Origin of the sequence: Streptomyces novaecaesareae (genome assembly GCF_000716875.1) — a bacterium.
Taxonomy (GTDB): domain Bacteria; phylum Actinomycetota; class Actinomycetes; order Streptomycetales; family Streptomycetaceae; genus Kitasatospora; species Kitasatospora novaecaesareae.
In genome coordinates, this window is record NZ_JNWQ01000010.1 from 1 (window position 1) to 108,457 (window position 108,457).

103 protein-coding genes and 3 pseudogenes are annotated in these 108,457 nt (G+C 71.6%); 68 read left to right on the forward strand and 38 right to left on the reverse strand.

Annotation, left to right across the window (positions count from 1 at the left end; all coding sequences use genetic code 11):
* Positions 1-106 precede the first annotated feature (106 nt).
* The 3 genes from OP86_RS05585 (at position 107) to OP86_RS05595 (ending at position 5,151) form a co-directional block, all read left to right on the forward strand.
* Positions 107-1,285, forward strand: coding sequence for an ROK family transcriptional regulator (locus OP86_RS05585; RefSeq protein ID WP_030056018.1), 1,179 nt, complete (start codon positions 107-109; stop codon positions 1,283-1,285).
* 279 nt (positions 1,286-1,564) lie between these two features.
* Positions 1,565-3,469: a 1-deoxy-D-xylulose-5-phosphate synthase gene (dxs, locus tag OP86_RS05590; RefSeq protein WP_030056017.1), complete on the forward strand. Its 1,905-nt coding sequence runs from the start codon at positions 1,565-1,567 to the stop codon at positions 3,467-3,469.
* 155 nt (positions 3,470-3,624) lie between these two features.
* Positions 3,625-5,151: an ArnT family glycosyltransferase gene (locus tag OP86_RS05595; protein ID WP_234434822.1), complete on the forward strand. Its 1,527-nt coding sequence runs from the start codon at positions 3,625-3,627 to the stop codon at positions 5,149-5,151.
* Positions 5,152-5,319: 168 nt separating this feature from the next.
* Here OP86_RS05595 and OP86_RS05600 read toward each other — a convergent pair whose 3' ends face one another.
* The 5 genes from OP86_RS05600 to OP86_RS05620 form a co-directional block, all read right to left on the reverse strand.
* Positions 5,320-7,467, reverse strand: coding sequence for a 3-hydroxyacyl-CoA dehydrogenase NAD-binding domain-containing protein (locus tag OP86_RS05600; RefSeq protein WP_030056014.1), 2,148 nt, complete (start codon positions 7,465-7,467; stop codon positions 5,320-5,322).
* 2 nt (positions 7,468-7,469) lie between these two features.
* On the reverse strand, positions 7,470-8,714 hold the full coding sequence (locus tag OP86_RS05605) for a thiolase family protein (protein WP_030056013.1): 1,245 nt from the start codon (positions 8,712-8,714) through the stop codon (positions 7,470-7,472).
* Between the two features lie 231 nt (positions 8,715-8,945).
* Entirely contained in the window at positions 8,946-10,199 is a 1,254-nt protein-coding gene (locus OP86_RS05610; protein WP_030256011.1) for a ribonuclease D, read from the reverse strand.
* 177 nt (positions 10,200-10,376) lie between these two features.
* A complete protein-coding gene (locus tag OP86_RS05615; protein WP_030056011.1) occupies positions 10,377-11,093 on the reverse strand; it encodes a response regulator transcription factor in 717 nt (238 codons plus the stop codon).
* Positions 11,094-11,413: 320 nt separating this feature from the next.
* Positions 11,414-12,076, reverse strand: coding sequence for a DUF3000 domain-containing protein (locus OP86_RS05620; protein ID WP_030056010.1), 663 nt, complete (start codon positions 12,074-12,076; stop codon positions 11,414-11,416).
* Positions 12,077-12,222: 146 nt separating this feature from the next.
* Between OP86_RS05620 and hemE the strand changes: the two genes are divergently transcribed.
* Positions 12,223-13,326 (forward strand): uroporphyrinogen decarboxylase, encoded by a 1,104-nt coding sequence (gene hemE, locus OP86_RS05625; RefSeq protein WP_051829719.1) that lies wholly within the window; start codon positions 12,223-12,225, stop codon positions 13,324-13,326.
* Positions 13,327-13,377: 51 nt separating this feature from the next.
* Here hemE and OP86_RS05630 read toward each other — a convergent pair whose 3' ends face one another.
* Together OP86_RS05630 and OP86_RS05635 are read right to left on the reverse strand one after the other, a co-directional pair.
* Entirely contained in the window at positions 13,378-14,349 is a 972-nt protein-coding gene (locus tag OP86_RS05630; protein WP_157849668.1) for a DUF4349 domain-containing protein, read from the reverse strand.
* A gap of 114 nt (positions 14,350-14,463) precedes the next feature.
* The gene (locus tag OP86_RS05635; protein WP_030056007.1) at positions 14,464-14,904 is read right to left on the reverse strand and encodes a 2-thiouracil desulfurase family protein; all 441 of its coding nucleotides are present in this window, start codon (positions 14,902-14,904) and stop codon (positions 14,464-14,466) included.
* A 49-nt stretch (positions 14,905-14,953) separates the two neighbouring features.
* Here OP86_RS05635 and OP86_RS05640 point away from each other — a divergent pair, with 49 nt between their 5' ends.
* The 3 genes from OP86_RS05640 to hemQ are packed head-to-tail and all read left to right on the forward strand — an operon-like array spanning position 14,954 to position 17,710.
* Positions 14,954-15,523: a Uma2 family endonuclease gene (locus tag OP86_RS05640; RefSeq protein WP_030056006.1), complete on the forward strand. Its 570-nt coding sequence runs from the start codon at positions 14,954-14,956 to the stop codon at positions 15,521-15,523.
* A 34-nt stretch (positions 15,524-15,557) separates the two neighbouring features.
* The gene (hemG, locus tag OP86_RS05645; RefSeq protein ID WP_033331100.1) at positions 15,558-16,988 is read left to right on the forward strand and encodes a protoporphyrinogen oxidase; all 1,431 of its coding nucleotides are present in this window, start codon (positions 15,558-15,560) and stop codon (positions 16,986-16,988) included.
* Positions 16,985-17,710 carry a hydrogen peroxide-dependent heme synthase gene (hemQ, locus tag OP86_RS05650; RefSeq protein WP_030056005.1) on the forward strand — a complete coding sequence of 242 codons (726 nt, stop codon included), beginning with the start codon at positions 16,985-16,987 and terminating at the stop codon, positions 17,708-17,710. The genes hemG and hemQ overlap by 4 nt, the downstream gene beginning before the upstream one ends.
* A gap of 81 nt (positions 17,711-17,791) precedes the next feature.
* On the opposite strand, the gene OP86_RS05655 is transcribed toward hemQ, so the two are convergent.
* The 3 genes and pseudogenes from OP86_RS05655 to OP86_RS38995 all read right to left on the reverse strand — a co-directional run bounded on the left by OP86_RS05655 (position 17,792) and on the right by OP86_RS38995 (position 21,149).
* Complete coding sequence (locus tag OP86_RS05655) at positions 17,792-18,574, reverse strand: TIGR04222 domain-containing membrane protein (RefSeq protein ID WP_030256023.1); 783 nt, start codon at positions 18,572-18,574, stop codon at positions 17,792-17,794.
* A 101-nt stretch (positions 18,575-18,675) separates the two neighbouring features.
* A complete protein-coding gene (locus tag OP86_RS05660; protein WP_030056002.1) occupies positions 18,676-19,785 on the reverse strand; it encodes a TIGR04222 domain-containing membrane protein in 1,110 nt (369 codons plus the stop codon).
* Positions 19,786-19,839: 54 nt separating this feature from the next.
* Positions 19,840-21,149: pseudogene (locus tag OP86_RS38995) on the reverse strand (MbnB/TglH/ChrH family RiPP precursor modification enzyme).
* 289 nt (positions 21,150-21,438) lie between these two features.
* Between OP86_RS38995 and OP86_RS05675 the strand changes: the two are divergent.
* The 8 genes from OP86_RS05675 (at position 21,439) to OP86_RS05710 (ending at position 28,944) form a co-directional block, all read left to right on the forward strand.
* On the forward strand, positions 21,439-22,368 hold the full coding sequence (locus tag OP86_RS05675; RefSeq protein WP_030055999.1) for a GNAT family N-acetyltransferase: 930 nt from the start codon (positions 21,439-21,441) through the stop codon (positions 22,366-22,368).
* Positions 22,369-22,500: 132 nt separating this feature from the next.
* Positions 22,501-23,286 (forward strand): hypothetical protein, encoded by a 786-nt coding sequence (locus tag OP86_RS05680; protein ID WP_157849669.1) that lies wholly within the window; start codon positions 22,501-22,503, stop codon positions 23,284-23,286.
* A 121-nt stretch (positions 23,287-23,407) separates the two neighbouring features.
* Positions 23,408-24,418, forward strand: coding sequence for an MBL fold metallo-hydrolase (locus OP86_RS05685; protein ID WP_030256029.1), 1,011 nt, complete (start codon positions 23,408-23,410; stop codon positions 24,416-24,418).
* 100 nt (positions 24,419-24,518) lie between these two features.
* On the forward strand, positions 24,519-26,363 hold the full coding sequence (locus OP86_RS05690) for an ATP-binding protein (RefSeq protein WP_063832303.1): 1,845 nt from the start codon (positions 24,519-24,521) through the stop codon (positions 26,361-26,363).
* On the forward strand, positions 26,360-26,791 hold the full coding sequence (locus OP86_RS05695) for a roadblock/LC7 domain-containing protein (protein WP_030055995.1): 432 nt from the start codon (positions 26,360-26,362) through the stop codon (positions 26,789-26,791). Before OP86_RS05690 ends, OP86_RS05695 begins: the two co-directional genes overlap by 4 nt.
* Positions 26,788-27,141: a DUF742 domain-containing protein gene (locus tag OP86_RS05700; protein WP_030055994.1), complete on the forward strand. Its 354-nt coding sequence runs from the start codon at positions 26,788-26,790 to the stop codon at positions 27,139-27,141. Before OP86_RS05695 ends, OP86_RS05700 begins: the two co-directional genes overlap by 4 nt.
* A 55-nt stretch (positions 27,142-27,196) precedes the next feature.
* A complete protein-coding gene (locus OP86_RS05705; protein WP_078588532.1) occupies positions 27,197-27,754 on the forward strand; it encodes a GTP-binding protein in 558 nt (185 codons plus the stop codon).
* Positions 27,751-28,944: a cytochrome P450 gene (locus OP86_RS05710; RefSeq protein WP_030055992.1), complete on the forward strand. Its 1,194-nt coding sequence runs from the start codon at positions 27,751-27,753 to the stop codon at positions 28,942-28,944. The genes OP86_RS05705 and OP86_RS05710 overlap by 4 nt, the downstream gene beginning before the upstream one ends.
* 346 nt (positions 28,945-29,290) lie before the next feature.
* On the opposite strand, the gene OP86_RS05715 is transcribed toward OP86_RS05710, so the two are convergent.
* The gene (locus tag OP86_RS05715; RefSeq protein ID WP_030256038.1) at positions 29,291-29,479 is read right to left on the reverse strand and encodes a hypothetical protein; all 189 of its coding nucleotides are present in this window, start codon (positions 29,477-29,479) and stop codon (positions 29,291-29,293) included.
* A 255-nt stretch (positions 29,480-29,734) separates the two neighbouring features.
* Between OP86_RS05715 and OP86_RS33340 the strand changes: the two genes are divergently transcribed.
* Complete coding sequence (locus OP86_RS33340) at positions 29,735-31,000, forward strand: helix-turn-helix domain-containing protein (protein WP_051829722.1); 1,266 nt, start codon at positions 29,735-29,737, stop codon at positions 30,998-31,000.
* Here the strand turns inward: OP86_RS33340 and OP86_RS05725 are convergent.
* The 5 genes from OP86_RS05725 to OP86_RS05745 all read right to left on the reverse strand — a co-directional run bounded on the left by OP86_RS05725 (position 30,977) and on the right by OP86_RS05745 (position 35,150).
* Positions 30,977-31,576, reverse strand: coding sequence for an HAD family hydrolase (locus tag OP86_RS05725; RefSeq protein WP_157849670.1), 600 nt, complete (start codon positions 31,574-31,576; stop codon positions 30,977-30,979). The genes OP86_RS33340 and OP86_RS05725 overlap by 24 nt on opposite strands.
* 271 nt (positions 31,577-31,847) lie before the next feature.
* A complete protein-coding gene (msrB, locus tag OP86_RS05730) occupies positions 31,848-32,252 on the reverse strand; it encodes a peptide-methionine (R)-S-oxide reductase MsrB (RefSeq protein ID WP_030055988.1) in 405 nt (134 codons plus the stop codon).
* Between the two features lie 30 nt (positions 32,253-32,282).
* Positions 32,283-33,665, reverse strand: a complete 1,383-nt coding sequence (gene murC, locus OP86_RS05735; RefSeq protein WP_033331123.1) for a UDP-N-acetylmuramate--L-alanine ligase — start codon at positions 33,663-33,665, stop codon at positions 32,283-32,285.
* 179 nt (positions 33,666-33,844) lie between these two features.
* Positions 33,845-34,306, reverse strand: a complete 462-nt coding sequence (locus tag OP86_RS05740) for a hypothetical protein (RefSeq protein WP_030055986.1) — start codon at positions 34,304-34,306, stop codon at positions 33,845-33,847.
* 73 nt (positions 34,307-34,379) lie between these two features.
* Entirely contained in the window at positions 34,380-35,150 is a 771-nt protein-coding gene (locus tag OP86_RS05745) for a pyrimidine reductase family protein (protein WP_030256043.1), read from the reverse strand.
* A 147-nt stretch (positions 35,151-35,297) separates the two neighbouring features.
* Here OP86_RS05745 and zapE point away from each other — a divergent pair, with 147 nt between their 5' ends.
* The 8 genes from zapE (at position 35,298) to OP86_RS05780 (ending at position 41,683) form a co-directional block, all read left to right on the forward strand.
* Positions 35,298-36,347, forward strand: a complete 1,050-nt coding sequence (gene zapE, locus OP86_RS05750) for a cell division protein ZapE (RefSeq protein ID WP_063836515.1) — start codon at positions 35,298-35,300, stop codon at positions 36,345-36,347.
* Positions 36,344-36,817, forward strand: a complete 474-nt coding sequence (locus tag OP86_RS32770) for a hypothetical protein (RefSeq protein ID WP_063832304.1) — start codon at positions 36,344-36,346, stop codon at positions 36,815-36,817. The genes zapE and OP86_RS32770 overlap by 4 nt, the downstream gene beginning before the upstream one ends.
* A gap of 48 nt (positions 36,818-36,865) precedes the next feature.
* Positions 36,866-37,132, forward strand: coding sequence for a type II toxin-antitoxin system RelE/ParE family toxin (locus OP86_RS32775; protein ID WP_418952587.1), 267 nt, complete (start codon positions 36,866-36,868; stop codon positions 37,130-37,132).
* Positions 37,104-37,244, forward strand: coding sequence for a hypothetical protein (locus OP86_RS39120; RefSeq protein WP_418952588.1), 141 nt, complete (start codon positions 37,104-37,106; stop codon positions 37,242-37,244). The genes OP86_RS32775 and OP86_RS39120 overlap by 29 nt, the downstream gene beginning before the upstream one ends.
* Positions 37,241-37,549 carry a helix-turn-helix domain-containing protein gene (locus OP86_RS05765; RefSeq protein WP_030256049.1) on the forward strand — a complete coding sequence of 103 codons (309 nt, stop codon included), beginning with the start codon at positions 37,241-37,243 and terminating at the stop codon, positions 37,547-37,549. The genes OP86_RS39120 and OP86_RS05765 overlap by 4 nt, the downstream gene beginning before the upstream one ends.
* A gap of 44 nt (positions 37,550-37,593) precedes the next feature.
* Positions 37,594-39,684 carry an excinuclease ABC subunit UvrB gene (gene uvrB / locus OP86_RS05770; RefSeq protein ID WP_030055983.1) on the forward strand — a complete coding sequence of 697 codons (2,091 nt, stop codon included), beginning with the start codon at positions 37,594-37,596 and terminating at the stop codon, positions 39,682-39,684.
* Between the two features lie 230 nt (positions 39,685-39,914).
* Positions 39,915-40,493 (forward strand): TerD family protein, encoded by a 579-nt coding sequence (locus tag OP86_RS05775; protein ID WP_030055982.1) that lies wholly within the window; start codon positions 39,915-39,917, stop codon positions 40,491-40,493.
* Positions 40,494-40,699: 206 nt separating this feature from the next.
* A complete protein-coding gene (locus tag OP86_RS05780) occupies positions 40,700-41,683 on the forward strand; it encodes a TerC family protein (RefSeq protein WP_030055981.1) in 984 nt (327 codons plus the stop codon).
* Between the two features lie 55 nt (positions 41,684-41,738).
* On the opposite strand, the gene OP86_RS05785 is transcribed toward OP86_RS05780, so the two are convergent.
* Positions 41,739-42,494, reverse strand: a complete 756-nt coding sequence (locus tag OP86_RS05785) for a GntR family transcriptional regulator (RefSeq protein ID WP_030055980.1) — start codon at positions 42,492-42,494, stop codon at positions 41,739-41,741.
* A gap of 103 nt (positions 42,495-42,597) precedes the next feature.
* Here OP86_RS05785 and OP86_RS05790 point away from each other — a divergent pair, with 103 nt between their 5' ends.
* On the forward strand, positions 42,598-42,861 hold the full coding sequence (locus tag OP86_RS05790; protein WP_030055979.1) for a hypothetical protein: 264 nt from the start codon (positions 42,598-42,600) through the stop codon (positions 42,859-42,861).
* 260 nt (positions 42,862-43,121) lie between these two features.
* On the opposite strand, the gene OP86_RS05800 is transcribed toward OP86_RS05790, so the two are convergent.
* Both OP86_RS05800 and OP86_RS05805 read right to left on the reverse strand, forming a co-directional pair.
* On the reverse strand, positions 43,122-43,775 hold the full coding sequence (locus OP86_RS05800; protein ID WP_030055977.1) for an MBL fold metallo-hydrolase: 654 nt from the start codon (positions 43,773-43,775) through the stop codon (positions 43,122-43,124).
* Between the two features lie 48 nt (positions 43,776-43,823).
* On the reverse strand, positions 43,824-44,567 hold the full coding sequence (locus OP86_RS05805) for a maleylpyruvate isomerase family mycothiol-dependent enzyme (RefSeq protein WP_051829724.1): 744 nt from the start codon (positions 44,565-44,567) through the stop codon (positions 43,824-43,826).
* 278 nt (positions 44,568-44,845) lie between these two features.
* Between OP86_RS05805 and uvrA the strand changes: the two genes are divergently transcribed.
* The 11 genes from uvrA to OP86_RS05860 all read left to right on the forward strand — a co-directional run bounded on the left by uvrA (position 44,846) and on the right by OP86_RS05860 (position 57,943).
* Complete coding sequence (gene uvrA, locus OP86_RS05810; protein WP_030055975.1) at positions 44,846-47,776, forward strand: excinuclease ABC subunit UvrA; 2,931 nt, start codon at positions 44,846-44,848, stop codon at positions 47,774-47,776.
* A 152-nt stretch (positions 47,777-47,928) separates the two neighbouring features.
* Positions 47,929-48,378 (forward strand): Rieske (2Fe-2S) protein, encoded by a 450-nt coding sequence (locus OP86_RS05815; protein ID WP_030055974.1) that lies wholly within the window; start codon positions 47,929-47,931, stop codon positions 48,376-48,378.
* 66 nt (positions 48,379-48,444) lie between these two features.
* Complete coding sequence (uvrC, locus tag OP86_RS05820; protein ID WP_033331104.1) at positions 48,445-50,490, forward strand: excinuclease ABC subunit UvrC; 2,046 nt, start codon at positions 48,445-48,447, stop codon at positions 50,488-50,490.
* Positions 50,491-50,608: 118 nt separating this feature from the next.
* Positions 50,609-51,493 carry an RNase adapter RapZ gene (rapZ, locus tag OP86_RS05825; RefSeq protein WP_234434829.1) on the forward strand — a complete coding sequence of 295 codons (885 nt, stop codon included), beginning with the start codon at positions 50,609-50,611 and terminating at the stop codon, positions 51,491-51,493.
* Between the two features lie 65 nt (positions 51,494-51,558).
* Positions 51,559-52,656, forward strand: coding sequence for a gluconeogenesis factor YvcK family protein (locus OP86_RS05830; protein WP_030256057.1), 1,098 nt, complete (start codon positions 51,559-51,561; stop codon positions 52,654-52,656).
* Positions 52,647-53,627, forward strand: coding sequence for a DNA-binding protein WhiA (whiA, locus tag OP86_RS05835; RefSeq protein WP_030055968.1), 981 nt, complete (start codon positions 52,647-52,649; stop codon positions 53,625-53,627). The genes OP86_RS05830 and whiA overlap by 10 nt, the downstream gene beginning before the upstream one ends.
* 345 nt (positions 53,628-53,972) lie before the next feature.
* Entirely contained in the window at positions 53,973-54,980 is a 1,008-nt protein-coding gene (gene gap, locus OP86_RS05840) for a type I glyceraldehyde-3-phosphate dehydrogenase (protein WP_030055967.1), read from the forward strand.
* A 150-nt stretch (positions 54,981-55,130) separates the two neighbouring features.
* A complete protein-coding gene (locus OP86_RS05845) occupies positions 55,131-56,336 on the forward strand; it encodes a phosphoglycerate kinase (RefSeq protein WP_030055966.1) in 1,206 nt (401 codons plus the stop codon).
* Positions 56,337-56,340: 4 nt separating this feature from the next.
* The gene (gene tpiA, locus OP86_RS05850; protein WP_030055965.1) at positions 56,341-57,126 is read left to right on the forward strand and encodes a triose-phosphate isomerase; all 786 of its coding nucleotides are present in this window, start codon (positions 56,341-56,343) and stop codon (positions 57,124-57,126) included.
* Positions 57,127-57,213: 87 nt separating this feature from the next.
* Positions 57,214-57,450 carry a preprotein translocase subunit SecG gene (gene secG, locus OP86_RS05855; protein ID WP_030055964.1) on the forward strand — a complete coding sequence of 79 codons (237 nt, stop codon included), beginning with the start codon at positions 57,214-57,216 and terminating at the stop codon, positions 57,448-57,450.
* 205 nt (positions 57,451-57,655) lie between these two features.
* Positions 57,656-57,943 (forward strand): RNA polymerase-binding protein RbpA, encoded by a 288-nt coding sequence (locus tag OP86_RS05860; RefSeq protein ID WP_030238413.1) that lies wholly within the window; start codon positions 57,656-57,658, stop codon positions 57,941-57,943.
* Positions 57,944-58,080: 137 nt separating this feature from the next.
* Here the strand turns inward: OP86_RS05860 and pgl are convergent, their stop codons facing one another.
* The 5 genes from pgl to tkt form a co-directional block, all read right to left on the reverse strand.
* A complete protein-coding gene (pgl, locus tag OP86_RS05865) occupies positions 58,081-58,869 on the reverse strand; it encodes a 6-phosphogluconolactonase (protein ID WP_030256063.1) in 789 nt (262 codons plus the stop codon).
* Positions 58,866-59,951 (reverse strand): glucose-6-phosphate dehydrogenase assembly protein OpcA, encoded by a 1,086-nt coding sequence (gene opcA, locus OP86_RS05870; RefSeq protein WP_030055961.1) that lies wholly within the window; start codon positions 59,949-59,951, stop codon positions 58,866-58,868. Before opcA ends, pgl begins: the two co-directional genes overlap by 4 nt.
* Positions 59,948-61,504, reverse strand: a complete 1,557-nt coding sequence (gene zwf, locus OP86_RS05875) for a glucose-6-phosphate dehydrogenase (RefSeq protein WP_030055960.1) — start codon at positions 61,502-61,504, stop codon at positions 59,948-59,950. The genes opcA and zwf overlap by 4 nt, the downstream gene beginning before the upstream one ends.
* A gap of 61 nt (positions 61,505-61,565) precedes the next feature.
* Positions 61,566-62,708 (reverse strand): transaldolase, encoded by a 1,143-nt coding sequence (tal, locus tag OP86_RS05880; RefSeq protein ID WP_030055959.1) that lies wholly within the window; start codon positions 62,706-62,708, stop codon positions 61,566-61,568.
* A gap of 92 nt (positions 62,709-62,800) precedes the next feature.
* Complete coding sequence (gene tkt / locus OP86_RS05885) at positions 62,801-64,900, reverse strand: transketolase (protein WP_030055958.1); 2,100 nt, start codon at positions 64,898-64,900, stop codon at positions 62,801-62,803.
* Positions 64,901-65,353: 453 nt separating this feature from the next.
* Between tkt and OP86_RS05890 the strand changes: the two genes are divergently transcribed.
* Together OP86_RS05890 and OP86_RS05895 are read left to right on the forward strand one after the other, a co-directional pair.
* The gene (locus OP86_RS05890; protein WP_051829735.1) at positions 65,354-66,514 is read left to right on the forward strand and encodes an RNA-guided endonuclease InsQ/TnpB family protein; all 1,161 of its coding nucleotides are present in this window, start codon (positions 65,354-65,356) and stop codon (positions 66,512-66,514) included.
* Between the two features lie 247 nt (positions 66,515-66,761).
* Complete coding sequence (locus tag OP86_RS05895; protein WP_030055956.1) at positions 66,762-67,712, forward strand: heme o synthase; 951 nt, start codon at positions 66,762-66,764, stop codon at positions 67,710-67,712.
* An 85-nt stretch (positions 67,713-67,797) separates the two neighbouring features.
* Here the strand turns inward: OP86_RS05895 and OP86_RS05900 are convergent, their stop codons facing one another.
* Positions 67,798-68,439 carry a DUF2461 domain-containing protein gene (locus OP86_RS05900; RefSeq protein ID WP_030256070.1) on the reverse strand — a complete coding sequence of 214 codons (642 nt, stop codon included), beginning with the start codon at positions 68,437-68,439 and terminating at the stop codon, positions 67,798-67,800.
* Between the two features lie 72 nt (positions 68,440-68,511).
* Between OP86_RS05900 and OP86_RS05905 the strand changes: the two genes are divergently transcribed.
* Positions 68,512-68,850, forward strand: a complete 339-nt coding sequence (locus OP86_RS05905; protein ID WP_030055954.1) for a hypothetical protein — start codon at positions 68,512-68,514, stop codon at positions 68,848-68,850.
* 166 nt (positions 68,851-69,016) lie between these two features.
* On the opposite strand, the gene OP86_RS05910 is transcribed toward OP86_RS05905, so the two are convergent.
* The gene (locus OP86_RS05910; protein WP_051829726.1) at positions 69,017-69,298 is read right to left on the reverse strand and encodes an NUDIX domain-containing protein; all 282 of its coding nucleotides are present in this window, start codon (positions 69,296-69,298) and stop codon (positions 69,017-69,019) included.
* A 245-nt stretch (positions 69,299-69,543) separates the two neighbouring features.
* On the opposite strand from OP86_RS05910, the gene OP86_RS05915 reads away from it, so the two are divergent.
* The 6 genes and pseudogenes from OP86_RS05915 to OP86_RS05935 all read left to right on the forward strand — a co-directional run bounded on the left by OP86_RS05915 (position 69,544) and on the right by OP86_RS05935 (position 74,157).
* Positions 69,544-70,200 (forward strand): hypothetical protein, encoded by a 657-nt coding sequence (locus tag OP86_RS05915; RefSeq protein WP_030055952.1) that lies wholly within the window; start codon positions 69,544-69,546, stop codon positions 70,198-70,200.
* A 27-nt stretch (positions 70,201-70,227) separates the two neighbouring features.
* Positions 70,228-70,508 (forward strand): annotated as a pseudogene (locus tag OP86_RS37785) (helix-turn-helix domain-containing protein); the annotation flags it as partial.
* A pseudogene (locus tag OP86_RS32780) lies at positions 70,505-71,060 on the forward strand (flavoprotein). The pseudogenes OP86_RS37785 and OP86_RS32780, both read left to right, overlap by 4 nt.
* A gap of 38 nt (positions 71,061-71,098) precedes the next feature.
* Positions 71,099-71,521 carry an NUDIX hydrolase gene (locus OP86_RS05925; RefSeq protein WP_051829727.1) on the forward strand — a complete coding sequence of 141 codons (423 nt, stop codon included), beginning with the start codon at positions 71,099-71,101 and terminating at the stop codon, positions 71,519-71,521.
* A gap of 176 nt (positions 71,522-71,697) precedes the next feature.
* Positions 71,698-73,374, forward strand: coding sequence for an Eco57I restriction-modification methylase domain-containing protein (locus tag OP86_RS05930; RefSeq protein WP_078588517.1), 1,677 nt, complete (start codon positions 71,698-71,700; stop codon positions 73,372-73,374).
* Between the two features lie 12 nt (positions 73,375-73,386).
* Positions 73,387-74,157, forward strand: a complete 771-nt coding sequence (locus tag OP86_RS05935; RefSeq protein WP_051829728.1) for a PaeR7I family type II restriction endonuclease — start codon at positions 73,387-73,389, stop codon at positions 74,155-74,157.
* A gap of 222 nt (positions 74,158-74,379) precedes the next feature.
* On the opposite strand, the gene OP86_RS05940 is transcribed toward OP86_RS05935, so the two are convergent.
* The gene (locus tag OP86_RS05940; protein ID WP_030055948.1) at positions 74,380-75,360 is read right to left on the reverse strand and encodes a COX15/CtaA family protein; all 981 of its coding nucleotides are present in this window, start codon (positions 75,358-75,360) and stop codon (positions 74,380-74,382) included.
* Between the two features lie 45 nt (positions 75,361-75,405).
* On the opposite strand from OP86_RS05940, the gene OP86_RS05945 reads away from it, so the two are divergent.
* Together OP86_RS05945 and OP86_RS05950 are read left to right on the forward strand one after the other, a co-directional pair.
* The gene (locus OP86_RS05945; RefSeq protein WP_030055947.1) at positions 75,406-75,756 is read left to right on the forward strand and encodes a collagen-binding domain-containing protein; all 351 of its coding nucleotides are present in this window, start codon (positions 75,406-75,408) and stop codon (positions 75,754-75,756) included.
* Between the two features lie 379 nt (positions 75,757-76,135).
* Positions 76,136-76,816, forward strand: coding sequence for an LAETG motif-containing sortase-dependent surface protein (locus OP86_RS05950; RefSeq protein WP_157849671.1), 681 nt, complete (start codon positions 76,136-76,138; stop codon positions 76,814-76,816).
* 76 nt (positions 76,817-76,892) lie between these two features.
* Here the strand turns inward: OP86_RS05950 and OP86_RS05955 are convergent, their stop codons facing one another.
* Together OP86_RS05955 and OP86_RS05960 are read right to left on the reverse strand one after the other, a co-directional pair.
* A complete protein-coding gene (locus OP86_RS05955) occupies positions 76,893-77,612 on the reverse strand; it encodes an ABC transporter permease (protein ID WP_051829737.1) in 720 nt (239 codons plus the stop codon).
* A gap of 41 nt (positions 77,613-77,653) precedes the next feature.
* Positions 77,654-78,595, reverse strand: a complete 942-nt coding sequence (locus OP86_RS05960) for an ABC transporter ATP-binding protein (protein ID WP_030256080.1) — start codon at positions 78,593-78,595, stop codon at positions 77,654-77,656.
* A 164-nt stretch (positions 78,596-78,759) separates the two neighbouring features.
* On the opposite strand from OP86_RS05960, the gene OP86_RS05965 reads away from it, so the two are divergent.
* Genes OP86_RS05965 through OP86_RS06000 form a run of 8 tightly spaced genes read left to right on the forward strand, consistent with a single transcriptional unit; the run spans position 78,760 to position 85,540 of the window.
* Entirely contained in the window at positions 78,760-79,602 is an 843-nt protein-coding gene (locus OP86_RS05965) for a helix-turn-helix transcriptional regulator (RefSeq protein WP_106973338.1), read from the forward strand.
* Between the two features lie 9 nt (positions 79,603-79,611).
* Positions 79,612-81,027, forward strand: coding sequence for a Fe-S cluster assembly protein SufB (sufB, locus tag OP86_RS05970; RefSeq protein ID WP_030055940.1), 1,416 nt, complete (start codon positions 79,612-79,614; stop codon positions 81,025-81,027).
* Positions 81,028-81,085: 58 nt separating this feature from the next.
* Positions 81,086-82,318 carry a Fe-S cluster assembly protein SufD gene (gene sufD, locus OP86_RS05975; protein WP_030055939.1) on the forward strand — a complete coding sequence of 411 codons (1,233 nt, stop codon included), beginning with the start codon at positions 81,086-81,088 and terminating at the stop codon, positions 82,316-82,318.
* Positions 82,319-82,323: 5 nt separating this feature from the next.
* Positions 82,324-82,641, forward strand: a complete 318-nt coding sequence (locus tag OP86_RS05980) for a non-heme iron oxygenase ferredoxin subunit (RefSeq protein ID WP_030055938.1) — start codon at positions 82,324-82,326, stop codon at positions 82,639-82,641.
* 6 nt (positions 82,642-82,647) lie between these two features.
* Positions 82,648-83,412 (forward strand): Fe-S cluster assembly ATPase SufC, encoded by a 765-nt coding sequence (gene sufC / locus OP86_RS05985; RefSeq protein ID WP_030055937.1) that lies wholly within the window; start codon positions 82,648-82,650, stop codon positions 83,410-83,412.
* Positions 83,409-84,671 carry a cysteine desulfurase gene (locus tag OP86_RS05990; RefSeq protein WP_030055936.1) on the forward strand — a complete coding sequence of 421 codons (1,263 nt, stop codon included), beginning with the start codon at positions 83,409-83,411 and terminating at the stop codon, positions 84,669-84,671. Before sufC ends, OP86_RS05990 begins: the two co-directional genes overlap by 4 nt.
* A 20-nt stretch (positions 84,672-84,691) precedes the next feature.
* Positions 84,692-85,144: a Fe-S cluster assembly sulfur transfer protein SufU gene (sufU, locus tag OP86_RS05995; RefSeq protein ID WP_030055935.1), complete on the forward strand. Its 453-nt coding sequence runs from the start codon at positions 84,692-84,694 to the stop codon at positions 85,142-85,144.
* A 21-nt stretch (positions 85,145-85,165) separates the two neighbouring features.
* A complete protein-coding gene (locus OP86_RS06000) occupies positions 85,166-85,540 on the forward strand; it encodes a metal-sulfur cluster assembly factor (RefSeq protein WP_078588519.1) in 375 nt (124 codons plus the stop codon).
* A 934-nt stretch (positions 85,541-86,474) separates the two neighbouring features.
* On the opposite strand, the gene OP86_RS06005 is transcribed toward OP86_RS06000, so the two are convergent.
* A complete protein-coding gene (locus OP86_RS06005; protein ID WP_106973339.1) occupies positions 86,475-87,149 on the reverse strand; it encodes a YdcF family protein in 675 nt (224 codons plus the stop codon).
* A gap of 299 nt (positions 87,150-87,448) precedes the next feature.
* On the opposite strand from OP86_RS06005, the gene OP86_RS06010 reads away from it, so the two are divergent.
* Positions 87,449-88,075 carry a phytanoyl-CoA dioxygenase family protein gene (locus tag OP86_RS06010; RefSeq protein WP_051829729.1) on the forward strand — a complete coding sequence of 209 codons (627 nt, stop codon included), beginning with the start codon at positions 87,449-87,451 and terminating at the stop codon, positions 88,073-88,075.
* A gap of 44 nt (positions 88,076-88,119) precedes the next feature.
* Positions 88,120-88,551 (forward strand): hypothetical protein, encoded by a 432-nt coding sequence (locus OP86_RS06015; RefSeq protein WP_234434831.1) that lies wholly within the window; start codon positions 88,120-88,122, stop codon positions 88,549-88,551.
* 61 nt (positions 88,552-88,612) lie between these two features.
* Here OP86_RS06015 and OP86_RS06020 read toward each other — a convergent pair whose 3' ends face one another.
* The gene (locus OP86_RS06020; protein ID WP_078588521.1) at positions 88,613-89,857 is read right to left on the reverse strand and encodes an MFS transporter; all 1,245 of its coding nucleotides are present in this window, start codon (positions 89,855-89,857) and stop codon (positions 88,613-88,615) included.
* A 201-nt stretch (positions 89,858-90,058) separates the two neighbouring features.
* On the opposite strand from OP86_RS06020, the gene OP86_RS06025 reads away from it, so the two are divergent.
* Genes OP86_RS06025 through OP86_RS06040 form a run of 4 tightly spaced genes read left to right on the forward strand, consistent with a single transcriptional unit; the run spans position 90,059 to position 92,180 of the window.
* Positions 90,059-90,874, forward strand: coding sequence for a protein kinase domain-containing protein (locus tag OP86_RS06025; RefSeq protein WP_051829731.1), 816 nt, complete (start codon positions 90,059-90,061; stop codon positions 90,872-90,874).
* Between the two features lie 10 nt (positions 90,875-90,884).
* Complete coding sequence (locus tag OP86_RS06030) at positions 90,885-91,205, forward strand: lasso peptide biosynthesis B2 protein (protein WP_078588533.1); 321 nt, start codon at positions 90,885-90,887, stop codon at positions 91,203-91,205.
* A gap of 7 nt (positions 91,206-91,212) precedes the next feature.
* Positions 91,213-91,755, forward strand: a complete 543-nt coding sequence (locus tag OP86_RS06035) for a GNAT family N-acetyltransferase (RefSeq protein ID WP_267883100.1) — start codon at positions 91,213-91,215, stop codon at positions 91,753-91,755.
* Between the two features lie 11 nt (positions 91,756-91,766).
* Entirely contained in the window at positions 91,767-92,180 is a 414-nt protein-coding gene (locus OP86_RS06040; RefSeq protein WP_030055926.1) for an NUDIX hydrolase, read from the forward strand.
* A 238-nt stretch (positions 92,181-92,418) separates the two neighbouring features.
* On the opposite strand, the gene OP86_RS06045 is transcribed toward OP86_RS06040, so the two are convergent.
* Complete coding sequence (locus OP86_RS06045; protein ID WP_051829732.1) at positions 92,419-93,750, reverse strand: MFS transporter; 1,332 nt, start codon at positions 93,748-93,750, stop codon at positions 92,419-92,421.
* 329 nt (positions 93,751-94,079) lie between these two features.
* Between OP86_RS06045 and OP86_RS06050 the strand changes: the two genes are divergently transcribed.
* Positions 94,080-95,693 carry a hypothetical protein gene (locus OP86_RS06050; RefSeq protein WP_234434833.1) on the forward strand — a complete coding sequence of 538 codons (1,614 nt, stop codon included), beginning with the start codon at positions 94,080-94,082 and terminating at the stop codon, positions 95,691-95,693.
* Between the two features lie 81 nt (positions 95,694-95,774).
* Here OP86_RS06050 and OP86_RS06055 read toward each other — a convergent pair whose 3' ends face one another.
* Complete coding sequence (locus OP86_RS06055) at positions 95,775-96,248, reverse strand: VOC family protein (RefSeq protein ID WP_051829733.1); 474 nt, start codon at positions 96,246-96,248, stop codon at positions 95,775-95,777.
* 147 nt (positions 96,249-96,395) lie between these two features.
* On the opposite strand from OP86_RS06055, the gene OP86_RS06060 reads away from it, so the two are divergent.
* Both OP86_RS06060 and OP86_RS06065 read left to right on the forward strand, forming a co-directional pair.
* Positions 96,396-97,577, forward strand: coding sequence for a hypothetical protein (locus OP86_RS06060; RefSeq protein WP_157849672.1), 1,182 nt, complete (start codon positions 96,396-96,398; stop codon positions 97,575-97,577).
* 207 nt (positions 97,578-97,784) lie between these two features.
* Positions 97,785-99,290 carry an alkaline phosphatase PhoX gene (locus OP86_RS06065; RefSeq protein ID WP_030256106.1) on the forward strand — a complete coding sequence of 502 codons (1,506 nt, stop codon included), beginning with the start codon at positions 97,785-97,787 and terminating at the stop codon, positions 99,288-99,290.
* Between the two features lie 39 nt (positions 99,291-99,329).
* Here the strand turns inward: OP86_RS06065 and OP86_RS06070 are convergent, their stop codons facing one another.
* Positions 99,330-100,931, reverse strand: a complete 1,602-nt coding sequence (locus tag OP86_RS06070) for a PucR family transcriptional regulator (RefSeq protein WP_234434835.1) — start codon at positions 100,929-100,931, stop codon at positions 99,330-99,332.
* Between the two features lie 146 nt (positions 100,932-101,077).
* On the opposite strand from OP86_RS06070, the gene OP86_RS06075 reads away from it, so the two are divergent.
* The 4 genes from OP86_RS06075 to OP86_RS06090 all read left to right on the forward strand — a co-directional run bounded on the left by OP86_RS06075 (position 101,078) and on the right by OP86_RS06090 (position 105,678).
* The gene (locus tag OP86_RS06075; protein WP_030055916.1) at positions 101,078-101,674 is read left to right on the forward strand and encodes a PadR family transcriptional regulator; all 597 of its coding nucleotides are present in this window, start codon (positions 101,078-101,080) and stop codon (positions 101,672-101,674) included.
* A complete protein-coding gene (locus tag OP86_RS06080; protein WP_078588522.1) occupies positions 101,671-102,780 on the forward strand; it encodes an FAD-dependent monooxygenase in 1,110 nt (369 codons plus the stop codon). The genes OP86_RS06075 and OP86_RS06080 overlap by 4 nt, the downstream gene beginning before the upstream one ends.
* Before the next feature lie 180 nt (positions 102,781-102,960).
* Positions 102,961-104,589, forward strand: coding sequence for an L-glutamate gamma-semialdehyde dehydrogenase (pruA, locus tag OP86_RS06085; RefSeq protein WP_030256116.1), 1,629 nt, complete (start codon positions 102,961-102,963; stop codon positions 104,587-104,589).
* 159 nt (positions 104,590-104,748) lie between these two features.
* Positions 104,749-105,678 (forward strand): proline dehydrogenase family protein, encoded by a 930-nt coding sequence (locus OP86_RS06090; RefSeq protein WP_030055914.1) that lies wholly within the window; start codon positions 104,749-104,751, stop codon positions 105,676-105,678.
* A gap of 60 nt (positions 105,679-105,738) precedes the next feature.
* On the opposite strand, the gene OP86_RS06095 is transcribed toward OP86_RS06090, so the two are convergent.
* The 4 genes from OP86_RS06095 to OP86_RS06110 form a co-directional block, all read right to left on the reverse strand.
* Complete coding sequence (locus tag OP86_RS06095) at positions 105,739-106,332, reverse strand: Uma2 family endonuclease (protein ID WP_030055913.1); 594 nt, start codon at positions 106,330-106,332, stop codon at positions 105,739-105,741.
* 234 nt (positions 106,333-106,566) lie between these two features.
* Complete coding sequence (locus tag OP86_RS06100; protein WP_030055912.1) at positions 106,567-107,055, reverse strand: GNAT family N-acetyltransferase; 489 nt, start codon at positions 107,053-107,055, stop codon at positions 106,567-106,569.
* Positions 107,056-107,102: 47 nt separating this feature from the next.
* Entirely contained in the window at positions 107,103-107,543 is a 441-nt protein-coding gene (locus tag OP86_RS06105) for an SGNH/GDSL hydrolase family protein (protein WP_030055911.1), read from the reverse strand.
* Positions 107,544-107,715: 172 nt separating this feature from the next.
* On the reverse strand, positions 107,716-108,457 hold a 742-nt coding region (locus OP86_RS06110), incomplete at its 5' end, for a TerD family protein (protein ID WP_033331116.1).

Below are 108,457 nucleotides of genomic sequence, written 5' to 3' on the forward strand. Positions count from 1 at the left end.
CCCGCGCCCCGGGCATCCCGCCCCCACGCGCCCGCCCCCGGGCCGTACCCTTCAGGAATTGAAGGGGCAGCCCGGCGGAGGGTTGCCCGCCCTGGGAGGGTGGATCATGTCGACGGACACACCGGGCTCACAGTCGTCCCTGCACCGGGCGAACCTGGAGCGGGTGCTGCGCGCGGTGCGGATGGCCGGTTCGCTGACCCAGGCCGAGATCGCCCGGGGCACCGGCCTCTCCGCGGCCACCGTGTCCAACATCGTGCGGGAACTGAAGGAGAGCGGCACCGTGGTGGTCGCCGACACCTCCTCCGGCGGCCGCCGCGCCCGCAGCGTCTCGCTGAGCGGGGACGCCGGCATCGTGGTCGGCATCGACTTCGGCCACACCCACCTCCGGGTCGCGGTCGGCAACCTGGCCCACCGGGTGCTGGCCGAGGAGAGCGCCCCGATCGACGTGGACGTCTCCGCGCAGCAGGGCTTCGACCGCGCCGAGGCGATGGTCGACCGCCTGCTGGCGCAGGCCGGCTTCCGCCCGGAGAAGGTGATCGGCGTCGGCCTCGGCGTGCCCGGCCCGATCGACGTGGAGACCGGCGCGCTGGGCTCCACCGCGATCCTGCCCGGCTGGACGGGCATCGCCCCGGGCCGGGAGCTGGGCGAGCGGCTGGGCATGCCGGTGCACGTGGACAACGACGCCAACCTCGGCGCGCTCGGCGAGCTGGTCTGGGGGGCCGGCCGCGGTCTGAGCGACCTCGCGTACATCAAGGTGGCGAGCGGTGTCGGCGCCGGCCTGGTGGTCAACGGCCAGATCTACCGCGGCCCGGGCGGCACGGCGGGTGAGATCGGGCACATCACCCTGGACGAGGCCGGGCCGGTCTGCCGCTGCGGCAACCGCGGCTGCCTGGAGACCTTCGTCGGTTCCCGCTACCTGCTCTCCCTGCTCACCTCCACCCTGGGCCCGGACCTCACGCTGCCCCGGGTGGTGGAGCTGGCCCACCACGGCGACCTCGGCTGCCGCCGGGTGATCGCCGACGCCGGCCGGCAGATCGGCACCGGTGTCGCGACCCTGTGCAACCTGCTCAACCCGCGCCGGGTGATCCTCGGCGGCGACCTCGCCGAGGCCGGTGAGCTGGTGCTCGCCCCGATCCGGGACTCGGTGGCCCGCTACGCCATTCCCAGCGCCGCCCGCCAGCTCTCGGTCGTCCCCGGCACCCTCGGCGGCCGGGCCGAGGTGCTCGGCGCGCTGGCGCTGGTGATGAGCGAGATGGGGGAGTCCGGCGCCCTCGGCCGCGCCTAGCGCCGCGCCCGGTGTGAGGGCTCGCGCCGGACGCCGGGCCGGACGTTGTAAAGACGGTCGAACGCCCGCACGTCAACCTGAGGTGACCCGCATCCCCCGGCCGACCTCCGGGAATGGCGCTGACGGAACGGCGGCACCGGGCGCGCCGCTCGGTGTCCGGCAAGCGGACATTAGACTCGACCGGTCGGTACCGGCCGCGACCACCGGCCTGCCGCCGGACCGGGCAGCGACGCCCGTCGGACCGTCCGTGGTCCGCGAACACTGAACGAGGAGGAACGGGTGGCCCTGCTGACCCGCATTCGGGGACCGCGCGATCTCGACCGGCTCACGCCCGGACAGCTGGCCGCACTGGCCCAGGAGATCCGGACCTTCCTGGTGACCGAGGTCTCCAAGACGGGTGGCCACCTCGGCCCGAACCTCGGCGTGGTGGAGCTCACCATCGCGCTGCACCGGGTCTTCGACTCGCCGCGCGACCGCATCCTCTTCGACACCGGCCACCAGAGCTACGTCCACAAGCTGCTCACCGGCCGCCAGGACTTCTCCCGCCTGAAGATGAGCGGCGGCCTGTCCGGCTACCCGTCCCGCGCCGAGTCCGAGCACGACGTGATCGAGAACTCGCACGCCTCCACGGTGCTCTCTTACGCGGACGGCCTGGCCAAGGCCAACAAGATCCAGGGCAAGTCGGACCCGGTCGTCGCCGTGATCGGCGACGGCGCGCTGACCGGCGGCATGGCCTGGGAGGCGCTCAACAACATCGCCGACGCCAAGGACCTGCCGGTCGTCATCGTCGTCAACGACAACGAGCGCTCCTACTCGCCGACCATCGGCGGCCTGGCCAACCACCTCGCCACCCTGCGCACCACCCAGGGCTACGAGCGCTTCCTGTCCTGGGGCAAGGACGCGCTGCAGCGCACCCCGGTGGTCGGCCAGCAGCTGTTCGAGACGCTGCACGGCGCCAAGAAGGGCCTCAAGGACTTCATCGCCCCGCAGGGCATGTTCGAGGACCTCGGCCTCAAGTACATCGGCCCGATCGACGGCCACGACCTGACCGCCCTGGAGTCCGCGCTGACCAAGGCGCGCGGCTTCGGCGGCCCGGTGATCGTGCACTGCCTCACCGAGAAGGGCCGCGGCTACCACGCCGCCGAGAACAACGACGAGGACCGCTTCCACGCGGTCGGCGTGATCCACCCGGACACCGGCCTGCCGGTCAAGAGCTCGGGCAAGGACTGGACCTCCGTCTTCGGCGAGGAGATGGTCGCGCTCGGCCACGAGCGCGAGGACATCGTCGGCATCACCGCCGCGATGCTCCACCCGGTCGGCCTGGCCCCGTTCGCCGAGGCTTTCCCGGACCGCATCTTCGACGTCGGCATCGCCGAGCAGCACGCCGTCACCAGCGCCGCCGGCCTGGCCACCAACGGCCTGCACCCGGTGTTCGCGGTGTACGCGACCTTCCTCAACCGCGCCTTCGACCAGGTCCTGATGGACGTCGCCCTGCACAAGCTGGGCGTCACCTTCGTGCTCGACCGGGCCGGCGTCACCGGGACGGACGGCGCCTCGCACAACGGCATGTGGGACATGTCGATCCTCCAGGTCATCCCGGGCCTGCGGCTGGCCGCCCCGCGCGACGCCGACCAGGTGCGCGCCCAGCTGCGCGAGGCCGTCCAGGTCAAGGACGCCCCGACCGTGGTCCGCTACTCCAAGGGCACGGTCGGCCCGGCCGTCCCCGCGGTCGGCCGGGTCGGCGGCATGGACGTGCTGCGCGCCGCCGAGGAGCCCTCCGGCGCCCACCGCGCCGACGTGCTGATCGTCTCGGTCGGTGCGATGGCCCCCACCAGCCTGGAGGTCGCCGACCTGCTGGCCGCCCAGGGCATCACCGCCACCGTGGTGGACCCGCGCTGGGTCAAGCCGGTGGACCCGGCCCTGCCAGGCCTGGCCGCCGAGCACCGGGTGGTCGTCACGATCGAGGACAACGGCCGGGTGGGCGGCGTCGGCGCGGCCGTGGCCCAGGCGCTGCGGGACGCGGACGTGGATCTGCCGGTGCGCGATTTCGGCATCCCGCAGGAGTTCCTGGACCACGCGAGCCGGAACGAGATCCTGGCCGAGATCGGTCTGAACGCCCCGGACATCGCCCGGAAGGTGACGGCCCTGGTCGCCGGCCTGGCGGCGGCGCGGGTCGAGGCCTGAGGAAGGGCCGCGGCGACGCAGTTCGCCGCTGGTCCGATCAGCCGACGACTGTTCGTCGTAACTCCGTAACAGTTCGTCACGAAACAAGCTGACAATCGCACTGAAAGGCGGGACCGGCGCCAATCGCGCCGATCCCGCCCGGTAGGTTGTCAACCGTGCCGACCCCCACCCGCCTCCGCCTCGCCGGACTGGCCGACCGCCTGCCCGAGCGCGTCCGTACCCGAGTCCGCAACGGGTACTGGACCAGGCTGGTGCCGGTGCTCGCGCTGGTCGCGCTGCTCACCCACATCCCCTCCTTCGCCCGGCCCGTCTGGAGCCCGGACGAGGGCTTCCTGGCCACCCAGGCCCGGATGCTGGCGGACGGCGGGGTGCTGTACGACACGGTGGTGGACCGCAAGCCCCCGCTGCTGCCCTGGCTCTACCAGGCCTGCTTCGCGGTCTTCGGCTCCGCCTCGCTCTGGCCGCTGCGCACCCTGGCCGTGGTGGCCCACCTGGTCACCGCGATCCTGCTGGCCTCGATCGCCCGCGGCCGCTGGGGCAACCGGGCCGGCGCCGGCGCCGGACTGCTCTACCTGCTGGTCTCCATCGGGCTCTCCCCGGAGGACACCCAGGCGGCGACCTTCGAGGTCTTCATGCTGCCCGCCATGGTGGCCGCCTTCCGGTACGCCGAGCGGCGCCGCTGGCTGGCGGCGGGCATCGCGGTGGCGCTCTGCTCCCTGACCAAGCAGACCGGCGGCGCGGTGCTGCTGCCGGTGCTCTGGATGCTGTTCCAGGACGCCCGCCGGCGCGGGGTGCGCTGGCCGCCCGCGCTGTTCAAGATCGGCTTCGGCTTCACCCTGCCGATAGCGCTGGTCGCGGTGATCCTCACCAAGCCCAAGGGCTTCCTCTTCTGGGTGGTCACCGGCAGCGGCGACTACGCCACCTTCGGCGGCGCCTGGCTGCAGATGCTCGGCCGTGCGCTGGGCAACTCGGCCATCCTGGTCGCGGCCGGCCTGGGCTTCCTCTTCCCGGTCGGGCGCCGGCTCTGGCTCAAGCACCGCCACCGCCCGCTGCCGGTGGCCGGCGAGGAGCACGGCTCGACCACCGACCTGTGGGTCTGGCTGCTCTCCTCGGTCGTCGCGGTCAGCGTCGGCTTCCACTTCTTCGGCCACTACTACCTGCAGCTGATCCCGCCGCTGGTGCTGCTGGGCACCGGGGCGGTCGCCACCTCGGCGATCCGCTGGAAGCCCGTCCTGGTGTACACCACGGTCGCCGCCACGGTGTTCTGGGGCCTGGCGCTGGCCTGGCCGGGGGAGCGGCTCAACCGCACCACCGAGGTCGCCACCGCCGTCGCCGCGCAGACCACCCCCAAGGACACCGTGCTGGTCTGGGGCATGCACCCCGAGCTGTACTGGCTGGCCGGCCGCAAGCCCGCCACCCGCTACCTGACCGCCGGCTTCCTGACCAACTACAGCGGCGGCAAGGACGGCAGCCAGAACGTGGGCGAGCAGTTCAGCGTCTCCAACGCCTGGCAGACCTTCGACAAGGAGCTGGCCAACGGCCTGCCCGAGGTCGTGGTCGACGACTCCGGCATCGCCCCGTACCAGCCGGTCATGGTCCCCCGGATCGAGAACCTGCTGGACACCCACTACGAGATGGTCGGCGTCTTCGCCGACACCGTGGTCTACCGCCTCAAGCACTGAGGCCGCCGTACACGCCTCCCCCGCAGAGGCGCCCGTACACACGGAGCACGCGAAGCGGACGAGTACACGAAGCGCGCGGAGCAGACGAGTACACGAGGCGCACGAGCACACGAGAGAGCCCCGGTGACCACCAGGTCACCGGGGCTCCTCCGTCTACGGGGCTTCGCCCTACGCGGGCACCGAGGCCACGCCGGGGGCGAGGAACGGCTTGCCGTTCACGCGCTCCGAGACGCCCTCACGGTCCAGGTACGGGGTGATCCCGCCCAGGTGGAAGGGCCAGCCGGCACCGGTGATCATGCAGAGGTCGATGTCCTGCGCCTCGGCGACGACACCCTCCTCCAGCATCAGGCCGATCTCCTGCGCGACGGCGTCCAGGGCACGGGCGCGGACCTGCTCCTCGGTGAGCACCGAGTCGCCGAAGGTCAGCAGCGCCAGCACCTCGGGGTCGAGGACCTGCTGCCCGTCCACCCAGGTGTAGAAGCCGCGCTTGCCGGCCTTGACCACCTTGGCGAGGTTCTCGGAGACGGTGAACCGCTCCGGGAAGGCGCCGTGCAGGGTCTCCGACACGTGCAGCGCGATGGCCGGACCGACCAGCTCCAGCAGCACGATCGGGGACATCGGCAGGCCGAGCGGCTCGACGGCCTTCTCGACGTCGGCGATCGGGGTGCCCTCGTCGATGATGCCCTGGATCTCGCCCATGAAGCGGGTCAGGATCCGGTTCACCACGAACGCCGGGGCGTCCTTGCAGAGCACCGAGGTCTTCTTCAGCTTCTTCGACACGGCGAAGGCGGTGGCCAGCGACGCGTCGTCGGTCTTGTCGCCGCGGACGATCTCCAGCAGCGGCAGGATCGCGACCGGGTTGAAGAAGTGGAAGCCGACGACCCGCTCGGGGTGCTTCAGCTTGGAGGCCATCTCGGTGACCGACAGCGAGGAGGTGTTGGTCGCCAGCACACAGGTCGGCGAGACCACGTTCTCCAGGTCGGCGAAGACGGTCTGCTTGACGCCCATCTCCTCGAACACGGCCTCGATGACGAAGTCCGCGTCGCCGAAGGCGACGGCCTTGTCGAGCGAGCCGGAGACCAGGCCCTTGAGGCGGTTGGCCTTGTCCTGGCCGATGCGGCCCTTGGAGAGCAGCTTGTCGATCTCGGCGTGGACGTAGCCGACGCCCTTGTCGACGCGCTCCTGGTCGATGTCGGTGAGGACCACCGGCACCTCCAGACGGCGGGCGAACAGCAGCGCCAGCTGCGAGGCCATCAGACCGGCGCCGACGACGCCGACCTTGGAGACCGGGCGGGCCAGCGACTTGTCCGGCGCACCGACCGGGCGCTTGGCCCGGCGCTGCACCAGGTTGAAGGCGTAGATGCCGCTGCGCAGCTCGCCGCTCATGATGAGGTCGGCCAGGGCCGCGTCCTCGGCGTCGAAGCCGGCCTGCAGGCTGCCCTTGTCGGCGAGGTCGGCGTCCTTGACGGCGGCGATGATGTCCAGCGCCTTGTAGGCGGCCGGCGCGGCGCCGTGCACCTTGGCGTCGGCGACCATGCGGCCCCAGAGGACCGCGTCGTCCCAGGCCTTGCCGCGGTCGATGGCCTCGCGCTCGACGGCGACGTCGCCCTTGAGGACCTTGGCGGCCCACAGCAGCGACTGCTCCAGGAAGTCGGCCGGCTCGAAGATCGCGTCGGCGATCCCCAGCTCGAACACGTCCTTGCCCTTGAGCTGCTTGTTCTGGTTCATCGAGTTCTCGATGATGACCTTGACGGCCTTACCGGCACCGATCAGGTTCGGCAGGATGGTGCAGCCGCCCCAGCCGGGGACGAGGCCGAGGAAGACCTCGGGCAGCGAGAAGGCCGGGACGCCCGCCGACACCGTGCGGTAGTCGCAGTGCAGGCCGACCTCGACGCCGCCGCCCATCGCCGCGCCGTTGTAGAAGGCGAAGGTGGGGACGGGCAGCGCGGCGATCCGCTTGAAGACCTCGTGGCCGCCCTTGCCGATGGCCAGCGCGTCCGCGTGCTGCTTGAGCAGCTCGACGCCCTTGAGGTCGGCGCCGACCGCGAAGATGAACGGCTTGCCGGTGATCGCGGCGCCGACGATCTTGCCCTCGGCGGCCTCGGCCTCGACCTGGTCCAGCGCCTCGGACAGCTTGAGCAGCGAGCCCGGGCCGAAGGTGGTCGGCTTGGTGTGGTCGAAGCCGTTGTCCAGGGTGATCAGGGCCAGCTTGCCGGCCTGCAGCGGCAGGTCCAGGTGGCGCACGTGGGCGGTCGTGACGACCTCGCCCGGGAACAGCTCGGCGCCGTGCTGGAGCAGCTCAGTGGTGTTGCTCATGCTCACTTACCACCCTCGACCTGAGACGACTTTTCCGCTCCGCTCCAATGCGGGTTCTCCCAGATGATGGTGCCGCCCATGCCGAAGCCGATGCACATCGTGGTGAGGCCGTAGCGGACGTCCGGGCGCTGCTCGAAGCGGCGGGCCAGCTGGTTCATCAGGCGCACGCCGGAGGAGGCCAGCGGGTGACCGAAGGCGATCGCACCGCCGTACGGGTTGACGCGCTCGTCGTCGTCCGCGATGCCGTAGTGGTCGAGGAAGGCCAGCACCTGGACGGCGAAGGCCTCGTTGACCTCGAAGGCACCGATGTCGTCGATGGTCAGACCGGCCTTGGCCAGCGCCTTCTCGGTGGCCGGGACGGGGCCGATGCCCATGACCTCGGGCTCGACGCCGGCGAAGGCGAAGGAGACCAGGCGCATCTTGATCGGGAGGCCGAGCTCCTCGGCGACGTCCTCGGCGGCCAGCAGCGAGGCGGTGGCACCGTCGTTCAGACCGGCCGAGTTGCCCGCGGTGATGTTGCCGTGCGGGCGGAACGGGGTCTTCAGACCGGCCAGGCTCTCCATCGTGGTGCCCGGGCGCAGCGGCTCGTCCACGGTGGCCAGGCCCCAGCCGGTCTCGCCGACCTCGGGGTTGGTGTTGCGGATCGAGATCGGCACCAGGTCGGGCTGGATGTCGCCGTTGGCGTAGGCCTTGGCCGCCTTCTCCTGCGAGCGCACGGCGTAGGCGTCGCAGCGCTCCTTGGTCAGGTGCGGGAACCGGTCGTGCAGGTTCTCCGCGGTCATGCCCATGAACAGGGCCGACTCGTCGACCAGCTTCTCGGAGACGAAGCGCGGGTTCGGGTCGACGCCCTCGCCCATCGGGTGGCGGCCCATGTGCTCGACGCCACCGGCGACGACGATGTCGTACGCGCCGAAGGCGATGCCGCCCGCGGTGGTGGTGACCGAGGTGAGCGCGCCGGCGCACATCCGGTCGATCGAGTAGCCGGGGACCGACTTCGGCAGGCCGGACAGCAGGGCGGCGGTGCGGCCGATGGTCAGCCCCTGGTCGCCGATCTGCGTGGTGGCGGCGATGGCCACCTCGTCGATGCGCTCGACGGGCAGGTTCGGGTTACGGCGCACGAGTTCCCGGATGCACTTGACGACGAGGTCGTCGGCGCGCGTCTCGTGGTAGATGCCCTTCGGGCCGGCCTTGCCGAACGGGGTGCGGACGCCATCGACAAAGACGACGTCCCTCGCGGTACGAGGCACGGGGGCTCTCCTCCCAGGGACCAACATTTCGAGGTGGGCAGGCTGCCGCCGTCGAAGACCCGAGCGGCGCCGCTTCACCGTCATGCTACCGGTCGGTAACCAACCTGCCCAGGCCCCTCGGACGGTTCCGCCCGTGTGTCCCGCGCCACGTCCGACCAGGAACGCTCCTGCGGGGACGACGAAGGGGATGCCGTCCGTGCGGACGGCATCCCCTTCCGAGGCTCGGCCCGGTCAGCCCTCGGCCGCGGTGGAGGCCGCGGCCGCGGCGAACGCGGCGGCCACCACCGGTGCCACCAGGTCCACCTGCCACTGCCGGGCGCCGAGCCGGCGCAGCGCGGTGGCCACGCCCTCGGCGCCCCGGTCGGCCGGCGGCTCCCAGGACACCCGCCGGACCAGGTCCGGGGTGATCAGGTTCTCGGCCGGCAGGTTGTGCCGCTCGGCCAGCTCGCTGACCGCGCTGCGCGCACCCGACAGCCGGGCGGCGGCCACCGGGTCCTTCTCGGCCCAGGCCCGGGGCGGCGGCGGCCCGTCGTGCGGCGCGGCCGCCGGCGGCAGCTGGTTCTCCGGGATCTCCCGGCCGCGCTGCACGGCCGCCAGCCACTGCTCCAGCTGGCGCCGGTGCACCCGCGGCCCGAAGCCCTGGACGGCCTGCAGGGAGGCGGTGTTCAGCGGCATGGCCAGCGCGGCGTTGACGATCGCGGCGTCCGAGAGCACCCGGCCGGGGGAGACGTCGCGCTCCTGCGCCATCCGGTCGCGGGCCAGCCACAACTCGCGCACCACGGCCAGCTGACGGCGCCGGCGGACCTTGTGCAGCTGCGAGGTGCGCCGCCACGGGTCGGTGCGCGGGGCCGGTCGGGGCGCGGCCGCGATGGAGGCGAACTCCTCCAGGGCCCAGTCGAGCTTGCCCTGGGCGTCCAGCTCCTGTTCGAGTGCGTCGCGCAGCTCGACCAGCACCTCGACGTCCAGAGCGGCATAGCGCAGCCAGGGCTCGGGCAGCGGGCGGGTGGACCAGTCGACCGCCGAGTGCTCCTTGGCCAGGCTCAGCCCGAGGACGTTCTCGGTCATCGGCCCGAGGCCGACCCGGGCGAAGCCGGCGATCCGCCCGGCGAGCTCGGTGTCGAACAGGCGCTGGGGTCTCATCCCGACCTCGGCCAGGCAGGGCAGGTCCTGGGTGGCCGCGTGCACCACCCATTCGGCGTCCTGGAGGGCGGCGCCTAGAGCGCTCAGGTCGGGGCAGGCGATCGGGTCGATCAGGGCGGAGCCGGAGCCGGCACGGCGCAGCTGGATGAGGTAGGCGCGCTGCCCGTAGCGGTAACCGGAGGCCCGCTCGGCGTCTACGGCGACCGGCCCGGTGCCCGCGGCGAAGGCGGCGATCGTGGCGGCCAGCGCCTGCTCGTCCTCCACGACGGGCGGGATCCCCTCCTTCGGCTCAAGGAGCGGGACCGGGGCTGCTTCTTCTGGGATGGCTGCTACGGCGTCGGTCACCCACCAAGGGTACGACGCTCCTCACGGCCGGGAGTGTTGTCGGACTGGTCAGACAGTTACTCACCCGGTCTTCGCCCGCTCGCCTCCGGGGCGCTCGGACCGGGCGACGACGGGGCGGCGGCCGAGGAGGAAACGTTCCTCCTCGGCCGCCGCGGCGGTACGGACGGAGCGTTCGGCTCAGTGGATGATGCCGGTGCGCAGCGCGACGGCGACCATCCCGGCGCGGTCGCCGGTGCCCAGCTTGCGGGCGATCCGGGCGAGGTGGCTCTTCACGGTGAGCGCCGACAGGCCCATCGCCACGCCGATCGCCTTGTTCGACTGCCCTTCGGCGACCAGCCGCAGCACCTCGACCTCGCGGCCGGACAGCTCGCGGTAGGCGGTCGGCTGCGGGCCCTGCGCACCGGGGGCTCCGGGGGCGCCCGGTGCACCGGCGGCGCCCGGCATGCCCGGCATCCCGGGGCGGCGCATCCGCCCGGCCAGTCCTCCGGCGCCGATCGGCAGGCCCGGGCGGCCCGGCATCGCCACGTTCGTGCGGGTGCCGGTGACCACGTAGCCCTTGACGCCGCCGGCCAGTGCGCTGCGGACCGCGCCGATGTCGTCGGCGGCGGACAGGGCCAGGCCGTTGGGCCAGCCCGCGGCGCGGGTCTCGGCGAGGATGGTCAGCCCGGAGCCGTCCGGCAGGTGTACGTCGGCGACGCAGATGTCGCGCGGGGTGGAGACCCGGGGGCGGGCCTCGGCGATCGATGACACCTCGATCACGTCCCGGACGCCGAGCGCCCACAGGTGACGGGTGACGGTGTTTCGGACGCGGGGATCGGCGATGACCACCATGGCGGTGGGCTTGGTCGGGCGGTAGGCGACCACGTTTGCGGGGTGCTCAAGAAGGACCGACACCAGGCCTCCTGCGGGGAGTGGCGGACGGAACCCCGATGGGGGCGGTCGGAGTGTTCCGCGTTCGGAAAGGGTCACAGTCTGCTTCGGCAGCAACCGTGCCCGGCTTTAGCGAAAGATCACGATCTAGTGAGTAACAATACGGACAAATCGCGCAAATGATTGATGCGACATGCCTGGTATTCGCACAAAATCGATCAGATTCGACGCCAATCAGTCGGTATCGACCGGTTAATTGACGCGGAGCGGGTCCGAAGTCACACTCCGTCAGCCCTGGGGGTGGCGTCCGGCCGTCCCGTGTCGTCGGGCCCGGACGCCACTCGTCAGTGCGACCGGGGGCGTCGCCGTGCGGGCATCGGGACCACTCCACCGAGTGACGGCACCTCGGCGGGGCCCTGCGGGGCCGGGGCGGCCGGCGGCAGGCCGGCGCCGATGCAGAGCAGGTCCGCCCAGGCCGCCAGGTGCCGCTCGAAGCGGCCGTCGGCCGGCGTCCAGGACGCCCGGATCTCGATCTCGGTCGAGGTCGGGCGGTCCGCCAGACCGCCGAAGTACTGGGAGGCGCACCTGGTCACCGTGCCGGACGGCTCCGCGTACCCGGCGCCGTGGGTCTGCAGCGCGTCCAGCAGCCAGGCCCAGCCGACCTCGCAGAGCATCGGGTCGCCGGCCATCTCCGGCTCCAGCTCGGCCCGCGTCATCGTGACCACCCGGAACTCGCCGTTCCAGGCCTCCTGCCCGGCCGGGTCGTACAGCAGCACCAGCCGGCCGTCCGCCAGCTCCTCGCCGTCCACCTCCACCGCGGCGGTCACGGCGAACGAGTACGGGGCGAGCCGGCGCGGCGCCGGCGCGGGGGAGAGCTGCACCTCGGGCCGCAGCCGGGCCCCGTCCAGGGCCGCCACGGCGGCCCGGAACTCGCTCGGCGCCCCCTCGTGACCCGTTCCGCCACCTGCTCCGCCACCCTGTGCGGGGTGCCCTCCGACCGCTGCCATGACCCGAAGACTAGGTCGAAAGCCCGGGTTATCGCCGCAACTTCTCTCCCAGCGGCGTGCCGGAACGGCAAACCCGGGCAGATCTTGGAGGAACCGACGAGACCGGCCGGAAAACCGGCCCGGGGGCGCGTGCGAAGATTTGACGCGTGAGCGAGACAACGGCAGACACGACGGCGGCCACCCACGACGGCCGGACCACCCCCGCGCGCCGCGGCGCCGCGTACGACTCCGCGTTCCTGCGCGCCTGCCGGCACGAGCCGGTACCGCACACCCCCGTGTGGTTCATGCGCCAGGCGGGCCGCTCGCTGCCCGAGTACCTGAAGGTCCGCGAGGGCATCCCCATGCTGGAGTCCTGCATGCGGCCCGAGCTGGTCAAGGAGATCACCCTGCAGCCGGTGCGCCGGCACAAGGTGGACGCGGCGATCTTCTTCAGCGACATCGTCGTGCCGCTCAAGGCGGTCGGCATCGACGTCGACATCAAGGCCGGCGTCGGCCCGGTCATCGCCGACCCGATCCGCACCTTCGAGGACCTCAAGCGGCTGCGCCCGCTGGAGCCGGACGACGTCCCCTACATCACCGAGGCCGTCGGCCTGCTGGTGGACGAGCTCGGCGAGACCCCGCTGATCGGCTTCGCCGGCGCGCCCTACACGCTGGCCAGCTACCTGGTCGAGGGCGGGCCGTCCAAGAACCACGAGAACACCAAGGCCATGATGTACGGGCAGCCCGAGCTGTGGGCCGCCCTGGTGGACCGGCTCGCGGACATCACCTCGGCCTTCCTGAAGGTCCAGATCGAGGCCGGCGCCTCGGCGGTCCAGCTGTTCGACTCCTGGGTCGGCTCGCTCGCGCCCGAGGACTACCGCCGCTCCGTGATGCCGGCCAGCACCAAGGTCTTCGACGCCGTCGCCGGCTACGGCGTGCCGCGGATCCACTTCGGCGTCGGCACCGGCGAACTGCTCGGCCTGATGGGCCAGGCCGGCGCGGACATCGTCGGCGTCGACTGGCGGGTGCCGCTGAACGTCGCCGCCGAGCGGGTCGGCCCGGGCAAGGGCCTGCAGGGCAACCTCGACCCGGCGGTGCTGTTCGCACCCACCGAGGTCGTGGAGGCCAAGGCCCGCGAGGTGCTGGACGCCGCCCGGGCGCTCGGCACCAGCAGCCACATCTTCAACCTCGGCCACGGCGTGATGCCGTCCATGGACCCGGACGCGCTCAGCCGCCTCGCCGCCTTCGTCCACGAGGCGAGCGCGCGCTGACACCCCGCGGTGGCGGGCCCTCCGATCGCGGCGGGCCCGCCACCGTCGTGTTCAGCCCTCGGCGTCCCCGTCCTCCCCGCCCTCCCCGTCCTGCTCGGGGTCCGTCCGGGCCCCGGTCGCGGCCGGGCGGCGACGGCTCCAGTACCGGTACGCCAAGGCCGCCGGCACGCCCAACAGCAGCAGGAACGGCGCCACCGCGGCGATGGCCACGGCCAGCGCGCGGACGATCGCGACCAGGACGTGCCAGCCGCCGCCGAGCGCCGAGCCGACCGAGTCGCCGAAGCCCTCCTCCTCCGCGCTGGGCGCCGGCGTCGCCGACGGCGTGGCGGCCTCGTGCTGGACCTCCAGCGTGACGGTGGAATACGAGGTCCTGGCGGACAGCTCCTTCTGCTGCTTCTGCAGCGACTCCAGGTCGGCCTCGCGGCGGCTCAACTCCGCCTCCAGTGAGGTGATCTCGCTCAGCGACTTGGCCTGCGCCATCAGCGCCCGCACCCGGTCCACACTCGCCTGCTGGGTCTGCACCCGGCTCGCCACGTCGGCGACCTGCTGGGTCAGGTCGTCCGCCTGGCTCTTGCGGGACACCACCTCGCCCAGGGCGGCGAGCCGGTCCAGGGTCTGCTGGTACGCGGCGGACGGGATCTTGAGCGTCACCTGCCCCGACTCGCTCCCGGGGCCGCCGTAGACCGACTCGGCGCCGACGTAGCCGCCCGCCGCCGTGGCCAACTCCCGTGCCCTGGCGAACACCTGGGGGACATCCTGGGCGCGCAGGCTCAGCTGCGCGGTGTACGCGATCAGTCGGCTGTCGGCGACCGGGGTGACCCCGGCCGCCGCCGGAGCACCGGACGGCTGGGCCGCCTCCCCGCCCGGGTTGGCCGGGGCCGCCGCTGCCGGGGCCGCAGCCGAGTCGTTCTTGGCCGCCCCTCCCGTACCGCCCGCACTGCAGCCCCCCACCAGCAGCACGGCCACGGCCGCCGCCGTCACCGCTGCCGCCGACGCGCCGGCTCTCGCCCGTCCACCCCTCATCGGGCCCTCCCCAAGTCCGTTGGCAGTTCTCCCCATTGGACGAGAGAGCCGGTCGAACGGACCCGGCCCGGAGATCCCAGGTCGATCACGAGTCGGCGGCGGGCCGGACACGCCCTATCCGGCGGTGACCTCGATCCCGGCCCGGCGAAGCAGCGCCGCCGTCACCCCGTCGCCCGGTCGCAGCTCCCCGGTGAACGTCCCGTCGTACACCTGCCCGCAGCCGCAGGACGGGCTGCGCGCCATCAGCACCGCCCGCCGTGCCTCCGCGGCCTCGGCGGCGGCGAGGGCGGCCCGGGCGCCGGCCAGGAACTCCCCGGTGCAGTCCGCCCCGGTCGCGTCCACCACCCGCGCCCGCCCGTCCAGTACGTCCGCCCCGTCCCCGCCCACGATCTCCGCCGGCGGCCGAGGCGTCGGCAACCCGCCCATTCCCTCCGGGCACACCACCACGGCCCGCCCCTCCTCCACCAGCCGCACCGCGCCGTCGGAGGTCTTCGCCCGCCCGTCGTACCGGCAGGGAACCCCGGCCAGACACGCACTCACCACGATCGGTTCCATGGCTGGAGCGTAACCACGGGGCTGATCAGGTCGTTCGTGCAGGATGATGATGAATGATCTTCCGGATTGGATGTACGCGCCCCGAGTCGAGGGGTGGTTCGCCGAGGACCTCGACAACCTGCCGCAGGCGCCGCCGCACACCGAGCTGTTGCACGGCGCCCTGGTGTTCCGGCTGGCACGCGAGCGGTCATGGCACAGCCGGGTCGTGGCGTGGCTGGTCGCCGTACTGGAGGGGGCCGCTCCGGTCGGGGTCCGGGTGGAGAACAGCATGACGGTGACGCTCGACACGTGGAACCGGCTGGAACCGGATGTGCTGGTCAGTGATGCTGCCTTCGACCCCGATCGCACCTGGTACACCCCGGCGGAGGTGCTGCTCGCTGTCGAGGTGCTCTCGCCGGAGTCGGAGGGCCGCGATCGCGGAGTCAAGTTCCGCAAGTACGCCGAGGCGGGAATCCCGCACTACTGGATCGTCGAGGAGGAGGACGGCCGGCCGGTCGTCCACGTTTACGAGCTGGAGCGGACGCTCTCTGCCTACGCTCCGGCCGGGATCTTTCGCGGCAGGGTGGAGCGCCCGGTGCCGTGGCCGATGTCGATCGATGTCGGGTGTGCAGCGGATTGAGGGTCCGGCGTAAAGACCTGCGAGACTGCGAGGCATGTCGGATGCACACGTCGTCGTCGTCGGTGGTGGGATCGCGGGGCTGGCTGCGGCCGCTTTCCTGAGTGGGGCGGCCGGGGGGGTGGCGCGGGCCCGGGTGACGCTGCTGGAGGCGTCGGGGCGGGTCGGCGGGAAGCTGTGGGGCGGCGAGGTCGGCGGGGTCCGGGTGGACCTCGGGGCCGAGTCGGTGCTGGCCCGGCGGCCGGAGGCGGTGGAGCTGGCGCGGGCGGTCGGGCTGGGCGGGGAGCTGGAGCCGCCGACCACCGCGAAGGCGGCGATCTGGACGCGCGGGGCGCTGCGGCCGCTGCCGGGCGGGCAGGTGATGGGCGTGCCGGGCGACCTGGCGGCGCTGGAGGCCTCCGGGGTGCTCACCGCCGAGGGGCTGGAGCGGGCCCGGCGCGAGGAGTCCACCGAGGTGGGGGATGACGTCGCGATCGGCCGCTACGTCGCCGACCGGCTGGGCCGGGAGGTGGTGGACCGGCTGGTCGAGCCGCTGCTGGGCGGCGTCTACGCCGGGCGCGCCGACGAGATCTCGCTGCGGGCCGCCGTACCGCAGCTGCTGTCGATCGCCCGGGGCGGCGGCTCGCTGGTCGAGGGGGTGCACGAGCTGGCCTCGCGGCCGGCGACGGTCGGCACCCCGGTGTTCAACGGCCTGCGGGGCGGCCTCGGCACCCTGCCGGAGGCGGTCGCGGCGGCCTGCGTCAAGGCGGGCGTGGACCTGCGCACGGACGCCCCGGTGGACGAGCTGCGCCGCACCCCCGACGGCTGGCGGGTGGTGACCGGCGGCGAGGTGCTGCACGCGGACGCCGTGGTGCTGGCCGTCCCGGCCCCGGCCGCGGCCCGGCTGCTGCGCGAGGACGCCCCGGCGGCCGCCACCGAGCTGGACGCCGTCGAGTACGCGGGCATGGCACTGGTGACGCTGGCGTTCCGGCGCTCCGACCTGGCCGAACTCCCGAGCGGCAGCGGGTTCCTGGTGCCGCCGGTGGACGGGCGGCGGATCAAGGCGTCGACCTTCTCCTCCAACAAGTGGGGCTGGCTGGAGCGTTCCGCGCCGGACGCGTTCCTGCTGCGCACCTCGCTGGGCCGGCACCGCGAGGACGAGGCGCTGGGCCTGCCGGACGAGGAGCTGGTGGCCCGCTCGCTGACGGACCTGGCCGAGGCGATCGGGCTGACCGCCCGGCCGTACGACACCTTCGTGTCGCGCTTCACGGCCGGCCTGCCGCAGTACCCGGTGGGCCACCCGGACCGGGTGGCCCGGGTTCGGGCGGCGGCCGAGCGGGTGGGCGCGCTGGCGCTGTGCGGCGCCGCGTACGACGGGGTGGGCATCCCGGCGTGCATCGCTTCGGCGGCCGCCGCGGTGGCCGCCGTCGACAGACTGTTGACCCCGGAGACCGGGGACGGTTCCACGGAGAGGACAATGGGCGCATGACTGAGACCGTTGAGCGGCAGCCGGAGCAGCAGCCCGAGAAGAAGAAGGCACGTGACCTGAACCAGGTCATCCGCTACACCATGTGGTCGGTGTTCAAGCTCAAGGGCGCCCTGCCCGAGGACCGCACCGCCCTGGCCGCCGAGGTGGACGAGCTGTTCGAGCAGCTGGCCGCGAAGGACGTGACCCTGCGCGGCACGTACGACGTCTCCGGTCTGCGCGCGGACGCCGACATCCTGGTCTGGTGGCATGCCGGCGACTCGGACGACCTGCAGGAGGCGTACAACCGCTTCCGCCGCACCGGCCTGGGCCGCCAGCTGGAGCCGGTCTGGTCGAACATGGCGCTGCACCGCCCGGCCGAGTTCAACAAGTCGCACATCCCGGCCTTCCTCGCCGACGAGCGCGCGCGCGACTACGTCTGCGTGTACCCGTTCGTGCGCTCCTACGAGTGGTACCTGCTGCCGGACGAGGAGCGGCGCGCGATGCTCGCCGAGCACGGCATGCTGGCGCGCGGCTACCCCGACGTGCGGGCCAACACGGTGGCCTCGTTCGCGCTCGGCGACTACGAGTGGCTGCTCGCCTTCGAGGCGGACGAGCTGCACCGGATCGTCGACCTGATGCGCGACCTGCGCCCGTCCCGGGCCCGGCTGCACGTCCGCGAGGAGGTGCCGTTCTTCACCGGCCGCCGCAAGCCGGTCGGCGAGCTGCTCAACGGCCTGGTCTGAGCGACCGCGCGTTCTCCGGAGGCCGGTTCCCCGTGTACGGGGAGCCGGCCTCCGGCGTTGCCGCGGCCGTGGGCCGCGGGCTCAGCCGCGGTGCGGGCGCAGGGCGGCGCGCAGGCGGGCGTCCGTGAGGACGGCGGGGCCGTTCATGGCGACGGCGGTGAGCAGTTCGCGCTCCTCGTCGTCGGCGAGGCCGCGCTGGCGGGCCGGGCGCACCTCGCGCAGCACCTCCTGGCCGATCGGGGACGCCCAGCGGGTGTACGGGTAGACGTCGACCCGGGCCATCAGCAGGGTGCCGGAGGTGAGCACCAGCGGCAGCGAGAACCAGGCGAGCGGGGAGAGGGTGTCACCGCCGGTGAAGCCGCTGACGGCCAGGGACGCGGCCAGCAGGAGCAGCGACAGCAGCAGCGCGTGCCGGACCTGGCGGACCACCACGACGGTGTTGCGCTGCACCAGGGCCGGGGTGGCCAGGCCGGCCAGGGCGAGCCGGGCGCCGATCTCCAGCACGGTGGGGTGCTCGGCCATCGCCCGGCGCAACTCGTCGGTGCGGCACTGGCCCTCGGGGCCGACGGTGGCGATGATCGCCCGTTCCAGGCGGCTGCGGCCCTTGGGGTCGACCACGGTGGTCCAGCCGGTGTGCGCCAGGTGCAGCCGGCCCCGGCCGGCCATCAGGACGAGGGCCAGCTCGACCACCCGGTCCGGGCCGCCGGCCAGGTAGGCCGTCTCGTACAGCCCGATGCCGACGGCCTCGGGCGGGCGCAGCCCGTCCTGTTCGGCCAGGGCATCGGCGGTGGCGGTCATCCGGACCAGCCGGAGGCAGGAGAGCACCGCCACGACACAGGCCGGTATCAGGAAGAGCAACCACATGGCCTTGTTGTATGCCTGGCCCGATGGCGCGGGGAACGTCTTCCCGGTCCGCGATACCGAACTGTGACGTCAGCCGTGGGGCGAACTCCGGCGGGCGGGCGTCAGGATCCGCAGCTCGACCCGCAGCTCGATCCGCAGCTGGAGGACGAGGAGCTGCAGCTGGAGGAGGACGATCCGCAGCTGGAGGACGAGGAGCCGCAGCTGCTGGACGACGATCCGCAGCTGCTGGAGGACGAGCCGCAACTTGACGATCCGCAGCCGGCGGACCCGGACCCGGAGTCGGAGGACGAGCCGCACCAGGAGGCGGTCGAGGAGGAGCAGGACGAGGAGGAGCAGGACGAGGTCGAGGACGACGACGAAGACGAAGAGGACGAGGACGAGGAGGCGAACGAGGACGAGCTCGCGGCGGCCTGCCGCATCGCCTCCTCCTCGGCCTCCGCGGCCAGCATCGTGGCCTCCAGCTCCGGGTCGTCCAGCCCGGCGGCGGCCAGCCCGCCGAGCGCGAGCGCACCCAGCAGCGCGCCGCCGGCCAGCTGGGGCGAGACGCCGGAGTGGGGCGTCCACGGCCGGTCGTCCATCAGGGACAGCTGGCGCCGGCCGGCCGGGGTGATCCGGCCCTTGACCGGCCTGGTGGCGAGCAGCGCGACGACGCCGCCGACCAGCAGGAAGCCCGGGATCCCGAGGTTGGCGCGGCCGTGGCCGTAGGCGCCGTCGTCGAGCAGGACGGCGGCGACGGTGAAGGCCACGAGGACGAGCATCGCGAGCCAGAGCAGCCGGCGGGCGGTCCTGGCCCGGTGCAGCCGCTCGGGGCGGCGCAGCAGGCCGCGGTCGGCGAGCCGGTCGCCGATCTCCTGGACGGCGGCGGAGCGCATCACCATACGGCGCAGCGGGGCGAGTTCACGGCTCCCGCTGGGGCCGACGGCCTCCTGGATCGCCTGGTCGACCGCGTCGTACGGCTTGCCGCCGGTGAGCGTGACCAGGCCGGAACGGCTGATCACGGCCTGCTCGCCCAGGTGCATCCGGACCAGGGCGGTGTCGAACACCCGGCCCGGCCCGCCGGCCAGGAACGCGGCGTCGAGCAGCGGCAGGCCGCGGCCGGGCAGGCCCTTGGCGTACGGGACGTGGCCGATCCGCTGCCGGCTCCGGACGGCGTACAGGGCGGCGGCCGCCAGCAGGACGGCCGGGATGATGAAGTAGCTGTTGTGCCACATGGATGGTTCCCCCGAGGTGACGATGGGTCGCCGGCCGAACGGGCCCGGCGAGTGCTAGCCGCGCAGGGCCCGGCGCAGGCGCGCGAGCGGGCCGGGCGGCCGTACGGGTGCCGGGTGGAGCCACTGCTCCAGGGCCCGGCGGTGGTCGGCGGCGGGCGGGCCGCCGTCGGTGAGCACCCACGCGGCGAAGGACCGGGCGTCGGCGCGGTAGCCGCCGGTCTGCGGGTGGGTGCGGGCGTAGTCGAGGAAGAGCGGCCCGTACCGCGCCCCGAGCAGGCGGGGCAGGTCCGGGGCGACCTTCGCGGTGGTGTCGCGCCGTTTGGCGGCGAGGCCGGTGGACTGGGCGCGGACCTGGGCCGGGTCGAAGCCGGGCGGGACGGGCCCGCCGGCCACCAGGGCGGCCAGCAGCTCCTCCTGGCGCCGGGCCAGCCGGGCCCGGGCGGCGTCGGCGCCTTCCCCGGTGACGGTGGCGGTGGCGCGGTCGGTTGCCGTGGTCGGGTCGCTCATCGCCGGGTGCTCCCCTCCAGCACCCGGCGGATGGCGTCCAGTTCACCGGCCAGCTCGCTGGGCGGCGGGAAGTTCGCGTCCCGCTCCAGCAGCACGCCGGGCGGTGCGACCCGTGCGCACAGCTCGGCCAGCACCTCCAGGACCGGTGCGGTGACGGGGTGGGCGTGGGTGTCGTGCCAGACGCCGTCGACCAGGGTGCCGCCCGCGACGTGCACGTAGGCGAGCGCCTCCAGCGGCAGGCGGTCGAGTTCGGCGGCCGGGTCGACGCCGAGGTTGACCCGGTTGGTGTGCAGGTTGGCGACGTCGATCAGCAGCCGGACGCCGGTGCGCTCGACCAGCTCGGCGAGGAACTGACCCTCGGTGAACTCGTCGTCCGGCCAGGCGAGCTGGGCGGCGATGTTCTCCAGGGCGAGCGGCACCGGGAGCTGGTCCTGGGCGATCCGGACGTTCTCGGCGATCACCCGCAGCGAGTCGCGGGTGCGGGGGACGGGCAGCAGGTGGCCGGCCTCCAGGCCGCCGGCCCGGACGAAGGCCAGGTGCTCGGTGACCACCGGGGAGCCGAGCGCCAGCGCGGTGTCGGCGAGCCGGGCGAGGCGGCCGGTATCGGGCAGGTCGGCGCCGCCGAGGCCGAGGCCGACGCCGTGCGGGACGACGGTGACGCCGCGTCCGCGCAGCGCGGCCAGCGAGTCGGGCAGGTGGTCGGCGCAGATGTTCTCGGCGACCACCTCGACCCAGTCCAGGCCGGGTTGGCGTTCGACCACGGTGTCGATCTCGCTACGCCAGCCGAGGCCGACGCCCAGGCGGGCGGGGCCGTCGACGCCCGGATGGGCGGGGCCGCCGGCGGCCCGTACGGGCAGGTCCAGAGCAGGGGAAGTCATCGGTGCGCCCCCTTCGGAGGGCCGGGTGGGAGGGCCGTCGGGCGGTGCGGGCGTCGTCGCCAGGACCGCGCGGCCGTGTTGCTGAGGATGTCCCCGGGCGGGGTGGCTGCCAAGCCTCACCCGGTCTTCTCAGAGCATTATTTGAGCATGCGGCCGTGGTGATGAGGGACTTTGGTCCCCATCTGCGGTCATTTCCGCAGGTGGGGTGCCCTGTCGACGGAGAAAATCGGAGGCGCCGGACGGGCGGGTGCGGCTAGCGTGGGAGCCGATGACTTCTTCGCATTCTTTGACGATCCGTGAATTCCGCCCCGAGGACGCCGAGGCCGCGGTGGCGGCCCACCGGGCCGGGCGCGAGCACCTGGTGACGACGGCCGAGGCCCTGCTCTGGCTGAACGACCGGCCGAGCCCCGACGAGCACTACCGCACCTTCGTCGCCGAGCTGGACGGCCGGGTGGTCGGCTCGGTGCGTTGCGGCCTGGTGCTCGGGACGACGACCACCGGGGTCGGCCACGCCAACGGCAGCGTGCTGCCGGAGTTCCGGCGGCACGGCGCGGCCACCGCCCTGCTGGCCGCGGCCGAACGCCACCTCGCCGAGCACGGGGTGACGGAGCTGCACACCTGGCTGGACGACGAGCCCGCCGGGCTGGCCTTCGGCACCGCCCGGGGCTACCAGGTCGGGCGCGCGGCGCAGTTCGGCGCACGGGACCTCGCGCTGGCGCTGCCGCAGGCGCCCGTCCGTCCGGCCGGCGTCGAGCTGCGTCCGGCCGCCGACTGGGCGGACGACCCGCGCCCGCTGTTCCTGGTCGAGGCGGACGCCATCCGGGACGAGCCCGGCGAGGTGCCGATGGACGCCCTGGAGTACGAGGAGTGGCTGCGGACCGAATGGGCCCGGCCGGACCTGGACCTGGCGCTGACCGTCGTCGCCGTGGTGAACGGCGTGCCGGCCGCGTTCAGCATGGTGCAGACGGACGGGGTGGACCGCTACTGGTCCGCGTTCACCGCCTGCCGCCGGGAGTTCCGCGGGCGTGGCCTGAGCAAGCTGGCCAAACTGGAGTCGCTGCGCCTGGCGGCCGCGGCGGGTTACCGGCGCGCGTACACCTCCAATGACGAGACCAACGCGCCGATGCTGGCGATCAACGCGTGGCTGGGGTACGAGCGCTGTGCCGGGGAACGCAAGGGCATCAAGCACCTGAAGTAACGCAGAGTGCTGCAATTCTTACGCTCCGGATTGCCGCAAGGGGGGTATTTCGGCCACGGGCGGGGACATGACCAGGGCGTACCGTTCGTGGTCGAGTCTTCCTCCGGGGGTCATATGGACATCCTGCTCCAGGTGCTGATCGCATCCGTTCCGGCGGTGATCGGCTTCCTCGCGGCCCGCTCCCTAGCCCAGACCAGACTGCTCCTGCGCTACGGCTTCCTGCGGGCGATGGTGGCGCCGTACGGCCGGGTGCAGATCATCACGCCGAGCATCGAGGTCGCGGAGTTCGCCGTCACCTCGGACGGCTGCCAACTGGCCAGCCGTGGGCCGAAGAACGTGCTGTTCATGCCGATGGCCGAGGCCAGGGCGATAGCGGAGCTCACCGACCTGCTGCGGAAGGTCAACCGGAAGGCCACGATCGAGCTGGTGGTGGCGGGCGCGCAGGACCCGCGGATGCCGACCTTCTCGATCGGTGGCCCGAGCGTCAACTCCTACTCCGCCGGCGTGCTGGACGCGGTGTTCCCGGACTTCGCCATCGAGTACCCGGATGAGGCCCGCGCCCGGTGGGGCGGCATGACCTTCGAGGCGCTGTACAACCCGGCCGGGGAGCTGATCCGCGACCACGGCTTCGTCTTCGTGACCCGCACGCCCCGGCACGCGCCGTGCATCGTGCTCTGCGGGGTGTTCGCCTTCGGCTCCGCGATGGCGGTGGAGGCGCTGACGGCGGCGGGCCGCAACTCGCCGCTGGCGGCGCTCTTCCGGTCGGGGGAGAAAGGATTCGCCGCCGTGGAGGGCCGGGTGATCGGCCTGGACACCGTGGACGTCACGGTCGAGGTCTGCCGGGTGCTGCCCGCGCCGCGATCCGACGTACCGTCAGGATTTCGGGGCGATGTGTCCGCCAGTCGTCCCGAGCAGTGAGACGATTGGTCTCGACCATGCGGCGCGAATCCGGACAGCCCGGGAGGGACCGGGGCACGAACTCCGGTCGTCCGTCCAGGTTTTGCCCCACTCTCGGCGCGGCATGGGCATAATCGCGCACATGACGATCAACCGCGCGAACGTGAGCGCGATTGCCGAGGACCTGTACGTGTGGCTCCCCCCGAAGCGGGGCTGGGGCCTGGCCAACTGTGGGCTGCTGGCCTCCGAGGCGACCGCGCTCTGGATCGACACGCCCTACGACCCCTCGATGGCCGAGGAGTTCCTCGCCGCGAGCCGCCGGCTGCTGCCGAGCGGGGTCGAGGTCGACCGGGTGGTCGTCACCCACGCCAACGGCGACCACCTGTGGGGCGCCGGAGTGCTGCCGGACGCCGAGGTGATCGCCACCCGGGAGGCGCTGGAGCACATCCACTGGGAGCCCACCCCTCAGCAGCAGCACGCGCTGGTCGCCAACAGCGACCCGGACTCCCCGCTCGGCGGCTACCTCAAGGAGCACTTCGGGCAGTTCGACTGGTCCGCCACCGAGCCGGTGCACCCGGACACCGTCTTCACCGGCGAGCTGGAGCTGCGGGTCGGGCGCTACCCCGTGCAGATCACCAGCCTGCCCGCCGCCCACACCGGCGGCGACCTCATCGTCCACCTCCCGCACCAGCGCGCGGTGTTCACCGGTGACGTGATCTTCGCCTCGACGCCCGAACAGCCCGGCGACCACCCCTCGCACTGGGCCGGCCCGCTGGAGAACATCATCGGCGCCTGCGAGCAGGCCCTGGCCACCGGCGCCGAGATCTTCGTCCCCGGCCACGGCCCGGTGCTCGACCGCGACGGCGTCCGCGAGCACATCGGCTACCTCGCCTACGTCCGCGAGCGCGCCCACGCCCTGCACGCCGCCGGAATACCCGCACTGGACGCCGCCCGGCGGGTGATAGCGGAGCAGCGCCACCCCGAACTCGGCCTGCCCGAGCGGCTGGTGCTCACCGTCGCGGCCGAGTACCGGCACCTGGACGGCTCGGCGGCGCCCGGCGCCCTGGACGCGATGGGGCAGGTCGCCCTGGTCGCCCGGGAGCTGGCCGGGGACGGCGCCCGGATCCCGCGCCCGCGCACCGGCCGGAGCTGACCCCTCCCGCTCGGGACCGGCCCCCAGCGGCGCCGGTCCCCACCCGGGACCTGCCCGGCCGCCCCCGCGACCCAACCCGCAAGCACTCCCGAGGACTTCGATGACGCAGATCGCGCTGATCGTCCTGGCGCTGGTCGCCGCGGTGGCCACGGCCGTGCTCGCCCGCGCCCGGGCCGTGGCCGTCGCCCGGGCGGCGGCCGCCGAGACGGCCGCCGGCGAGGCCGAGCACCGCACCGTGGTGGCCGAGCACCGGCTGACCTCCATCGAGGGGCTGCTGCGCGAGTCCGCCGCCGAGGCCGAGGCCCGCCACCTGGGCATCGAGGAGCGGGCGGAGGCGGCCGAGCAGCGCGCCCGCGCCGCCGAGGACGCGGCCCGGGAGGCCCAGGACGCCGTCCGTACGGCCCAGGACGCCACCCGGGAGGCCGTCCGGCAGGGTGCCGCCGCGACCACCCGCGCCGAGGAGGCCGACCGCCGCCTCGCCGCCGCCGAGGCACGCGCCGCCGCACTGCTCGCCGAGGTCGGCCACCTCGCCCAGGAGCGGGTCGCCGCCACCGCCGTCCGGCTCACCCACACCAACGCGCCGCCGGTCGGCCCGCTGGACCCGCAGGCCGTCGGCCCGGAGGCCGTCCGGGCACTGCAGTCCGTCCTGGACGCCACCACCGCCGCCCTCGCCGACGAGCGCGAGCGGGTGGACGCCGCCGCCCGCGCCGCCATGCGCGGCGCCACCGCCCGGATCCAGACCCTGCTCTACCAGATCCAGAGCCTGGTCCAGCAACTCCAGCACGACAACGACGACCCCCGGCTGCTGGAGGTCGACTTCCGCAACGAGGTCGCGCTGCGCCGGATCCAGACCGTCGCAGTGCTCTGCGAGGCCTGGCCGGGCCTGGCCCGCACCGACTCGCCGCTCGCCGAAGTGGTCGTCGGCGCGCTCTCCCGGGTGCCCGGCTACGCCCGGATCAAGGTCGCCAACCACCTGCGCGAGCACCGGCTCGCGGTGGTCGCCCGGGCCGCCGAGCCGATCGCCGTCACCATCGCCGAACTCCTCGCCAACGCCACCGCCTACTCGCACCCGGAGACCGACGTCCCGGTCACCGTCCAGCAGGGCGGACGCGGCGCGCTGGTGATCATCGACGACAGCGGCATCGGCATGGAGGAGGACCAGCTGCGCCGCGCCCGCCGGCTGCTGGCCGGACCGCCGGACGTCCTGCTCACCGAACTCGGCAACCCGCCCAGGACCGGCTTCGCGGTGATCGGCAAGCTGGCCCGCCAGTACGGCTTCTCCTGCCACATCGAGCCCTCGCCGTACGGCGGCATGCGGACCATCCTGCGCATCCCGGCCGCACTGGTGACGGTCGTGGACGACGAGCAGCCGCTGTCGGTGCTCACCCCGCTGCCGCTGCGGGCCGGCTCCGGGCCCGCCCCCGCGCCCGCCGTCGCCGCCGTCCCGCCGATGCGCGGCGCCGACGAGCAGGACGGCCCGTGGCTCGCCGACCGCCACCACCAGCCCGGACCGCACCCGGCACCGGCGATCCACGTGGTGCCCGCCCCGGGCACGGACGGTTCGGCGGGGGATCCCTCTCCGGCGCGCTGTTCCGACTCTCCGGGCTCTCCGGGCTCCCCGGACGCTCCGGATGCCCCGGACTCCCCGGCGGACGACGGCACCGGCCTGCCCACCCGCCGTCGGCGCCGTCCGCTCGCCGCCGGGGAGGCGGACACGCCCGCCACCGCCGCCGGGCGGACCCCCGAGCGGGCCGCCGCCCACTGGCAGGCGCTGCAGCAGGGCACCGACTCCGGCCGGGCCGCCGTGGCCCGGGCCGTACGCGAGGACGCCATGCGCCAGAACAGCGACAGCCCGACCGACCCCACCCCCGGCGACACCTCCGCCGGCCGCCCCACCGGTGACACCACCACCGGCCCGACGACCTTAGAAGGAGCCGAGAAGTGAGCAGCACGCCCAGCCTGACCGCCACCGACGAGATCTCGTGGGTGCTGACCCCGCTGCTGGAGCTGCCGGGGGTGCTGCACGCGGTCATCGCCACCGGGGACGGCCTGGTCGAGGGCGCCTCGGACGGCCTGGGGCGCGCCTCCGCCGAGCGGGTCGCCGCGATGACCGCCACCGTGCACGCCGCCGCCCGCGCCTTCACCGCCGCGTTCACCGACGCGGAGCGGCCCCGGCTGGCCCAGACCGTGGTGGAGTCCGACCTCGGCTACGCCATCGTCGTCCCCGCCGGGGAGAACACCTCGCTCGCCGTGTTCACCTCCCCGGACGCCCAACTCGGCAACGTGTCCTACCAGATGCAGGTGCAGGTCGCCGCCCTGGGCCGCGCGCTCGCGAGCCCGTCCCGGCAGCAGGACGACACCACCCGGTCATGACCGCCTTCCCCCGCAGGCGGATGGTGCCCGCCTACCTGGCCACCGGCGGCCGTACGCGCCCCGGCAGCGAGGGTTTCGAGCGGCTGACCGTCCTGTTCGCCGACCGCGCCGAACCGCCGACCGGGCTCGAACCCGAACACCGCCGGCTCTGGGAACTGCTGCGCCCCGGCGCGCTGACCGTGGTGGAGGCCGCCGCGCACCTGCGCCTCCCGGTCAGCGCCACCGTCTTCCTCGCGGCCGACCTGGTCGAGGCGGGCTGCCTGCACGCCCGCGCGCCGATCCCGCGCGCCCAGCAGACCGACCGCTCCATCGTCGAGAGGCTCCTCGTTGGACTCCGTGCGCTCCGGTAGCCCGGCCGACCCGACAGGTCGCGTGGGCTACCTGCCCGACCGGGACCAGACACTGATGAAGCTGGTGGTCGCCGGCCCGTTCGGGGTCGGCAAGACCACGCTCATCCGCACCCTCTCCGAGATCGCCACCCTGCACACCGAGGAGGCGATGACCGAGACCGGGCGGCCGGTGGACGACCTGGCCGGCCTGCCGGAGAAGGCGACCACCACCGTCGCCGTCGACTTCGGGCGGCTCACCCTGCCCGGCAACGTCGTGCTCTACATGTTCGGCACCCCCGGCCAGCGCCGCTTCTTCCCGCTCTGGCAGGACATCGCGCGCGGCGCGCTGGGCGCCCTGGTGCTCGCCGACACCCGCCGGCTGGCCGACTCCTTCGAGATCATGGACATGGTCGAGGAGCAGGGCCTGCCGTACGCCGTCGCCGTCAACCGCTTCCCGGACGCGCCGGACCACCCGGTCGAGGTGCTGCGGGCCCACCTGGACCTGCACGCCGCCACCCCGCTGCTGCTCTGCGACGCCCGCGAGCGCGAGAGCAGCCTGGACGCGCTGATCGCGCTGGCCGAGCACGTCCTGGACGCCCTGCCCGCCGCCACCGCCACCCAGGAGCGCCCGTGACCGTCGAGACCCGCCCGACCCCGATCCACGGCCCGGTCTTCGCCGCCGACCCCCAACTGGTGTACGAGCGGCTGCGCCGGCACGGCCCGATCGCCCCGGTGGAGATCGCGCCCGGCGTCGAGGCGCTGCTGGTCACCGACTACCAGGCCGCACTGGACCTGCTGCGCGACAGCGACACCTTCTCCAAGGACTCCCGCGCCTGGCAGCGGAGCGTCCCGCCGGACTCCCCGCTGCTGCCGGTGCTCGGCTACCGCCCGACCGCGCTGTTCAGCGACGGCGAGACGCACGCGCGCTACCGCGCCGTGATCACCGACGCCCTCGCGCTCTTCGAACCGCACCGGCTGCAGCGTCAGGTCGCCGAGACCGCCCACCTGCTGATCGACCGCTTCGCGGCGGTCGGCCACGCCGACCTGATCTCCCAGTACGCCCGCCGGCTGACCGCCTTCGTGCTCACCACCTGGTTCGGCGTGCCCGAGGAGCACCGCGACCGGGTGGTCGCCGGGATCACCGGGACGATCGAGTCCACCCCGCAGGCCGTCGCCGCGTACGGGGACCTCGTCGCGGTGGTGAGCGCGATGGTCGCCGAACGCCGCGAGCGCCCCCGGCACGACCTCGCCTCCTGGTTCGTCACCCACCCGGTCGGGCTGGACGACGACGAGGCGCTCCGGCAGATCACCCTGACCATGATCGCCGGGCACGAGCCGACCACCAACCTGATCGGCAACGCCCTGCTGCGCCTGCTCACCGACGCCCGCTACGCCGGCTCGCTGTTCGGCGGCGCGATGACCGCCCACCAGGCGATCGACGAGGTGCTCTGGCACGAGCCGCCGCTGGCGAACCTCTCCGCCCACTACCCGCGTTACGACATCACCTTCCACGGCCGCGAGATCAAGGCCGGCACCCTCGTCCTGATCTCCTACGCGGCCGCCAACTCCCAGGCCGCGCCGCCCACCGACGACCGCGAGCTGCGCAGCGGCGAGAGCGCCCACCTGGCCTGGGCGGCCGGCCCGCACGCCTGCCCCGCCCGCGACCCGGCCCTGCTGATCGCGATCACCGCCATCGAGCAGCTGGGCAGCCGCCTCAGCGACCTCGAACTGGCCACCCCCGCCGAGGAGTTGCTCTGGCGCCCGGGCCCGTTCCACCGCGCCCTGGTGCACCTCCCGGTCCGCTTCGCACCGGTCATCCCCTGACGGGACGTCCGCTACCGCGGAAACGATCAACAGAACTGAGCGGGCCCGGGTGCTTCCACCCGGGCCCGCCCAATTCCTGGGTGCCCCATCCACCCACCCACCCACCGGCGGGATTGGGTAGCGGCAAAGTGAACTTTGGGAATGGGTGGGCGGCCCGGCCGAATCGGCCGGGCCGCCCGGAATAGCGGGAAGCTGGTTCGTGGGTGCCCAGCCCCACTTGCCCCGCAGGAAATGCACAGCAACGGCGGCCCCGGCCAGGGCCGGCCGGGGCCGCAGGAGCCAGAACTTGCCTCCTCGCCCTTGCGCTTCCTCAGCGTAGGAAGTCGATCTGGTCGACTTCCTGTGCTTACGGGTGGGCGGCCTGGGCTGCCTGGGTGGCGTGGGTGCGGCAGCGGAGGAGGGCGAATTTGATGCGGGTGTCGGGGTTGGGGGTGGTGGTGAGGAGTTCGCCGGCGGTGACGAGGGTGGTCCAGTAGCGGGTGGGGTCGCCGGTGTTGGGCATGCGGTGGTGGGCCGCAGAGCAGGTTTCGAGCATGGCGAAGTACCTCGGAACGGGAAGGAAAGGAAGAGCCGCCCCCGGGACCCATGCTGACGTGGGCTCAGGCAGGCGCGGATAGGCCGGTGCGCGCCGGGGTCAACGTTCTTGCTCCCGGTGACCGGACGGCGACGACTGCGATCTGTACGGAATTGATCACACACCGCCAGCGCCCTGGCGACAATGCTGTGACGCGATCCAGAAGCGATCCCATCTCCGAGGAGCGCCTTGATGCCCGATCAACTACGGCACGATATGCGGCAAGCCCGCCGTGCTTCCGGCATGGGCTGGGCCGAGTTCGCTCGTGCGAGCGGGTTCGGCGTGGCGTACCTGCGCAACGTGGAGAACGGCAACCGCCGGGTGACCGAGTCGGTGGCCGCCGCCTACGACAGGGTCCTCAAAACAGGCGGAAGCTTCGTCGCTGCTCTTGCCGATGCCGCGCCTGTGGACGTTTCTTGGAACCAAGCCGGGGCGACTCTGGCGGTTCTCACGAGCCTGATGGAGGGAAGACGAGTGGATCGCCGAGGGTTCCTCGCTGCCGGCGTTGCTCTGTCGGCGTCAACGAACAATTGGGTCACGGCCATCGGGCGCACTCTCCTGGAGCCACGGGCCACGCCTGTCGATCACTCGTCCCTGCTGGCGGGCTTGGAGGGCCGGCTCCAACTTCTACGTCACGTGGACGACGAGCTCGGCAGCGGCGAGGTATTCACGGCTGCGCGCAGCGACCTCGCCTTGGCGGTGGCGGCGATCAAGTCCCGGCGCTACAAGGGCGATCAGCTGTCGCGCCTGTACGCGATCACCACCGAGGCCGCCCGCCAGGTCGGTTGGGCGGCCTTCGACCAGGGCCGCATCGGCCTCGCCCAGTCCTACTTCGACGCCTCCTTGCGCGCCTCCGCCGAGTGCGGCGATGTGATCGCCGGCGCCTACACCCTGTCCTTCGCCGCCATCCAGTGCTACTCCTCCCCCGGCCTGGCCGGCCGGGCAGTGTCGTTCGTGGACACCGCCCGGACCCAAGTGAGCGGCCGAAGCACTCCGCGGATGGAGGCGATGCTCGCCGCCCGCGCCGCCCGCGCATGGTCGAAGGGCGGGGCGAAGGAGGAGACCAGGCACCAGCTTCACCTGGCACGCGCCGCATTGGACAAGGGGCGGCGCGAGGACGACCCCGGCTTCCTCTACTGGGTGGACTACGGCGAGATCGAGATGATCGCCGGCTCCTCCGCCCTGGAGCTGGGAGACCCTGCCGAGGCCCTGCGCCGGTTCGAGGCCGGCATGCAGGCGTACCCGGGTGACGAGCAGTACCCCCGCAGCCACGCCATCTACCTCACCCGCGCGGCGGAAGCGCACCTCGCGCTGCACGACTTGGACGCCGCCGTGGCCACGGGCCGGCACGCGGCAGCCTGCCTCGGCTCGGTCGACTCCGCGCGCTCTGCGTCCCAACTACGAGGCCTGCGCGAGAAACTGGCTCCGCACACGGCCCACGCCGGGGTTCGCGACTTCCTAGCGGACGGGCAGACGCAGTAGCTCGCGCAGCCGCTGCACGACCACGTCCTCGTCCAGCCCGAGCACCGGGGTGAAGCCGAGCCCCTGGGCAGCGACGAGGTTCTCCTCGCTGTCGTCCACGAACAGGCACTCCTCGGCGCTGACGCCCAGGAGGCCCAGCACGATCTGAAAGGCTTCGGGCTCGGGCTTGCGGACACCGTGATCCGCCGACAGCACCACCGCGTCGAAGGTGCCGTCCAGGTCGAAGCCGGCGTACGGATCGTAGGGCTGCCGGCCGAGACTGTTGGACAGCACCGCGGTCCGCACCCCCGCCGCACGGGCCTGCCGCGCGACCTGGAGAACCGGGTACGCCGGAAAAGCGTCGTGGAGGTACCTGGCCAGCAGGTTGTCCGGCTTCACTCCCATCAGGGCCGCGAACCCGGCATTCCAGTCCTCCTGGCTGATCCGGCCGAGTTCAAGGCGCCTGAACAGGTCCTGCCCGCGCGGGTCTGACCAGGCGCGCAGGAACGTCCCCGGGGCGATCCGCTCCCGGCTCTCGAACCACGTGATGACCTCGACCATGTTCGACGTCAGAACGCCGAAGAAGTCGAAGACCACCGCACGAAACGAAGTCGCTGCCGCCCGATCCATCCGCACAGCGTACGGGGAACCCGCCACTGGCCGACACCCAGCCAGGAGCGCGTCACACGCCGACTGCCGGCCGAATGCCCAGCGGCCGCCATCAAGCCTCCTCCCGACATTGCGGCCGACTTCCTGCGCAGATACGGGATGGTTGCCCGCGCCACTCGTCGTGAAGCCGTGAGTGCGATACGGGTGAGGGCGGGGCCGTGGTGGTGTCCACGGCCCCGCCCTCGAAGGATGCGGGGTGTTACTCGGAGGGCTTCAGCGTCAGCGAAACGCTGTTGATGCAGTAGCGCTGGTCCGTCGGCGTGCCGTAGCCCTCGCCGTCGAAGACGTGCCCCAGGTGCCCGCCGCAGCGCGCGCAGCGCACCTCGACCCGGCGCATGCCGAGCGTGGTGTCCTCGATGTACTGGACCCGGTCCTCCGCCAGCGGCGCGTAGTAGGAGGGCCAGCCGCAGTGGCTGTCGAACTTGGTCTCGGAGCTGAACAGTTCCGCGCCGCAGGCCCGGCAGCTGTACACGCCGACCGTCTTGGTGTCGGTGTACTCACCGGTGAACGGCCGCTCGGTGCCCGCCTCGCGGAGTACGTGGTACTCCGCGGGGCTGAGCTGGGCGCGCCACTCGGCCTCGGACTTCTCGATCTCGTAGCTCATCACGGGCTCCCGGTCGCGGTGGACGGACGTTCAGACGTTGGTGGCAACGTTCGCGAGGTGCTCCAGAATTTCGGGCCCCAGGTTGGTGACGTCCCCCGCGCCCATGGTGAGCAGCAGGTCGCCCGGGCGGGCGAGGCCGGCCAGCAGGGCGGGGGCGGCGGCGAAGGAGTGCTCGGCGGTGACCTCGGCGCCGGCCCGGCGGGCGGCGTCGATGATCAGCTCGCTGGTGACGCCCGGGATCGGGTCCTCGCGGGCCGGGTAGATGTCCAGCACCACCGAGGCGTCCGCGAGCGCCAGGGCCTGGCCCATCTCCTCGGCGAGCTGCTGGGTGCGGCTGAACAGGTGCGGCTGGAAGACGACCAGCACCCGGCCCTCGGTGGCCTCCCGGATCGCCTCCAGGTCGGCGGTCATCTCGGTCGGGTGGTGGGCGTAGGAGTCGATCACCTGGACCCCGGCGGCCTCGCCCTTGAGCTGCAGGCGGCGGCGCACGCCGGTGTAGGCGCCGAGCGCCTTGGCCAGGTCGGCGGCCGGGACGCCCAGCGCGACGCCGGCGGCCAGCGCGGCGACGGCGTTGTGGGCGTAGTGCCGGCCGGGCACCGAGACGGTGAAGATCAGCTCGGTGCCGTCCAGGACGACGGTGACCTCGCTGGTCATGCCGCGGGGCGCCACCGAGAGCACCCGGACGTCGGCGTCCTCGGCGGCGCCGACGGTGACCACGTTCAGGCCCTCGCGGCCGGCCACCCGGGAGGTCAGCTCGCGGGCGCCGTCGTGGTCGGCCGAGACCACCAGGGTGCCGCCGGGGACGATCCGGCCGACGAAGGTCTCGAAGGACTCGTGGATCTCGTCGATCGAGGCGTAGTTGGCGTGGTGGTCCAGCTCCACGTTGAGCACGATCGCCACCTCGGGCGCGTACTTGTGGAAGCTGCGGTCGCTCTCGTCGGCCTCGGCGACGAAGATCTCGCCGGTGCCGTGGTGGGCGTTGGAGCCGGGCGCGTCGAGGTCGCCGCCGATCGCGTAGGACGGGTCCAGGCCGAGCTCGCCGAGGGCGACGGCCAGCATGCTGGTGGTGGTGGTCTTGCCGTGGGTGCCGGCCACCGCGAGGGCGCGGCGGCCGCCCATCAGCGCGGCCAGCGCGTCGGAGCGGTGCACGACCGGGATGCCGCGCTCACGGGCCGCGGCCAGCTCCGGGTTGTCGGCGCGGATCGCGCTGGAGACGACCACGCTGCTGGTGCCGTCCGGCACGTGCTCGGCGGCGTGGCCGACGTGCACGGTGGCGCCGAGGGCGCGCAGCGCGAGGACGGTCTCGGACTCCTTGGAGTCGCTGCCGGAGACACTGGCACCGCGCACTGCGAGGATCTTCGCCAGGCCGGACATCCCGGCGCCGCCGATGCCGATGAAGTGCGGGGCGTGCAGGTCGTGCGCGGCGTCGTTCAAGGCGTGGCTCCGTACGGGCGGGGGCAGACAGGTCGGGCGGACGGTTCCGTGGCGTGTCGACGCGGGGGGCACGTGTCGACGCGGGAATCGTCCTCGCGGGCGGACCGCAAGGACGATTCTGCACCACCGGCGCGCGGAGCCGGGGCCGGTCTCCGGCCCTAGGAGTCGCTGGCGAACAGCCGCAGCACCGGGACCCCCACCTTGTGCCGGGCCTGGGAGGCCCAGTCCCGATGGAAGAACTCCTCAACGAAGTGCGGTGAGGTGAGCACCACCACCTCGTCCGCCTGGTGCTGCTCCACCGCCTCGCGCAGGCGTTCCAGCGGCTTCTCCTCGACCAGCTCGCCCACCGCCTCGGCCCCGGCCGTGCGCAGGTGGCGCAGGCTGTGTTCGAGCGACTCGGTGGCCACGGTGGGTCCGCTCTCGGACTCGTCGTGCTCGTGCACCACCTTGTCGAGGTGGCCGAGGGCGACGTCGTCCAGCGCCCGCAGCAGCTCGTCCTGCTTGCCGCGCGGTTGCATCAGGACGACGAAGGAGACCTTCTCGTCGCTGTGGAGCGTGGTGACGAGTTCCACGTCCGCGTCGGAGAGAGCCTTTTCGATCATCAGTACCGTCTTGAACACGTGAGTCCCTTCCAGTGGCCGGCCCCCGGGCCCCGGCATCGCATAACGGGATCACGATCGGGGAGTCACGGGGTCATTCCGAACCCAGGTGACGCAGGTAGCGGGTGAAGAGGAATCCTTTCTGCTCGATCAATGAGACCAGCCGCATCCGCTGCACGTCCGGCATTTGCGCATCGTGGAGGATGCGCGGCGCGTCGCCGCCGGTGAGCAGCGGGGCCAGGGACAGGCACAGCTCGTCCAGCAGGTCGGCCGCCGCGAGCTGCCCCAGCAGGCGCGGGCCGCCCTCGGACAGCAGCCGGGTCCAGCCCCGTTCGGCCAGCGCGGCCACGGCCGCCCGCAGGTCCACCGCGCCGGTGCCGGCGAGCACCAGGTCGGCCACCTCGGCGACCGCCCGGCGGCGCTCCTCGGGTGCGTCCTCGGTGGTGATCACCACCGTCCTGACCAGCGGTTCCGTGAACAGCGGCGCGGTCAGGTCCAGCTGCAGCGAGCGGGTCACCACGGCGATCGCCGGGGCCGGCGCCTGGCCGGCCGCCGCCCGGGCCGCGGCGAACTCCTTGCGGGCCCGGCCCGGCCGGTAGCCCTCCGCGCGGACCGTCTCCGCGCCCACCAGCACCACGTCCGCCAGCGCGCGCAGCACCCCGAAGATCCGCTTGTCGGCGTCGCTGGAGAGCCCTTCGGACAGACCGTCGAGCCTCGCCCCGCCGTCCAGGCCCGCCACCATGTTGGCGCGCAGCCAGGGGCGGCCCCGATTCACCTGTTCGGGGTACGCGTACAGGGCGGCGAGCGAGTCCAGTGCGGCCGGATCGGCGACCGGCTCACCCAGCGGGCTGATCAACAGTTGCATGTCCTCAGTGTTCCACCGCGGGCCGCCCGGAGGCGGATCCGGAGGCGGTCCGGAGACGGCTCGGAGGCGGTTCGAAGACGGCCGGGACCAGGCGTACCCTCTACTACCGTGCCCGTAGCCTCACGCCCCGCCACCGCGACCGAGTCCATAGCCGACGCGAGCGCGGCCGGCTCCCCGATCGCGCTCACCGACCGCCGCCCCGTCGTGCCCGCCGAGCGGCTCGTCGCCGAGATGGTCCCGCCGCCCCGGTTCGCCGGCGTGAGCTTCGGGTCGTACATCCCGGACCAGAGCCAGCCCAGCCAGTACGAGGCCGTCCAGGTCCTGGAGCAGTTCGCGGCCACCCTCGCCGGAGGAAACGGTTCGGCGCCCAAGCGCAGCTGGTTCCGCCGCTCCGCCCCCGCGCCCACCGGCCCGGCCGGGGTCTACCTCGACGGCGGCTACGGCGTCGGCAAGACCCACCTGCTCGCCTCGCTCTGGCACGCCGCCCCCGGCCCCAAGGCCTTCGGCACCTTCGTCGAGCTGACCAACCTGGTCGGCGCGCTCGGCTTCCAGCAGGCCGTGCAGACCCTCTCCGGGCACACGCTGCTCTGCATCGACGAGTTCGAGCTGGACGACCCGGGCGACACCGTACTGGTCTCCACCCTGCTCGGCCGCCTAGTCGACGCCGGCGTCAAGCTCTGCGCCACCTCGAACACCCTCCCCGAGAAGCTCGGCGAGGGCCGCTTCGCCGCCGCCGACTTCCTGCGCGAGATCCAGGGCCTGTCCGCGCACTTCCGCCCGCTGCGGATCGACGGCCAGGACTACCGCCACCGCGGCCTGCCCGACGCCCCGCCGCCGTACGCCGACGAGGCCGTCGAAGCCGCCGCCGCCCGTACCTCCGGCGCCTCCCTGGACGACTTCGACGCCCTGCTGGCGCACCTCGCCGCCGTCCACCCCAGCCGCTACGGCGCCCTGCTGGACGACGTCACCGCCGTCTGCCTGCGCGGCGTGCGCCAGGTCGAGGACCAGTCCACCGCCCTGCGCCTGGTCGTCCTCGCCGACCGCATGTACGACCGCGAGCTCCCCATCACCGCCTCCGGGATCCCCTTCGACCGGGTCTTCCCGGAGGACATGCTCCGCGGCGGCTACCGCAAGAAGTACCTGCGCGCCGTCTCCCGCCTCGTCGCCCTCGCCCGCGACAGCGCCAAGCAGGGGTGAACTCCTTCAGGGGCGGCGGCCACGAGCTGGACCTGCGCAACGGCGCCACCGAGGTGCTGGTCGAGGTCCTGATGCTCGCGGTCACCGCCCTGGCCCGGGAGGACTGGCACCACGTCTTCGCCGCCGAGCTGGCCCGGCAGGACCAGAACCTGATGGGCCGCGGCGTGGTCGGCCTCGACCTGGACGAGCTGGACTGGGGCGCCGACCCGGAGCGCAACCGGGCCTTCGCGCTGGCCGTCGTCGACCTGGCGCTCACCCGGCACCGCTGGGACGAACTGGGCTACGACCCCCCGTACGCCGAGGGCTACCTGCGCACCTTCCGCCTGATGGTCGAGCACGCCCGCCCCGCCCCCGCCCCTCCCGCCGACCCCGCCGAGGCGATGGCCGCCTCCTGCGTCCGCCACCGCGTCCTGACCCCCCCTGCCCTGGTACCCGGCCTGCGTCTTCTGCGGCCGGGGCTGAACCCGTGACCTCCGTCCCGGCCGGGCGTTGTTCCCTCGCGGAGCGAAGGGTGGCGCATGGCCGGTGGCGGGCCCGGAGCGGGCTACTCGATCGGGATCGAACCCGAGGTACGCGAGTGGCTTCAGCAGTGCTCGCTCCCCGAGTACCGTGCGGTCGAGCGTGCGGCAGACCGACTGGCCGAGGAGGGTGAGCTCCTGCCGTTCCCGCTCTCCAGCCACCTCGGCAGCGGGCTGCGGGAGCTGCGGGTCGGGCCGGTGCGGATCACGTACTGGCTCGCACCCGGGCGGAGGGGCTGTGCTGCTGACTGTCTTCCGCAAGACTAGGAACCGCGAGACGGACCAGGTCGAGCGGGCACGGCGAGCCCCGAAGGTGTGCGAGGCCGAGCATCTGCCCGCCGCCGACCACGAGGTGTACGACCGGGAGGAGCAGCGGTGAGCAGCGGCTATCACACGCGGTGGGTCGTGCCGCCGGAGCACCGCGAGAGCGAGGAGTACCGGGCGGCCGGGCGGCGGATGGCGCTGGCGGAGGCCGTGTACGCCCGCCGCTCGGCTCTCGGCTGGAGCCCGGCGCAGCTCGCCGAGCGGGCAGGGCTGGACGAGGCGACGGTCGAGAGCATCGAGGAGAGCGGCGTCGATCCGACCCTGCCGCTGATCGAACGTCTCGCCGCGGCCTTCGACTCGGTGGTCCGCATCGACCCCGCCCGCGAGCCCGCCATAAGGTTCGAGGCGCACGCGGCCTGACCGAACGGATCCCGGTTGTCAGTGGCGGGTCGTACGGTTGAGTGGTGCGTCCCATCACGAGTATTGAGCGGTCCGTGGCGCCCTTCGAGGTCGTCAGTCCCTTCCAACCGAACGGTGACCAGCCGGCGGCGATCGCCGAGCTGGAGCGGCGGATCAGGGGAGGGGAGAAGGACGTCGTGCTGCTCGGTGCCACCGGCACCGGGAAGTCGGCCACCACGGCCTGGATGATCGAGAAGCTGCAGCGGCCCACCCTGGTGATGGCGCCGAACAAGACGCTGGCCGCGCAGCTGGCGAACGAGTTCCGCGAGCTGCTGCCGAACAACGCGGTCGAGTACTTCGTCTCGTACTACGACTACTACCAACCGGAGGCGTACGTCCCGCAGACGGACACCTACATCGAGAAGGACTCCTCGATCAACGAGGAGGTCGAGCGGCTGCGGCACTCGGCGACCAACTCGCTGCTCACCCGCCGGGACGTGATCGTGGTCGCCTCCGTCTCCTGCATCTACGGCCTCGGCACCCCGCAGGAGTACGTGGACCGGATGGTGCAGCTCAAGGTCGGCGAGGAGATCGACCGGGACGTGCTGCTGCGCCGCTTCGTGGACATCCAGTACGCCCGCAACGACGTCGCCTTCACCCGCGGCACCTTCCGGGTGCGCGGCGACACCATCGAGATCTTCCCGGTCTACGAGGAGCTGGCCGTCCGGATCGAGATGTTCGGCGACGAGATCGAGGCGCTGTACACCCTGCACCCGCTCACCGGCGAGATCATCAGCCAGGACGAGTCGATCTACGTCTTCCCCGCCTCGCACTACGTCGCCGGCCCCGAGCGCATGGAGCGCGCGATCACCGGCATCGAGAAGGAGCTGGAGGTGACGCTCGCCAGGATGGAGAAGCAGGGCAAGCTGCTGGAGGCCCAGCGGCTGCGGATGCGCACCACCTACGACATCGAGATGCTGCGCCAGATCGGCACCTGCTCGGGCGTCGAGAACTACTCGATGCACTTCGACGGCCGCGAGCCCGGCTCCCCGCCGAACACCCTGCTCGACTACTTCCCGGAGGACTTCCTCCTGGTGATCGACGAGTCGCACGTCACCGTCCCGCAGATCGGCGCGATGTACGAGGGCGACGCCTCGCGCAAGCGCACGCTGGTCGAGCACGGTTTCCGGCTGCCGTCCGCGATGGACAACCGCCCGCTGAAGTGGGAGGAGTTCCTGGAGCGGATCGGCCAGACGGTGTACCTGTCGGCGACGCCGGGCCCGTACGAGCTGTCGCGCGGTGACGGCCAGGTCGAGCAGATCATCCGCCCGACCGGCCTGATCGACCCCGAGGTGATCGTCAAGCCGACCGAGGGCCAGATCGACGACCTGGTGCACGAGGTCCGCAAGCGGGTCGAGCGGGACGAGCGCGTCCTGGTCACCACGCTGACCAAGAAGATGGCCGAGGACCTCACCGACTACATGCTCGGCCTGGACATCAGGGTCCGGTACCTGCACAGCGACGTGGACACCCTGCGCCGGGTGGAGCTGCTGCGGGAGCTGCGGGCGGGCCGGTACGACGTGCTGGTCGGCATCAACCTGCTGCGCGAGGGCCTGGACCTGCCCGAGGTGTCGCTGGTGGCGATCCTGGACGCGGACAAGGAGGGCTTCCTGCGCTCCGGCACCTCGCTGATCCAGACGATCGGCCGTGCGGCCCGAAACGTCTCCGGCCAGGTGCACATGTACGCGGACCGGATCACCCCCTCGATGGAGAAGGCGATCGACGAGACGAACCGCCGCCGGGCCGTGCAGCAGGCCTACAACAAGGAGCACGGGATCGACCCGCAGCCGCTGCGGAAGAAGATCGGCGACATCCTGGACACCCTCGCCCGCGAGGACGTGGACACGGACGAGCTGCTCTCCACCGGCTACCGCGGCCAGGGGAAGGGCAAGGCCCCGGTGCCGGCGCTGGGGGCGGACCGCAAGCCCGGCAAGTCCCTGCCGGCGGCCGAGCTGGCGGGCCTGATCCAGGAGATGACCGACCGGATGCACACGGCCGCCGCCGATCTGCAGTTCGAGGTCGCGGCCCGGCTGCGCGACGAGGTCAAGGAGCTGAAGAAGGAGCTGCGGCAGATGCGCGAGGCGGGTGTGGCCTGATCGAGCCGCCGGATGGCACCGGTCAAGCCCGGCGGTGTCTCAGGCTTGCCACAAACGGGGAAACCCTGGGGAGGCCGGGGTGCCGCAGGGCCTAGGCTGGCCTGCGGCATCGTGCTCACGGGACGGGCGCGGGCCGTAGCAGAGGGGGCCTCAGCCGGGGGACGGCGACGGGGTGTTCCACCGGGGAGCCGGGCGGCAGCGACCGCACGGCCGGCAGAGAGGACAACGTCGTGTCGGTCAACCTTGCCAAGGGGCAGCGGGTCAGCCTCCAGAAGGGGCCGGGCAGCGCCCTGACCGTGGTCCGGATGGGCCTCGGCTGGCAGGCCGCACCCAAGCGGGGCCTGTTCGGCAGCCGCACCAGGACGATCGACCTGGACGCCTCGGCGCTGCTGTACGCCGAGCGGACCCCGTCCGACGTGGTGTTCTTCCAGCACCTGGAGAGCAACGACGGGTCCGTCCGGCACACCGGGGACAACCTGGAGGGCGGCTCGGGGAGCGAGGACGACGAGGCGATCCTGGTCGACCTGCTGCACGTGCCGGCCCACATCACCCAGGTGGTGTTCACGGTGAGCTCGTACACCGGGCAGACCTTCGCCGAGGTGCAGCGGGCGCACTGCCGGCTGGTGGACGAGACGACGGGGCTGGAGCTGGCCCGTTACGAGCTCGCGGGCGGCGGGCCGCACACCGGGCAGATCATGGCCAAGGTGGTCCGGGACGGCGACGGCGGCTGGGAGATGCAGGCGATCGGCGCTCCGGCCAAGGGGCGGACCTTCCAGGACCTGCTGCCGGCGATCGAGCCGTTCCTCTGAGTCCCTGACCCCTGACGGTTCTTTACCTTCTTTACCTTTCTTTGCCTTCCCTGTTACTCTCGATGGCAGCGGAGGGGAGTATTCCTCGACAGCCGACCCCGTCATCACGGGTGCCCGTCGTGGCACCCCGGGGCGCTGGCCCGATGGGCGGAAGAGACCTCCGGCAGTGACGATGACTGTCTCGCCTACCTGCCGGAGGAGCAGTAGTGGACGTTTCCATAACCATGTGGGTCACCACGATCGGTGTGCTGATCGCACTGGTCGTCGCGGACTTCTTCATCGGTGGCCGCAAGCCGCACGAGGTCTCGATCAAGGAGGCCGGGATCTGGACGGGTGTCTGGGTCGTGCTGGCGCTGATCTTCGGCGGGTTCCTCTGGTGGCACTCCGGCGGGCAGCCGGCGGGTGAGTTCTTCGCCGGGTACATCACCGAGAAGTCGCTCAGCGTCGACAACCTCTTCGTGTTCATCCTGATCATGGGCAAGTTCGCGGTGCCCAGGATCTACCAGCAGCGCGTGCTGATGTTCGGTGTGATCATCGCGCTGGTGCTCCGGGCGGTGTTCATCGCCGGCGGCGCCGCGCTGGTCGCCCAGTTCTCCTGGGTGTTCTTCATCTTCGGCGCCTTCCTGGTCTGGACGGCGTGGAAGCTGATCAAGGAGGCCCGGGCCGACGAGGAAGACGAAGAGTTCGAGGAGAACCGCCTGCTCAAGTCGATCGAGCAGCGCTTCCCGTCGACCGACAAGTACCACGGCACCAAGCTGTTCGTCCGGGAGAACGGCCGCCGGCTGATGACCCCGATGCTGATCGTCATGCTGGCGATCGGCACCACCGACGTCCTGTTCGCCCTGGACTCGATCCCGGCCATCTTCGGCCTCACCCAGGACCCGTACATCGTCTTCACCGCCAACGCCTTCGCCCTGATGGGCCTGCGCCAGCTGTACTTCCTGATCGGCGGCCTGCTGAAGAAGCTGGTCCACCTGAGCTACGGCCTGTCGGTGATCCTCGGCTTCATCGGCGTGAAGCTGGTGCTGCACGCCGCCCACGAGGCCGGGGCGACCTGGGCCCCGGAGATCGGCATCCCGGTCTCCCTCGGCTTCATCGTGGTGGTGCTGGCCGTCACCACCTTCACCAGCCTGCGGGCCTCGAAGAAGGCCGCCGAGGCCGAGCGCGAGCCGCAGAAGCTCGGCGTCTGAACGAAATAGGAAAGCTTGGGGCCCCGCCGCCGGATGTGTCATCCGGCGGCGGGGCTCAGCTCTGTGGGCGGCGGCCGTACTCGGCGACCCATCGCGAGCCGAGTAGCACGATGTCGGCGGTCTCGACCGGGCGGCCGGTGGCTTGGTCGTAGTAGGTGCGCTCGATCGTCATGACGGGCACGGCGGGCGCGACGCCGAGGGCTTGGGCCTCGGAACGGCTGGCCTGACGGGCTGAGACTCGCTCGACCGGGACACCGACCTCGATGCCGATGAGGGCCATTCGGTCGGCGACGCCGATACCGGCGTGCGGACCGGCCTCCGGCAGGACGATCAGGCTGCCGCCGGTGATCGCCATGGGCTCCCAGCTCTCGGCGAGCTGAGCCGGATCCCCGTCGGCCAGGTAGACGTAGCTGGTGTGCATCACCGGATCGCCGGGCTGGATCTCCAGTCGGGCCGCGATTCGTGTATCGGCGGCACGAGGCTGCGACTCGTGCCGCCAGGTGCCGACCACGCCTTGGCGGGCGAGGACGGCCTCGGTGGGGGAGCCGTCGCCGGGTGCCACACGCTGGCGCCGCACCAGGACGGCCGGTGGCTCCTGGGACTTGACGTAGTAGCCGGCGCCCGGGCGCGCGAGTACGAGTCCTTCGTCGATCAGCACGGCGTAGGCCCGCTGGACCACGCCGGTCGAGACGCCGTGTTCGCGCTGAAGTGCACTGATGGACGGCATTCGATCGCCTGGCCGAAGCCGTCGGGAGGTGATGTGGCCGCGCAGGGCGTCCGCGACGTGCAGGTAAGAGGGTGTGTCGCTCACGCCTCGGCCTCCTCGCTCCGAAAGGTGCGTTGCGGCTGACACCGTAACGCTCACGGCGCTACTCTATCGATACGATTTCACCGTGCCGATAAGGGGAACGTCGGTGCAGATCAGCATGCGCACAAGCCTGCTCAAGGCCTCTCTAGGTCAAGCCGCTGGGGCTCCCGTGCGAGTCACCAAGGGGAAGGCCGGTCGTGTCCGGCTCTCAACGGCCGCTCCGGCCGACACCTCGTCCACGCAGTGGACAGAGGTGCTCGAAATCCTTCGGTCGGGCTGTGAGTGGGGCTCCACCGACGCCACGGGTGAGGTCATCGTCTGGGTCGAACTGGAGGACTTCAACATGATCGATGTGGGGGCCTGGTCATGACCGCTGCCGCCCGCCGGTCGGACTCGCCGACCGGCATCGTGATCCGCTTCGACGTGGGCAGGGCCGGGTGCTACGTCAGCGCCGAGTGCCAGCTCGATGCGCATTGGGCCTGTCCCGGCGGTATCCGGGAGGTGTCCAGGGCCGCCGTCGTGGTGTGTCTCTGCATGGAGCCGACGTGTGCGTGCGCTCGGCACCTCTCGGCGGGCGAGCGTTGATCCGGGCCGGTCGGCTCCGGCAGGAGCCGACCGGCCCGGCGATGGTCACCAGCCGCGCTCGCGCCACTCGTCGAGGTGGGGGCGTTCGGCGCCGAGGGTGGTGTCGTTGCCGTGGCCGGGGTAGACCCAGGCCTCGTCCGGGAGGGCGTCGAAGATCTTCTCGTTGACGTCCCGGAAGAGCGTCCGGAAGGCCTCCGGATCCCCCCAGGTGTTGCCGACGCCGCCCGGGAAGAGGCAGTCGCCGGTGAAGACGTGCGGGTGGCCCTGCGGGTCGTCGTAGACCAGCACGATGGCGCCCGGGGTGTGCCCGACCAGGTGCCGGACGGTCAGCTCGACGTCGCCGACCCGCAGCGTGGCACCGTCCGCGAGCAGCAGCTCGGTGGGCACCTCGATGCCCTCGGCGTCGTGCTCGCCGGCGGCGGTGCGGGCGCCCGTCACCGCGACCACCTCGGCGAGCGCGCCCCAGTGGTCGTGGTGCCGGTGGGTGGTGACCACCGTTTCGAGGTCGTCGCCCACGGTCTCCAGCAGCACCGGGGCGTCGGCGGCGGCGTCGATCAGCAGCTGCTCGTCGGTGGCCCGGCAGCGCAGCAGGTAGGCGTTGTTGTCGTACGGGCCGACGGCCACCTTGGTGATGATCAGGTGGGCCAGCTCGCGCACGTCCGGCGGTCCGCCGACCTTGACCGCTCCGTGGTAGGTCATGCCACTGCTCCTCGTCCGGCTACAGGGTTCAGGATCATCCTCGCGCCGTCAGCCCATGGGGGGAAGCTGGGGGAGCTCGGTGTCGGGGGTGCGGCGCAGGTCGGCGCCGTCGGAGCGGCCGGAGAGCCAGGCGGCGAGGGCGCGGACGGGGCCCTCGACGGTCGGGCCGGTCCCGGCCGAGGCGGCGCCGATCAGGGCGCGGTCCTCGGTGTCGTCGGCGACCAGCCGGACGGCGGGCAGGTCGTCGTCGCCGTTCAGGACAGTGGCGAGGCGACGGAACTGGGCCACCGCGAAGGACTCCGACCACTGCGCCGGGGCGTACCCGCCGTCCAGGTCGACGTGGTGGTACTCCAGCTCCAGCAGGCGCTTGTGCGGGATGTCGGAGGCCGGGAAGACGTAGCCGGTGCGATGCTTGACCGACGCCGTCCAACCCTCGTCGGTCAGCCGCGCGGCGGCCGCGGCGAAGCGCTCGTGCGAGTCGCGCAGGTCGGCGAGGTGGACCTCCAGCGCGCGGGGCGCGTCGCGCTCGATGTCGGCGTCGCGGGCCTCGTTGCTGGCGTACTGGGGGATGTCGGTGCCGGTGCGGGCGCCGTCGAGCAGGTTGACCAGGGAGTCGGCGTTGCGGGCGAGGTGGGCCAGCACGTGGCCGCGGGTCCAGCCGGGGAGCGCGGAGGGCTCGGCGACGGCCTCGGGCTTCAGCCCGGAGGCGGTCTCCAGCAGGCGTCGGGTGCTCTCCTCGACCTGGCCCAGCCAGGAGGCGGCGGCGGAGGCGGCGGACTGCGGGTCGGTCATCGAATCTGCCTTCGGTGGGAGCGGCGCGTTGCCCGCGGGGGGCCTCGCTCGTTGACCTGACGACGCTATCGCCGAATCCGGGCCCTGAGCAGGGGGTTTTTCGGTACGCGCACGGTACGGGCACGGACGGTCCCGGGGCGGGCCTCACTCGTTCGGGTGATCTCCGCTGGACAGAGTCGATATTCGAACGTCTGAGCTATAGGCTGGCTGCCGCATCCTGGAAGAAGTACCGAATCTCACCGCAAGCCCTCTCGCCCCGGAGAAAGGCGCCAGAAGCAGTGGCCGACCGCCTCATCGTCCGCGGTGCTCGCGAGCACAACCTCAAGAACGTCTCGCTCGACCTGCCCCGCGACTCCCTCATCGTCTTCACGGGCCTCTCCGGCTCCGGCAAGTCCTCGCTCGCCTTCGACACGATTTTCGCCGAGGGCCAGCGCCGCTACGTCGAGTCGCTGTCCTCCTACGCCCGCCAGTTCCTCGGGCAGATGGACAAGCCCGACGTCGACTTCATCGAGGGCCTCTCCCCGGCCGTCTCGATCGACCAGAAGTCGACCAACCGCAACCCCCGTTCGACCGTCGGCACCATCACCGAGGTCTACGACTACCTGCGCCTGCTGTTCGCCCGGATCGGCAAGCCGCACTGCCCGCACTGCGGCCGTCCGATCGCCAAGCAGTCGCCGCAGGCGATCGTGGACAAGGTGCTGGAGCTCTCCGAGGGCACCCGCTTCCAGGTGCTCAGCCCGGTGGTGCGCGAGCGCAAGGGCGAGTTCGTCGACCTCTTCGCCGACCTCCAGTCCAAGGGCTACTCCCGCGCCCGGGTGGACGGCGAGACGATCCAGCTCGCCGAGCCGCCGAAGCTCAAGAAGCAGGAGAAGCACACCGTCGAGGTGGTCATCGACCGCCTGACCGTCAAGGAGAGCGCCAAGCGGCGGCTCACCGACTCGGTGGAGACGGCCCTGCGGCTGTCGGGCGGCATGGTCGTGCTCGATTTCGTCGACCTCCCCGAGGACGACCCGGAGCGCGAGCGGATGTACTCCGAGCACCTCTACTGCCCGTACGACGACGTGTCGTTCGAGGAGCTGGAGCCGCGCTCGTTCTCCTTCAACTCGCCGTTCGGCGCCTGCCCGGACTGCTCGGGCCTGGGCAACCGGATGGAGGTCGACCCGGAGCTGGTCGTGCCGGACGTCGAGCGCTCGCTGGACGAGGGCGCGATCCACCCGTGGTCGGCCGGGCACGCCAAGGAGTACTTCCAGCGCCTGATCGACGCGCTCGCCGAGGAGCTCGGCTTCCGCACCGACATCCCCTGGGCCGGGCTGCCCGCCCGCGCCAAGAAGGCGCTGCTGTACGGGCACAAGCACCAGGTGCAGGTCCGCTACCGCAACCGCTTCGGCCGCGAGCGCTCGTACAGCACCGGCTTCGAGGGCGCCGTCCCGTTCATCCAGCGCCGGCACACCGAGGCGGAGAGCGACAGCAGCCGCGAGCGCTTCGAGGGCTACATGCGCGAGGTGCCCTGCCCGACGTGCCACGGCACCCGGCTCAAGCCGGTGGTGCTCGCGGTCACCGTCCAGGACAAGTCGATCGCCGACGTCTCGTCGATGTCGATCAGCGACTGCTCCGAGTTCCTGGGCGCGATGAAGCTCAACGCCCGGGACAAGCAGATCGCCGAGCGGGTCCTCAAGGAGGTCAACGAGCGGCTTCGCTTCCTGGTCGACGTCGGCCTGGACTACCTCTCGCTCGACCGCGCGGCCGGCACCCTGTCCGGCGGCGAGGCCCAGCGCATCCGGCTGGCCACCCAGATCGGCTCCGGCCTGGTCGGCGTGCTGTACGTGCTGGACGAGCCGTCCATCGGCCTGCACCAGCGGGACAACCACCGGCTGATCGAGACGCTGGTGCGGCTGCGCGACATCGGCAACACCCTGATCGTGGTCGAGCACGACGAGGACACCATCAAGACCGCGGACTGGGTGGTCGACATCGGCCCGGGCGCCGGTGAGCACGGCGGCAAGGTGGTGCACTCCGGCTCGCTGAAGGAGCTGCTCGGCAACGAGGAGTCGCTGACCGGCCAGTACCTCTCCGGCAAGCGGGCCATCCCGATCCCGGCCGCCCGCCGCGAGCGGGACAAGAAGCGCCAGCTGACCGTCCACGGCGCCCGCGAGCACAACCTCAAGGACGTCACGGTCGGCTTCCCGCTCGGCACCTTCACCGCGATCACCGGCGTCTCCGGCTCCGGCAAGTCGACGCTGGTCAACGACATCCTCTACACCCACCTCGCCCGGGAGCTGAACGGCGCCCGCAGCGTGCCCGGCCGGCACACCCGGATCACCGGCACCGACCAGGTGGACAAGGTCGTGCACGTCGACCAGTCGCCGATCGGGCGCACCCCGCGCTCCAACCCGGCCACCTACACCGGGGTGTTCGACCACGTCCGCCGGCTCTTCGCGGAGACGCAGGAGGCCAAGGTCCGCGGCTACCTGCCCGGCCGGTTCTCCTTCAACGTCAAGGGCGGCCGCTGCGAGAACTGCTCGGGCGACGGCACCATCAAGATCGAGATGAACTTCCTGCCGGACGTCTACGTGCCGTGCGAGGTCTGCCACGGCGCCCGGTACAACCGGGAGACGCTGGAGGTGCACTACAAGGGCAAGTCCATCGCCGAGGTGCTGGACATGCCGATCGAGGAGGCGCTGGCCTTCTTCGAGGCCGTCCCGGCGATCGCCCGCCACCTCAGGACGCTCAACGACGTCGGCCTCGGCTACGTCCGGCTCGGCCAGTCCGCGCCGACGCTCTCCGGCGGCGAGGCGCAGCGCGTCAAGCTCGCCTCCGAGCTGCAGAAGCGCTCCACCGGGCGGACGGTCTACGTCCTGGACGAGCCGACGACCGGCCTGCACTTCGAGGACATCAGCAAGCTGATCAAGGTGCTCAGCGGGCTGGTCGACAAGGGCAACACGGTGATCGTCATCGAGCACAACCTCGATGTGATCAAGACCGCCGACTGGGTCGTCGACATGGGCCCCGAGGGTGGCTCCGGCGGCGGCACGGTAGTCGCCGAGGGCACCCCGGAGCAGATCGCCGCCGTCCCGGAGAGCCACACCGGCAAGTTCCTGCGGGACATCCTGCCGAGCGACTTCGCGGACGCCCCGGCGGCCGCCCCCGCGAAGCAGGCCCCGGCGAAGAAGGCGGCACCGCGCAAGCGCGCCGCCGCGGCGAAGAAGTAGCCGGGGAAGCAGCGCCGTCCGCTCCCGCCGCTCCGTCCGCTCCCGGGCCCAGAACCCCGGGAGCGGACGGAGCGGCCGGGAGCGTGCGGCATAGACTTCCGTGGTCCCCCGCAGCAGCAGAACCGCAGCAGCAGAACCGTAGGAGCGCACCGATGTCCGAGGCCCCCGAGTCCAGCCCCACCGCCTCCCGCCGCACCCTGCTCTGCGGGGCCGCGGCCGTCCTGGCGGCCGGCGGCACCGTGGCTGTCTCCGGCTGCGGCTCCTCCTCTTCCTCCTCGTCCTCCGGCAGCAGCAGCGCCCCCAAGGGCCCGGTCGACCTCGGCCCGGCCTCGGCCGTGCCGGAGGGCGGCGGCAAGGTGTTCCGCGACCAGAAGATCGTGGTGACCCAGCCGACCGCCGGCCAGTACAAGGCGTTCAACGCCAGGTGCACCCACGCCGGCTGCATCGTGGACCAGGTGAAGAACCAGCAGATCCAGTGCCCCTGCCACGGCAGCCGGTTCGGCATCGCCGACGGCTCCGTGCAGGACGGCCCGGCCCCCTCCCCGCTCCCCGCCTACACCGTCACGGTCGAGGGCGGGAACCTCAAGGTGACCCCGAGCTGAAGCAGTTGACCCCCGTCGAGTCGATCTCCGCCCCGCTGCCCCTGCCCCACTCGGTACGGTGGACCCATGGCTGACCCGAGCACCTACCGCCCGGCGCCCGGCGCTATCCCGACCTCCCCGGGCGTCTACAGGTTCCGCGACGCCCACGGCCGGGTCATCTACGTCGGCAAGGCCAAGAGCCTGCGGCCGCGCCTGTCGTCCTACTTCCAGGACCTCGCCGGCCTGCACCCGCGCACCGCGACCATGGTCACCACCGCCGCCTCGGTGGAGTGGACCGTGGTCGGCACCGAGGTCGAGGCGCTCCAGCTGGAGTACTCCTGGATCAAGGAGTACGACCCCCGGTTCAACGTCAAGTACCGCGACGACAAGAGCTATCCGGAACTCGCCGTCACCCTCGACGAGGAGTACCCGCGGGTCCAGGTGATGCGCGGGGCGCACAAGAAGGGCGTGCGCTACTTCGGCCCGTACGGGCACGCCTGGGCGATCCGCGAGACGGTCGACCTGCTGCTGCGCGTCTTCCCCGTCCGTACCTGCTCCAACGGCGTCTTCAAGCGCGCCCGGCAGGTCGGCCGGCCCTGCCTGCTCGGCTACATCGGCAAGTGCGCCGCCCCCTGCGTCGGCAGGGTCTCGGCGGAGGAACACCGGGAGCTGGCCGAGGACTTCTGCGACTTCATGGCCGGGCGCACCGGCAACTACCTGCGCCGGCTGGAAGAGCAGATGCAGGAGGCCGCGGCCGAGCTGGAGTACGAGAAGGCGGCCCGGCTGCGGGACGACATCGGCGCCCTCAAGCGCGCGATGGAGAAGAACGCCATCGTGCTCGCCGACGCCACCGACGCCGACCTGCTGGCCGTCGCCGAGGACGAACTGGAGGCCGCCGTACAGATCTTCCACGTCCGCGGCGGCCGGGTGCGCGGCCAGCGCGGCTGGGTCACCGACAAGGTCGAGGACGTGGACACCGCCGGCCTGGTCGAGCACGCCCTCCAGCAGCTCTACGGCAGCGCCGGCCCGGACGAACGCGACGAGTCCGTCCCGCGCGAGGTGCTCGTCCCCGCCCTGCCCGAGCCGGTCGAGCCGGTGCGGGAGTGGCTGGGCGGCCTGCGCGGCAGCCAGGTCGACCTGCGCATCCCGCAGCGCGGCGACAAGAAGGACCTGATGGCCACCGTGCAGCGCAACGCCCAGCAGGCGCTCGCGCTGCACAAGACCAAGCGCGCCTCCGACCTCACCACCCGCAGCCGCGCCCTGCAGGAGATCGCCGACGCGCTGGAGTTGGACTCCGTCCCGCTGCGCATCGAGTGCTACGACATCTCCCACCTCCAGGGCGAGGACGTGGTCGCCTCCATGGTCGTCTTCGAGGACGGCCTGGCCCGCAAGAGCGAGTACCGGCGCTTCCAGATCAAGGGCTTCGAGGGCCAGGACGACGTCCGCTCGATGCACGAGGTGATCAGCCGCCGCTTCCGCCGCTACCTCCGGGAACGCGAGCAGACCGGCGAGTGGGCCGTCCCCGAGGAGGACGAGCCCGGCCCGGCCGGCGCGGCCCGGGACGAGGAGGGCCGCCCCAAGCGCTTCGCCTACCCGCCCCAACTGCTCGTGGTCGACGGCGGACAGCCGCAGGTCGCCGCCGCCAAGCGCGCCCTGGACGAACTCGGCATCGACGACGTCGCGCTGTGCGGCCTGGCCAAGCGCCTGGAGGAGGTCTGGCTGCCCGGCGAGGACGACCCGGTGGTGCTGCCCCGCTCCAGCGAGGGCCTCTACCTGCTCCAGCGGGTGCGCGACGAGGCCCACCGCTTCGCGATCGGCTATCAGCGCAACAAGCGTTCCAAGCGACTCACCGCCGGGGAGCTGGACTCCGTCCCGGGGCTCGGCGAGACTCGCCGCCAGGCGCTGCTCAAGCACTTCGGCTCGCTGAAGAAGCTCCGGGCCGCCACCGTGGACGAGCTCTGCGCGGTACCCGGCATCGGACGCCGCACCGCGGAAACTGTTGCGGCGGTGTTGTCGTCCCGTACACCCGCCGCACCCGCGGTCAACACCGCGACCGGCGAGATCATCGAGGACGGGGCTGACGAGCCGGTGGCAGCAGCACCCCAGACCGCACCATCCCAGGAGACGCCATGACGGCCGACGCCGCCCGTCAGCCGGTGTGCCCCGGCCCCGCCCGCCTGCCCGGGCCGGGGAAGGGCGGCCGTGCCCTGCGCGTTCTCCCCAGCAGAAAGACCGAGAGCGGGGAACCGAAGTGACCGTGTCAGACGTGGCCGAGAACGCGCCGGAGCTGGTGATCATCTCCGGCATGTCCGGAGCCGGCCGCTCCACCGCCGCCAAGTGCCTGGAGGACCTCGGCTGGTTCGTGGTGGACAACCTGCCGCCGGCCCTCATCCCGACCATGGTCGACCTGGGTGCCCGCTCCCAGGGCAACGTCGCCCGGATCGGCGTGGTCGTGGACGTCCGCGGCCGCCAGTTCTTCGACGACCTGCTCACCTCGCTGGACGAGCTGGAGAAGCGCGGCGTCCGGCTCCGGGTGGTCTTCCTGGACTCCTCCGACGAGGCGCTGGTGCGCCGCTTCGAGAGCGTGCGCCGCCCGCACCCGCTGCAGGCCGACGGCCGGATCGTGGACGGCATCGCCCAGGAGCGCGACCTGCTGCGCGACCTGCGCGGCGAGGCGGACCTGGTGATCGACACCTCCAACCTCAACGTGCACCAGCTGCGCGCCAAGCTGGACGCCCAGTTCGCCGACCACGACGAACCCGAGCTGCGCGCCACCGTGATGTCCTTCGGCTTCAAGTACGGCCTGCCGGTCGACGCCGACCTCGTGGTGGACTGCCGCTTCCTGCCCAACCCGCACTGGGTGCCCGAGCTGCGGGCCCGCACCGGCACCGACGCGGACGTCGCCGCGTACGTGTTCCAGCAGCCCGGAGCCAACGAGTTCCTGGACGGTTACGCGGAGCTGCTGCGCATCGTCACCGAGGGGTACCGGCGCGAGGGGAAGCGTTACATGACGCTTGCCGTAGGCTGCACCGGTGGCAAGCACCGCAGCGTCGCCATGTCCGAGCGTCTGACCAAGCGTCTCATCGCCGACGGAGTCGAGACGGTGCTGGTCCACCGTGACATGGGACGGGAGTAACCGCCGCATTCCCTGCCGGGCCCGCCGGCGGAGCGAGCGGCGGGCCGGAGGAACGCGAGGTGAGTGTGGCGGGATACGTGCCCGGGCGGCAGCCGCAGAACAGGACCGGTGACCGGGCGGGCAGCCCGGCCCGGCCCTTGGCGCCGAGCCGTCCGCGCAGCAGCCCCGCCAGGTCGAACCCGGCCCCGCGGATCACCGCGCTCGGCGGCGGCCAGGGCCTGTCGGCCTCGCTGTCCGCGCTGCGCCGGCTCACCAGCGACCTGACCGCCGTGGTCACCGTCGCCGACGACGGCGGCTCCAGCGGGCGGCTGCGCACCGAGCTGGGCGTGCTGCCCCCGGGCGACCTGCGCAAGGCGCTGGCCGCGCTGTGCGGGGACGACGAATGGGGCCGCACCTGGTCCGAGGTGATCCAGCAGCGCTTCACCGGCAACGGCGAGCTCGGCGGCCACGCCGTCGGCAACCTGCTGATCGTCGCGCTCTGGGAGAAGCTGGGCGACCCGGTGGCGGCCCTGGAGTGGGTCGCCCGGCTGCTCAACGTCCAGGGCCGGGTGCTGCCGATGTCGGCGGTGCCGCTGGACATCGAGGCGACCGTCCGCGGCCACGACCCGGCGCACCCCGGTACGGTGTCGGCGGTCCGCGGCCAGGCCAACGTCGCGGTGACCCCGGGCACCGTGCAGTCGATCCGGCTGCTGCCGGACGAGCCGCCGGCCGTCCCGGAGGCGGTCACCGCCGTCCGGGAGGCGGACTGGGTGGTGCTCGGCCCCGGCTCCTGGTTCACCAGCGTGCTGCCGCACCTGCTGGTGCCCGAGCTGGCCAAGGCGCTCACCGAGACCCGCGCCCGCCGCCTGCTCACCCTGAACCTGGCCCCCCAGCCCGGCGAGACCGAGGGCTTCACCCCGCAGCGCCACCTGGAGGTCATCGCCGACCACGCCCCGGAGCTCGCGGTGGATGCGATCCTGGTGGACGAGCGCGCCGTCACCGGCGGCGCCTTCGGCCAGGCGGACCTCGCCGGTCTGGAGAAGGCCGCCGAGCGGATGGGCGCCGCCCTGGTGCTCGGCTCGGTGGCCCGCACCGACGGCACGCCGCGACACGACCCCGAGCTGTTGGCGGCAGCGTACGACCGGATTTTCCGGACACATGGAAGGATCGGGCCATGGCGATGACTCCAGCGGTTAAGGACGAGATCAGCCGGCTCCCGGTCACCAGGGCCTGCTGTCGCAAGGCGGAGGTGTCGGCGATCCTGCGGTTCGCGGGCGGACTGCACATCGTGAGCGGCCGCATCGTGATCGAGGCCGAGCTGGACACCGGGTCGGCGGCCCGGCGGCTGCGCAAGGACCTCCTGGAGATCTTCGGGCACTCCTCCGACCTCGTGGTGATGGCCCCGGGCGGGCTGCGCCGCGGCAGCCGCTTCGTGGTCCGCGTCGTCAAGGACGGCGAGCTGCTCGCCCGCCAGACCGGACTGGTCGACGGGCGGGGCCGCCCGATCCGCGGTCTGCCCCCGGCGGTCGTCTCCGGTGCCACCTGCGACGCCGAGGCGGCCTGGCGCGGGGCCTTCCTGGCGCACGGCTCGCTCACCGAGCCGGGCCGCTCCTCCTCCCTGGAGATCACCTGCCCCGGCTCCGAGGCGGCGCTGGCCCTGGTCGGCGCGGCCCGCCGGCTCGGCATCCCGGCCAAGGCCCGCGAGGTGCGCGGGGTGGACCGAGTCGTCATCCGCGACGGTGACGCGATCGGTGCGCTGCTGACCCGCCTGGGCGCGCACGAGTCGGTGCTCGCCTGGGAGGAGCGCCGGATGCGGCGCGAGGTGCGGGCCACCGCCAACCGGCTCGCCAACTTCGACGACGCCAACCTGCGCCGCTCGGCCCGCGCCGCGGTGGCGGCCGGCGCCCGGGTGCAGCGCGCGCTGGAGATCCTCGGCGAAGAGGTGCCCGAGCACCTGGCCGCGGCCGGCCAGCTGCGGATGCAGCACAAGCAGGCCTCGCTGGAGGAGCTGGGCGCGCTCGCCGACCCGCCGCTGACCAAGGACGCGGTGGCCGGCCGGATCCGCCGCCTGCTGGCGATGGCCGACAAGCGCGCCTCCGAGCTCGGCCTGCCGAGCACCGAGGCCAGCCTGACCGACGAGATGGCGATGAACTGACGCTCACGGTCCGTGATGGCCGCCCCGAGCACTCGGCCCGGGCGAGAGGGCGAGTAACAGGCCGGCGCCCGGATTCCGGGCGCCGGCCGCCGTCGTTTCCGGACGGGCATCCGAAGGCGCCGGCAGCCCGAATTGGTAGAGACCAATGGTCCCGGGACCAACTGCCTGCCGAACCAGGGCCGGACGGCCCGAAAGCGGGTTTCAAGGGCGCCACGCCACGTCTCACGAGGTGGCGCGATGTGCCCTCCCAGGCCACGGAGGGGTAGGGTCATAGGCGGTCGGGGACTTCCCAAATCTCACCCCCGTCGGGCTCCGGCCCGGCGTACCTAACGAGGAGATCGGTTCGTGACGATCCGGGTAGGCATCAACGGCTTCGGCCGCATCGGCCGCAACTTCTTCCGCGCGGTCAAGGCCCAGGGCGCGGACATCGAGATCGTCGGTGTCAACGACCTCACCGACACGAAGACCCTGGCTCACCTGCTCAAGTACGACACCACCCTGGGTACCTTCCCGGGCGAGGTCTCGCACACCGAGGACAGCATCACCGTCGACGGCCACACCTTCAAGGTGACCGCCGAGCGTGACCCGGCCAACCTTCCGTGGGCCGCCCTGGGCGCCGACATCGTCGTCGAGTCCACCGGCATCTTCACCAAGGCCGAGGCCGCGAAGAAGCACCTCGCCGCCGGCGCGAAGAAGGTCATCATCTCGGCGCCCGCCACCGACGAGGACGTCACCATCGTCCTGGGTGTCAACGACGAGAAGTACGACGCCGCCAACCACCACATCATCTCCAACGCCTCCTGCACCACCAACTGCGTGGCGCCGATGGCCAAGGTGCTGAACGAGAGCTTCGGCATCGTCAAGGGTCTGATGACCACCGTCCACGCGTTCACCAACGACCAGGTGACCCTGGACTTCCCGCACAAGGACCTGCGCCGTGCTCGTGCGGCCTCGCAGAACATCATCCCGACCTCGACCGGTGCCGCCAAGGCGACCGCCCTGGTCCTGCCGGAGCTGAAGGGCAAGCTGGACGGCACCTCGCTGCGCGTCCCGGTCCCGACCGGCTCCATCACGGACCTGGTCGTCACCCTGGAGCGCGACGTCACCAAGGACGAGGTCAACGCGGCCTTCCAGAAGGCCGCCCAGGAGGGCCCGCTCAAGGGCATCCTGGCCTACACCGAGGACCCGATCGTGTCGTCGGACATCGTCAACGACCCGGCCTCCTGCATCTTCGACAGCCAGCTCACCATGGTCCAGGGCAACCAGGTCAAGGTGCTCGGCTGGTACGACAACGAGTGGGGCTACTCGAACCGCGTCGTCGACCTGGTCACCCTCGTCGGTGGGCAGCTCTGACGCAGTGGGAGCTGACGTGATGTAGGGGCGAGGGCCCGGACGGCGCACCGCCGACCGGGCCCTCGTTCCGCGCTTCCAGTACTTTCCAGGCGGCCCCTGCGCCGTGCCGCCTCTGCGCATCAACCATCTCCCCAGGAGAACCGAATCCCCGTGAAGACCATCGAAGACCTCGAAGTCGCCGGCAAGCGCGTGTTCGTCCGCGCCGACCTGAACGTTCCGCTGTCGGACGGCAGGATCACCGACGACGGCCGGATCCGCGCCGTCGCCCCGACCATCGCCAAGCTCGTCGAGCGCGGCGCCAAGGTCGTCGTCGCCTCGCACCTCGGCCGTCCCAAGGGCGAGCCGGACCCGCAGTTCTCCCTCGCGCCGGTGGCCGCCCGCCTCGGTGAGATCCTCGGCAGGCCGGTCGCCTTCGCCGCCGACACCGTGGGCCAGAGCGCCCGGGACGCCGTGGCCGCGCTGGCCGACGGCGAGGTCGCGCTGCTGGAGAACCTGCGCTTCAACGCCGGTGAGACCAGCAAGGACGACGCCGAGCGCAAGGCCTTCGCCGAGCAGCTGGCCGCCTTCGCCGACCTGTACGTCGGCGACGGCTTCGGCGCCGTGCACCGCAAGCACGCCTCGGTCTACGACCTGCCCGGCCTGCTGCCGCACGCCGTCGGCGACCTGATCGCCACCGAGGTGTCGGTGCTCAAGCGCCTCACCGAGGAGGTCGAGCGCCCGTACGTGGTCGTGCTCGGCGGCTCCAAGGTCTCCGACAAGGTCGGCGTGATCGACAACCTGCTCGGCAAGGCCGACCGCATCCTGATCGGCGGCGGCATGGCGTACACCTTCCTGTACGCGCTGGGCAACGAGGTCGGCATCTCGCTGCTGCAGAAGGACCAGGTCGACACCGTCCTGGAGTACCTGGAGCGGGCGAAGCGGAACGGCGTCGAGTTCGTTCTGCCGGTGGACGTCGCGGTCTCCGCGTCCTTCCCCGACACCAAGACCCACGCGCCGGTGCAGGACTTCGAGGTCGTCGACGCGGACAAGATCCCCGCCGACAAGGAGGGCCTGGACATCGGCCCGAAGACCCGCGAGCTGTTCGCCTCGAAGCTGGCCGACGCCAAGACGGTGTTCTGGAACGGCCCGGTGGGCGTCTTCGAGCACCCGACCTTCGCCGAGGGCACCAAGGCCGTCGCCCAGGCCCTGGTCGACAGCGACGCGTTCACCGTGGTCGGCGGCGGCGACTCCGCCGCGGCCGTCCGCATCCTCGGCTTCGACGAGAACGCCTTTGGACACATCTCGACCGGCGGTGGCGCGAGCCTCGAGTACCTGGAGGGCAAGACCCTCCCCGGTCTCGCCGCCCTGGAAGGCTGAAAGCATGACTGAGCGTCTCCCGCTGATGGCGGGCAACTGGAAGATGAACCTCAACCACCTTGAGGCCATCCAGCACACCCAGAAGCTGGCCTTCGCGCTGGCCGACAAGGACTACGAGGCCGTCGAGGTCGCCGTCCTGGTGCCGTTCACCGACCTGCGGTCGGTGCAGACCCTGGTCGACGGCGACAAGCTGAAGATCAAGTACGGCTCGCAGGACATCTCGCGGCACGACTCCGGTGCCTACACCGGCGAGGTCTCCGGCCCGATGCTGGCCAAGCTCAAGTGCACCTACGCGGTGATCGGCCACTCGGAGCGCCGCCAGTACCACGGCGAGGACGAGGAGATCGTCAACGCCAAGGTGAAGGCCGCCTACCGGGCCGGGATCACCCCGATCCTGTGCATCGGCGAGCCACTGGACATCCGCAAGGCCGGCACCCACGTCGAGTACACCCTGGCGCAGCTGGACGGAGCCCTGGCGGACGTCCCGGCGCACCAGGCCGAGACCGTCGTCGTCGCCTACGAGCCGGTCTGGGCGATCGGCACCGGCGAGGTGGCCACCCCGGAGGACGCGCAGGAGGTCTGCGCCGCCATCCGCAAGCGGATCGCCGAGCTGTACGACGCCGAGCTGGCCGACAAGGTCCGTGTGCTGTACGGCGGTTCGGTCAAGTCGTCGAGCGCGGCCGGCCTGATGGCCAAGCCCGATGTCGACGGCGGCCTGATCGGCGGCGCCTCGCTGGACGCCGACGAGTTCGTCAAGATCGTGCGCTACCGTGAGCAGGCAGTAGGCTAACGCCGCCGCAGCAACGTAGGCTTTGGGGCCGGACCGCCGTACGCGGCCCGGCCCCTTCGCCGAAGATACGAGAGAGTTGGTCCCGTCGTGGTTCTCGGGTTCTCGATTGCCCTGATCATCTTCAGTCTGCTGATGATCCTGCTGGTGCTGCTGCACAAGGGGAAGGGCGGCGGCCTGTCGGACATGTTCGGCGGTGGCGCGATGTCCACCGGCGGTGGCTCCGCGGTGGCCGAGCGCAACCTGGACCGCATCACCATCGTGGTCGGCCTGGGCTGGTTCGCCTGCATCATCGTGCTCGGCCTGCTGCTGAAGTACAAGGGCTGACACAAGCCTGACGCCCCGTCGCCCGAGCGCCTATCCTGGGACGGTCGGGGGCGGAGGCGATGGTGGCGGTGGCTTAACTCCTGCTTACACTAGGACGACTTTCGCCACCGACGCGCACCGCGGCGGGTCGGCGCACCAGTACGCAGGGAGTCAGACCGTGGCAAGTGGCAACGCCATCCGTGGCAGCAGGGTCGGGGCCGGCCCGATGGGCGAGGCGGAGCGCGGCGAGTCCGCCCCGCGCAACCGGATCTCCTTCTGGTGCGCGAACAAGCACGAGACCCGGCCGAGCTTCGCCGCCGAAGCGGCGATCCCGGACACCTGGGACTGCCCGCGCTGCGGCTTCCCGGCCGGGCAGGACCAGCACAACCCGCCGGCGCCCTCGCGCAACGAGCCCTACAAGACGCACCTCGCCTACGTCCGTGAGCGGCGCACCGACGCGGACGGCGAGGCGATCCTGGCCGAGGCTCTGGCGAAGCTGCGCGGCGAGATCTGACAGCGCGGGCGAGCGGCCGGCGCGGGCGAGCCGAAGGGGCGCGCCGGAACCGGGCCGAGCCGCCGTACGAAGCGGAGAAGGGCGCCACCGTCGAGTGACGGTGGCGCCCTTCGGCGTTCGCGGGCTCTCGTGGGCTCCTAGGCGGAGGCCGGCGGGTAGAGCTGCGGCGGGATCCGCTCCGCGGCGGCGCGGTCCAGCAGCCACAGGGTGCGGCTGCGGCCGTACGCGCCGGAGGCGGGCGCCTGGAGCTCGCCGGGGCCGGACAGGGCCAGCGCCACCGCGCCCGCCTTGTCCTCGCCGGCGGCCAGCAGCCAGACCTCACGGGCCGTCCGGATCGCCGGGAGGGTGAGCGAGATCCGGGTCGGCGGGGGCTTGGGGGCCCCGCGCACGCCGACCACCGTCCGCTCGGCCTCCCGCACGCCCGGGTGCTCGGGGAAGAGCGAGGCGACGTGGGTGTCCGGGCCGACCCCGAGCAGCAGCACGTCGAAGGCCGGGACGCCGAGCCGGTCGCCCGGCCCGGCCGCCTTCGCCAGCTCCTCGGCGTAGCGGGCCGCGGCGGCCTCCACGTCCGAGCCGTCCACCCCGTCCGAGGCGGGCATCTCGTGCACCCGCGCCGGGTCGAGCGGGACGGCGTCCAGCAGCTCGGCGCGGGCCTGGACGGCGTTGCGGTCCGGGTCGGCGGCGGGCACGAAGCGCTCGTCGCCCCACCAGAGGTCCAGACGCGCCCAGTCGACCGCGTCGCGCGCCGGGGAGGCGGCGATTGCGGCCAGCAGGGCGTTGCCGTTGCGGCCGCCGGTGAGCACCACCGAGGCGGTGCCGCGGGCGGCCTGGGCGTCCACGATCCGGGTGATCAGCCGGGCTGCGGCCGCCTGGGCCATCAGCTCCTTGTCCCGGTGGACGACCAGCTGCGGGGTCGCGTTGGTCATGCGCCGTCCTTGCCGGCGCGCTTGCCGGCGGCCTTCTTCGCGGGCTTCTTCTCCGCGGCGTCCGCGGTGTCCGCAGTGACCCGGTCCTGGGCGGCCACGGCCGCCTCGGTGACCTCGTGGGCGATCCGCTCGGCCGCCGCCGTCTCGGCGTTGGCCGGCTCGTGCAGCCGCTCGACGGGCGTGCGCACGGCCGTCGCGTAGATGTCGTCCGGGTCCAGGCGGCGCAGCTCCTCGGCGATCAGCTCCGAGGTCTCGCGCCGCTTGAGCGCCACCTGGCGGTCCGGCGAGCCGGGCATGGAGAGCGTGCCCATCAGGCCGTCCGGGCGGTCCAGGGTGATGTCCCCGTCCTTGGTGCGCAGGTGCACCGCGGTGATGCCTGGGCCACCGGTGACGACCCGCTCGACCGGCACGTGCAGCCGGTTGGTCAGCCAGAGGCCGAGCAGCTCGACGCTGGGGTTGTAGGACTCGCCCTCGACCATCGCGGAGACGATCCGGGACGGCCGCTGGTCCAGCGCGGCGGCCAGCATCGAACGCCAGCCGGTGATCCGGGTCCAGGCCAGGTCGGTGTCGCCCGGGGTGTAGCTCTCGGCCCGCTGGGCGAGCTGGCCGACCGGGGACTCGGCGGTGACGGCGTCGGTGATCCGGCGCTGGGCGAGCGAGCCCAGCGGGTCCTGCGCCGGGTGCAGCGGCGCGTTGTCCGGCCACCAGACGACGACCGGGGCGTCCGGCAGCAGCAGCGGCAGGACCACCGACTGGGCGTGCGCGGCGAGTTCGCCGTGCATGCGCAGGATGACCGTTTCGCCGGAGCCGGCGTCCGAGCCGACCAGGATCTCCGCGTCCAGGCGGGTCTCGGCGCGGGCCCGGGGCGAGCGCCCGGCGCGCTTGATCACCGCGAGGGTGCGCATCGGGTGCTCGCGGGAGGCGTCGTTGGCGGCCTTGAGGGCGTCGTAGGCGCTGCCCTCGTCGGTCACGATCACCAGGGTGAGCACCATGCCGGCGGCGGTGGAGCCGCTGGTCCGGCGCGCCTCCATGAGCGCGGCGTTGATCTTGCTGGACGTCGTTTTGGTGAGGTCGATCTTCATGGTCGGCGCCAGCTCCTGCCGTCTCGTGCGAGCATCTCGTCCGCCTCGATGGGGCCCCAGGTCCCCGCCGCGTACTGGGCGGGCTTGCCGTGGCTGTCCCAGTACCTCTCGATCGGGTCGAGGATCTGCCAGGAGAGCTCGACCTCCTGGTGGCGCGGGAACAGGTTGGCGTCGCCGAGCAGCACGTCGAGGATGAGCCGCTCGTACGCCTCCGGGCTGGACTCGGTGAAGGACTCGCCGTAGGCGAAGTCCATCGTGACGTCCCGGACCTCGAAGGAGGTGCCCGGCACCTTGGAGCCGAACCGCACCGTCACGCCCTCGTCCGGCTGGACCCGGATGACCAGGGCGTTCTGCCCCAGCTCCTCGGTCGCGTAGGAGTCGAAGGGCAGGTACGGGGCGCGCTGGAAGACGACCGCGATCTCGGTGACCCGGCGGCCCAGGCGCTTGCCGGTGCGCAGGTAGAACGGGACGCCCGCCCAGCGGCGGTTGTTGATCTCCAGCTTGATGGCCGCGTAGGTGTCGGTCTTGGACTCCGGGTCGATACCGTCCTCGTCCAGGTAGCCGGCGACCTCCTCGCCGCCCTGCCAGCCGGAGGCGTACTGGCCGCGCACGGTGTGCCGGCCGAGGTCGGCCGGGAGCTTGACGGCGCTGAGCACCTTGAGCTTCTCGGCCACCAGTGCCTTCGGGTGGAAGGACGCCGGCTCCTCGATGGCGGTGAGCGCCATCAGCTGGAGCAGGTGGTTCTGGATGACGTCACGGGCGGAGCCGATGCCGTCGTAGTAGCCGGCCCGGCCGCCGATGCCGATGTCCTCGGCCATGGTGATCTGCACGTGGTCGACGTACGAGCGGTTCCAGATCGGCTCGAACATCTGGTTGGCGAAGCGCAGCGCCAGGATGTTCTGGACCGTCTCCTTGCCCAGGTAGTGGTCGATCCGGAAGACCTCGTCCCGGGGGAAGACCTCGTGGACGACCTTGTTGAGCTCCTGTGCGCTCTCCAGGTCGTGGCCGAAGGGCTTCTCGATGACGGCGCGGCGCCAGGAGCCCTGCGGCGGGTCGGCCAGGCCGTGCTTCTTGAGCTGCTGGACGACGGTCGGGAAGAACTTCGGCGGGACGGACAGGTAGAAGGCGAAGTTGCCGCCGGTGCCCTGGGCCTTGTCCAGCTCCTCGATGGTCTCGCGCAGCTTGTCGAAGGCCTCGTCGTCGTCGAAGGTGCCGTGGATGAAGCGCATGCCCTTGGCGAGCTGCTGCCAGACCTCCTCCCGGAACGGGGTGCGGGCGTGGTCACGGACGGCGTCGTGGACCTCCTTGGCGAAGTCCTCGTCGTCCCACTCGCGGCGGGCGAAGCCGACGAGGGAGAAGCCCGGCGGAAGCAGACCGCGGTTGGCCAGGTCGTAGATGGCCGGCATCAGCTTCTTGCGGGACAGGTCGCCGGTGACCCCGAAGATGACCAGACCGGACGGCCCCGCGATGCGCGGGAGCCGTCGGTCCGAGGGGTCACGAAGCGGGTTGACGGGGGTGGGCGGGAGGTCGTCCGTGTCCGAATCCGATGTCAACTCTGGGAAATCAGTGCTCACTTGATGGGCTCCGCTTTCGTGCGCTGGCTGTGAGCAGGGGTCACTTCTCGTCGGCGAAGGCGGCGAGCGAGGCGGTGACGGTGTCGAGCAGCTCGTTCCAGGACTGCTCGAACTTCTCGACGCCCTCGTCCTCCAGGACCTGGACGACGTCGTCGTAGTCCACGCCGGCCGCGGCGATCGCGTCCAGCACGGCCTTGGCGTCGGCGTAGTTGGGGACGATGGTGTTGCCGGTGACCACGCCGTGGTCGCCGGTGGCGTCCAGGGTGGCCTCGGGCATCGTGTTGACGGTGCCGGGGGCGACCAGCTCGGTGACGTACAGGGTGTCCGGCAGGGCCGGGTCCTTGACGCCGGTGGAGGCCCACAGCGGGCGCTGCGGCTTGGCGCCGGCGGCCTCCAGGGAGCGCCAGCGGGCGTTGCCGGCGGTCTTGCCGTCGACGCTGCCGAAGACCTCCTCGTACGCCTGGTAGGCGAGGCGGGCGTTGGCCAGGGCGGCCTTGGAACGCAGGTTCTTGGCGTCGCCGCCGATCTTGTCCAGGCGCTTGTCGATCTCGGTGTCCACGCGGGAGACGAAGAAGGAGGCGACGGACTCGATCTGGGAGAGGTCCAGGCCCTTGGCCTTGGCGGCCTCCAGGCCGGTCAGGTAGGCGTCGATGACGGCCTTGTAGCGCTCCAGCGAGAAGATCAGCGTGACGTTGACGCTGATGCCCAGGCCGATGACCTCGCTGATCGCGGGCAGGCCGGCCTTGGTGGCGGGGATCTTGATGAAGACGTTCGGGCGGTCGACCAGCCACCACAGCTGCTTGGCCTCGGCCACGGTGGGGGCGGTCTCGTGCGCCAGGCGCGGGTCGACCTCGATGGAGACCCGGCCGTCGCGGCCGTTGGAGGCGTCGTAGACCGGGCGCAGCACGTCGGCCGCGTCGCGCACGTCCGAGGTGGTGATCATGCGGATCGCCTCGTCGGTGGTGACCTTGCGGACGGCGAGGTCGCGCAGCTGGCTGTCGTAGGAGGAGTCGCCGCTGCCGGCGATGGCCTTCTGGAAGATGGTCGGGTTGGTGGTGACACCCACCACGTGCTTGCTCTGCACCAGCTCGGCCAGGTTGCCGGAGTTCAGTCGCTTGCGGCTGAGGTCGTCCAGCCAGATCGCAACGCCTTCGTCGCTGAGGCGCTTCAGTGCGTCAGTCATGGTGCTTCAGTCCTTCGTCTTCTTCTGCTTCGTGGGGTAGTCAGAGGGGCCGGGCCGTCGACGTGCGGGTCTCGGGCCCGGCCCGGGAACTGCTAGCGGTTGACGGCTTCGAGGGAGCGCAGGGCGTTGTGGGCCTCGGCCACCACGCGCTCGGCGGTGATGCCGAACTCCTCGAAGAGCACCTTGTAGTCGGCGGAGGCGCCGAAGTGCTCCAGCGAGACGATCCGGCCGTGGTCGCCGACCAGCTCGCGCCAGCCCTGGGCGATGCCGGCCTCGACGGAGACCCGGGCCTTGACCGACGGCGGCAGCACGCTGTCGCGGTAGGCCTGGTCCTGCTCCTGGAACCACTCGAACGACGGCATCGAGACCACGCGGGTCGCGATGCCCTCGGCCTCCAGGACCTCGCGGGCCTTGACGGCCAGCTGGACCTCGGAGCCGGTGCCGAGCAGGATCACCTGAGGGGCCCCGGTGGAGGCCTCGGCCAGGATGTAGCCGCCCTTCGCGGTGCCCTCGGCGGAGCCGAAGACCTCGCGGTCGAAGGTCGGGACGCCCTGGCGGGTGAGGGCCAGGCCGACCGGGCCGGGGTGGCTGGTGTGGCGCTCGACGATGGTGCGCCAGGCGACGGCCGTCTCGTTGGCGTCGGCCGGGCGGACCATGGCCAGGCCCGGGATGGCGCGCAGCGAGGCCATGTGCTCGACCGGCTGGTGGGTCGGGCCGTCCTCGCCGAGGCCGATCGAGTCGTGCGTCCAGACGTACGTCACCGGCAGCTTCATCAGCGCGGCCAGGCGGACGGCCGGGCGCATGTAGTCGGCGAAGACCAGGAAGGTGCCGCCGTACACACGGGTCCTGCCGTGCAGTGCGATGCCGTTCATGGTCGAGCCCATGGCGTGCTCGCGGATGCCGAAGTGGATCGTCCGGCCGTACGGGGAGGCCGACTTCAGCGGGTTGCCGTCGGGGAGGAAGGAGCTCTCCTCGTCGATGGTGGTGAGGTTGGACTCGGCGAGGTCGGCCGAGCCGCCCCACAGCTCCGGGATCACCGCGCCGATCGCCTTGAGGGTGTCGCCGGAGGCCTTGCGGGTGGCGACGTCCTTGCCGGCCGGGAAGGAGGGGATGGCCTTCTTCCAGCCCTCGGGCAGCTCGCCGGCCTCGATGCGGTCGAACTCGGCGGCGCGCTGCGGGTCGGCGGCGCGCCATGCCTCGAAGGACTGCTGCCACTGGTCGCGGGCGGCCTTGCCGCGCTTGATGACCTCGCGGGCGTGCCCGATGACCTCGTCGCTGACCTCGAAGGTCTTCTCCGGGTCGAAGCCCAGGACCTTCTTGGTGGCGGCGATCTCGGCGGCGCCGAGCGCGGAACCGTGCGCCTTGGCGGTGTTCTGGGCGTCCGGGGCCGGCCAGGCGATGATCGTGCGCATCGCGATCATCGACGGGCGGGAGGTCTCGGCCTTGGCCGCGGCCAGCGCCTCGGCCAGGGCGACCACGTCGATGTCGCCGTTGGCCTTCGGGGTGACGCGCTGGACGTGCCAGCCGTACGCCTCGTAGCGCTTGAGGACGTCCTCGGAGAAGGCCGTCTCGGTGTCGCCCTCGATCGAGATGTGGTTGTCGTCGTAGACGGCGACCAGGTTGCCCAGCTGCTGGTGGCCGGCCAGCGACGAGGCCTCGGCGGAGATGCCCTCCTCCAGGTCCCCGTCGGAGACGATGGCCCAGATGGTGTGGTCGAACGGGGACTCGCCGGCCGGGGCCTCCGGGTCGAACAGGCCGCGCTCGTAGCGGGCGGCCATCGCCATGCCCACCGCGTTGGCGATGCCCTGGCCGAGCGGGCCGGTGGTGGTCTCCACCCCGGCGGTGTGGCCGTGCTCGGGGTGGCCGGGGGTGCGGCTGCCGGCGACCCGGAAGGCCTTGAGGTCGTCCAGCTCCAGGCCGTAGCCCGAGAGGTACAGCTGGGTGTAGAGGGTCAGGCTGGTGTGTCCGGGGGAGAGGACGAAGCGGTCGCGGCCGACCCAGGCCGGGTCCGTCGGGTCGTGGCGCAGGAACCGCTGGAAGATCAGGTACGCAGCCGGGGCCAGCGACATGGCCGTCCCGGGGTGTCCGTTTCCGACCTTCTGGACGGCGTCCATCGCGAGGACTCGCGCGGTGTCAACCGTGCGCTCATCCAGATCGGTCCACTCGAATGCGTTCGTCGGCGCAGTGCTCACCCTGTCTCAGGGCTCCTTCCATATTGAAGAGTGACCCCGTGAATGGGGACCGGGTCGGCCACGGCGCTGTGGGCCCGACGCTGGGTGGTGCCGGTCACGGAGGGTAGATCCCGCTTCTGCGTGCGAGCCTACCGTCCGGGCCGGGGATCACCCTCCGTGCTGAGACAACCGGGATTTCCGCATGGTGATTCCCACTAGGCCGGTATGACTGCTTTTGTCCAAGGCTCTCCTGTTTCGTGGCCCGCCGCCGCCCCGGTGGTCAGGACGGGGGAGCGGGGGCGCGCCGAAGCGGCTTCGTGCGTTCAACCGACTCCTCCCAGGAGATGCACCGGCCGTCGGTCCGAGGAGCGGCAGGTCCTGGGCCTCTAGGGCGCCCGACTTTCGTGGCGCTCTGTGGATCAGTGCTGACTCTCCGTATTGATCTCTGTGGTTGCTTGAACTATGGTGCGGGTCGTGAAGATCGTGGTACGGGTGAAGCTGGAGCCGTCGGCCTACCAGGCCGATGCACTCGCCGCCACCTTGCGCGCGTGCAACCGTGCGGCGAACCACGTCTCCGAGGTCGCGTTCCGGACGGGGGAGAAGCGGCGCAACGGTCTCCAGTCGATGGTGTACCGGCAGGTCAAGGAGGATTTCGACCTGTCGGCACAACCGGCGGTGCGGGTGGTGAAGAAGGTTTGCGACGCATATGCGACGTTGAAGGCGAACGTCAGAGCCGGGAATCTCGGCCTGAAGGGGTCGAAGCGCAGGAACAAGGCGGAGGCGAAGCCGATTTCCTTCCGTGAGGATGCGGCGCAGGCGTTCGACGACCGCTGCCTTTCGTGGCAGGCGGCGAAACGTACCGTGTCGATCTGGACGACTGCCGGGCGGTTGAAGGGCATCCGGTTCGCGTGCTCCGAGGACGCGGCGAAGATGATTGCCGATCACCGGCAGGGCGAATCCGATCTCTTGTTCCGCGACGGAGCTTGGTACCTGTTCGCGACCTGCGATGTTTCCGTTCCCGCGCCATACGAGCCCACTGACTGGATTGGCGTGGACCTCGGGATCGTGAACATTGCCACTACCTCGGACGGAAAGGTCCTGTCAGGGCGCCGCCTGGAGCGCTACCGCAAGCGCATGCGAACCAACGTCGCCAAACTCCAGGCCAAGCGCACCAAGTCCGCCAAGCGCCGGTTGAAGGCCCTGCGCCGCCGTGAGCAGCGCTTCGCCACCGACACCAACCACTGCATATCCAAGACCATCGTCAAGACCGCTGAACGCACCTCGCGCGGGATCGCCCTGGAAGACCTGACAGGTATCCGTGAGAGGGTCAAGGCCAAGCACGACCAGCGGTACCGCCTCCACTCCTGGGCATTCGCTCAGCTCGGAGCATTCGTGGAGTACAAGGCTCAGCGCGCCGGAGTACCCGTCGTGCGCGTCAACCCGGCCCACACCTCCCGCCAGTGCTCCGCCTGCTGGCACACCCACAAGCAGAACAGAGTGGATCAGGCCACGTTCGCGTGCCGCGCATGCGGCATGACCATGCACGCGGACGTCAACGGCTCCCGCAACATCCGCCACCGCGCGGCTGATGCGTGGCAGCGGGGCAAAGTCAACTGCCCCACCAGCGCACCGTAGAGCGCTGGTCAGACGCGGTGACCGCTGACGGGGCAACTCGTCAGGCACATGGTTAACCGCAAGCCCGGCCCTTTGGGCCGGGTGGTTGACCCAGTCGGTTCACCCGGGGCGTGCGATCCGCCTCGCCGGGGGACCCCGGAGCCGGTTGGGATGTATGGAGCGTCTATGGTGTCGTGGTACGCGCAGAGCGGACGATTCGGGACCCTTCGTTCCTGTGGACGCCTGCGAGGATTCATCTTCAGTTGGGGTGTTAGTGACCGCCGTCGAAACCCGTCCCGCCGGGGTCACCGGGGCGACTCCTGCACAACACCGGCCGCTCGGGGCCCGTGTCGGCGCCTTCGTCGCACTGACCAAGCCCCGGATCATCGAGCTGCTGCTGATGAGCACCGTGCCGGTGATGTTCCTGGCCCAGCAGGGTGTGCCGAACATGCTGCTGGTGCTGAAGGTCGTGATCGGCGGCTACCTCTCGGCGGGCGGCGCCAACGCCCTCAACATGTACATCGACCGCGACATCGACGCGGTGATGTCGCGCACCGAGCGGCGGCCGATCGTCACCGGGATGGTGTCGCCGCGCGAGGCGCTGGTGTTCGGCATCGTGCTCGCGGTCGTGTCGACCCTGCTGCTGGGCTTCGGGGTCAACTGGCTCTCCTCCGGACTGGCCCTGGGCGCGCTGCTGTTCTACGTGTTCGTCTACACGCTGGGGCTCAAGCGGCGCACCTCGCAGAACATCGTCTGGGGCGGCATCGCCGGCTGCATGCCGGTGCTGGTCGGCTGGTCCTCCGTCACCAACTCGGTGTCCTGGGCGGCCGTGGTGCTCTTCCTGGTGGTGTTCTTCTGGACGCCGCCGCACACCTGGGTGCTGTCGATGAAGGTGCGCGACGACTACCTGCGGGCCGGCGTGCCGATGCTGCCGGTCATCAAGGGCAACGTGGCGGTCGGCAAGCAGGTCGTCGCCTACTCCTGGGTCATGGTGGCGGTCTCGCTGGCGCTGTGGCCGCTCGGGCACATGAGCTGGCTGTACCCGGTCGCCGCGGTGGTGCTGGGCGCGGCCTGGCTGCGCGAGGCGCACGCGCTGTACGCGCGGGCCAAGGCCGGGGTCGTGGGCGCCAAGCTCAAGGAGATGCGGCTGTTCCACTGGTCGATCACCTACCTGTCGCTGCTGATGGTGGTGTGCGCGGTCGACCCGTTCGTGAAGTAGCGGCTTGATGCACGGAAGAGCCCCGGTCCTTTTGGGCCGGGGCTCCTTCGCGTTCGGGGCCTTTCGCGTTCGGGGCCTTCCGCGTTCAGCGGGTGGGGAGCTCGGAGGGGCCGACGTGGCCGTCCAGCCAGTCCCGCAGCGGCTGGGAGGCGTGCAGGAAGCCGGTGATCCGGGTGTAGGCGGTGCGGGTGCCCAGCCACTTCGCGGGCTCCCACTCCTGCCAGGCCACCAGGCCCTTGTGGCGCAGCAGCTCGATCCGGGGGTGGTCCTTGGGGTAGCCGCGCGGGGCCGACTTGAGGGAGTCCCGGCCGAAGACCTGCGGGCCGTCCTTCTCCACCCGGGCGATCACCCGCACCAGCTCGGCGCCGCCGACCTCCTCGGCGACGGCGACGCGGTAGCGCTCCAGCTGGTCCGGGGCGAGGACGTACATGCCGTTGCCGCAGGCCAGGCCGTCGGCGGAGAGCTGGATGTAGCCGCCGCCCTCCAGGTGCGCGCCGATGTGCGTCTTGTACGGGGACTTGTCGGCGCTGAACCGGACGTCGCGGTTCGGGCGGAAGATCTTCCCCGGCCCGAACTCCGGCTCCAGCTCGGCGAGCAGCCGCTCCATCGGGGCCCGTACGACGTCGTCGTACTGCTCCTTGTGGGCCTGCCAGAAGGTCTTGGAGTTGTCGGCCTCCAGGTGCTCGTAGAAGTCGAGCGCCTCGGTCGGCCAGCCTTGGAACGTCACTCCTCCAGTATGTGTCCCGGTGCACAGGACGCTCCCGTCGCCAGGGTGTCTACCGGTGGGTAGCATGCGGGCATGAGCAGCGCAGAGACCGCCACCGCCGCCGCGCCGGACGCCCGTACCGAGCGCCGCGCCAAGCGCATCGCCAAGAACCTCACCAGCTTCGCCCGGCAGCACGGGGGCAGCGCCGACGCGGTCGTCGAGTACGTCGGCGCCGTGGCCACCCGGATCGTCGTGGTCGGCGCGGACGGCGCCTGGGGCGACCAGGTGGCCCCCAGCTACGCCGTCGGCCGCCGGGCCGCGGAGCTGGCCGGGCTGACCCTGCACGAGGACTTCGAGGGCGAGCTGGGCCTCAAGGTGAAGACCGGCCCGTACGAGTGGAAGCGGATGGCCGGGATCCAGCTCGGCGGCTGATCCCCGGACGTACGACGCGACGGCCCGGCTCCCCTTCGGCGGGGGAGCCGGGCCGTTGTCTTGGCGGACCGAAGCGCTGGACGGACGCGGCTGTGACGTGACGTGTCTGCTGGTGGGGGCAGGCTGCCCTGGGGGCGGCCCGGGCCTCGGGCCGCCCCCAGGATGATCAGTCGGTGGGCCAGTTGTGCTGGGTGACGCCGCCCGGGTGGTGGAGGACGGTGTGCACGTGGGTGAGAGCGTCGGGGGCGACGCGCAGGCCGGTTTCCTCCCAGAGCTCGCGGGCGGCGGCTGCGGTCAGGTTCTCGCCGGGGTCGAGTTTGCCGCTGGGAGCGTGCCACTGGCCGTAGCCGTAGGGGCCGCCGCGCTGGGACAGCAGGATCTTGTCCTCGGGGGTGCGGACGATGATGTGCACGTCGATGACGGGGATCTGCCGGGTGCTGGTGCTCATGGTTCTCTAACTGCCTTGCTGTGTTTTGGTGTTGGTGGTGCGATCGGAGCGCTGTGTCGGCTGCTCGGTCGCCCCCGGGCGGTGCTGCGCCGGCAGAGCTTCGCCGCACGCGGAACCGAGACGCCGGCAACAACGGATCCACCGTTGCGGCCCCCCAATCCGAGCCCGGCTGGGAAGTGTGAAATCCGAGTGCTGTGGTCAACCGGCGTGGCAGGATCGGCGTAGTCACGTTAAGGGAGGGACCTGTGGCGCTGAGTCACGATGAGTGGGTGATGCTGGAGGCTGCCGCTGCCGAGAGTTCCGGCTGGCTGACAGGGGATCTTCCCCTGCAGCGCCGGATCGCGCAGCACGGGACCGTCCGCCGGCTCGTCGGAGCGAAGCTGTGCGAGTTCGCCGGCCCTGAACAGCTCGACGCTCTCGCCGCCAGCGGGGCCCGTCCGGCGTGGGCGGTGCGGGTCACCGGGCTGGGGCAGGACCTGCTGCGCTACCGGGCCCTGCGGGACCGCCCTGCCGAGCGGCCCGTCACACCGGTGGTCGACTGCGTGCCGGACACCACGATCAGCGTGCGCGCCTTCGACCTGCCCCTCCTCCGCGCCGTCTGCAAGGACGCGGAGGCCGGCCTCCTCCCCGGTGTGGACGCCGGCCTGCTGGGTACGGCCATCGCCAGGGCGCGCCCGGTCGAGGGCTCCAGCCGGCACAGCGTGGACGTCACCGAGGCCGAGCTCGCGGTGATCCTGCGGGTCTTCTACCTGGAATCCCTGCGCGGTGGCGGCGCCGCCGGCTACCACCACGTCCTGCGCTCTTCACCTCTGACAGACGCTCTGAGGCCCGATCCGGTGTGTCGTCCGGCGGCCACCGTCGTACGAGCTCGCGCCGCCCTCTCCATCGCTACGGCCCGCTGAAGAGCCTTTTCGGAGCATCCGGCGGTCGCAAGCGTGGCATTGGAAGCCGCTCAACCCCTGATGCGCCGCCGCATCCCCGTTCCGGAGCGGCGGGCCGCACTCCGGGTGGATGCTGCACGGGCCTACAGCCAACAAGGCAGGCTGATTGAGGGATACCAAGCGCTCAGGATCGCGGAACGCTGCGCGTCTGAGGACATTCGCCGGCGTCCCAGCGTGCTGGAACTGGTCGGTGACATGGCCGCGCGGGACCGACGCGGTACTGTCCCGGAACTCGCCGTTTCTGCCAGGAGTTGGGAGTCCGGATTTGACTGAGAGCCGCGAGCCTTTCCTCTATGTCGTCGTCTGCGCTTCGGGAATAGCCGACGGTGTGGGCGAAACTGATCGCCGCTGCCCATGTCGAGGGCTGGAAGGTCGGTGTGATTGCTACCCCCAGTGCCCTCGGCTTCATAGACCAGGGCGCGGTCGAGGCCCAGACCGGCTATCCGATCCGCTCGGCCTGGCGCACGCCGAGCATTCCGCAGCCGCTGCCCCCGGCAGACGCGATCGCGGTGGCCCCCGCAACGTTCAACACCGTCAACAAGTGGGCCGCCGGCATCTCCGACACGCTTGCCCTCGGCATCCTCTGTGAGGCGTACGGGCTCGGCATCCCCGTTGCCGTTCAGCCCTACGTCAACTCCGCCCAGGCCGGTCACCCGGCCTATTCGGAGAGCCTGGCCCGACTGCGCTCGATGGGCGTCCTGATCGGCGACTACGTGCCCCACAAGCCCAAGTCCGGCGGAGGACGCGACAAATACAGCTGGACCCATGTCCTCGACCTGCTCCGTCCTACCCGCAGCCGCCTTTCCGAGCGGGCCACGTGACGGGCGATACCGCGGATCGAGATCAACAGGAGGCAGGGATGCCGCCGCTTCACTCGGTGTCCGTCGCGGGGGTGGTGGCGCGGGAGGACGGCCGGGTGCTGGCGATTCGTCCGGCTGACAACGGGGCTTGGGAGCTTCCGGGTGGCGTGCTGGAGCTGGACGAGGCCATCGAGGACGGCGTGCGCCGCGAAGTCCACGAGGAGACCGGGATCAAGGTCGGCGTGGAGCGGTTGACCGGCGTCTACAAGAATGTGAGCCGAGGGATCGTCGCCCTCGTTTTCCGCTGCCGACCGGAGAGCGGGGCAGCGCGGCTCTCGGACGAGGCAGCCGAAGTCGACTGGCTCACACCGGCCGAGGTGTCCGACCGCATGGCCGAGGTCTATGTCGTACGTGTCCTGGACGCGCTTCGGGACGACATGGCACCAAGCATCAGGAGCCACGACGGCCGACACCTGCTGTGACGACATCGATCCGCCTGCCGTCTGATCGACACCAGTATCACCTCCACGTGTAGCGCGAGGTAGGTGGCCTTGGTTCGGGGCGGCAAGCACAAGGAGTGACGTCTTCAATACTCGATGTCAATTGATCGTGGTCAGGCCTGGGGCGGTCGCCGAGGTGTCCGCTGTAGGGTCGAGTCGTGGCAACTCTGGCGCTCTTTGACATCGACAAGCAGGCGTTGCCTGAGGTTCCCGCGGAAGCCGTCGAGCATGGCGAGGTCTTCACCCGCCCTTGGGTCGTCGAGCTCATCCTCGATCTGCTCGGCTACACGCCGGACAAGGACCTCGCGCAGCTGAAGGTCGTCGAGCCTGCTTGTGGTGCAGGAGCGTTCCTCGGCGTGATCGCTTCACGGATCAGCGCCTCATGTCGAGCCCACGGTCGTCCGATCACCGACGCGGCGAACGCCGTCCAGGCGTTCGACCTGCTCGGGCGCAACGTGGCCGAGAGCCGTGGAGTCATCGAGCAACGGCTCCACGATGATGGCTGGGAGCGGCGTGAGGCGCGGAAGGTTGCCTCGTACTGGGTGAAGCAGGGCGACTATCTTCTCCAGGCTGACGCCGAGCACCGTGCGGACTTCGTCGTCGGCAATCCCCCCTACATCAGGCTGGAGGATGTCCCCGACGACCGGATGGACGCTTACCGCAGAGCCTGCCCCACGATGGGAGGCCGCGCCGATATCTATATCGGCTTCTACGAGGTGGCGCTCCGGAGCCTGCAGCCAGGGGGCCGGCTCGGCTTCATCTGCGCAGACCGTTGGATGAGGAACCAGTACGGCCGTAAGCTCCGCCAGCTGGTGACCAGGCAGTTCAGTATGGATCTGACGCTGGTGATGCACGACGTGGACGCCTTCCAGGAGCAGGTTTCGGCGTACCCCGCTGTCACGATCATTTCCCGACAGGCACAGGGTGGCGCGGTTGCCGCCGATGCGACCCGCGCGTTCGGGGAGCCGGAGGCCCGTGACTTCCTCGCCTGGTACGAGGCCGAGGGGCGGAAGCCGATCGCCACGGCCTCCTTTCAGGCGGCCCCTCTGCCGCATTGGTTCCCTGATGAGGACTCCTGGCCAGCGGCCTCACCTGCCAGGCTCGCGGTTCTTGAAGACCTCAGCGACCGGTTTCGGCTGCTAGAGGACAAGAGCACGGGGACACGCGTCGGCATCGGTATCGCGACCGGTGCGGACAAGGTCTTCATTACTGATGATCCTGAACTGGTTGAGCCGGACCGGCTCCTGCCTCTGGCCATGGTTCGAGACACCACCAGCGGCTCCATCGACTGGAGCGGGTCCTGCCTGGTCAATCCGTGGAACTCCCAGGGCGAACTCGTTGACCTTGCTGCCTATCCGAAACTCGGCGCTTACTTTCGCCAACACAGTGGCGCTCTTCGTAAGAGGTATGTCGCAGTCAAGCAGCCCGACCGTTGGTACAAGACGATCGACAAGGTCGACCACAGACTGACGAGCCGGTCCAAGCTCTTCTTCCCGGACATGAAACTGACGATCCATCCGGTGCTCGACGAAGGGAAGTTGTACCCTCACCACAACCTGTACTTCATCGTCTCGGACGTCTGGGACATGCGCGTGCTCGGTGGCCTGCTCCTCTCCAAGGTAGCTGAGGCGTTCGTGGAGGCATACGCGGTCAAGATGCGTGGGGGAACGCTCCGCTTCCAAGCGCAGTACCTCCGCAAGATCCGTGTGCCAGACCCGGTGGCCATCGCCGATGAGGACCGTACCGCCTTGGCAGACGCCTTCGACAAGCGGGACGTGAATGCGGCCACCGAGGCAGCACTGCGCGTCTACGGGCTTACCGAGCTTCCCGATTAGGAGGAACCGATCTTGACGGTCAGCCGCCAGGACTTCGAGGACGCCGTCGCGGCGTACTGGGGTGTCAAACAGGCCCAGAACGAACAGTCGGCGATCAAGGCCGCAGTTGGCGCCGGCACGGCGGGTTCCGTCAGAGGTGGTAAGCACTTCGATTCCATCGCGACCCTCTTGGCGAAGTTCTTCCTCGAAGCGGGCTACCCGCGCGAGAGCATTCGGATCGCCAAGTCCCAGCGTCTGGAGCTTCCCGGTTACTACAGGCCTCAGAAGCAGTGGGACGTCGTCGTCGCCTATGAGAACACGCTGGTGGCTGCCTTCGAGATGAAGGCCCTGGGCGGGCCGTCTTTCGGCAACAACTACAACAACCGGGTCGAGGAGGCCCTCGGCAGCGCCGTCGACCTTCGAAGGGCGGCGCTGGCCGACCTCTACCCCGGGGAGAAGCCCTGGCTCGGCTATTTCTTCATCATGCAGGACGAGGAAGGGTCGAGGCGGCCCGTGAAGCCGGCTGATGGGGCTCTCCCAGTCGAGGGCGTCTGGCACGGCAAGTCCTACCAGGAGCGGTTCGGTATCTTCTGCCAGCGGTTGATGGCCGAGCAGCTCTACGACGCGGTCTGCTACGTCACGTCGTCCGCGACTGACCCGAAGCCGAATGAGCCGGTTGTCAGTCTGGACTGGAGGCACTTTTCTGCCGCCATAAACGCGCGGATCGGCTACCTGCAGGAACTGGGACTGCCGAGGCCGCAGTGGCCTCATAGCACGCTGTTCGGGAACCTCGGCCAAGACTGATGATCTGCGTGAGCGAAGCGGGCGCGCACTGCGTAGCACGTGCTGGGTCGGGCGGGATCGTGGGGCAGGAGGAAGCGTCCTGACCCGAGGGTTTGTCGCCAAGTGATCGATGGCAGCAGCAATCAACATGATCGCTCTCGGACTCGGGAATGCCTGGTCCGGGATACCGTGCAGGCTCCCATCCGAGGGGATGGGAGCCTGCACAGTGCGTCGAGGTTGTGCTCAGACGGTGGCAGCTTGTGGGGTCTGTGCGGGCAGCTGGTCGGCGACCTCTTCGGCCTCGCGGGTGCGGAGGGCCAGCGGAATGCGGAGGGCGGCGATCCAGGTGAGGGTGGCGCCGAGCATGTGGAGGCCGACCATGAGCTCGGGGGCATCCGTGAAGTACTGGATGAAGCCGAGTACACCCTGGAGGAGCAGTACCGCGAGCAGTTCCTTGGTGCGGGCCTTGGCGGGCTGGGGGGCCTTGACGGCGGCGAAGACGAAGATCATCGCGATGGTCAGGCCGACCGAGATGAACGCGAAGTCGGCGTGGAACTGGGCGAGGCGGTCGTAGTCCAGCGGGATGCGGGGGACGATCTTGTTGTCCCTCGGCGTGCCCGGGTGGTGGCCGGCGCCGGTGACCAGGGTGCCGGCCGTGACGAGCAGGCCGATCACGGTGACCAGGACGTACGAGAGCTGGTGGATGGGGCGGGCCACGTGGAGCTTGGGGGCGCCGTCCCCTTCCTTCGACCGTTCCCACATCAGGAGGGCGACCCAGACCAGCGCCATCGCGGCGATCATGTGCAGCGCCACGGTGTACGGGTTGAGGCCGGTCAGCACGGTGATGCCGCCGAGCACTGCATTGCTCATCACCAGCCAGAACTGCGCCCAGCCGAGCTTCGTCAGGCTCCGCCGCCAGGGGCGGTGGCAGCGGGCGGCGAGGATGGCCCAGCCGACCGCCGCGCTCAGCACGTAGGTGAGCATCCGGTTGGTGAACTCGACGACGCCGTGGAAGCCCATCTCGGCGGTGGGCGTCAGGCTCTCGGCGGTGCAGCGGGGCCACGTCGTACAGCCGAGGCCGGAGGCGGTGAGCCGGACGGCGCCGCCGGTGACGACGATCACCACGCTCATCACCAGCGCGGCGAACGTGGCGCGCCGGACCATCGCGGCGGAGGGCTGCCAGCGCTCGGCGAGCAGGGAGAAGGGGTTCAGCACGCGCTCCATCGTAGGCGGCCTTACGGGCGATCTTGGGGCGGGGCGCGGGGTGCGGTGACCGGGGACCAAAGCGGACTGGCCGGCCTCCTCGCGGCGGCCGCCCAGGCCGTCGGCGCCGACCAGGAGTGCCGCAGCCTCGGGGTCACCAACCTCTACGGCGAGTTCATCGAGGCCGATGACACCCACACCCCCGATGCCGAGGGCGCCGTCGCGGTCGGCGGCAACGCCGACTTCACCGGCGGCTTCTCCGTCGGCCAGGAGCTGACCGCCGCCGAGGTCGACTCGCTGCCCGGCAAGAACGCGCTGGTCGTGGCCGGCAAGATCACCGGTCAGAACACCCAGGTGATGAAGGGCGACGGCGTCTACGGCCCGTGCTGCCGCTGGCGGTCGGCGGTGCCGTGGTGATCGCCGCCGGTGGCCCGATCGTGGTGGCCGCGCGGCGCAAGGCGGCCAAGAAGGCCTGATAGGGGCCGAAAAGCCCGAATGTTCGTCGGCTGATCGAAGCGACGCCCCCGGGTGATTGAACCTGATCGCCGGGAGCGCCGTTCTGTCTGAAAGGTGACGAAGTTCATTCAAGTCCGCCGAATCCGCATTCTGCGAGGTGGTGACTGTGATGGGCTGGTCATGCACATCGGAGAACGGGCGGACAGACGAAATCCGGTCGTACGGCGGGGTGTGGCGGGATGCGGGAGTGCCGGTAGAGTCCCTCGGACAGCTCGTGGCGGGCCACCGCGATCCAATCAACACGCCTGCTGCGCAAGACCGTTCGGAGGGGAACAGGGTAATGGCGCGACAGCAGCGGCACATCGGGATCGGCGCGGCGGCACTTGCCGGTACGGCGGCGGCCGGTTTTCTACTTCCCTTGGCGCTGGCCACCGACGCCTCGGCGCACGTGCCGACGTGGTCGGTGACCTGCGACAAGATCGTGGTCGACCTGATCAACTACAGCCCCAAGGCCGACGTGAAGAACACCGTCAGCCTCACCATCGACGGCGAGAAGGTCCTGGACGCCAAGACCTTCCCCGCGGAGTTCCACGGCACCTTCCCGGTGAAGGACCACACTGCCCCGATCAAGGCGAACCTGGTGGTTTCCACCACGGAGAACCCGAACGACAAGGGCTGGAACATCAACGAGACCAAGACCATCGAGCCGTGCCACACGCCGACTCCGACCCCGACGCCCACCCCCACCAAGACCCCGACGCCCACCCCGACGCCGACCGTGACGCCGACGAAGACCCCGACCCCCACGCCGACCCCGACCACGCCGCCGACCGTGAGCCCGTCGACCCCGCCCGCCCCGAGCACCCCCGCCCCGGCGCCCAGCACCAGCGGACCGGCGCTCGCCCAGACCGGTAGCAGCGACGCGACCCCGGTGATCGCGGCGGCCGGCGGCGGCGTGCTGCTGGTCGGCGGCGCGCTCGTCCTGCTCGCCCGCAAGCGCCGTGGCGGCAGCCAGAGCTGACGTGCCGTGAGCTGAACACCGCAACGCCCCCCGGCCTCAACTGGCCGGGGGGCGTTGTGCGTTCGTGCGTCGCCGGTCACTCCCAGCGGAAGAAGCGGGCGGCCGCGGCCAGGCCCAGCACGGCCCAGCCGGCCAGGATCCCGAGGTCCGCCCAGGGCACTCCGGCGCCGCTCTGCAGCACCGAGCGCAGGCCGTCCGAGAGCGCCGAGATCGGCAGCAGCTCCAGCAGTGACCGTACGGCGCCGGGGAACTTGCTCAGCGGCACGATCACCCCGCCGGCGAGCAGCAGCAGGATGAAGACCAGGTTGGCGGCGGCCAGCGTGGCCTCGGCCTTCAGGGTGCCGGCCATCAGCAGGCCGAGCCCGGAGAAGGCGGCGGTGCCGAGGACTAGCAGCGCGACCACCGACAACGGGTTGCCCAGCGGGGACCAGCCCAGCGCCAGCGCGATCACCGACAGCAGCGCGACCTGCAGCGCCTCCGTCACCAGGACGCAGCCGGTCTTGGCGGTCAGCAGCGCCCAGCGCGGCAGCGGGCTGGCGCCGAGCCGCTTCAGCACGCCGTAGCGGCGTTCGAAGCCGGTGGCGATGGCCTGCCCGGTGAAGGCGGTGGACATCACGGCCAGCGCGAGCAGGCCGGGGGCCAGGAAGTCGACCCGCTTGCCGGGGCCCTCGACCGCGACGATGTCCACGGCGGAGAACAGCACCAGCAGCACGGTCGGGATGACCACGGTGAGCAGCAGCTGCTCACCGTTGCGCAGCAGCATCCGGGTCTCGAAGGCGGTCTGGGCGAGCAGCATCCGGCCGACGGGGGCGGCACCGGGCTTCGGTGCGTACGAGGTCACGAGCGGAGCTCCCGTCCGGTCAGGTCGAGGAAGACGTCTTCGAGGCTGCGGCGTTGGACGGACAGCCGTTCGGGCAGGACGCCGGCGGCCGCGCACCAGCCGGTGACGGTGGCCAGAAGTTTCGGGTCCACCGGTGCCTCGACGCGGTAGCTGCCGGGGGTGGTCTCGACGGCGGTGGCGCCCTCGGGCAGTTCCTTGACCAGCGGGCCGAGGTCCAGGCCGGGCGGGCCGTCGAAGCGCAGGGAGTCCTCGGCGCCGCCGCGGCACAGCTCCTCGGTGGTGCCTTCGGTGATCACCTTGCCGCGGTCCACGATGGCGACGCGGTCGGCGAGCTGCTCGGCCTCGTCCATGTGGTGGGTGGTGACGACCACGGTGACGCCGTCCCGGCGCAGGTCGCGGACCAGGTCCCAGGTGGCGCGGCGGGCCTGGGGGTCGAGGCCGGCGGTGGGCTCGTCCAGGAAGACCAGCTCGGGGCGGCCGACCACGGCCATGGCCAGGGCGAGCCGCTGCTGCTGGCCGCCGGACAGCCGCCGGTAGGTGGTCCGGCCGCAGGAGCCGAGGCCGAGGCGTTCGACCAGGGCGTCCACGTCCAGCGGGTGGGCGTGCAGCTTGGCGGTGTGCCGCAGCATCTCGACCGCGCGGGCGCCCGCGTACACGCCGCCGGACTGCAGCATGACGCCGATCCGGGGGCGCAGGGCGGCGCTCTGGGTGACCGGGTCGAGACCGAGGACGCGGACGGTGCCGGCGTCGGGGCGGCGGTAGCCCTCGCAGGTCTCGATGGTGGTGGTCTTGCCGGCGCCGTTGGGGCCGAGGACGGCGGTGATCGCGCCGGCCGCGATGGTGAGGTCGAGGCCGTCCACCGCGACCACGCGGTTCTTGGGCGCAGTGCCGTAGCGCTTGACCAGTCCGGCGATCTGGACCGCGGGTACGGGATTCATACCGGCGAGTCTAAGAGGCGCTCACACGCAGGCCGGACGGCGGCCTCGGTGATCGTTTTCCCAGGCCAGGTAAGGCTTACCTGCGTGATCGATGCCACCGGTGAGGCCTGGATCACGGCTTGTCCCGACGGAAGTAATTACGCAACACTGGTGTTGTGAAAAACATGCGCGAGCACGCCACGCAGCAGGAGGCCGAGTCGGCCCCCGGCTGTGACGTGCCCGTGACGGCGGCCGAGGTGCTGCTGGAGGGCCACCGCGCCACCCGGGACCGGGTCGCCCGGTCGATCCTCGACCACGGCCCCTCCTCCGCCGCCGACCTGGCGAGCCGGCTCGGCCTCACCGCCGCCGCCGTCCGCCGCCACCTCGACGGACTGGCCGCCGCCGGTCTGGTCGAGTCCCGCGAACAGCGGGTCTACGGCAGCCGTGGCCGGGGTCGTCCGGCCAAGGTGTTCGCCCTCACCGACGGCGGGCGGGACGCCTTCTACCAGGCCTACGACCAGCTCGCGGCCGACGCGCTGCGCTGGATCTCGGACTCGGTGGGCGGCGGCAAGGCGGGCGAGGAGGCGGTCGCCGCCTTCGCCCGGGCCCGCTTCGGCAAGCAGGGCGAAAAGTACCTGGAAGCCCTGCGCCAGGCCGGGGAGGACGAGCGCACCGAGGCTCTCGCCGAGGCGCTGAGTGCGGACGGGTACGCTGCCACGGTGCGGCGTGTCCCGTCGGCCGCGGCCAAGGCCCCGGCGGGCGCCCAGCTCTGCCAGCACCACTGCCCGGTCGCGCACATCGCCGAGCAGTTCCCGCAGCTCTGCGAGGCGGAGACCGAGGTCTTCTCGCGGATCCTGGGCACCCATGTGCAACGGCTGGCCACCATCGCCCACGGCGACGGGGTCTGCACCACCTATGTGCCGGCACCCGGTGCCGCATCGTCGTCCGCCCGCCGTGCCGCGGGCCGGGACTCCGATGCAGTGCCGACTGCCGGTACGTCCACCGATGATTCAGCGTCCGCGCGTTAGGAAGCTCGCATGACTGACACCGTTTCGCACCCCGAGCTCGAAGGCCTCGGCAACTACGAGTACGGCTGGGCCGACCCGGACGCCGCCGGCGCCGTGGCCAAGCGCGGGCTCAGCGAGGACGTCGTCCGCGACATCTCGGCGAAGAAGAGCGAGTCCGAGTGGATGCTGAACCTGCGGCTCAAGGGCCTGAAGCTGTTCGGCAAGAAGCCCATGCCGACCTGGGGCTCCGACCTCTCCGGCATCGACTTCGACAACATCAAGTACTTCGTCCGCTCCACCGAGAAGCAGGCGGAGTCCTGGGAGGACCTGCCGGCCGACATCAAGGCCACCTACGACAAGCTGGGCATCCCGGAGGCGGAGAAGCAGCGCCTCGTCGCCGGTGTCGCCGCCCAGTACGAGTCCGAGGTCGTCTACCACCAGATCCGCGAGGACCTGGAGGAGCAGGGCGTCATCTTCCTGGACACCGACACCGCGCTGCGCGAGCACCCGGAGATCTTCAAGGAGTACTTCGGCACCGTCATCCCGGCCGGCGACAACAAGTTCGCCGCGCTGAACACGGCGGTGTGGTCCGGCGGATCGTTCATCTACGTGCCGAAGGGCGTGCACGTCGACATCCCGCTGCAGGCCTACTTCCGGATCAACACCGAGAACATGGGCCAGTTCGAGCGGACGCTGATCATCGTCGACGAGGACGCCTACGTCCACTACGTCGAGGGCTGCACCGCGCCGATCTACTCCTCCGACTCGCTGCACTCGGCGGTCGTGGAGATCATCGTCAAGAAGGGCGGCCGCTGCCGCTACACGACCATCCAGAACTGGTCGAACAACGTCTACAACCTGGTCACCAAGCGCGCCGTGGCGTACGAGGGCGCGACCATGGAGTGGATCGACGGCAACATCGGCTCCAAGGTCACCATGAAGTACCCGGCCGTCTACCTGATGGGCGAGCACGCCAAGGGCGAGACCCTGTCGATCGCCTTCGCGGGCGAGGGCCAGCACCAGGACGCCGGCGCCAAGATGGTGCACATGGCGCCGAACACCTCCTCGCACATCGTCTCCAAGTCGGTGGCGCGCGGCGGCGGCCGGACCTCCTACCGCGGTCTGATCGAGATCGGCGAGGGCTCGCACGGTGCCAAGTCCAACGTGCTGTGCGACGCGCTGCTGGTCGACACCATCTCCCGCTCGGACACCTACCCCTACGTGGACGTCCGCGAGGACGACGTGTCCATGGGCCACGAGGCGACCGTCTCCAAGGTCAGCGAGGACCAGCTGTTCTACCTGATGAGCCGCGGCCTGACCGAGACCGAGGCCATGGCGATGATCGTCCGGGGCTTCGTCGAGCCGATCGCGCGCGAGCTGCCGATGGAGTACGCGCTGGAGCTCAACCGGCTGATCGAGCTGCAGATGGAGGGCGCGGTCGGCTGACGCCCGGCCGAGCACCCGCCATCCACTGATTTCGAGGAAGAGAGCACTACGAACAGCCATGGCTGACGTTCAGAACACCACCGGCTCCACCACCGCCGGGTCGATCGAGGTCGGTACGGCCGGCGCGGGCGCGCAGCTCGCCGGCCCCGGCACCGGCCGGACCTCGGTCCAGCAGCCGATCGACGCGCGCGTCGCGGTCAAGCCGTCCTTCGACGTGAACGACTTCCCGGTTCCCACCGGCCGCGAGGAGGACTGGCGGTTCACCCCGCTGCACCGCCTCGGCGGGCTGCACGACGGCACCGCCGCCGCGGGCGAGCGCGGTGAGGACAAGGTCGAGTTCACGCTGCCGGACGGCGTCACCGCCGAGACCGTCGGCCGCGACGACGCCCGCCTGGGCAAGGCCGGCACGCCGGTCGACCGGGTCGCCGCGCAGGCCTTCAGCGCCTTCGAGCAGGCTCTCGTCGTCACCGTCCCCAAGGAGACGGTGCTGGCCGAGCCGGTCAAGATCGACGTGCGGGGCGAGGGCGGCGTCCGCTTCGCCCACGTGGTGATCGACGTCAAGCCGTTCGCCGAGGCCGTCGTGGTGCTCAACCACACCGGCAGCGGCACCCGGGCCGCCAACGTCGAGCTGCTGGTCGGCGACGGCGCCAAGCTCACCTTCGTCTCCGTCCAGGACTGGGACCGCGACGCCGTCCACGTCGCCCAGCACAACGCGCTGGTCGGCCGGGACGCCTCCTTCAAGTCCGTGGTGGTCACCTTCGGCGGCGACCTGGTCCGGCTGCACCCGCGGGTCAACTACGCGGGCCCCGGCGGCGAGGCCGACCTGTTCGGCCTCTACTTCGCCGACGCCGGCCAGCACCTGGAGCACCGCCTGATCATCGACCACGACACGCCGCACTGCCGGTCGAACGTGGCGTACAAGGGCGCGCTGCAGGGCCAGGACGCGCACGCGGTCTGGGTCGGCGACGTGCTGATCCGTGCCGCCGCCCTCGGCACCGACACCTACGAGCTCAACCGGAACCTGGTGCTCACCGACGGCGCCCGGGTCGACTCGATCCCGAACCTGGAGATCGAGACCGGCGAGATCGTCGGCGCCGGCCACGCCTCGGCGACCGGCCGCTTCGACGACGAGCAGCTGTTCTACCTGCAGGCCCGCGGCATCCCGGCGGACGAGGCCCGCCGCCTGGTGGTGCGCGGCTTCTTCGCCGAACTGCTCCAGCAGATCGGCGTGCCCGAGGTCCAGGAGCAGCTCATGGAGAAGATCGACGCCGAGCTGGAATCGGCGGTCTGAACGCGATGACCTTCCTCCGTGCCTGCGCGCTGAGCGACCTCCAGGAGGACGTTCCCAAGCGCGTGGACCTCAACGGCGTGCCGGTCTCCGTCGTCCGCACCGACGAGGGGGTGTTCGCGATCAACGACATCTGCTCGCACGCGAACGTCGCACTCTCCGAAGGCGAGGTCGAGGACTGCATGATCGAGTGCTGGCTGCACGGCTCCAGCTTCGACCTGCGCACCGGCAAGCCCTCCGGCCTGCCCGCCACCAAGCCGGTCGCTGTCTACCCCGTAAAGATCGAAGGGGACGATGTGCTCGTCTCCGTCAACCAGGAGTCCTGAGTACACATGGCAACCCTTGAAATCCGCGACCTGCACGTCTCCGTCGAGGCCGAGAACGGCCCGCGCGAGATCCTGAAGGGCGTCGACCTGACCGTGAAGCAGGGCGAGACCCACGCCATCATGGGTCCGAACGGCTCCGGCAAGTCCACCCTGGCCTACTCCCTGGCCGGCCACCCCAAGTACACCGTCACCGGTGGCTCGGTGCTGCTGGACGGCGAGGACGTCCTGGAGATGTCCGTCGACGAGCGGGCCAAGGCCGGTGTCTTCCTGGCCATGCAGTACCCGGTCGAGGTTCCCGGTGTCTCGGTCAGCAACTTCCTGCGCACCGCCGCCACCGCCGTCCGCGGCGAGGCCCCCAAGCTGCGGCTGTGGGTGAAGGAGGTCAAGGAGGCGATGGCCGCCCTCCAGATGGACCCGGCCTTCGCCGAGCGCAACGTCAACGAGGGCTTCTCCGGTGGCGAGAAGAAGCGCCACGAGATCCTCCAGCTGGAGCTCCTCAAGCCGAAGATCGCGATCCTCGACGAGACCGACTCCGGCCTGGACGTCGACGCGCTGCGGATCGTCTCCGAGGGCATCAACCGGGTCCGCTCGACCGGCGAGGTCGGCACCCTGCTGGTGACCCACTACACCCGCATCCTGCGGTACATCAAGCCCGACTACGTCCACGTCTTCGCGGGCGGCCGCATCGTCGAGTCCGGCGGTGCCGAGCTGGCCGACAAGCTGGAGGAAGAGGGCTACGAGTCGTACGTGAAGGGCGGCGCGTCCGAGTGACCCATACCCCGCTGTCGGGCCTGCTCGACACCGATGCGATCCGCAAGGACTTCCCGGTCCTGCAGCGGCTGCTGCACGACGAGAAGCCGCTGGTCTACCTGGACAACGCGGCCACCTCGCAGAAGCCGCGCCAGGTGCTCGAAGCACTGAACGCGTACTACGAGCGGCACAACGCCAACGTCCACCGCGGCGTGCACGTGCTCGCCGAGGAGGCCACGGCGCTGTACGAGGGCGCCCGGGACAAGGTCGCGGCGTTCGTCAACGCGCCGAGCCGCAACGAGGTGATCTTCACCAAGAACGCCTCCGAGTCGCTCAACCTCGTCGCCAACATGCTCGGCTGGGCCGACGAGCCGTACAAGGTCGACGCCGACTCCGAGATCGTCATCACGGAGATGGAGCACCACTCCAACATCGTCCCGTGGCAGCTGCTCTCGCAGCGCACCGGCGCGAAGCTGAAGTGGTTCGGGCTGACCGACGAGGGCCGGCTCGACCTGTCGAACATCGACGAGCTGATCACCGAGAAGACCAAGGTGGTCTCCTTCACCCTGGTCTCCAACCTGCTCGGCACGATCAACCCGGTCGAGACGATCGTCCGCAAGGCCCAGTCGGTCGGCGCGCTCGTCGTCATCGACGCCTCGCAGGCCGCGCCGCACATGGTGATGGACGTGCAGGCGCTGGAGGCCGACTTCGTCGCCTTCACCGGCCACAAGATGCTCGGCCCGACCGGCATCGGCGTGCTCTGGGGCCGCCAGGAGCTGCTGGAGGACCTCCCGCCGTTCCTCGGCGGCGGCGAGATGATCGAGACCGTCACCATGGGCTCGTCCACCTACGCCCCGGCGCCGCACAAGTTCGAGGCCGGCACCCCGCCGATCGCCCAGGCGGTCGGGCTCGGCGCGGCCATCGACTACCTCCAGGGCATCGGCATGGAGAAGATCGCGGCGCACGAGCACGCGATCACCGAGTACGCGGTGGAGCGCCTGCTGGAGGTGCCGGACCTGCGGATCATCGGCCCGCGCACGGCCGTGGACCGCGGTGCCGCGATCTCCTTCACCCTCGGTGACATCCACCCGCACGACGTGGGCCAGGTGCTGGACGAGCAGGGCATCGCCGTGCGCGTCGGCCACCACTGCGCGCGGCCGGTCTGCCTGCGGTACGGAATTCCGGCGACCACGCGGGCGTCGTTCTACCTGTACTCGACGCCGGGCGAGGTCGACGCGCTGATCGACGGCCTGCACCACGTCCGGAACTTCTTCGGCTGACGGGACGGGGCAGGACCACGATGAAGCTCGACTCGATGTACCAGGACATCATCCTGGACCACTACCGCAACCCCCACGGCAAGGGGCTGCGGGACGGCGACGCCGAAGTGCACCACGTCAACCCGACGTGCGGCGACGAGATCACCCTGCGGGTGAGGCTCGACGGCGTGACCGTCGCCGACGTCTCGTACGAGTCCCAGGGCTGTTCGATCAGCCAGGCGAGCGCCTCGGTGCTCAACGACCTGGTGGTCGGCAAGACCGTCGGCGAGGCGCAGGCCGTCCAGGAAGCCTTCCTGGAGCTGATGCAGAGCAAGGGCCAGGGCGAGGGCGACGAGGAGGTGCTGGAGGACGCGGTCGCGTTCGCCGGCGTCTCCAAGTACCCGGCCCGGGTCAAGTGCGCCCTGCTCAGCTGGATGGCCTGGAAGGACGCCACCGCCCAGGCGCTCGCCAAGCACCCCGCCGTGAACGACTGACCCCGCAGGGGAGGACAGACCATGAGTGACGAAACCCCCTCCGCTGCGGAGGAACAGACCGGCATCATCGTCGGCACCACGGCCGGCACCGTCTCGGTGGAGGACCTGACCGAGGCCCTGATGGACGTCGTCGACCCCGAACTGGGCATCGACGTCGTCAACCTGGGCCTGATCTACGGCATCCACATCGACGAGACCGACGTGGCCACCATCGACATGACGCTCACCTCGGCGGCCTGCCCGCTGACCGACGTCATCGAGGACCAGGCCAAGACCGCCACCGACGGCCTGGTGAAGGACCTGCGCATCAACTGGGTCTGGATGCCGCCGTGGGGCCCCGACAAGATCACCGACGACGGCCGCGAGCAGCTCCGGGCGCTGGGCTTCAACGTCTGAGGTCGCTGGTCGATCGTTGTTCCGCTGCCGCGCGAACCCCCCGGGGTTCGCGCGGCAGTGGCGTTTCCGCGCCTGCGCTTCGCCCGCCGCAGGGTGAACACCCGCGCGGGATCTGCTTCGTTGAGCCGGTCCACCGCCGTTCCCCACCATCCACCCCCCACCCGCCTTCCGGCGGGTGTCCACCCCAGCCCTCGCCGCGCGCCGCCCGGCCAGGCGGCGCGCGGCGTTGATGGAGCAGGGCGAGACACCTGCCCGAAGCGAGAGGGCCCTGTCCCGCCGGTGCCCCTTCGGGCTGGTGGGAGAGCGTGTCTCAGGCTGCGATGTGTGCAGGCCGACTGGCGGTTATTGCGGAGCGCAGGGCAGTTCGGACTCGGGCGGCACCTGCGGTGGCCACCTCCGCGCCCTTGCGGGCCGTGGGGGTTTGGGTGGTCAGGTCAGCGCACGGGCGGCAGATGCCTGGTCGTGGCACGGGGTCGTGGCACTTGGCGCACTCGGCGTACCGGGCCGGTGGCCGTGCAACGGGCCGGACGGGCGGCATCTTGTGCTCCAGACGGTAGCGGAGCACGGCGGCCGCCGAGTGCATCGGCGTGGGCAGGCCCGGCAGCAGGGCCTGGGCGAGGTCGGCTGCGGTGCAGTGGCGCGCCAGCCACTGCGCCACCAAGGGTGCCAGTTCCCGTGCTTCGGCCTCGCCCAGGCGCAGCCGGGGCTCGGGGCGGATCACGCGAAACAGGGTGGCCACCGCTCCGCGGAGCGGTTCGCTGTCCGGCGGCGCCTTCCCGCCGTCCTGGCCGCTTTCGTCGGCTGGGCTCGGGGGGAGGGAGGGTTCTTGGCGCCGATTCTGTTTTCGGTTAGATTGCGGAACGTATCACGCTACTTGACGCTGCGTCATGTATTTGGATGGACTGCGCACGTCCGGCCAAGCGGCGGCAGAATGTCAGGACTTGATGAGCCGTGTGTCGAAGCCGGCGCGGCAGAGCCGGTCGTAAGCGGCATTGACTTCCTCCGGGACCTCCTGCTCGACGGCGAACCCGAGCTTCGGGTACTCGATCACCCGTTGCATGTCCCCGACGAGCATGTCGATGACGTGTTTCTCGCTCCCGATGACCTTCACGTAGTCGTTGAACTCCAGCGGTGCCGAGGAGCAAACCACCTCAACGTCCGGCCACAGCTTGCGGCAGGTGGCGAACGCGCGCCTCTCCATGTACGGCATGGCGATCAGCATTACGGACCGAACCTTGCGACCGGCCGAGGCAAGCACCTCACGTGAGAGGCTGATGTTCTGCCCGGTGTTGGTGGCGTTGGGCTCCAGCAGGATCGCGGACTCCGGGGCGCCGAGTTCAAGAGCGTGCTCGCGGAAGTGCACCGCCTCGCCCCGGGGGAACCGCTCCGGGTGGGTGGGGTTGGGGCCGCCCGTGAAGACCAGGGTCGGGAAGAGTCCCTCGTGGTACAGCTCGGCCGCGTAGACCGGCACGCCGAGATCGTGGCTGCCGAGGCCGATCGCCGCATCGCACGGCCGCAGCTCGTGCTGCATCCGGTGGTAGTCCCAGATCGTCTGGGCATCCCGCCGCTGCTCATCCGTGATGACATGCTGAATGTCCGGCACCCGCATACTCCTTGATCACCGGCGTCCCCGAGCGGGCTCGCGGCCGTAGTCCCGTCAGATGCCGTCGATGCTCTGTAGTTGGTGACTCATGCCGTACTTGGCGGCCAGTTCAGCGGCCGCCGCGAGAACGGTGAGCCCGTCGGCGGCGGTAGCCGGGTCGGACAAGAGGATATGCCCGTACGCGGCGTCGAGGCGGACCCGCTGCACGCGATCGCCGAGGCCGGGTGATGGCGGAGGCCCCTGTCCCCTCGCCCAGGCGGGTCAGGAACGTCAGCCGCCGGGTGGCTTGTGCCGGATCAGACCGGATGTGGCGCTATCTGTCGCGCGCGTTCGAGGAGTTCGCGGGCGCCGAGCACCGCGCCCGCCACCTGGAGATCCTCCGCAACCCGCACTTGAGCGCCGAGTGGGCCCGCGCGGCCGTTCGCGCCCCGCAGCTGCTGGCCGCCGTCCAGGAGGCGATCGGGCCGGACGTCGCGGTGGAGAACACCTTCCTCGTAGTGAAGTGGCCCGGCCGCGGCTTCGAGATCCCCTGGCACCAGGACGGCATCGACGCCCGGGTCGAACTCGACCCCGACCGGTCCGTCTCCGCCTGGCTGGCCCTCAGCGACGCCACCCTCGACAACGGCTGCCTGCACGCCGTCGTCGGCTCCCACCACTTCGGCTACCTGCCGTTCTCCTCCGAGGCCGACAACGGCGCCGAACGCGGCCGGGCCGACCAGGCGATCGGTTTCACCGCCGACGCCTCGACCGCCCTGCCGCTTCGCGCCGGTACCGCCCTGCTCATGGACAGCCGCCTGCTGCACCGCTCCGGCACCAACACCGGCGACGGCGCCCGTATCGGCCTGAACGTCCGCTACGTCGCCCCCGGCGGCATCCGCCGCCGCGACCCCCAGAGCCCCAGCCCCGACCCGGTCACCGGGACGGGCTGGTAGCACCACCCAAGGGATCAACACCCCAGCGAGAGGAGCACAACGCCGTGACCATCCTCGAAGAGATCGCCACCCGCGCGGACCTGGTGATCCGGGTCCGCGTCCTGACCGGGGAGGACGCCGACGCGGCCCGCCGCGCCGACAAGACCCCGATCGCCAAGTCCGACTGCACCTACTACTGCCCCGACGCGGCCACCGCCGAGCGGTGCATCCAGTCCCTGCGCGAGTCCGACGAGCGCCTGCGCAACCGCCCCGAGGAGCTCATGCTCTGGGACTGGCAGTGCACCTACTGGGAGGCCGAGCCGGGTAACCCGGGCGGCGGCGGGACGGTCCTCCTCGGCGTCGCCTGGTACGACAAGGCGTTCTTCGACGACCGCCGCGACGCCTGGTTCGGCGCCATGCACCAGCGGATCTACAAGGACCTCGGCATCCCGCTGGAGGACATCACCGTCACCCACTGGCAGCTGATCACCAGCTGACCTGAGCACCACCAGCACACCGGCCGGGCCCCGCACCGCGGGGCCCGGCCCACGCCCGCGCTCAGTCGCGGGCCGCCAGCTCCGGTACCGGCTCGACCTCCGGCAGCGGCCTGCGACCCCGCGCCAGAGCCAGCACCACCATGGCTCCCGCCCCGCCGACCACCGCCACCACCAGACCCCCGCCCAGGAACGCGGCCCCCGGGCCGGTGGCGGCAAGCCCGGGGACGAACAGCATCGAGACCGTCCCGCAGGTGCGGATCACGGTCAGGTCCACCGTCAGCAGCCGCCTGCGGGTGGCCGGAGGGAACAGCGCGAAGTGCGTCGACAGCGCGATCTGCAAGAACGGCGACACCGCCCCCGACAGCACGGACAACGCCAGCAGCGCCGGCAGCGACCCGGCCAGCCCGGTGCCGGCCAGCACCAGCCCGGACACCGCCCACGCCCCGCAGTACACCGCCGTCAGCGGCGCCGGGAGTCGAAGGTTCCCGGCCACCAGGTTCCCGGCCAGGGCCCCGGCGCCGGTGCAGGCCAGCACCGCCGCGTAGGCGGAGGCCCCGGCGCCGAGGCGCGCGGCCAGCAGGGCGGGCATCGCCAGCGACACCGCCCCGGCGAAGATCCCGATCCCGTGCACGGCCAGCACCACCCCGGTGTCCGGATGGGTCCGTACCAGCGACCAGGCGCCCGGCCGCACCCCGGCCGCCTGCGGCCCGGCCTGCGGGGCGGCAGCGGCCGGCCGGATGCGGGTGGCCAGCAGCACCAGGGCGAGGGCCGAGACGGCGAACGTCGCCGCGTCCACCCAGAACAGCCCGGCCAGCCGCATCACCGCCAGCAGCAGTCCGGCCGCCCCCGGACCGGCGATTCGGGCGATCCGGCCGGTCAGGTCCATCAGCCCGCTCACGGCCTGGATCTCGCTGGGCCTGACCAGGTCCGGCACCATCGCGCCGAGGTTCGGGTCGAACAGGGCTCCGCCGACTCCCAGCAGAGTGGCCGAGGCGATCAGCCCCGCCGTACCGAACTCGGCCCACGCCCACGGCAGCGCGGCCACCAGGACCAGCCGCACCGCGTCCACCACCGCCAGCGCCCGCAGCGACGCGAACCGCTCCATCACCTGGCGCCCCACCGTACCCAGCACGATGTACGGCAGCGACTCCGCGACGGCCACCAGACCCATCGCCCCGGCACCCGCGTGCTCCCACGCCATCCACATCACGGCCATGGCGTACAGGCGGTCGCCGAACACCGACGCCGTCTGCGCTCCCCACAGCAGGAGCACAGGCCCGCGCCGCAGCAACCGCACGTATCGCATGATCCACTCCGCCCCAGGAAGCACGAAGTCCCGGCAGCGAGCCGCCACCGGGAACTCCCCACACCCTAGGGCAACTTGAAGCGCACCGGACGCAGGCACCCCGAGCACGGCATCTCGCCGTCAGCTGTCACACCCACCTCGCTCCTGGCGGGCTGACCATCTGAACACCGGCCGAAAACAACCCATCCCGGAAGGACTTCTGTGCACCCCCTGATCACCGAGCTCGGACTCGACGGCGACCCGAAGCTCCTGCACGAACGGCGCGGCACCACCTTCTTCAAGGTCGGCGACACCGCTCTGAAGATCACCGATGGCCTGATGGCCGGCCGCGAAGGTGAAGTCCTGGCCGCCCTCGACGCTGGCCACTACATCGCCCACGGCACACACGGCCAGGGCACCTGGCTGACCATGCGGTGGATCGACGGCACCAGCCTCTGGGACGCCCTGGAACCCGCCCACCGCGGCGACGACGCACCCGCCACCCGTCGCTCGATCCTGACGGCCGCAGCCGAGGCCGCGGAAGCACTCGCCGACCTCCACGCCGCCGGCTGGACCCACGGCGACCTACAACCCGACCACATCGTCTTCGAGAGCGGCGCCGTACGAATCATCGACCTGGCCTGCGCCCAGGGCCCGGTACCGGTGCCGTTCTACGTCCACCACGGTGGTTTGGCCCACACCACAGCCCCCGAGATCGCCGCCCTGATCCTCAACACCACCGACCACATCACCACCACCCCCGAGGCGGACGTCTGGTCACTGTCGGCTTCCCTCTTCTGGTCCTGGACCCGCACTCCGCCCACCGACTACCGCGACCCCCAGGCCAGCCGCCCCGACCTGCTCGCCGACACCGCCGCCGCCCGCCGACACGACCTCGCCACCGTACGACCCTGGCAGTTCCCCGCCTTCGAGACCGCCCTGCACGCCAGCCTCGCCCCCGACCCCGAGCAGCGACCCACCGCGCGATCGCTCGCCGGGTTCCTCCGCGCCGCTCTCACCACGGGCGCCTTCGAGTAGCGATCCTGTGATGCCTTACCAAATCCGCATCAACCGTCGGGCCGTCAACCTGCCGTCGGCCGGCCAGCGACCCGCCGCCGTCCACGCCGTCCGCCGCGCGGCGTGGCACTCCCCGGCCCGAACCGCCTGCCTGGAGGAATCCGCCGCCGCCGTGCTGTTGCTTGCCTCCCGCCGCCTCAGCATCACCTGGTGCCACGGAGTCGCCGCCGACCCGGTCCGCCTGCACGCCTGGGTACAGACTGAGGACGGCAGCCCCGTCGCCGAGCCGCCGTCCACCCACGCCTTCACGCCCGTCCTCACTCTCGGAGCCCGCCATCACCACCAGCCCTGACCCGATCATCTGGGTCCGCGACAGCACCTGCGGCCTCGGGCCCTACCGCGCCGACCTGGTCGAGACGTACTGGCGCTGGGAACAGGACCCGGCCCTCCTCGTCGGGTATGGCCGCCAGCAGCCCGAATCGCTGGAGGCCCGCACCGAGGGCATGACCGCTCAACTGCGCGGCGACAACATCCGGTTCACCGTCTACGACCTCGCCGGAGAGGCGCCCGTCCCGGTCGGCGTCGTCACCCTGCTGCCCGACCCGTCCGTCCGCACCGCCGAGTACGTGATCATGCTCGCCCCCGAGTCGCGCGGAAAGGGCCTGGGCACCGCCGCGACCCGGCTCGTCCTCGACTACGGCTTCCACATCACCAACCTGCGGATGATCTGGCTCAAGGTCCTCGCCCCCAACACCGCCGCCGTCCGCGCCTACGAGAAGGCCGGCTTCCGCGCTGTCGGCAGCCTCCGCCAAGCCGGGTACTGGCTCGGCCAGGTCTGCGACGAACTGATCATGGACGCCCTCGCCGCCGAATTCCCCGGCCCCTCGGTGATCGCCGCCTAGGAGGAGCAGACGTGACACAGCAGGCTGCGGAGGAGCGCCCGGGTATTGCCGCTGCGATCGTGGTCCATGAAGGCCGTGTCCTGATGGTGAGGCGGCGGGTGAGCGAGGGCCAGCTCTCCTGGCAGTTCCCGGCCGGTGAGATCGAGGCTGGCGAGTCGCCCGAGGAGGCGGCTGTCCGTGAGACGGCGGAGGAGACTGGACTGGGTGTGGCCGCCGTCAAGCTTCTGGGCGAGCGGGTGCATCCGAAGACCGGTCGGCTGATGTCGTACACGGCCTGTGAGGTCGTCAGCGGCACTGCCGAGGTGGTCGACACGGAGGAGCTGGACCAGCTCGCGTGGGTGGCTCTCGCCGAGATCCCCGAGTATGTGCCGTACGGGCTCTTCGAGCCGGTGCAGGCGTACCTGGACATTGCGCTCGTTGCCTGACCACCGACGCCGGCATCGGGTCTGGGGAGGGCGGGAGGAATACCCTCGGCTCCCGGATGGCGGCGCGCGGTGAGGGCGGGGGCGGGCACCCGCCGGCAGGCGGGGGGGATGGTGGGGAACGACGGTAGAGCTGCTCAACGGAGCAGATGATGCGCGGGTGTTCACCCGGTGGCGGAAGCGCCGCTGCCCGGGACTTCCGAAGGGGAAGTCCCGGGCAGCGGCGTTTTGGTGTTCGGGGTCAGGCTGCCTTGGGCTTGCGGGCGACGGCGAGGGCCAGGGCAGCACACAGGACGGCTGCCAGGGTGGCGAAGCCGCTGACGGCGGGGAGGAGGCCGTAGGCCTGGACCAGGGCGCCGACGATGACGATGGGGAGGGAGCTGCCGAGGTAGACGATCACCCAGAGGGCGGAGAGCTCGGAGCCGCGGCGTTCCGGGTTCAGGGCGGCGACGGCGGTGGTGAACAGGGAGCGGAAGGCGACGCCCTGGCAGGAGCCGCCGAGGACGCTGCCGATGAACAGCAGGGCCGGGGTGCCGGTGTACCCGGCGGCGACGACCAGGCCGAGGCCGGTGGCCAGGCCGGTCATGCCGAGGGCGATGACCAGGCGGTCGGAGGTCGGGGGGACGAGCAGCTGGGCGATGGCCGAGGAGCCGAGCAGCAGGGCGGCCACGATCGCGCCGGTCAGGTGCGAGGTGGTGTGCAGCAGCTTGGCGGCGAAGGCCGGGGCCAGGCTGAGGTAGACGCCGAAGACCGCGTAGGAGATGAAGCCGGCCGTGGCGGCGAGCAGGAACTCGCGGCGGCCGGTGCGGGGCAGCCGCAGGCGCTGCGGGCGCAGGTGGGCCGGGGTGGTGATGCGGGGCGGCGCGGCCGGGGGGCGGTTGCGGCCGGGCATCCGGGGGTGGACGAGGGCCAGCGGCACGCAGAGTGCGAGGAGTGCGATGGCGTGCAGCAGGAACGGGGTCAGCAGCGGGTCGGAGCCGCCGGACAGCAGGGCGCCGACGATTGGGCCGAGGGCGACGCCGCCCGCGGAACAGGCCAGGGTGAACTTGGCGGCGAGCGTCGGGTGGTCGGGCAGCAGATCGCCGAGGGCGGCTCCGGCGGCGCCGGTGGAGAGGCCGACGGCGATGCCCTGGATCGCTCGGCCGGCGGCGAGCTGCCAGAAGCTGCCGGAGGTGGCGAACACGACGTCGCCGGCGGCGGCCAGCGCGACGGCGGGCAGGATCAGGGCGCGCCGCCCGAGGTGGTCGGACCAGTGGCCGACGATGGCCAGCACCGGGACCAGGGCGAACACGTAGATGGTGAAGAGGATCGTGGTGTCGAGCGGGCCGAGGCCGAGACGCTGCTGGAGGAGCGGGTAGATCGGCGTCGCCAGGTTGGCACCGATGAGCATGAACAGCAGGGCGGCGGCCACCAGGCCGACGCGGACGCCGCGCAGCGCGTTCCAGCGGCTGATCGCGGCGAGCTGGAGCTGGGCGCGCGGCGCGAGCTCCAGGGGGAGCAGGGCCTCCGACAGTCGGCGTCCGTCGAGCTGCGCGGTGCGCAGGCCGGAGCCGGCGGGGGAGAGGTCCGCCATGTGAGGGGTCTCCTGTGGCAGGGCACCACCGGGTCGGCGGGGTATGCCGGCGCGCCCGTCCTGAGGCGCTGTGGTGGTGGCCGCGGTGCGGGGCTCCCTGGTGGAGCGGATGAGCTGAGGATCGGGGCTTCGTTGCCCCGGTGGTCCGCGCGGGGTGTGCGCGATACCAGATCGAAGGATAAGGGGTGGGCGCACATATACGGCGCGCGCCCCTGTGCGCGCCCCTTACGGCCGGGCATCGGAGGTGCCCGGCCTATACGCTGAGGTGGTGGATCGGGTACGCGGCGCTGTTGGGCTGACCGCTGCTGGCTGAGGGAGAGCGCACAACGATGGCCGGACGACGTCGGAAGAACGCCGGTGCTTCGGGGGGAGAGGGTGCGGTCGAGGCGGTCCTGCCCGCAGACCTGGAACTCCAGGACCTCTACGGGGCCTTCGCCGCGCACGGGCTGGATGACGAGGACCTGGACGACGCGGCCGTGCTGGTACCGCCGGTGAAGCTGCCCTCCGAGGAGGAGCTGGCCGGGCAGGCGAAGGCCGTCCCGATGTTCGGGTACGCGCTGACGCTGGCCCGCTGGGCCGCGCCGCACCGGGCGGTGGACGAGTTCGGCGACCTCGTCGAGGAGGACCGGGCGCCCGCGGCCCGGCTGCTGGGCCTGGCCCCGGCCGAGGGCGAGGTGCCCGAGGAGGCCGAGGTCGAGGCGCTGCGGGCCTGGTCGCTGGCCTGCGACCTGGACCTGGTGGAGCTGGGCACGACCGCGGAGGGCGAGCACGTCGCCGTCCCGGGTCCGGACCTGGAACCCGCCGAGCAGGGCGACCCGGAGACCGTCCTGGAGCTGTGGCTGACCGCCGCCGGGATCGTCCGGGAGCTCGCCGTGGAGGCGGACTCGCTGCCGGAGGGGGACGGCGAGGCGGAGGAGGCCCCGGCGGAGGAGGACGAGGACGGGCTCTCCGAGGTCGAGGAGGCCCGGGACGAGGCCGCCGAACTGCTCGACGAGGCGCTCCAGGTGCTCTACGAGACCACCGCCTTCGCCGAGCCGGGCAACGAGACCGTGCCGCTGGGCGTGCTCGCCGCGCTGCTGGTGGTGCCGGAGGGCGAGGAGCCCGACGAGGAGCTGCTGGGCGACATCACCGATGTGATGGTCGCGCTCGACCCGATGCTGGGCGACCTCGCCGAGCTGGGCCTGCTCGACTACCGCCCGATCGACCCGGAGCTGTTCGACGAGGAGGAGGGCGAGCAGCCCGCCGCCGTCGGGGAGGAGCCGCTGGACGAGGAGGAGTCGGCCCGCTTCGGCCTGGTCCGGCTCACCCCGCTCGGCCAGTACGGCATCCGGCAGTGGCTGCTGGAGGACGGCTACGACGCGCCGCTGGTCGGCGACCTGGCCAAGGGGGACGCGGCCGAGCTGCTGCGCGCGGTGTGCGAGTCGGCCAACGTGCTGCCGGACGAGGAGCTGCGGGTCTGGACCGCCGGCCGGGAGCCGGTGGCGGCGGCGCGCGAGCTGCTCGCGGCCGCGCGCGGCAGCGACGCGTACGGCCCGCTGCGGCGGATGCTCTGCGTCTCGGCGCTCAACCTGCTGGGGCCCGGCTCCGAGCCGGCCGTCCGGGAGGTGCTGGACGACCCGGAGCTGGGCGGCGCGGCGCGGGCGTGGCTGACCGCGCAGGGCGCGGCGGACGTGCCGGTGCCGGACCGGGCGATGGCGCTGTGGACGGTGGTCGACACCTTCGCGGCCCAGCTGCTGGACAACGGCGGCGACGCCGAGCTGCTGCGCGAGCTGATCACCGACCTGCCGGTGAACGACGATGCGGCGGGGTGGTTCGGCGAGCTGTGGCGGGTCGACCACCCGTACACGGTGGACGTCCTGGAGGCGATCGGGGAGCTGCACCCGGAGCGGGCGCTGGCCAAGGAGGCGCGCAAGGCGGCCTTCAAGGCGCGCTCGAAGAGCTGATCCGAAGAGCCGGCCGGAGAGCCGAAGACCCGAGGAGCCGAAGACCCGAAGAGCCGAGGAGCTGACCCTAGGACGGGTCTGTCAGGGGAGGTCCAGCGAGCCGTCCTCGGTGAAGGGGAAGAACGGGTTGTGAGCCAGCTCCCAGAGGTGGCCGTCCGGGTCCTCGAAGTAGCCGGAGTAGCCGCCCCAGTCGGTCGGGACCGGCGGCTTGACCACCACGGCGCCGGCCTCGACCGCCGTCGTCAGCGCGGCGTCCACCAGCGCGGGGGACTCCAGGTTCACCGCGAGGGTGACGCCGCGGAAGGTGGGCTCGCCGGTGGCGGGGACGCCGGCGTCGGCGGCCAGCTCCTCGGTGGGGAAGAGGCCGAGCACCGAGTCGGCGGTGCGGAACCAGACGATCTCCGGGCTGGAGGCGGTGGAGCGCCGCCAGCCGAGGGCCTCGTAGAAGGCGGCGCTGCGGTCGAGGTCGGAGACTCCGAGGGTGACGATGCTGATCCTGGCGGGGACGCCGGCCTGTGGCGCGGTGCCGTCCCCCGTGCTGCTCTGTGCTGTCATGTCGCCAGGTTAGGGAGGGCGGCTGACAACGGGGCCTCCTGACACGGCCACCGCCCGGCCACCGCCCCCGCCCGGCACCGGAGCTGATGACCCGGCAGCGGCGGGCACGTAAGGTGGCTCAGGCGGTGCGGGCGCGAGGAGTCGGGGGTGCGGCAGAGGATGATGCGGGAGAGCGGCGGCAGGCACCAGGAGTGGAACACCGGGCCTTCGGGCCCCACCCGGGACCGGCCGGGCCGGGAGGATCGTTTCGCCGACCAGGAGGAGTTCTCCCGCCGGACCCTCGCCGCGGCCGACTTCCCGGTGTACGGCGTCACCGCCGGGCCGGCCCGTGCCGGGGAGGCGCTGGCCGCCTACGAGACCTCCGGCGGCGTGCTGCGCTGGGTCGAGGTGCAGTGCGGCGAGTGGCGCTCGGCGGCCGGCCCGTACGTGACCGTGCGCACCTACCGGCCGGGGGCCGAGCGGTGCGAGCTGCTGCCCGAGCTGGAGGACGTGGTCGAGGACGAACGGGACCGCGTGTACGAGCAGTTGGGCGTGGACGAGGGCGACGGGCCGGGCCGGGTACGGGCGCTGCGCGAGTGGATCACAGTGGACGGCGAGCCCTGCGCGGTGGAACTGCACGAGGACCGGCCGGTGCTGCGGCCCGGCTCCCCGGCGAGTGGCGCCGGGCCGGTGTGGGCCGGACGGCTGCGGGTCGGCGGGCTGACCGTGACGGTGTGCGGGCGCGGGGTGGACCCGGGCGGGGTGGACCTCGGCGCGATCGCGGACTTCGAGCGGTACCTGCGCGGGCGCACCGACCTGCTGTGCGACCTCGCCTCCCGGCGGGCCCGGTACGTGCCGGTCGAGGAGCGTGAACTGCCGCCCGCCGTCGGGCTGGAGACGCACCGGGCGCTGATCGCCCAGAGCATCGCGGAGAGCGCCGCGATCGAGGCGCAGGTCCGGGCCGGGCGCACGCCGAGGCTGCCGCGCGGGCTGCGCGGGGACGCCGGCGCGGTGCGCTGGGAGGCGGCGGTGCGCCAGCAGATGCGGCTGGCCACCGAGACCCGGGAGGAGGCCGCGGCGGCGGTGACCGCGATGGTCAACCACCTCAACCGGCTGTCCCAGCAGACGCACTGGCTGGTCGGTACGGCGGAGGGCGAGGCGGCCGTCGAGGAGGTCGTCCGGTACACGGTGTTCGCCAGCCACGTGGCCAGCCTGCCCGCTCAGCGGGCCTGGGAGCAGCTGTGGCGGGAGCGGCCGGGCGGCGGCGGGGCGGGGGTCTGGGAGGAGCACCGGATCTCCGAGCAGCTGTGGCTGGCGGCCTGGGAGCAGTGGCGGGCGGCGCGGCGCTGACGGTCCGGGAGTGGTGGCGGGCGGCGCGACGCTGACGGCTCGGGTTGACGGCGCTTTGGCAAAGCGGAGGTCATGGGTCGGTCATCGGTCGGCAAATGGCCGCCTCGGCGTGAGATGGACGTCATGCCGGGTTCACCCGTCCGGCGGAGCCTGCTGGGCGTCGGCATCCCGCCTCGACGCCCCGCTCATCCCCCAGGAGTTGCTGCCATGTCGCTGTCCCGCCGGGACTTCGTCAACCGTTCCACCATCGTCGGGGCCGGTGTGCTGATCGCCGGCAGCGCCGAGGCCCTGGCCAGCGCCCCCGGCGCGATCGCCGCCCCGGCCGGCGGCGAGGTCCCGGCCGCCGCGGCCGCCGGGACCAACGCGGCCGGGACCAACGCGGCCGGTGGCACCGCCGTCGGCTACGGCCCGCTCGTCCAGGACCCGGCCGGCCTGCTGTCCCTGCCGAAGGGCTTCGCGTACAAGGTCCTCAACCGGGCCGGCGTCACCAAGCTGCGCACCGGTGAGTTCACCCCGAGCAACCACGACGGCACCTCCGCGTTCGAGGACGAGCACGGCGGCAACCTGATGGTCGTCAACCACGAGCTGTCCGGCGCCCGCGCCAACTGGCCGCACCCGGTGCCGCTGACCGAGGGCCACGTCTACGACCCGGGCGCGGCCGGCGGCTGCACCATCGTGCACGCCAAGCGGGACGGTTCGGTCGAGCAGTGGGTCGGCATCGCCGGCACCGCCACCAACTGCGCGGGCGGCGTGACCCCGTGGGGCACCTGGCTGTCCGGCGAGGAGACCGAGGACAAGGCCGGCAAGAACGGCTTCACCAAGGACCACGGCTACGTCTTCGAGGTCGACCCGTTCGACGACGACTACAACCGCGACCCGCAGCCGGTGAAGGCCTTCGGCCGCTACGCGCACGAGGCCGTCGTGGTGGACCCGAAGCGCGGCCACGTCTACCTGACCGAGGACGCCTCGAACCCCAACGGCCTGCTGTTCCGCTGGACCCCGCCGGCCGGCTTCGAGCACGGCCGCCACCGGCTGCGGGGGCTCGCCGCCGACGCCGGCGTCCTGGAGGCCTTCAAGGTCTTCGACGCGCAGGGCAAGTTCGTCGACGACCTCTCCCGCGCCACCAAGGTCGGCACCACCTACGGCGTGGACTGGGTCAAGGTCCAGGACCGCGACGCCAGGACCGTCTCCGTCCGCAAGCAGTTCAAGGACGGCGAGGTCACCCGGGCCCGCAAGCTGGAGGGCATGTGGTGGGGTGACGGCGGCTTCTACTTCGTCTCCAGCTACGCCCGTTCGGAGAGCCCGGTGCAGCACGACGGCCAGGTGTGGTTCTTCAACCCGGCCCGCCGCACCATCACCCTGAAGGTCCTGCTCGGCGTCAACACCGACGCCTGGGGCGACCACGACAACTTCGACGGCCCGGACAACATCACCGTCTCGCCGTACGGCGGCATCGTGATCGCCGAGGACGGCGAGGGCGTCTCGCACCTGTTCGGCGCCACCGAGGACGGGCTGGTCTACCCGATCGCCCGCAACGAGCTGAACATCGGCACCGCCGAGAAGCCCGAGTTCAGCGAGTTCACCGGGGTGACCTTCTCGGACGACGGCAGGACCCTGTTCGCCAACATCCAGACCCCGGGCATCCAGCTGGCCATCACCGGCCCGTGGCGCCGGCTGAACGAGCACAAGCGTGGCCAGGGCTACGGCGAGTGACCCGCTAGCGGCCTTCGAAGGGTGACGCCTGCCCGCGGACTACTCGTCCGCGGGCAGCCGCAGTTGCAGCATCGCCAGCAGCCGCTGCTGCGGCTGCGCGAGGTCGATGCCGGTCAACTGCTCGGCGCGGCGCACCCGGTAGCGCAGGGTGTTGGGGTGGATGTGCAGGGCGTCGGCGGCCACCCGCACCTCGCCGAGCGCGTCCAGCCAGGCCAGCACCGACTCGGCGAGCCGGGTGCCGTGCCGGCGGTCGTACGCCGTGAGCGCCGTCAGCCGCGGATCCCGCAGGCCGGTGCGCTCCTGCAGCAGCGCGAGCACCTCGCTGACCAGCACCTCCGCCTGGACGTCGATCAGCGCCGCGACGTCGAGGTCCACTCCGCCGCGGCCCATCGCGTCCAGGATGCGGTCCGCCTGCGCACGGGAGTCGGGCACCTGCGCCAGGTTGTCGACGGTCGAGCCGATCGCGGCGCGCAGCGGCACGCCGAGGTGCTCCCGGGCGGCCGTCACCACCTCCGAGGCCCAGCCGCGCACGGTGGTCATCGGCAGGCCGGGCGGCAGCTCGGGCAGCAGCACGTAGACCCGGGACTCGATCGGGGCGAGCAGCGCGGTGCGGTGCCGGGCGGCGGTGTGCACCGAGATCAGACCGGTCACGTCGGAGCGGTGCAGCGCCTCGGTGGTGTGCGCGCCGTACGCCAGCACGGTGGCCGGGCGGCGCACGTCCAGACCCAGGTGGGTGGCCAGCGACTGGGGGCCGGTGGAGCCCTCCAGCAGACCGGTGAGCAGGGTCCGGGTGAGCCGGACGTCGGCGGACAGCTCCCGGCGGCGGCGCACCAGCTGGGCGGCCGCGACGCGCGCGGCGCCGACCAGCGCCTGCTCCGCCAGCGGGGCCAGCGGCTGCGCGCCCTCCTGCACCCAGATGGTGCCGAGCGGCTGCGCCCCGGCCCGGATGCCGACGGCCAGGCGGCGGCGCAGGCCGAGCTCGGGGTGCGGCTCGACCGCGATCGGGGCGTCCGAGCTGCGCAGGTGCTGGAAGATGCCCCACTCGCGGAGCTTGGACAGGTACGGCTCCGGGCCCTGCCAGCCGAGGATGGAGAGCCGGCGCAGGTCGTCGACCTCGTCGGAGTCGGAGGAGCGGGAGTAGGCCAGCACCCGGCTGGAGGTGTCCTCGATCGAGACGATGCCGTTGGTGAGCACGGCGACGGTCTGGGCGAGGGAGAAGAGGTCGCCCGCGTTGGGCTCGGGGGCGCCGGGCGCGTCCGGGGCGTCCGGGCCGGCGATGATCGCCCGGGCCAGCGAGTCCAGGTGCTCCCAGCGGGTCTCGCGGCGCACCGACAGCAGGGCCACGCCCGCCTCGGTGGCGGCCTCGCGCAGCGCGTCGGCCTGGCCGGGGCCGTCCAGCTTGACCGCGACGGCGGCCGCGCCGGCCCGGCCGGCGGCGCGCAGGGCGGGGAGGGCGGCGCGGCCGCGGGCGCCGATCGCGAGGACGAGCTCGCCGGGGGCGGCGGTCGGCGGGTCCTCCGGGTCGAGGATCGCGACGTCGCGCACCGGGACGTCCAACCCCTGCGGGGCGGCCTGGAGTTCGACCAGGGGCTCGCCGAGGGACATCAGCAGTTGGCGGAGCGGCAGGCCGGGGGTGGTCACTCCGGGCCTCCTTCATCCGCGCGGACAACGCTGTGTGGTTGATTTTAGCCGGGCGGACAGAGTTGGGGCTCGTCGATCCTGAATAGTTGACCCTGACTATCCGAGAATGAATAGTCAGTACCGACCAAGTGATGAGGAACACTCTCATGGCGAAGCGACGCAAGGTGTCGAACCCGCTGGCCCTCGTGGTCCTGGCCGAGCTCGGAGCCGAGCCGATGCACCCGTACGAGATGGGTCGCCGGCTCAAGGAGCATGGCAAGGACCGCAACGTCAGGTACAACCGCAGCTCCCTGTACATGGTCGTGGAGCAGCTGCGGAAGGCCGGGTTCGTCGCCGAGCAGGAGACCGTTCGCGACACCCAGCGGCCGGAGCGCACCGTCTACGCCCTCACGCCCGAGGGGCAGATGGAACTCCTCGACTGGATGCGCGAGTGGATCGTCGAACCGCAGGAGGAGTACCCGGCCTTCGGGGTGGCGCTGTGCCTGCTCGTCGCGCTCCCGACCGCGGAGTCGGCCGACCTGCTCGGCCGGCGGCTGACGGCGCTGGACGCACGGATCGACACCTCGCGCGCCCTGCTGCACAAGGCCGCCGAGACGGACGTTCACCCGATGTTCGTCATCGAGGAGGAGTACGCCCTCGCGCTGCTGCAGGCCGAGCGGCGCTTCACCGAGAGCCTCATCGGACAGCTCGGGGAGCCGGAGTTCAACCGGACCCTGCAGGAATTCATGAGGAGCCTGGAATGAGTAACACCGGCACCACCGGCACTACTGGCACCATTCGGAGGGCATTGATCATCGGCGGCGGCATCGCCGGGCCGGTCACGGCGCTGGCGCTGCGCAGGGCCGGCATCGAGGCGGAGGTCTTCGAGGCCTACGAAACCTCCGCCGACGGTATCGGCGGGAGTTTCACGGTCGCGCCGAACGGGCTGGCCGCGTTGGCCGCCGTCGGCCTGGCGGAGCAGGTCGACGGGGTCGGCCAGCTGATCGAGCGGATGGTCATGGAGGACGGGAAGGGCGGCGCCTTCGCCGAGATCCCCTTGGGCGGCCGGGCGATGCGGCGCGCCGAACTGTACGCAGTGCTCCAGCAGCGGCTGCGCGAGGAAGGCCTCTCCGTCCGGTACGGCAAGCGACTGGTCGGAGTCGAGGAGAGCCCGACCGGCGTCACCGCCCGCTTCGCCGACGGCAGCACCGCCGACGGTGACCTGCTGATCGGCACTGACGGCACCCGCTCCGTCGTCCGCGAGCTGATCGACCCGGCCGCGCCCGGCCCGCAGTACACCGGCCTGATCGGCGTCGGCGGCCACAGCGCGCACCGGCTGGACGGGGCGCCCGGGCGCGGGGAGTCCGTGCACTTCGCGCAGGGCGGGCGGGCGTTCTTCGGCTTCTGGGCCCTGCCGGGCGGCGCCGGGACGGCCTGGTTCAGCAACATCCCGCAGCCCGAGCAGCTGACCGCGGAGCAGGCCCGGGGGGTGTCGCGGCAGGACTGGCTGGCGCTGGCACGCGAGTTGCACGCCGAGGACCTGCCCGCCCGGGACGTCCTGGCGGAGGCGGACGCCGCGACCGTCGAAGTCTTCCCGCGGCTGGAGATCATGCCGTCCGTGCCGAACTGGTACCGGGGTCGGATGGTGCTCGTCGGCGACTCGGTGCACGCCCCGTCCAACAGCTCCGGCCAGGGGGTCTCGCTGGCCGTCGAGAGCGCTGTCGTGCTGGCCCGCTGCCTGGAGTCGCACCCCGACCTGCCGAGTGCCCTCGCGGCCTACGAGGCGGCACGGCGGCCTGCGGTGGAGGAGGTCGCCGCGAAGGCGGCGGTCGTCAACAGCCGGAAGGCGAGCGCCGGGACGGGGGCGTGACGGAGGGGCGTCCGTGACCGCGGCGTGACCTCCTTGGTCGGGGCGGACAACGCCGTACGGGGGAATTTAGCCGCCCGGCCAATCAAGTGGCCCGGTGGCCAGGAATAGCGTTCGTGCTGTGGCCGGCGTGCGATCCGCGCCGGCAATCCCCCCGCATCAACGAAGGAGAGCGTGCGCTCTATGGACGCTGTGACCCAGGTCCCCGCGCCGGTGAACGAGCCGGTCCACAGCTACGCCCCCGGGAGCCCGGAACGGGCCCGTCTGGAGGCCAAGCTGAAGGAGCTGGGCGGCCAGGAGCCGGTCCAGCTGACCATGACGATCAACGGTGAGCGCCGGATGGGCGGCGGCACCGAGATCCACGTCGTCCAGCCGCACAACCACGCGGCTCGGCTCGGCACCCTGCGCAACGCCACCCAGGCCGACGCGCAGGAGGCCATCGACACTGCCCTGGCCGCTGCTCCGGCCTGGCAGGCGCTCTCCTTCGACTCCCGCGCCGCGATCTTCCTCAAGGCCGCCGACCTGCTGGCCGGCCCCTGGCGCGAGACCCTGGCCGCCGCCACCATGCTCGGCCAGTCCAAGACCGCCCAGCAGGCCGAGATCGACACGCCCTGCGAGCTGGTCGACTTCCTGCGCTTCAACGTGCACTTCGCCCGCCAGATCATGGCCGAGCAGCCGATCTCCTCGGACGGCGTGTGGAACCGCAGTGACCACCGCCCGCTGGAGGGCTTCGTCTACGCGATCACCCCGTTCAACTTCACCGCGATCGCCGGCAACCTGCCGACCGCGCCCGCGCTGATGGGCAACGTGGTGCTCTGGAAGCCGTCGCCGACCCAGCAGTACTCCGCGCACCTGCTGATGCAGCTGCTGGAGGAGGCCGGACTGCCCAAGGGCGTCATCAACATGGTGACCGGCGACGGCCTGGCCGTCTCCGAGGTCGCGCTGAAGCACCCCGCGCTGGCCGGCATCCACTTCACCGGCTCCACCGCCACGTTCCAGCACCTGTGGCGCTCCGTCGGCGAGAACATCGCCGGCTACCGCACCTACCCGCGGATCGTCGGCGAGACCGGCGGCAAGGACTTCCTGGTCGCCCACCCGTCCGCCGACCCGGCCGTGCTGAAGACCGCGATGACCCGCGGCGCCTTCGAGTTCCAGGGCCAGAAGTGCTCGGCGCTCTCCCGCGCCTACGTCCCCGCCTCGCTGTGGGCCGGGCTGAAGGACGAGTTCGCCGCCGAGGTCGACGGCCTCACCATGGGTGACGTCACCGACCTGTCCAACTTCATGTCGGCCGTCATCGACGAGCGCGCCTTCGCCAAGAACAAGGCCGCCATCGACCGCGCCCAGGCCGACCCCGCCGTGGAGGTCCTCGCCGGCGGCACCTACGACGACTCCGTCGGCTACTTCGTCCGCCCGACCGTCCTGGTCTGCCAGGACCCGGCGAGCGAGTACTTCAAGGACGAGTACTTCGGCCCGATCCTCGCCGTGTACGTCTACGAGGACGAGAAGTACGAGGAGATGCTGACCCAGATGGAGTCGGTGTCCCCGTACGGCCTGACCGGCTCGATCATCTCCCAGGACCGCGCGGCCGCCCAGGACGCGATGCAGAAGCTGCGCTTCGCGGCCGGCAACTTCTACATCAACGACAAGCCGACCGGCGCCGTCGTCGGCCAGCAGCCCTTCGGCGGCGGCCGGGCCTCCGGCACCAACGACAAGGCCGGTGCCAAGCAGAACCTGGCGCGCTGGACCTCGACCCGCTCGGTCAAGGAGACCTTCGTCCCGCCGACGGACTACCGCTACCCGCACATGGGCTGACCTGCCCCTTCTCGACCGCTCTGCGCCAGTAGCCAACGGTCACCCGCGACGCCCGGCCCCGCAGCCGGGCGTCGCCCCGCCGGGGCGGCGGGCCCGACCCCCGTACCGCCGCCCCGGCCCTTCTGCCACCCTTAAGAAGCACCAGCTCCAGGAGTCACGATGCTCCGTTCCGCCCTTCTCGCGGCCTCCCGGTCCCCGCAGGTCCGTACCGTGGTCGAGAAGTTCCCGCCGACCCACGCGATAGTCGAGCGCTTCGTCGCCGGCGACGTCCTCGACGACGCCGTCACCGCCACCGACGACCTGATCGCCACCGGTCGCAAGGTCACCCTGGACCACCTCGGCGAGGACACCAAGGACGCCGCCCAGGCCGCCGGCACGGCCGAGGCCTACGAGCACCTGCTCAAGGCCCTCAAGGAGACCGGCCTGGCGGCCGGCTCCGAGGTGTCGGTCAAGCTGTCGGCCGTCGGCCAGTTCCTCCCGGTGGACGGCGAGAAGATCGCGCTGGAGAACGCCCGCCGCATCTGCGAGGCCGCCGCCGACGCGGGCACCACGGTGACCCTCGACATGGAGGACCACACCACCACCGACTCCACCCTCGCCATCGCGCGCGAACTGCGGGCCGACTTCCCGTGGTTGGGCGTCGTGCTGCAGGCCTACCTGCGCCGCACCGAGGCCGACTGCCGCGAGTTCTCCGGCCCCGGCTCCCGCGTGCGCCTGTGCAAGGGCGCCTACAAGGAGCCCGAGTCGGTCGCCTTCCAGGGCAAGCACGAGGTCGACCTCGCGTACGTCCGCGCGCTGAAGATCCTGATGGCCGGCGAGGGCTACCCGATGATCGCCTCGCACGACCCCAACATGATCAAGATCGCCGGCCAGCTGGCCCAGTGGAACGGCCGCAAGCGGGACTCCTTCGAGTACCAGATGCTGTTCGGCATCCGCCCCGAGGAGCAGCTGCGCCTCGCCGGCGAGGGCAACACCATGCGGGTGTACCTCCCGTACGGCCAGGAGTGGTACGGCTACTTCATGCGCCGCCTCGCCGAGCGCCCGGCCAACCTGACCTTCTTCCTGCGCGCCATGGCCACCCGCGGCTGACCCCGGCCGCACCCCGCGCGACGGCCCGCACCCCTGACGGGGGGTGCGGGCCGTTCGGCGTCAGAGGAAGGGCTTCGTGTCGAGGTCGAAGTCGAACGGAGTGGGGATGGTGAGCGGTTCGCCGAAGGCAGCCAGATGCACCTCGGTGTACTCCTCGCGATGGGGCTTGCCGAACAGGCTGACCTGCGAGTTCTCGCGATCGATGAGGAGATAAAGCGGAATGCCGGCGCGGGCGTAGCAGTGCCGCTTGGCGATGCGGTCCTGATCGGGCTTGGCGGACGTCACCTCCGCGACCATGGCGACACCGTCCGGTTCCATCCAGGATGGTGCTCCCCGGAAGAGGCGGAGCTCCTCAGGGGCGAACGTGGCATCGGGGATGACGTGGTTCTTCGGGCACAGGCCACCGCTCACGAGGCGGAGGCCCTTGCCGCCGGAAACGCTCATGTCGATCTTGGAACGCCGGATCACCTGCTTGAGCAGGTGGTTGATGTGGTCCTCGTGATCGCCGTCCGGCGGTGGTGCCACGATGATCTCTCCCTCGATGAGCTCGGCTCGGAAGCCTTCGGGGGAGTGCAGGCTCAGGAAGCTCTCCAGCAGGATGTCGGCCTGCGATGGGGAGCCCGTGATCGGTTGCTCATGCGCCACAGCACTCATGATGCCCCTCCTTCAGATGGGCGTCACGCTATTCGCGGCTGGCCCGGCTTATGCAGCAGGCGGCGGACTTTCACCCGATGGTGTGAGTTTGGGGCCGGGCGTAGGCTTCCGGAGCTGGTGAACTGGCCTTTTGCTCGGAGGAGACGAGTACCTGGAGCGCCGCGCCGCCGACCCGGCGTACAGCTTCCGGCAGCACCTGCGGCGGGTCGGCGGGGCGATCGAGGAGTAAGTCCCTTACAGCGGGCGGTACATGACGTGCAGGCCGACGTACCCGTCGACGGGGTGGTGGAAGGCCTCGGGGACGGTGCCGACGATCTCGAAGCCGAGCGACTCGTAGAGCTTCACGGCGTGGTGGTTGCTGGCGACCACCGCGTTGAACTGCATGGCGCGGAAGCCGGATCGGCGGGCCCAGTCGAGGGTGTACTCGACCAGGGCCCGCCCGATGCCCTTGCCGTGGTGCGCCGGGTCGACCATGTAGCTGGCGCTGGCGACGTGCGCGCCGTTGCCCGGGCGGTTGCGGTTCATGGTGGCGGTGCCGACGATCCGGCCGTCGTCGTCCACCGCGACCACCGTGCGGTCGGGAGCGGCGTGCATCCACCACTCCCGGCCGAGCTCGGAGGGCATGTCGAGCGGGTAGGGGAAGGTCTCGCCGGCGGCGACGATGGCCCGGAAGAACGGCCAGATGGCCGGCCAGTCCTCGGGGGTGGCTTCGCGGATGATCATCCGGACAGGATGACGGCCGGTGGGCCGGCGGGCCACCGGATTTCCGTTCAGCCGCCGAGGACGGCGTCCCCGACGCGCGCGGCGGCGTTGGCCTGGCCCTCGGCGTTGGGGTGCACCACCGCGTACTGCAACGGGAGGATGCTGGTCAGCACGCCGTCGAGCCAGTGGTCGGGGTCGCAGACGCTGTGGCCGGCGGTGGACGGGTAGGGGTCCACGAAGGTGTCGTGGTGGCGGGCGGTCTGCGCCGCGATGACCGCGTTGAGCGGTTCCAGGACGGCGGTGCGGGCCCAGCCGTCGGGGGGCTCGGTCTCGTCGCCGGTGGCCTCGATGACGCCCGCGGTGTAGGAGTCGCCCATGGCGACCCACTCCAGCGCCCGGGTGCGGCTGGAGGGCTTGGCGGCGGCCTGGGCGGTGGTGGGGGTGATCAGCCCGGCGGCGAGCGCGACGGCACTGCCGGCGACGGCGAGGCGGGTCAGGAAGCGTGGCACGGCTCTCCTCAACGGGTGCGGGGGAGAGTGCGATTCACCCCCCTGAGAGTCAATCGAGCCGGTGTGTGGACGGCTTGATGCCTCAGGGGGGGGTGAATTCGCGGGCGCGGCCGCGACGTGGAAGGGCCGGGGGCCGGGGTGCCGGGGTGCCGGGGTGTCGGGGTGTCGGGTGTCAGAGCAGGGCGGCGGCGGGCTCGATCATCGCCCGGGCGGTCTTTCCGTCCACGTACTCGCCGAGCGCCGTCATCTCCCACTCGCCGGCCGGGCGGCGGACCAGCTTGCACATCACCACGCCGGTGTGCGGCTCGGAGTGGGTGAGGTCGAAGCGGACCAGTTCCTCGTCCGTCCGGGCGTCCAGCAGTCGGCAGTAGGCGTCGCGGACGTCGGTGAACTTCTGGCCGGAGAAGGAGTTGACGACGAAGACCAGGCCGTGGACCTCGGCGGGCAGGCCGTCCAGGTGGACGGTGATCTGCTCGTCGTCACCGCCGGCGCCGCCGACCAGGTTGTCGCCGGAGTGGGCGATCGCGCCGTTGAAGATGTTCAGCTTCATGAACCAGGCCGTCTCCAGCCGCTTGTGGCGGGCGTCGAAGGCGAGGCAGGAGGCGTCCAGGTCGATGTCGCGGCCGCGGGCGGCGGACTTCCAGCCGAGCGCCATCCGGACGGAGGAGAGGAACGGGCGGCCGTTCTTGACGAGGGAGACGGAGCTGCCCTTGACCAGGTTGACCCGGCCCTTGTCCAGGGTGATCTTGGCGGGCGCGGCCGGGGTGGGGGGAGTGGACGGTGGTGCGGGCGGGGCCGGGGGCAGCAGGTGGGAGCCGGTGGCGAGGGCGATCCGCGGGTCGACCGGGGCGGCGGGCGGCACGGGCGCGGCGGTGGTGGCGCTCGCGGCGGCCTTGGGGTGGCTGCTGCCGCCC

What these genes read in the sequence shown, in the direction of transcription:
- OP86_RS05940 (WP_030055948.1), bottom strand. Translation starts at nt 75,360, where the DNA reads ATGGAGCGCGTGCTGAACCCCTTCTCCCTGCTCGCCGAGCGCTGGCAG.
- OP86_RS05705 (WP_078588532.1), top strand. Translation starts at nt 27,197, where the DNA reads ATGAAGCTGGTGGTCGCCGGCCCGTTCGGGGTCGGCAAGACCACGCTC.
- OP86_RS05620 (WP_030056010.1), bottom strand. Translation starts at nt 12,076, where the DNA reads ATGGCAGCGGTCGGAGGGCACCCCGCACAGGGTGGCGGAGCAGGTGGC.
- OP86_RS06100 (WP_030055912.1), bottom strand. Translation starts at nt 107,055, where the DNA reads ATGATCATCCGCGAAGCCACCCCCGAGGACTGGCCGGCCATCTGGCCG.
- OP86_RS05950 (WP_157849671.1), top strand. Translation starts at nt 76,136, where the DNA reads ATGGCGCGACAGCAGCGGCACATCGGGATCGGCGCGGCGGCACTTGCC.
- OP86_RS05700 (WP_030055994.1), top strand. Translation starts at nt 26,788, where the DNA reads ATGACCGCCTTCCCCCGCAGGCGGATGGTGCCCGCCTACCTGGCCACC.
- OP86_RS06050 (WP_234434833.1), top strand. Translation starts at nt 94,080, where the DNA reads ATGGCCGGACGACGTCGGAAGAACGCCGGTGCTTCGGGGGGAGAGGGT.
- OP86_RS06000 (WP_078588519.1), top strand. Translation starts at nt 85,166, where the DNA reads ATGAGTGACGAAACCCCCTCCGCTGCGGAGGAACAGACCGGCATCATC.
- OP86_RS32775 (WP_418952587.1), top strand. Translation starts at nt 36,866, where the DNA reads ATGGCCGGTGGCGGGCCCGGAGCGGGCTACTCGATCGGGATCGAACCC.
- msrB (WP_030055988.1), bottom strand. Translation starts at nt 32,252, where the DNA reads ATGAGCTACGAGATCGAGAAGTCCGAGGCCGAGTGGCGCGCCCAGCTC.
- uvrC (WP_033331104.1), top strand. Translation starts at nt 48,445, where the DNA reads ATGGCTGACCCGAGCACCTACCGCCCGGCGCCCGGCGCTATCCCGACC.
- OP86_RS05925 (WP_051829727.1), top strand. Translation starts at nt 71,099, where the DNA reads ATGCCGCCGCTTCACTCGGTGTCCGTCGCGGGGGTGGTGGCGCGGGAG.
- OP86_RS05660 (WP_030056002.1), bottom strand. Translation starts at nt 19,785, where the DNA reads ATGTGGCACAACAGCTACTTCATCATCCCGGCCGTCCTGCTGGCGGCC.
- sufC (WP_030055937.1), top strand. Translation starts at nt 82,648, where the DNA reads ATGGCAACCCTTGAAATCCGCGACCTGCACGTCTCCGTCGAGGCCGAG.
- OP86_RS06020 (WP_078588521.1), bottom strand. Translation starts at nt 89,857, where the DNA reads ATGCGATACGTGCGGTTGCTGCGGCGCGGGCCTGTGCTCCTGCTGTGG.
- OP86_RS05585 (WP_030056018.1), top strand. Translation starts at nt 107, where the DNA reads ATGTCGACGGACACACCGGGCTCACAGTCGTCCCTGCACCGGGCGAAC.
- OP86_RS05640 (WP_030056006.1), top strand. Translation starts at nt 14,954, where the DNA reads ATGAATGATCTTCCGGATTGGATGTACGCGCCCCGAGTCGAGGGGTGG.
- OP86_RS05690 (WP_063832303.1), top strand. Translation starts at nt 24,519, where the DNA reads ATGACGCAGATCGCGCTGATCGTCCTGGCGCTGGTCGCCGCGGTGGCC.
- OP86_RS06065 (WP_030256106.1), top strand. Translation starts at nt 97,785, where the DNA reads ATGTCGCTGTCCCGCCGGGACTTCGTCAACCGTTCCACCATCGTCGGG.
- opcA (WP_030055961.1), bottom strand. Translation starts at nt 59,951, where the DNA reads ATGAAGATCGACCTCACCAAAACGACGTCCAGCAAGATCAACGCCGCG.
- OP86_RS05800 (WP_030055977.1), bottom strand. Translation starts at nt 43,775, where the DNA reads ATGACCTACCACGGAGCGGTCAAGGTCGGCGGACCGCCGGACGTGCGC.
- OP86_RS05600 (WP_030056014.1), bottom strand. Translation starts at nt 7,467, where the DNA reads ATGAGCAACACCACTGAGCTGCTCCAGCACGGCGCCGAGCTGTTCCCG.
- OP86_RS05965 (WP_106973338.1), top strand. Translation starts at nt 78,760, where the DNA reads ATGCGCGAGCACGCCACGCAGCAGGAGGCCGAGTCGGCCCCCGGCTGT.
- OP86_RS05635 (WP_030056007.1), bottom strand. Translation starts at nt 14,904, where the DNA reads ATGGAACCGATCGTGGTGAGTGCGTGTCTGGCCGGGGTTCCCTGCCGG.
- OP86_RS05805 (WP_051829724.1), bottom strand. Translation starts at nt 44,567, where the DNA reads ATGACCGACCCGCAGTCCGCCGCCTCCGCCGCCGCCTCCTGGCTGGGC.
- OP86_RS06080 (WP_078588522.1), top strand. Translation starts at nt 101,671, where the DNA reads ATGAGTAACACCGGCACCACCGGCACTACTGGCACCATTCGGAGGGCA.
- sufU (WP_030055935.1), top strand. Translation starts at nt 84,692, where the DNA reads ATGAAGCTCGACTCGATGTACCAGGACATCATCCTGGACCACTACCGC.
- OP86_RS05815 (WP_030055974.1), top strand. Translation starts at nt 47,929, where the DNA reads ATGTCCGAGGCCCCCGAGTCCAGCCCCACCGCCTCCCGCCGCACCCTG.
- OP86_RS05905 (WP_030055954.1), top strand. Translation starts at nt 68,512, where the DNA reads ATGAGCAGCGCAGAGACCGCCACCGCCGCCGCGCCGGACGCCCGTACC.
- OP86_RS06090 (WP_030055914.1), top strand. Translation starts at nt 104,749, where the DNA reads ATGCTCCGTTCCGCCCTTCTCGCGGCCTCCCGGTCCCCGCAGGTCCGT.
- OP86_RS06075 (WP_030055916.1), top strand. Translation starts at nt 101,078, where the DNA reads ATGGCGAAGCGACGCAAGGTGTCGAACCCGCTGGCCCTCGTGGTCCTG.
- OP86_RS05860 (WP_030238413.1), top strand. Translation starts at nt 57,656, where the DNA reads ATGGGCGAGGCGGAGCGCGGCGAGTCCGCCCCGCGCAACCGGATCTCC.
- whiA (WP_030055968.1), top strand. Translation starts at nt 52,647, where the DNA reads ATGGCGATGACTCCAGCGGTTAAGGACGAGATCAGCCGGCTCCCGGTC.
- OP86_RS06055 (WP_051829733.1), bottom strand. Translation starts at nt 96,248, where the DNA reads ATGACAGCACAGAGCAGCACGGGGGACGGCACCGCGCCACAGGCCGGC.
- OP86_RS06030 (WP_078588533.1), top strand. Translation starts at nt 90,885, where the DNA reads ATGCCTTACCAAATCCGCATCAACCGTCGGGCCGTCAACCTGCCGTCG.
- hemQ (WP_030056005.1), top strand. Translation starts at nt 16,985, where the DNA reads ATGACTGAGACCGTTGAGCGGCAGCCGGAGCAGCAGCCCGAGAAGAAG.
- sufB (WP_030055940.1), top strand. Translation starts at nt 79,612, where the DNA reads ATGACTGACACCGTTTCGCACCCCGAGCTCGAAGGCCTCGGCAACTAC.
- OP86_RS05745 (WP_030256043.1), bottom strand. Translation starts at nt 35,150, where the DNA reads ATGCAACTGTTGATCAGCCCGCTGGGTGAGCCGGTCGCCGATCCGGCC.
- OP86_RS05630 (WP_157849668.1), bottom strand. Translation starts at nt 14,349, where the DNA reads ATGAGGGGTGGACGGGCGAGAGCCGGCGCGTCGGCGGCAGCGGTGACG.
- sufD (WP_030055939.1), top strand. Translation starts at nt 81,086, where the DNA reads ATGGCTGACGTTCAGAACACCACCGGCTCCACCACCGCCGGGTCGATC.
- OP86_RS33340 (WP_051829722.1), top strand. Translation starts at nt 29,735, where the DNA reads ATGCGGCAAGCCCGCCGTGCTTCCGGCATGGGCTGGGCCGAGTTCGCT.
- OP86_RS06095 (WP_030055913.1), bottom strand. Translation starts at nt 106,332, where the DNA reads ATGAGTGCTGTGGCGCATGAGCAACCGATCACGGGCTCCCCATCGCAG.
- OP86_RS06005 (WP_106973339.1), bottom strand. Translation starts at nt 87,149, where the DNA reads ATGCGGGTGCCGGACATTCAGCATGTCATCACGGATGAGCAGCGGCGG.
- OP86_RS05960 (WP_030256080.1), bottom strand. Translation starts at nt 78,595, where the DNA reads ATGAATCCCGTACCCGCGGTCCAGATCGCCGGACTGGTCAAGCGCTAC.
- OP86_RS05655 (WP_030256023.1), bottom strand. Translation starts at nt 18,574, where the DNA reads ATGTGGTTGCTCTTCCTGATACCGGCCTGTGTCGTGGCGGTGCTCTCC.
- tpiA (WP_030055965.1), top strand. Translation starts at nt 56,341, where the DNA reads ATGACTGAGCGTCTCCCGCTGATGGCGGGCAACTGGAAGATGAACCTC.
- pruA (WP_030256116.1), top strand. Translation starts at nt 102,961, where the DNA reads ATGGACGCTGTGACCCAGGTCCCCGCGCCGGTGAACGAGCCGGTCCAC.
- OP86_RS05715 (WP_030256038.1), bottom strand. Translation starts at nt 29,479, where the DNA reads ATGCTCGAAACCTGCTCTGCGGCCCACCACCGCATGCCCAACACCGGC.
- OP86_RS05980 (WP_030055938.1), top strand. Translation starts at nt 82,324, where the DNA reads ATGACCTTCCTCCGTGCCTGCGCGCTGAGCGACCTCCAGGAGGACGTT.
- OP86_RS05685 (WP_030256029.1), top strand. Translation starts at nt 23,408, where the DNA reads ATGACGATCAACCGCGCGAACGTGAGCGCGATTGCCGAGGACCTGTAC.
- tal (WP_030055959.1), bottom strand. Translation starts at nt 62,708, where the DNA reads ATGACTGACGCACTGAAGCGCCTCAGCGACGAAGGCGTTGCGATCTGG.
- hemG (WP_033331100.1), top strand. Translation starts at nt 15,558, where the DNA reads ATGTCGGATGCACACGTCGTCGTCGTCGGTGGTGGGATCGCGGGGCTG.
- OP86_RS06045 (WP_051829732.1), bottom strand. Translation starts at nt 93,750, where the DNA reads ATGGCGGACCTCTCCCCCGCCGGCTCCGGCCTGCGCACCGCGCAGCTC.
- OP86_RS05955 (WP_051829737.1), bottom strand. Translation starts at nt 77,612, where the DNA reads ATGCTGCTCGCCCAGACCGCCTTCGAGACCCGGATGCTGCTGCGCAAC.
- OP86_RS05910 (WP_051829726.1), bottom strand. Translation starts at nt 69,298, where the DNA reads ATGAGCACCAGCACCCGGCAGATCCCCGTCATCGACGTGCACATCATC.
- OP86_RS05675 (WP_030055999.1), top strand. Translation starts at nt 21,439, where the DNA reads ATGACTTCTTCGCATTCTTTGACGATCCGTGAATTCCGCCCCGAGGAC.
- OP86_RS06010 (WP_051829729.1), top strand. Translation starts at nt 87,449, where the DNA reads ATGTGGCGCTATCTGTCGCGCGCGTTCGAGGAGTTCGCGGGCGCCGAG.
- pgl (WP_030256063.1), bottom strand. Translation starts at nt 58,869, where the DNA reads ATGACCAACGCGACCCCGCAGCTGGTCGTCCACCGGGACAAGGAGCTG.